Source organism: Chryseobacterium oleae (genome assembly GCF_900115055.1).
In the GTDB taxonomy this organism is placed as follows: Bacteria; Bacteroidota; Bacteroidia; order Flavobacteriales; family Weeksellaceae; genus Chryseobacterium; species Chryseobacterium oleae.
This window is the reverse complement of sequence record NZ_FOVD01000006.1, coordinates 1-115,343: the sequence shown is the minus strand read 5'-3', so window position 1 is coordinate 115,343 and position 115,343 is coordinate 1. Positions and strand designations below refer to the sequence as shown.

At 38.5% G+C, this 115,343-nt stretch carries 95 protein-coding genes (1 of these 95 running past the window's edge); 50 read left to right on the top strand and 45 right to left on the bottom strand.

The features are described 5' to 3' along the window. Positions 1–584: the start of a glutamine synthetase III family protein gene (locus BM143_RS17695; protein WP_034724140.1), read on the bottom strand. 1,612 nt of this gene lie to the left of the window's left edge; only the first 584 of its 2,196 coding nucleotides appear in the window; the start codon lies at positions 582–584; its stop codon lies beyond the left edge, outside the window. 291 nt (positions 585–875) lie between these two features. Between BM143_RS17695 and BM143_RS17690 the strand changes: the two genes are divergently transcribed. The 3 genes from BM143_RS17690 to BM143_RS17680 all read left to right on the top strand — a co-directional run bounded on the left by BM143_RS17690 (position 876) and on the right by BM143_RS17680 (position 5,271). Further along, complete coding sequence (locus BM143_RS17690; protein ID WP_090025983.1) at positions 876–2,567, top strand: DUF6909 family protein; 1,692 nt, start codon at positions 876–878, stop codon at positions 2,565–2,567. Between the two features lie 220 nt (positions 2,568–2,787). Next, positions 2,788–3,258: a DinB family protein gene (locus tag BM143_RS17685; RefSeq protein WP_090025981.1), complete on the top strand. Its 471-nt coding sequence runs from the start codon at positions 2,788–2,790 to the stop codon at positions 3,256–3,258. 171 nt (positions 3,259–3,429) lie between these two features. Next, entirely contained in the window at positions 3,430–5,271 is a 1,842-nt protein-coding gene (locus BM143_RS17680) for a M1 family metallopeptidase (RefSeq protein ID WP_090025979.1), read from the top strand. A 310-nt stretch (positions 5,272–5,581) separates the two neighbouring features. Here BM143_RS17680 and BM143_RS17675 read toward each other — a convergent pair whose 3' ends face one another. After that, a complete protein-coding gene (locus BM143_RS17675) occupies positions 5,582–6,184 on the bottom strand; it encodes a hypothetical protein (protein WP_090025977.1) in 603 nt (200 codons plus the stop codon). Positions 6,185–6,413: 229 nt separating this feature from the next. Here BM143_RS17675 and BM143_RS17670 point away from each other — a divergent pair, with 229 nt between their 5' ends. Together BM143_RS17670 and BM143_RS17665 are read left to right on the top strand one after the other, a co-directional pair. Next, positions 6,414–7,181: a type III pantothenate kinase gene (locus tag BM143_RS17670; protein ID WP_090025975.1), complete on the top strand. Its 768-nt coding sequence runs from the start codon at positions 6,414–6,416 to the stop codon at positions 7,179–7,181. Between the two features lie 59 nt (positions 7,182–7,240). Further along, positions 7,241–7,780: a GNAT family N-acetyltransferase gene (locus BM143_RS17665; RefSeq protein WP_090025973.1), complete on the top strand. Its 540-nt coding sequence runs from the start codon at positions 7,241–7,243 to the stop codon at positions 7,778–7,780. A 79-nt stretch (positions 7,781–7,859) separates the two neighbouring features. Here BM143_RS17665 and BM143_RS17660 read toward each other — a convergent pair whose 3' ends face one another. Together BM143_RS17660 and BM143_RS17655 are read right to left on the bottom strand one after the other, a co-directional pair. Then, on the bottom strand, positions 7,860–8,651 hold the full coding sequence (locus BM143_RS17660; protein ID WP_167375311.1) for a DUF4249 family protein: 792 nt from the start codon (positions 8,649–8,651) through the stop codon (positions 7,860–7,862). Positions 8,652–8,661: 10 nt separating this feature from the next. Beyond that, complete coding sequence (locus tag BM143_RS17655; RefSeq protein ID WP_090025969.1) at positions 8,662–10,917, bottom strand: TonB-dependent receptor; 2,256 nt, start codon at positions 10,915–10,917, stop codon at positions 8,662–8,664. Between the two features lie 407 nt (positions 10,918–11,324). Between BM143_RS17655 and BM143_RS17650 the strand changes: the two genes are divergently transcribed. Further along, positions 11,325–11,903: a hypothetical protein gene (locus BM143_RS17650; protein ID WP_139222066.1), complete on the top strand. Its 579-nt coding sequence runs from the start codon at positions 11,325–11,327 to the stop codon at positions 11,901–11,903. Further along, positions 11,893–13,044, top strand: a complete 1,152-nt coding sequence (locus tag BM143_RS17645; RefSeq protein ID WP_090025965.1) for a hypothetical protein — start codon at positions 11,893–11,895, stop codon at positions 13,042–13,044. Before BM143_RS17650 ends, BM143_RS17645 begins: the two co-directional genes overlap by 11 nt. A 267-nt stretch (positions 13,045–13,311) precedes the next feature. On the opposite strand, the gene BM143_RS17640 is transcribed toward BM143_RS17645, so the two are convergent. From BM143_RS17640 to BM143_RS17600, 10 genes are all read right to left on the bottom strand, one after another. Beyond that, positions 13,312–13,743: a nucleoside deaminase gene (locus BM143_RS17640; RefSeq protein WP_090025963.1), complete on the bottom strand. Its 432-nt coding sequence runs from the start codon at positions 13,741–13,743 to the stop codon at positions 13,312–13,314. Further along, complete coding sequence (locus BM143_RS17635) at positions 13,744–14,370, bottom strand: energy transducer TonB (protein ID WP_228430879.1); 627 nt, start codon at positions 14,368–14,370, stop codon at positions 13,744–13,746. Positions 14,371–14,425: 55 nt separating this feature from the next. Beyond that, positions 14,426–15,346, bottom strand: a complete 921-nt coding sequence (locus tag BM143_RS17630; RefSeq protein WP_090025961.1) for a helix-turn-helix transcriptional regulator — start codon at positions 15,344–15,346, stop codon at positions 14,426–14,428. Between the two features lie 147 nt (positions 15,347–15,493). Beyond that, a complete protein-coding gene (locus BM143_RS17625; protein ID WP_090025959.1) occupies positions 15,494–17,368 on the bottom strand; it encodes a zinc metalloprotease in 1,875 nt (624 codons plus the stop codon). Between the two features lie 63 nt (positions 17,369–17,431). Further along, entirely contained in the window at positions 17,432–21,169 is a 3,738-nt protein-coding gene (locus BM143_RS17620) for a hypothetical protein (protein ID WP_090025957.1), read from the bottom strand. Positions 21,170–21,199: 30 nt separating this feature from the next. After that, positions 21,200–22,465, bottom strand: coding sequence for a hypothetical protein (locus BM143_RS17615; protein WP_090025955.1), 1,266 nt, complete (start codon positions 22,463–22,465; stop codon positions 21,200–21,202). A gap of 19 nt (positions 22,466–22,484) precedes the next feature. After that, positions 22,485–23,126 (bottom strand): leucine-rich repeat domain-containing protein, encoded by a 642-nt coding sequence (locus BM143_RS17610; RefSeq protein ID WP_090025953.1) that lies wholly within the window; start codon positions 23,124–23,126, stop codon positions 22,485–22,487. Positions 23,127–23,434: 308 nt separating this feature from the next. Further along, positions 23,435–23,605, bottom strand: a complete 171-nt coding sequence (locus tag BM143_RS24050; RefSeq protein ID WP_167375310.1) for a hypothetical protein — start codon at positions 23,603–23,605, stop codon at positions 23,435–23,437. Positions 23,606–23,837: 232 nt separating this feature from the next. Next, positions 23,838–24,875, bottom strand: a complete 1,038-nt coding sequence (locus BM143_RS17605) for a patatin-like phospholipase family protein (RefSeq protein ID WP_090025951.1) — start codon at positions 24,873–24,875, stop codon at positions 23,838–23,840. Between the two features lie 191 nt (positions 24,876–25,066). Continuing rightward, positions 25,067–25,567: a M15 family metallopeptidase gene (locus BM143_RS17600; protein ID WP_090025949.1), complete on the bottom strand. Its 501-nt coding sequence runs from the start codon at positions 25,565–25,567 to the stop codon at positions 25,067–25,069. 268 nt (positions 25,568–25,835) lie between these two features. Between BM143_RS17600 and BM143_RS17595 the strand changes: the two genes are divergently transcribed. From BM143_RS17595 to BM143_RS17585, 3 genes are all read left to right on the top strand, one after another. Then, positions 25,836–27,419: a Na+/H+ antiporter gene (locus BM143_RS17595; RefSeq protein ID WP_090025947.1), complete on the top strand. Its 1,584-nt coding sequence runs from the start codon at positions 25,836–25,838 to the stop codon at positions 27,417–27,419. Positions 27,420–27,702: 283 nt separating this feature from the next. Further along, positions 27,703–28,851: a DNA polymerase IV gene (gene dinB, locus BM143_RS17590; protein WP_090025945.1), complete on the top strand. Its 1,149-nt coding sequence runs from the start codon at positions 27,703–27,705 to the stop codon at positions 28,849–28,851. Positions 28,852–28,868: 17 nt separating this feature from the next. After that, on the top strand, positions 28,869–31,922 hold the full coding sequence (locus BM143_RS17585; RefSeq protein WP_090025943.1) for a DNA polymerase III subunit alpha: 3,054 nt from the start codon (positions 28,869–28,871) through the stop codon (positions 31,920–31,922). An 11-nt stretch (positions 31,923–31,933) separates the two neighbouring features. Here BM143_RS17585 and BM143_RS17580 read toward each other — a convergent pair whose 3' ends face one another. Beyond that, complete coding sequence (locus BM143_RS17580; RefSeq protein WP_090025941.1) at positions 31,934–32,545, bottom strand: YdeI/OmpD-associated family protein; 612 nt, start codon at positions 32,543–32,545, stop codon at positions 31,934–31,936. Between the two features lie 6 nt (positions 32,546–32,551). Beyond that, entirely contained in the window at positions 32,552–33,685 is a 1,134-nt protein-coding gene (locus BM143_RS17575) for a serine hydrolase domain-containing protein (protein ID WP_090025939.1), read from the bottom strand. A gap of 101 nt (positions 33,686–33,786) precedes the next feature. On the opposite strand from BM143_RS17575, the gene BM143_RS17570 reads away from it, so the two are divergent. Then, positions 33,787–35,112: a M48 family metalloprotease gene (locus BM143_RS17570; RefSeq protein ID WP_228430877.1), complete on the top strand. Its 1,326-nt coding sequence runs from the start codon at positions 33,787–33,789 to the stop codon at positions 35,110–35,112. Positions 35,113–35,136: 24 nt separating this feature from the next. Here BM143_RS17570 and BM143_RS17565 read toward each other — a convergent pair whose 3' ends face one another. Next, positions 35,137–36,669 carry a hypothetical protein gene (locus BM143_RS17565; RefSeq protein WP_090025936.1) on the bottom strand — a complete coding sequence of 511 codons (1,533 nt, stop codon included), beginning with the start codon at positions 36,667–36,669 and terminating at the stop codon, positions 35,137–35,139. A gap of 287 nt (positions 36,670–36,956) precedes the next feature. Then, positions 36,957–38,498: a glycine--tRNA ligase gene (locus BM143_RS17560; RefSeq protein ID WP_034724100.1), complete on the bottom strand. Its 1,542-nt coding sequence runs from the start codon at positions 38,496–38,498 to the stop codon at positions 36,957–36,959. A gap of 271 nt (positions 38,499–38,769) precedes the next feature. On the opposite strand from BM143_RS17560, the gene BM143_RS17555 reads away from it, so the two are divergent. From BM143_RS17555 to BM143_RS17540, 4 genes are read left to right on the top strand one after another with little or no spacing between them, the layout of a single operon-like run. After that, a complete protein-coding gene (locus tag BM143_RS17555; protein ID WP_090025934.1) occupies positions 38,770–41,145 on the top strand; it encodes a hypothetical protein in 2,376 nt (791 codons plus the stop codon). A gap of 11 nt (positions 41,146–41,156) precedes the next feature. Next, entirely contained in the window at positions 41,157–41,450 is a 294-nt protein-coding gene (locus BM143_RS17550; RefSeq protein WP_090025932.1) for a YrhB domain-containing protein, read from the top strand. After that, positions 41,451–41,678, top strand: a complete 228-nt coding sequence (locus BM143_RS24305) for a toxin glutamine deamidase domain-containing protein (RefSeq protein WP_090025930.1) — start codon at positions 41,451–41,453, stop codon at positions 41,676–41,678. It abuts the gene before it with no gap. Positions 41,679–41,681: 3 nt separating this feature from the next. Continuing rightward, positions 41,682–41,975 carry a hypothetical protein gene (locus BM143_RS17540; protein ID WP_090025928.1) on the top strand — a complete coding sequence of 98 codons (294 nt, stop codon included), beginning with the start codon at positions 41,682–41,684 and terminating at the stop codon, positions 41,973–41,975. A 131-nt stretch (positions 41,976–42,106) separates the two neighbouring features. Here BM143_RS17540 and BM143_RS17535 read toward each other — a convergent pair whose 3' ends face one another. Then, positions 42,107–42,619 carry a hypothetical protein gene (locus tag BM143_RS17535; RefSeq protein ID WP_090025926.1) on the bottom strand — a complete coding sequence of 171 codons (513 nt, stop codon included), beginning with the start codon at positions 42,617–42,619 and terminating at the stop codon, positions 42,107–42,109. Positions 42,620–42,826: 207 nt separating this feature from the next. On the opposite strand from BM143_RS17535, the gene BM143_RS17530 reads away from it, so the two are divergent. After that, the gene (locus BM143_RS17530) at positions 42,827–43,522 is read left to right on the top strand and encodes a pseudouridine synthase (RefSeq protein WP_090025924.1); all 696 of its coding nucleotides are present in this window, start codon (positions 42,827–42,829) and stop codon (positions 43,520–43,522) included. 141 nt (positions 43,523–43,663) lie between these two features. Then, positions 43,664–44,701 carry a quinone-dependent dihydroorotate dehydrogenase gene (locus tag BM143_RS17525; RefSeq protein ID WP_090025922.1) on the top strand — a complete coding sequence of 346 codons (1,038 nt, stop codon included), beginning with the start codon at positions 43,664–43,666 and terminating at the stop codon, positions 44,699–44,701. A gap of 29 nt (positions 44,702–44,730) precedes the next feature. On the opposite strand, the gene BM143_RS17520 is transcribed toward BM143_RS17525, so the two are convergent. Continuing rightward, on the bottom strand, positions 44,731–45,618 hold the full coding sequence (locus tag BM143_RS17520) for a hypothetical protein (protein WP_090025920.1): 888 nt from the start codon (positions 45,616–45,618) through the stop codon (positions 44,731–44,733). A 22-nt stretch (positions 45,619–45,640) separates the two neighbouring features. Beyond that, positions 45,641–46,885: a DUF445 domain-containing protein gene (locus tag BM143_RS17515; protein WP_090026293.1), complete on the bottom strand. Its 1,245-nt coding sequence runs from the start codon at positions 46,883–46,885 to the stop codon at positions 45,641–45,643. A gap of 139 nt (positions 46,886–47,024) precedes the next feature. Here BM143_RS17515 and msrB point away from each other — a divergent pair, with 139 nt between their 5' ends. The 3 genes from msrB (at position 47,025) to BM143_RS17500 (ending at position 48,770) form a co-directional block, all read left to right on the top strand. Then, a complete protein-coding gene (msrB, locus tag BM143_RS17510) occupies positions 47,025–47,471 on the top strand; it encodes a peptide-methionine (R)-S-oxide reductase MsrB (protein ID WP_228383986.1) in 447 nt (148 codons plus the stop codon). A 128-nt stretch (positions 47,472–47,599) separates the two neighbouring features. After that, on the top strand, positions 47,600–48,355 hold the full coding sequence (locus BM143_RS17505) for a murein L,D-transpeptidase catalytic domain family protein (RefSeq protein WP_034724087.1): 756 nt from the start codon (positions 47,600–47,602) through the stop codon (positions 48,353–48,355). 34 nt (positions 48,356–48,389) lie between these two features. After that, positions 48,390–48,770 carry a cupin domain-containing protein gene (locus BM143_RS17500; protein WP_090025918.1) on the top strand — a complete coding sequence of 127 codons (381 nt, stop codon included), beginning with the start codon at positions 48,390–48,392 and terminating at the stop codon, positions 48,768–48,770. 66 nt (positions 48,771–48,836) lie between these two features. Here BM143_RS17500 and BM143_RS17495 read toward each other — a convergent pair whose 3' ends face one another. The 8 genes from BM143_RS17495 to BM143_RS17460 form a co-directional block, all read right to left on the bottom strand. Next, positions 48,837–49,910, bottom strand: a complete 1,074-nt coding sequence (locus BM143_RS17495; protein ID WP_317041323.1) for a serine hydrolase domain-containing protein — start codon at positions 49,908–49,910, stop codon at positions 48,837–48,839. Between the two features lie 87 nt (positions 49,911–49,997). Continuing rightward, on the bottom strand, positions 49,998–50,552 hold the full coding sequence (locus tag BM143_RS17490; RefSeq protein WP_090025914.1) for a helix-turn-helix domain-containing protein: 555 nt from the start codon (positions 50,550–50,552) through the stop codon (positions 49,998–50,000). 23 nt (positions 50,553–50,575) lie between these two features. Beyond that, positions 50,576–51,817, bottom strand: coding sequence for a beta-ketoacyl-ACP synthase II (gene fabF / locus BM143_RS17485; protein ID WP_090025912.1), 1,242 nt, complete (start codon positions 51,815–51,817; stop codon positions 50,576–50,578). Positions 51,818–51,819: 2 nt separating this feature from the next. Then, positions 51,820–52,245, bottom strand: a complete 426-nt coding sequence (locus BM143_RS17480) for a PaaI family thioesterase (protein ID WP_090025910.1) — start codon at positions 52,243–52,245, stop codon at positions 51,820–51,822. A 10-nt stretch (positions 52,246–52,255) separates the two neighbouring features. Then, complete coding sequence (locus tag BM143_RS17475; RefSeq protein WP_090025908.1) at positions 52,256–53,524, bottom strand: acetyl-CoA C-acetyltransferase; 1,269 nt, start codon at positions 53,522–53,524, stop codon at positions 52,256–52,258. A 10-nt stretch (positions 53,525–53,534) separates the two neighbouring features. Next, positions 53,535–54,140 (bottom strand): TetR/AcrR family transcriptional regulator, encoded by a 606-nt coding sequence (locus BM143_RS17470; RefSeq protein ID WP_034724078.1) that lies wholly within the window; start codon positions 54,138–54,140, stop codon positions 53,535–53,537. A gap of 264 nt (positions 54,141–54,404) precedes the next feature. Beyond that, positions 54,405–54,821: an OsmC family protein gene (locus BM143_RS17465; RefSeq protein ID WP_047450849.1), complete on the bottom strand. Its 417-nt coding sequence runs from the start codon at positions 54,819–54,821 to the stop codon at positions 54,405–54,407. An 88-nt stretch (positions 54,822–54,909) separates the two neighbouring features. Continuing rightward, complete coding sequence (locus BM143_RS17460) at positions 54,910–55,776, bottom strand: helix-turn-helix domain-containing protein (RefSeq protein ID WP_090025906.1); 867 nt, start codon at positions 55,774–55,776, stop codon at positions 54,910–54,912. A 257-nt stretch (positions 55,777–56,033) separates the two neighbouring features. Between BM143_RS17460 and BM143_RS17455 the strand changes: the two genes are divergently transcribed. The 12 genes from BM143_RS17455 to BM143_RS17400 all read left to right on the top strand — a co-directional run bounded on the left by BM143_RS17455 (position 56,034) and on the right by BM143_RS17400 (position 77,115). Beyond that, positions 56,034–56,912 (top strand): AraC family transcriptional regulator, encoded by an 879-nt coding sequence (locus tag BM143_RS17455; protein ID WP_034724073.1) that lies wholly within the window; start codon positions 56,034–56,036, stop codon positions 56,910–56,912. A gap of 417 nt (positions 56,913–57,329) precedes the next feature. Then, positions 57,330–60,290 carry a SusC/RagA family TonB-linked outer membrane protein gene (locus BM143_RS17450; RefSeq protein WP_090025904.1) on the top strand — a complete coding sequence of 987 codons (2,961 nt, stop codon included), beginning with the start codon at positions 57,330–57,332 and terminating at the stop codon, positions 60,288–60,290. Between the two features lie 14 nt (positions 60,291–60,304). Continuing rightward, entirely contained in the window at positions 60,305–61,942 is a 1,638-nt protein-coding gene (locus BM143_RS17445; protein WP_090025902.1) for a SusD/RagB family nutrient-binding outer membrane lipoprotein, read from the top strand. A gap of 188 nt (positions 61,943–62,130) precedes the next feature. Further along, positions 62,131–63,417: an MFS transporter gene (locus tag BM143_RS17440; RefSeq protein ID WP_090025900.1), complete on the top strand. Its 1,287-nt coding sequence runs from the start codon at positions 62,131–62,133 to the stop codon at positions 63,415–63,417. A 39-nt stretch (positions 63,418–63,456) separates the two neighbouring features. Further along, positions 63,457–64,428 (top strand): glycoside hydrolase family 130 protein, encoded by a 972-nt coding sequence (locus BM143_RS17435; RefSeq protein ID WP_034724069.1) that lies wholly within the window; start codon positions 63,457–63,459, stop codon positions 64,426–64,428. Positions 64,429–64,558: 130 nt separating this feature from the next. Beyond that, entirely contained in the window at positions 64,559–66,793 is a 2,235-nt protein-coding gene (locus tag BM143_RS17430) for a GH92 family glycosyl hydrolase (RefSeq protein ID WP_090025898.1), read from the top strand. A gap of 30 nt (positions 66,794–66,823) precedes the next feature. Further along, positions 66,824–68,251, top strand: a complete 1,428-nt coding sequence (locus tag BM143_RS17425; protein ID WP_047450841.1) for a glycoside hydrolase family 125 protein — start codon at positions 66,824–66,826, stop codon at positions 68,249–68,251. 181 nt (positions 68,252–68,432) lie between these two features. Further along, positions 68,433–70,577 carry an endo-beta-N-acetylglucosaminidase H gene (locus BM143_RS17420; RefSeq protein ID WP_090025896.1) on the top strand — a complete coding sequence of 715 codons (2,145 nt, stop codon included), beginning with the start codon at positions 68,433–68,435 and terminating at the stop codon, positions 70,575–70,577. Positions 70,578–70,634: 57 nt separating this feature from the next. Next, the gene (locus BM143_RS17415; protein ID WP_090025893.1) at positions 70,635–73,046 is read left to right on the top strand and encodes an endo-beta-N-acetylglucosaminidase H; all 2,412 of its coding nucleotides are present in this window, start codon (positions 70,635–70,637) and stop codon (positions 73,044–73,046) included. Positions 73,047–73,416: 370 nt separating this feature from the next. After that, positions 73,417–74,280 (top strand): ROK family protein, encoded by an 864-nt coding sequence (locus tag BM143_RS17410; RefSeq protein WP_090025891.1) that lies wholly within the window; start codon positions 73,417–73,419, stop codon positions 74,278–74,280. 17 nt (positions 74,281–74,297) lie between these two features. Continuing rightward, positions 74,298–76,568: a GH92 family glycosyl hydrolase gene (locus BM143_RS17405; RefSeq protein ID WP_090025889.1), complete on the top strand. Its 2,271-nt coding sequence runs from the start codon at positions 74,298–74,300 to the stop codon at positions 76,566–76,568. A 19-nt stretch (positions 76,569–76,587) separates the two neighbouring features. Then, positions 76,588–77,115: a cupin domain-containing protein gene (locus BM143_RS17400; protein ID WP_228430875.1), complete on the top strand. Its 528-nt coding sequence runs from the start codon at positions 76,588–76,590 to the stop codon at positions 77,113–77,115. Between the two features lie 210 nt (positions 77,116–77,325). On the opposite strand, the gene BM143_RS17395 is transcribed toward BM143_RS17400, so the two are convergent. The 5 genes from BM143_RS17395 to BM143_RS17375 form a co-directional block, all read right to left on the bottom strand. Beyond that, a complete protein-coding gene (locus tag BM143_RS17395) occupies positions 77,326–80,016 on the bottom strand; it encodes a TonB-dependent receptor domain-containing protein (protein ID WP_185116556.1) in 2,691 nt (896 codons plus the stop codon). 68 nt (positions 80,017–80,084) lie between these two features. Beyond that, complete coding sequence (locus BM143_RS17390) at positions 80,085–80,453, bottom strand: hypothetical protein (RefSeq protein ID WP_167375309.1); 369 nt, start codon at positions 80,451–80,453, stop codon at positions 80,085–80,087. A 19-nt stretch (positions 80,454–80,472) separates the two neighbouring features. Continuing rightward, positions 80,473–81,108 carry a hypothetical protein gene (locus tag BM143_RS17385; protein WP_090025885.1) on the bottom strand — a complete coding sequence of 212 codons (636 nt, stop codon included), beginning with the start codon at positions 81,106–81,108 and terminating at the stop codon, positions 80,473–80,475. A gap of 79 nt (positions 81,109–81,187) precedes the next feature. After that, on the bottom strand, positions 81,188–81,874 hold the full coding sequence (locus BM143_RS17380; RefSeq protein WP_002982671.1) for a response regulator transcription factor: 687 nt from the start codon (positions 81,872–81,874) through the stop codon (positions 81,188–81,190). A 145-nt stretch (positions 81,875–82,019) separates the two neighbouring features. After that, positions 82,020–83,567 carry a sensor histidine kinase gene (locus BM143_RS17375; RefSeq protein WP_090025883.1) on the bottom strand — a complete coding sequence of 516 codons (1,548 nt, stop codon included), beginning with the start codon at positions 83,565–83,567 and terminating at the stop codon, positions 82,020–82,022. A gap of 202 nt (positions 83,568–83,769) precedes the next feature. Between BM143_RS17375 and BM143_RS17370 the strand changes: the two genes are divergently transcribed. Further along, positions 83,770–84,258, top strand: coding sequence for an SRPBCC family protein (locus BM143_RS17370; RefSeq protein ID WP_090025881.1), 489 nt, complete (start codon positions 83,770–83,772; stop codon positions 84,256–84,258). Between the two features lie 253 nt (positions 84,259–84,511). On the opposite strand, the gene BM143_RS17365 is transcribed toward BM143_RS17370, so the two are convergent. The 4 genes from BM143_RS17365 to BM143_RS17350 form a co-directional block, all read right to left on the bottom strand. Next, a complete protein-coding gene (locus tag BM143_RS17365; RefSeq protein WP_034724054.1) occupies positions 84,512–84,853 on the bottom strand; it encodes a hypothetical protein in 342 nt (113 codons plus the stop codon). 3 nt (positions 84,854–84,856) lie between these two features. Beyond that, a complete protein-coding gene (locus tag BM143_RS17360; RefSeq protein WP_090025879.1) occupies positions 84,857–86,902 on the bottom strand; it encodes a S9 family peptidase in 2,046 nt (681 codons plus the stop codon). A 176-nt stretch (positions 86,903–87,078) separates the two neighbouring features. Then, positions 87,079–87,819 carry a uroporphyrinogen-III synthase gene (locus BM143_RS17355; RefSeq protein WP_034724052.1) on the bottom strand — a complete coding sequence of 247 codons (741 nt, stop codon included), beginning with the start codon at positions 87,817–87,819 and terminating at the stop codon, positions 87,079–87,081. A gap of 12 nt (positions 87,820–87,831) precedes the next feature. Next, complete coding sequence (locus BM143_RS17350; protein WP_052202334.1) at positions 87,832–88,500, bottom strand: DUF4271 domain-containing protein; 669 nt, start codon at positions 88,498–88,500, stop codon at positions 87,832–87,834. A 76-nt stretch (positions 88,501–88,576) separates the two neighbouring features. On the opposite strand from BM143_RS17350, the gene BM143_RS17345 reads away from it, so the two are divergent. The 4 genes from BM143_RS17345 to BM143_RS17330 all read left to right on the top strand — a co-directional run bounded on the left by BM143_RS17345 (position 88,577) and on the right by BM143_RS17330 (position 91,986). Continuing rightward, positions 88,577–89,293 (top strand): polyprenol monophosphomannose synthase, encoded by a 717-nt coding sequence (locus BM143_RS17345; RefSeq protein ID WP_034724050.1) that lies wholly within the window; start codon positions 88,577–88,579, stop codon positions 89,291–89,293. Further along, the gene (locus BM143_RS17340; RefSeq protein ID WP_090025877.1) at positions 89,290–89,658 is read left to right on the top strand and encodes a DUF4296 domain-containing protein; all 369 of its coding nucleotides are present in this window, start codon (positions 89,290–89,292) and stop codon (positions 89,656–89,658) included. Before BM143_RS17345 ends, BM143_RS17340 begins: the two co-directional genes overlap by 4 nt. 72 nt (positions 89,659–89,730) lie before the next feature. Next, entirely contained in the window at positions 89,731–90,861 is a 1,131-nt protein-coding gene (tgt, locus tag BM143_RS17335) for a tRNA guanosine(34) transglycosylase Tgt (protein WP_090025875.1), read from the top strand. Positions 90,862–90,876: 15 nt separating this feature from the next. Next, positions 90,877–91,986, top strand: a complete 1,110-nt coding sequence (locus tag BM143_RS17330) for an LptF/LptG family permease (protein WP_090026287.1) — start codon at positions 90,877–90,879, stop codon at positions 91,984–91,986. Here the strand turns inward: BM143_RS17330 and BM143_RS17325 are convergent. Then, positions 91,980–92,696, bottom strand: a complete 717-nt coding sequence (locus tag BM143_RS17325) for a biotin--[acetyl-CoA-carboxylase] ligase (protein ID WP_090025873.1) — start codon at positions 92,694–92,696, stop codon at positions 91,980–91,982. The two genes, BM143_RS17330 and BM143_RS17325, sit on opposite strands and share 7 nt — an antisense overlap. Positions 92,697–92,781: 85 nt before the next feature. On the opposite strand from BM143_RS17325, the gene rsfS reads away from it, so the two are divergent. From rsfS to BM143_RS17280, 9 genes are all read left to right on the top strand, one after another. Next, a complete protein-coding gene (gene rsfS / locus BM143_RS17320) occupies positions 92,782–93,144 on the top strand; it encodes a ribosome silencing factor (protein ID WP_034700760.1) in 363 nt (120 codons plus the stop codon). 22 nt (positions 93,145–93,166) lie between these two features. Then, positions 93,167–95,182: an ATP-dependent zinc metalloprotease FtsH gene (ftsH, locus tag BM143_RS17315; protein ID WP_034724043.1), complete on the top strand. Its 2,016-nt coding sequence runs from the start codon at positions 93,167–93,169 to the stop codon at positions 95,180–95,182. Between the two features lie 135 nt (positions 95,183–95,317). Continuing rightward, on the top strand, positions 95,318–95,899 hold the full coding sequence (locus BM143_RS17310; RefSeq protein WP_185116555.1) for an LUD domain-containing protein: 582 nt from the start codon (positions 95,318–95,320) through the stop codon (positions 95,897–95,899). A gap of 24 nt (positions 95,900–95,923) precedes the next feature. Further along, the gene (locus BM143_RS17305; protein ID WP_090025869.1) at positions 95,924–96,796 is read left to right on the top strand and encodes a phosphatidate cytidylyltransferase; all 873 of its coding nucleotides are present in this window, start codon (positions 95,924–95,926) and stop codon (positions 96,794–96,796) included. Between the two features lie 4 nt (positions 96,797–96,800). Further along, on the top strand, positions 96,801–97,454 hold the full coding sequence (locus BM143_RS17300) for a phosphatidylserine decarboxylase family protein (RefSeq protein ID WP_034724040.1): 654 nt from the start codon (positions 96,801–96,803) through the stop codon (positions 97,452–97,454). Between the two features lie 500 nt (positions 97,455–97,954). Next, the gene (locus tag BM143_RS17295) at positions 97,955–98,947 is read left to right on the top strand and encodes a helix-turn-helix transcriptional regulator (protein ID WP_090025867.1); all 993 of its coding nucleotides are present in this window, start codon (positions 97,955–97,957) and stop codon (positions 98,945–98,947) included. 79 nt (positions 98,948–99,026) lie between these two features. Beyond that, positions 99,027–99,440, top strand: a complete 414-nt coding sequence (locus BM143_RS17290) for a helix-turn-helix domain-containing protein (protein ID WP_090025864.1) — start codon at positions 99,027–99,029, stop codon at positions 99,438–99,440. A 2-nt stretch (positions 99,441–99,442) separates the two neighbouring features. After that, positions 99,443–99,760 (top strand): transposase, encoded by a 318-nt coding sequence (locus BM143_RS17285; RefSeq protein WP_090025863.1) that lies wholly within the window; start codon positions 99,443–99,445, stop codon positions 99,758–99,760. Between the two features lie 214 nt (positions 99,761–99,974). Then, positions 99,975–101,774, top strand: a complete 1,800-nt coding sequence (locus BM143_RS17280) for an autotransporter outer membrane beta-barrel domain-containing protein (RefSeq protein ID WP_090025861.1) — start codon at positions 99,975–99,977, stop codon at positions 101,772–101,774. Positions 101,775–101,827: 53 nt separating this feature from the next. On the opposite strand, the gene BM143_RS17275 is transcribed toward BM143_RS17280, so the two are convergent. From BM143_RS17275 to BM143_RS17260, 4 genes are all read right to left on the bottom strand, one after another. Beyond that, entirely contained in the window at positions 101,828–102,175 is a 348-nt protein-coding gene (locus BM143_RS17275) for a DUF1801 domain-containing protein (protein WP_090025858.1), read from the bottom strand. A gap of 26 nt (positions 102,176–102,201) precedes the next feature. Beyond that, entirely contained in the window at positions 102,202–104,034 is a 1,833-nt protein-coding gene (locus BM143_RS17270; protein ID WP_090025856.1) for an ABC transporter ATP-binding protein, read from the bottom strand. Between the two features lie 188 nt (positions 104,035–104,222). Continuing rightward, complete coding sequence (locus tag BM143_RS17265; protein ID WP_090025854.1) at positions 104,223–105,143, bottom strand: M28 family peptidase; 921 nt, start codon at positions 105,141–105,143, stop codon at positions 104,223–104,225. Between the two features lie 334 nt (positions 105,144–105,477). Beyond that, positions 105,478–105,867 (bottom strand): DUF4293 domain-containing protein, encoded by a 390-nt coding sequence (locus tag BM143_RS17260; protein WP_047450796.1) that lies wholly within the window; start codon positions 105,865–105,867, stop codon positions 105,478–105,480. A 145-nt stretch (positions 105,868–106,012) separates the two neighbouring features. Here BM143_RS17260 and rho point away from each other — a divergent pair, with 145 nt between their 5' ends. Both rho and BM143_RS17250 read left to right on the top strand, forming a co-directional pair. Then, a complete protein-coding gene (rho, locus tag BM143_RS17255; protein WP_090025852.1) occupies positions 106,013–107,875 on the top strand; it encodes a transcription termination factor Rho in 1,863 nt (620 codons plus the stop codon). Positions 107,876–108,218: 343 nt separating this feature from the next. Next, on the top strand, positions 108,219–108,815 hold the full coding sequence (locus tag BM143_RS17250; protein ID WP_034724027.1) for a superoxide dismutase: 597 nt from the start codon (positions 108,219–108,221) through the stop codon (positions 108,813–108,815). A gap of 94 nt (positions 108,816–108,909) precedes the next feature. On the opposite strand, the gene BM143_RS17245 is transcribed toward BM143_RS17250, so the two are convergent. Both BM143_RS17245 and BM143_RS17240 read right to left on the bottom strand, forming a co-directional pair. After that, on the bottom strand, positions 108,910–109,329 hold the full coding sequence (locus tag BM143_RS17245; protein ID WP_090025850.1) for a DUF6146 family protein: 420 nt from the start codon (positions 109,327–109,329) through the stop codon (positions 108,910–108,912). Positions 109,330–109,383: 54 nt separating this feature from the next. Next, positions 109,384–110,571: an endonuclease/exonuclease/phosphatase family protein gene (locus tag BM143_RS17240; protein WP_090025848.1), complete on the bottom strand. Its 1,188-nt coding sequence runs from the start codon at positions 110,569–110,571 to the stop codon at positions 109,384–109,386. A gap of 246 nt (positions 110,572–110,817) precedes the next feature. On the opposite strand from BM143_RS17240, the gene BM143_RS17235 reads away from it, so the two are divergent. Both BM143_RS17235 and BM143_RS17230 read left to right on the top strand, forming a co-directional pair. Then, positions 110,818–113,694 carry a carboxypeptidase-like regulatory domain-containing protein gene (locus BM143_RS17235; RefSeq protein WP_090025846.1) on the top strand — a complete coding sequence of 959 codons (2,877 nt, stop codon included), beginning with the start codon at positions 110,818–110,820 and terminating at the stop codon, positions 113,692–113,694. A 20-nt stretch (positions 113,695–113,714) separates the two neighbouring features. After that, on the top strand, positions 113,715–115,112 hold the full coding sequence (locus BM143_RS17230) for a M949_1556 family lipoprotein (protein WP_090025844.1): 1,398 nt from the start codon (positions 113,715–113,717) through the stop codon (positions 115,110–115,112). The last annotated feature ends 231 nt before the right edge of the window (positions 115,113–115,343 follow it).

Sequence of the window (115,343 nt, the reverse complement as noted above, 5' to 3'; positions counted from 1 at the left end):
GCTTCATCCACAGCATTCAACGCTCTTAAAAGAGGTGCTTTATAATCTAAAGTTTCTCCTGTGTAAGAGATAAAGATAGAAGGAATACATAAAGTAGTTCCCATGATGAATGCAGGAGAAGTTGGATCCCATGCGGTATAACCTCTTGCTTCGAAAGTGTTTCTGATTCCTCCGTTCGGGAAAGAAGAAGCATCAGGCTCCTGCTGGATCAGTAGGTTTCCGCTGAATCTTTCGATAGCTCTTCCTCCTTCAATAGGCGTAAAGAAAGAATCGTGCTTTTCTGCAGTAGTTCCTGTCAATGGCTGAAACCAGTGCGTGTAGTGAGTTGCTCCTTTGCTCATTGCCCAGTCTTTCATAGCTACGGCTACCTGGTCTGCAATGTGTCTCTGGATCTTTGTTCCTTTTTTAATAGCATCCATGATAGACTGGAATGCTTCCTTTGTCAGGTATTCTCTCATCGTCTCTTCTGAGAAAACATTCTGGCAGAATAATTCTGACAATTTTCCGGGAACCTCAACAGAATTATCTCTTCTGAAGTCCTTAAATGGTAAAGTTTCTAACGCTTTGAATCTTAAAGTTGACATATTAAGGTTGTATTTTGTGGGGCAAATTTACAAAAAAAATGAATTCAAAATGTTTTTACCCTAAAAAATATAGGGGTACTTCTGAAATTTTTAAAATATAAACTGTGGTTTAACTTTTTATTATGGGGGTGCGGGAATAATGTATTCTAAATTTATCCTTTATAGAAGCCTCATCAATACATTTTAGATCAAACATTTTAGAATGATAAAGATACAAATTTAAACTGCTTGTTAAAAGATACTTAAAATAAGTTGAGCCGAGATTTTGTATATTTGTGTGAAATTTATTTTATGACAAATTCTAGAGCTAGAGAAACAACGGAAGCAATTGAAAGATTGTATATTTCTATGAGACACCTCTTTTACAGAGGTTTTTTTAAACCTGCCGGTGTTTCTGGAGAAAGTATCAGAAGTTTGTTAAAGACTATCAATCCAGAGATTTATGGTACCATGAATATTCCTAATAAATTGGAATTAAATGGTTTGATGTACGTTTTAGACAGACTTCCTGAAGGAATTGAAGAATGTGCTTTTATTCATCTTACATCGGATGAGGGTTTTGATAAAGGAAGTTTCGAACCTATTGTACCTAAAAAGAGAAGAAGAAACTGTTACAGGATAGACGAGCACCAGATGAACATTGAAGTTCTTTTGGGGCGTTCTGAAATTTATGATATTCTTACCCACCTTACCTTCTTATTTATAGAAGCAGACAAAGTGAGAAATCTGGCTTTCATTCAGGATGAAAACTGGAAACCTACACGTGCTTTTAAAATCATCGAAGAAGTAGTAAAAGGGGAAAAGAAATTCAGCAGAAAAGAAAAAGAAGTGGCTTTGATTCATTTGTCTTCTTTAATCGGAAGAACGTTTGAAGAGACATTGAACGCTTATAATTCTTTCGGGGATGATGAAAATCCGGATCGTTTATTCAAAATCATCTACAACTTAGGAAAAGTAAGTCTTGAAGATGCAAAACAGACCAGAGAAAGAGAAATTCATTTCAGTGCGATATTAAAGGAAAGAGTAGGGCACCACTATTTCGGTGAAAAATGGGCCAACAAAGTGAAAGAAGTTTTATTTGAAAACAATCTTCATATGCGTCCGCTTCACATCATTTCAGCCAACATGCACTCTGTGAAAAATATGCTGTATGGAAATGATGCTTTAAAGAAAAAAGACAACAAAGAAGTAGATTATAAGCTATACGGAGATATTTCCGATAAAAAAGAACTTCGCGACAAAGTTTCAAAATACGCTTTGGAAGAAGGTTTGATCTATATTAATGATAAGAGCGGAAGTAATATTGACGTTCAGATCATCGATTTAAGCAAGACAGATCTTAAAAATACCCCATTCAGCGGTATAAAATATGGCGGAGACGATGTGATCATGGTGTTCGACTATGCTTTCGGAGAGCAGGCTTTTGAGGTAATGGATGAGTTGCTGAGACCTTTCGAACACAAAGGAGAGGTGTATATGATGAAAGTGAAATCTGTTTCCATCATGGGTAAAGCCGGAATTCTGGATGGAGGGAAAGGAGATATCATGATTCCTACTTCTCATATCTTTGAAGGAACAGCAGATAACTATCCATTTGAGAATGCCCTGAAACTGGATGATTTCAAAGATGATGAGCTGAAGGCGTTTGAAGGTCCGATGATTACCGTATTGGGAACATCGCTTCAGAACAGAGACATTCTTTCTTACTTTATGAACACTTCATGGAAAGCCATCGGTCTTGAAATGGAAGGGGCGCATTATCAGAAAGCCATTCAGGTAGCTTCGAAGATCAGACATCATATTGCACCGGATCTGTTTGTATGTTATGCTTATTATGCTTCGGATAATCCATTGGAAACGGGAAGTACCCTTTCTTCAGGAGGCCTTGGTCTTACAGGCGTAAAACCAACCTATCTGATTACTTTAAGAATCCTTGAAAAGATCTTACAAAGCGGGAAAAAGGAAATTTCTGCTAAAAAATAATTTGATTTTAAATCATATTGAAACCTCAGATGTTTTTGCATTTGAGGTTTTTTGTTTTTAAACACAAATGCCACGAATGTTTTTCACGAATACCACGAATTGATTAGTGTTTAAAATTGTGCTTTTATTAGTGTTATTTGTGGTTAAAAATCTGACGATCTGCACCGTTCGCGAAAGCTTAAAAAAATAATTATCTTTAAGAATCATAAAATGTCAAACAATGAGCTCAGCTTCACAATTAGCAAAAAGATTCAGGGAAGTCTTGCTGGACGGCGTGTGGATTGCCAATACGAATTTTAAAGACCAGCTTTCAGATGTAACCAGGGAACAAGCTGTCACCAAGGTAGGTTCTTTAAATACCATTGCCATGCTCACCTTTCATATTCATTATTATATAGCGGGAGTTCTCAATGTACTGGAAGGAGGTGATCTTGAAATAAAGGATCAGTTCAGTTTTGATCTTCCGCCCATTGAATCTGAAGAACAGTGGAAAGATTTGTTGAACAGGCTTTGGACGGATTCAGAAAAGTTTGCCTCATTGGTTGAGCAAATTCCTGACGATAAACTGGATGAGGTTTTCGTAGATGAAAAATACGGAACCTACAGAAGAAATATAGAGGGTATGATTGAGCATAGCTATTATCATTTGGGGCAGATCACTTTAATAAAGAAGATGTTGACTCATCCATAATTTTAAACACAAATAATTTGTACAATTTGTGTTTTAAAAAATATGCACAATCAAACTTAACCATCAGAATAAAACCTCATCTAATCCATAACAGATCAAAAAGCCCTAAAATACCTCCGTATTTGAGGGTTTTACATAAATTACCTACCTTTAAAAAAAAATAAATTTTAAATGAGAAAATCGGCTGCAATCATTTTTGCGTTTATCATTTCACAATTTCAGGCTCAGCAGGGGGCTTATTATCAGCAGGCTGCGAAGTATAAGATGGATATTGATGTTAATGCTGAAAAATTTACCTACCAGGGAAATCAAACCTTAGAATATACCAATAACTCACCGGATGCGTTGAATGTGGTATATTTTCATCTGTACTGGAATGCTTTTAAGCCTAATTCAATGATGGACCAGAGAATTGGAGGTCAGGGAAAAAACGGAGACTCCAGGTTGCAGAAAGATGGTATTTCGAGACTGGCTTCTATTCCGAAAGATCAGGAAGGGGCTCAAAATATTCACTGGATTAAACAAAACGGAAAAGAGCTGAAGTTTGAAATCCAGGAAACCATCATGAAGGTATATTTGGCAGAGCCTATCCAACCCAATTCTACCACGACTTTTACCATGGATTGGGATGCTGTAATCCCTCAGCAGATCAGAAGAAGCGGAAGAAACAACAGAGAAGGAGTGGATATGACGATGACGCAATGGTATCCTAAAATTGCAGAATACGATTATGACGGCTGGGCAACTTTTGATTATATCGGAAGGGAGTTTCATGCACCGTTCTCGGATTTTGATGTTACCATTAAAATCAATAAAGATTACGTGATCGGAGCAGGAGGAATTCTTGAAAATCCGGCAGACGTAAAAGGATATGATGCCGCTGCAAAAATTAAAGCAGATAAAAGCAAAAAAGCAGTCTGGAAATGGAAAGCCAATAATATCCTGGACTTTGCATGGAGCGCAGACAGAGATTATATCATTAAAAGTTTTGATGTTCCTGAAGGACCGAAAGTATTCCTTGTGTATCAGCAGAATGACAAGACAAAAGTTTGGGAAGAAGCTCAGCCTTATGTGACCAAATATTTCCAGCTGATGAATACTCACTTCGGAAAATATGTATACCCTACTTATGCCTTTATCCAGGGTGGTGACGGTGGTATGGAATACGGAATGTGTACCATGATCCTGGGAGAAGCTAAAGATATGAAAGGCTTAATGGGCTTGATGGCTCACGAAGGCGCACACTCATGGTATCAGCAGATGCTGGCCACCAATGAATCCGTACGTCCATGGATGGATGAAGGGTTTACAAGCTATGCAGAAGGATATGTGATGCATCAGTTATTCCCGGAAGAACTTCCGAATCCTTTTGTACACACTGTGGAAGCTTACAGGAATTTTATTAAAAAAGGAATTGAAGAGCCTGCCGTATGGTTGGGCGATCACCACGATAACGGAACGGCTTACACTTATGCTTCTTACGTAAAAGGGGAGTTATATCTTGTAGAACTGGGCTATATCATAGGTGAGCAGAAACTTGCAGAAACTTTAAAGCAATACTACGACCAATGGCATATGAAACATCCGTCTGACAGGGATTTCCTTCATATAGCACAAAAAGTATCAGGAATGGATCTGAAGTGGTTTCATAACTATTGGATCAATACGACAAAAACCATTGATTACGGGATTAAAGATGTGAAATACGATGCAAAATCGACTACAATTACTCTTGTCAATAACGGTCAGGTTCCAATGCCCGTGGATTTAAGTGTACTGACAACAGATAAAAAAGTAGTTACGTATCAGATTCCTTTAAATATGACCCATACATGGAAGGATAAAGATATCTATGGCGACTTTAAGACGATGCCTTACTGGCCATGGACACAAAAAGAATATACATTGACGATTCCTTATACAAAATCTCAATTATCTGTTTTAGGAATAGATTTCAGCCAGAGATTGGCAGATGTTAATATGGATGATAATATTGTTGAAGTGAAACAATAAGATGTCCGGGGCTGAGAGTAGAAGTGTTTTAGCAAGTTATGAGTTATGTAATGCGGGTATTGGAGTGGGAGAACTTTCACCACTCACTTGCGAAGCAAAATTCACCATTGGCATTTTTTAATTTTAGTCTAATAAAAAAACAATCCCGCAGAATTTTTCCGCGGGATTTTTATTTGTATTGAAATCTTCTACGTTTTCAGGTCTGAAATCTGATGTCTGAAACCTCATATCTTCAAAAGATTCACGATTCACTTGCGAAGCAAAATTCACCATTGACGATCTGACATCTCATATCTGGAAATCTATCTCTCTATTTTATCTCAAACTGCTGCACCATCCAGTGATTGGAATGATTTTTTACAAGATCATTTTTTAGGGCTGCATCTTTTGTATTCAGGTAGCTGTATACTTTTAAAGGAACAGAATCAGGATATTCTTTTAATCCCTGATCAACGGTTGCTTTGGCTTCATTTTTCTTTCCGCCTCCGTCCAGTGCTTCGGCTTTATAGATGTAAATGATTGCGGGTACTTTGCCATATACATCCTTTGTTTCCTTTTCCAGCAGAGTCATTGCTTCGATCTGGAATTCTGTATCAGATGGTTTTCCAACCATTGCTGTACGGCTGATGTGTTGCTGATACATCAGGAAAAGCATAAGGATATGAAGGTTTTTGGTGTCTGGGTTTGAAGCCAGTTTTTCAATTCTCTCCACGGTTTCCGGTGTCATTTCATCTTTTTCGGACTGAAGGTTCTTGTTGTAAAATTCATCCAGAAGATCATAGACAGCCCGGTCATTCTTATCAATTTTTGCCCCTTCTTTTATTTTCTGAAATACGCTGTTTACCTGAGATGCACTCTGCGCAAAAGTATTCAGGCCGATACAAAAGAAAAATAAGAAGATCAGTTTTTTCATGGAAGATGAGATTTAAAATATTTTGAGTTTTAAAGGTAATTAATTGTTTTCAATTTTCTAAATCTCAGGTTCAAATTTTATAGAATGGAAATAAAATATTCACATAACGTATTCCTGTCATCAAAAGAGATTCAGGAATTCATCTAAATAACACCGATATTGCTTATTTTTGAGGATAAAGCCTTATTTTTACACCTGTTTTTTAACCCAGACTAGCTTAAAAAATCAAATGAATTCAATCGTAATCAACGTAGGGAACAGCAATATCAGATTCGGACTTTTCAATGGAGACAACTGTGATATTTCATGGGTGATCAATACCAAGCCGTACAGAACGGTAGATGAGCTGTATGTACAGATGCTGATGCTGTATCAGACTTACAAAATAGAACCGGAAGAGATCAGTAAAGTCATTATCGGGTCTGTGGTCCCTCAGCTTACCAAAGTGATCAGTTCGGCCATTAAAAAGATCCATAAAATTTCACCGGTGATCGTTGACAGATCCACACCTTCCGGGGTTCAGGCGAAATCCAAACAGATGGGGACGGACATTTATGCCAACCTTGTGGCCGCCCACAATCTGTATCCCAACCGTAAGAAGATCGTTATTGATTTTGGAACGGCTCTTACCGCAAGTTGTGTTACGGAAACCGGAGAAACATTAGGTGTGATCATCGCACCGGGAATCGTAACTTCTTTGAACTCTCTGATCAGCCAGACGGCACAGCTTCCTGATATTGAGCTTAAAAAGCCTAAAACAGTCCTTGGATTAGACACGGTAACTTGTATGCAAAGCGGGATGGTTTATGGATTCCTCGGAATGGTAGAAGGTTTTATAGACCGTATCAACGATGAGGTGAATGATGACTGTTTTGTAGTCGCTACGGGTGGAGTTTCCCATGTATATAAGCCATTGACAGAAAAAATTCATGTGATGGATAGACTGCACACGCTGAAAGGTCTTTATTTCTTAGGAAAAGATTTGCAGCAGTCATAAGGTTAAGGCTGACGTAAGCAGGCTTTGTTGATACAGTTATAGTGCATAAAAAATAGGTTATGAGAAAATTAGAAGAATTTCCGGTCATAGAAACAGAAAGGCTAATCCTTTCAGAGTTGAAAGAGGAGGATATTCCTCTGGTGAAAGTATACCTTCAGGAGAAAATTTTCTCAGATCTTACGTCTAATATTCCGTATCCTTATATGCTGGAACATGCAGAATTCTGGCTGAAAATTTCCAGGGAAGCCTTTGAAAACAATACAGGATATACTTTTGCAGTCCGTGACAAAGAAGGACAAATTATAGGCGCTATCGGTCTTCACGACAGAGATGATGATAAAGCTGAACTGGGATACTGGATGGGAAAACCGTTCTGGAACAAAGGATACATCACAGAAGCAGCCATTGCCCTGATTGATTTTGGATTCCGTACGCTTGAAGTTAATAAAATCTATGCGACCTATTTCCTTCACAATCCTGCTTCCGGAAGAATCATGGAAAAAGCAGGAATGGAAGAAGAAGCACTGCTGAAACAGCATCTTAAAAAAGACGGAGAATACTTTGATGTGATGATGTATTCTGTCTTTAAAAATAAATAATCTGAGTCCGGACTAAATGAAGTATGGAAACACTTGGTTATCAGTTGTTTTTGATCGAAAATACCAATTAGAGCTATATTTATTTTATGATAATAGTTTCTGTCACAGTAGTGTGGGCGGAGAAATAGCCTAAGGCTCCATTATCGAAATTGGATGGGGGATTAGACGGAGTTACAATACCACCTCCACTTTGAACACTTACGTTAGATAAAGCCTTGAAATAATCGTAAACAGGTGAATCAATGGACTGCATTTCGATCACCACCTTATCATTTTTAACAGGATCAGGCTTGGTAGAAACGGGGATTGTGTTTACGGATCCATTTTCCCCATTGTCATCTAAAACCGTAATTTCAGCCTTATGATTATTTACGTAAGTTTTAAACAGATAGCGGTTTCCGGAAGTTTCCGGATCTGTGAATATAGGGACAACACCAATAACATTACCCAAACCATTGAAGTAGGTGGTCTGAATCACATCATCTAATTCTACATATTCAGGCATCCGGCTTGTAGCGTTGTATGTTTGGCCGTCTACGTTAACGGTTAGCGTATAAATATTACCATTTAAAGTTTGAAAATTTACAGTTTTATATAGGCCATCAATATATCTCAGTGTTTCAGAGTTACCTTTATTATCACGAATAACTACAACGGCATTGGCAATAGAAATATATTTGCTCTTGGTGTCTGAAATTTTTATAGATTTTGTGATACGCACATTACACGGATTTCCGTCATCTGTTGCATTGCCTTCTATAACAATTTTACCACTTTCATCATGGGTAGGAATGTCTACAACGGTATCTTCTCCACAGCTCAACATACACCATGCTAATGAAGCCACAATAAAGATTTTTATATTTTTCATCTTTGTCTTTTTAAAATTTGAAATTGTAACTAATGTTGGGAACAACAGAAAATAAGGAGGTTTGTACCCCTTTGATTTTATCCGGATTATTTTCATCCTGCAAAAAATTAATGGCGTAAGGGTTCTTTCTCCCATAAGCATTGTAAACTCCTACAGACCATGAGCTTTTAAAGCGCTTTGTTGTCTTGCGCTCATAGGTTGCATTGAGATCGAGCCTATGATAAGCCGGCATCCGGTTGCTGTTTCTTTTGCCATACTGGAACATGGTTTGTCCATCGATTTCATACTTTCCAACCGGAAAGGTTACCGCATTTCCGGTACTGTATACAAAAGCTCCTGAAAAGGTAATACTTGGGCTAAGCTCATAGCTCGCTACCACCGAAAGGTTATGGGTTTTATCCGAGTTGGCATTGTACCAGTTGCCTTTATTAATGCCTTCAATCTTTCTTTCTGTTTTAGATAATGTGTATGATATCCAGCCTGTAAGTCTGCCTTTTGTTTTTTTTGCTAAAAGCTCAAATCCGTAAGCTCTTCCGATCCCGTTAAACAAAAGATTGTTTTTAACGTTATCTGATATGTCAACTCCTGCATCATCTTTATAATCAACCAGATTTGCCATTTTTTTATAAAATACGTCACCCGTTATTTCGTAGCCTTTATCGAATTTCTTAGTGTAAGAAAGATTTACCTGATCCATCGTTAAAGGTTTATTCAGGTTCAGCCAAACATCATTATTAACCATCTGACCATAACCTCCGTTGCTTAAAGTCTGTACACTCTGGGTAAGTCTTGTATATCCGGCCCTTACGGTATTGTTTTTATTAAATTCATAATTTGCCATTACACGGGGCTCAAAGTTGACAGTGCTTTTAGTGGTTTCTCCCTTGTTATTATTTCCTTTTCCCGGATTAAGCATGGATAGCCTGAAGCCATAATTCATAAAGAGTTTTTCTGAAATTTGATAGTCATCATTGATGTATACTGCATTTTCCCACATTGTTCTTTCTCTTTTTAGGAAATCGGATGAAAATGATGGCGGAAGCTTTCTCGTGAAAAAGTCATAGTAGGAAGCCTGTAATCCATAATGAAATGTGTGCTTTATACCCAAATAATGTGAAAAGTCCTGTTTTAATCCCCAGTTTCTGACGTTAGGATTTATTTCCAGAACATTGCCATTCAAATCAAAGGCACTTATTTTATAATCATAATTACTGTAGGTAACCGATGTATTTGAAAATAAATTACTGTTGATAATGCTGTTCCATCTTAAAGTGGCAATCAGATTCCCCCAATTGTTTTTAAATTTATCAAAAGACATTATATCTCTTCCGAAATAACTGGAAAGGTGAACACTGTTGTTTTTATTAACCTGATAATTAAGTTTGGCATTTAAATCATAGAAATACAGTTTATCTTTTTTGCCGCTGTTTTCACCGCTGGAGTTCAGGAAAATATCAGCATAGGTACGTCTTGCTGAAATGATGAAAGAGGATTTACCTTTTTGAATAGGACCATCAACGCTGAGCCTGCTGCTAATCAAACCAATTCCTCCCGCAACTCCAAATTTTTGGTTGTTTCCTTCTTTCATTTTTACATCAACAACAGAAGATAGCCTTCCTCCGTATTGTGAAGGAATATTTCCTTTATAAAGGGTAACGCTTCTCAGGGCATCACTATTAAAAGTACTGAAAAATCCGGCTAAATGTGAATTATTAAAGACAGGCGCCTCATCTAGCAAGATAAGATTCTGGTCTAAATTTCCTCCACGCACACTGAATCCCGAACTTCCTTCCTGTGAACTGATTCCAGGTAAAAATTGAAGAGTCTTAATCACATCTCTTTCTCCCAATAAAACAGGAAGCTTAGAAATTCCCTGAATATCCAGCATCTCAGCACCTACTTTCGATTGGGTAGAAAAAGCCCTGTATTTTTTTATATTTTTTAATTGAATTTCATCGATTTTATATTCTTCTTTTTGAAGCGCCCAATTCATTTTTTTTGCAGAATCGAGATGGATACTTTTGACTTCAATTTTATGTCTGTTATGATTCACTTCAAGGGTATAGTCGCTTTCCGGTAATGATAACGCATAGAACCCGTATTCATTTGTTTCTATAGAAATTTCGGGCTTTTCTTTGATGGTGATAAGAGCACCCGAAATGGGTTCTCCGGTATCCTGATCTTTTACAACCCCATTGATAGAATAATTTTTCTGAGCGTAGCAGAAAGCTGATAAAAAGATTGCAATAGTAGTTATTTTCATCATTTGTGTTTATTATTGTGTTTTTCAACGAAAAATGTAAATGTAAATGTATTTTTAGTCAAACAATAGCATATAGTTTGCGCTCGGTGTGCCTTAAAAAGTGAATTTTTTAAATGAAATTAAATTAATTGGTGTTCGTTGAGGATTGATTCATTTTTGGTATGATAAAAAATAAATCATAATGACCGTTGTGCGATATAAATTTTTTGGTGAAACATTCATTAAATCTGTGTATTTGGTGTATATTTAGATTATTAGATGTTGTTTTTGGATGAAGTTTTACATTTTCCTTAAACATAATATCGCTGACTAGGTATTTTGAAAATTAAGAATATTGAAAAAAAATACCTCAGACTTACCTGATGATTTAACTTTTCATGGAATACGCTATCAAATCTGCAAATACGTCCATGAAAACAATCTACGCGTTCTTTGCTGTAAGCATCAGCACTTTTCTTTTTTCACAAACCAAACTGATCGCTTTCAAAAGCCACAGCGGTCATTCGGCAGATTTCAATACAGCCGTGTCTGAAGATCTTTTTGATGCCAATGCTTCAAATCTTGGTATAGTCCCGAAAAGATACGTAAGTGATGCCAGGCTGGATTCCGTGATCATTCTTAACGATGAAGAAAGTGTTTTGGTGACCAGTTCTGCGCGAAAAATTGTTCCGGACGGGACTAAAAGAGTATGGGAGCCTGGAAGGGAAGTAGTACGAAATCATGCCCTTTTCTCAAAGAAAAATATAGACAGTGTAAAAAATGTTTTGAAGAAAGATTATTACTTCGTCAATGATATGGATAGCGTTGTCTTTGTAGAATATGATCAACAAAATAAATCCTATAAAGAAGTCAAACCTGTAAAAGAAGCTAAACCGAAAAAAGAAAAGTCAGAAAAAATCCCTAGAGGTCTTCTTTTAGGCATCCTGATGTTTTCCGGAGCTTCAGGATTTTACAGCTGGAAAAAAAATAAAAAGAAAAATGAGAAGTAGACTTCTGCCTGGAACAGGAATCTTTTTTCTACTGTTTCTGTTTTTCTTTCCATTAACTTTTCTTGGTGATTTTCAGCAAAGATGGTCATTGCTTCTATGGGGTGACCTCTCGGAGTGGATCGTTGAATATATTTTTAAGATCAATCAATCAAGAATAGATTTTTCTTCGGACAGCAGTTCTATGTTTGCATTGGTCATGATTCTTATGGTTGTATCGGCTTTAGCTGCAATATTGATCAAAAAGAAACACCACCAGAGAATTCTTGATTTGTCTAAAGAAGTCATTGTTTTATATTTGGCTGTCGTTCTGATGAAATACGGTTTTGATAAAGTTTTTAAAGCCCAGTTCTACCTTCCTGAACCTAATATTTTGTACTCCCGCTTTGGGGATCTGGATAAAGATATTCTATTTTGGAGCACGATGGGAACTTCCCGGTTGTATTCCGTATCTGCCGGAATTTTGGAGCTTCTGGCTGCACTCCTGATTCTTTTCCGTAAAACACGTGTGCCCGGATTATTGGTTTCCATTGGCATCCTGATTCATATTTTTCTTATCAATGTCGGATTTGATATCTCGGTTAAATTCTTTTCTCTGATCCTGCTTTTTATGGCTGTTTTTGCATTAAAAGATAACTGGGTTCCGCTGTATCGGTTTTTTATTTTAAAACAAGAAGTCAAACCGGAAGAAAAAAGAGAAATCAATCCAAAGTTCCAGCCTGTCTGGATCTTTTTTAAAACTGCTTTTGTGGGAATTTCAATGGCGATAATCCTATTTCCGTTTATTAATGCCGGGAATTTTAATGACGACACAGAAGATAGACCTTTCCTTCATGGTGCTTTTAAAAATTTAGATGCCTATTCGGACATTCAATACGTTTTCTTTCACCGGAACAATTACCTTATCTTAATGGACAAAAATGAAAAGAGGGTGGATTTTCATTATCTGCAGGGCTCAAAGAATCAGCTTATTCTTGAAGATTACAAAAACAGAAAGTCAAAGGTGGATTATGTCTATGATAAAAAGGACAGTCTTCTCACACTCGATTTTGGAAAGTACATGATAAAGGCCAAAGCATTGAACTGGAGAAAGATGAATGCTTTACAACCTCTTTTCCACACGACGATAGAAGAGGCGGAATAGATTTCAGACATCAGACATCAGACATCAGATTTAAGATTGTCAATGGTGAATTTTGCTTCGCAAGTGAATAGTGAAGGTTTTTGAAGACATCAGATTTCAGATATCAGATATCAGATATCAGATTGTCAATGGTAAATTTTGCTTCGCAAGTGAAATGGGGAAGGTATCCCATTCCAATACACGCATTACATAACTCATCACTCATAATTTATAACTCATCACTTCCCATAACTCACAAACCCGTATCTCGAATCCCGGAATCCGTACCTATCTTTTGCTTTTGAAAAATTCCTTGACGATGGTAGAACATTCATGTTCCATGATGCCGGTTACGATTTCTGTTTTTGGGTGCAGAGAAAGATGTTTGTTGATGAATCCTCTTTGTTCATCTCTTGCACCGATCACCACTTTGGAAATCTGCGACCATGAAAGTGCTCCTGAGCACATCACACAGGGTTCCATTGTTACATAAAGTGTACAGTTGATCAGGTATTTGCCCCCAAGAAAGTTGGCCGCTGAGGTGATGGCCTGCATTTCTGCGTGGGCGGTCACGTCGTTCAGGGTTTCGGTAAGATTGTGGGCTCTTGCAATGATGCGGTTATTGGAAACTACGATACATCCGATAGGAACCTCATCTTTTTCTAAAGCGGCTTCTGCTTCCTGCAGAGCCATTTTCATGTAATATTCGTCGGTAAACATTTAATCTTCAATCGTTAATGTTAAAGGAAGTCTGAGGCTGTGTCTTACCGGATCTCCATTGATAATCGCCGGAGAAAATTTTTCCGAAACAGAATACAATGCAATCTCAGCCTGTCGGTTAAATGTGAAATTATCTCCTTTTGCGTGGACATTGCTGATGCTGCCGTCTTTTTCCACAATAAAAGCCACATCTGTTTTTACGGTTTTGGCTTCGGTGTAAACAGCTGGTGTGTAAAAAAGATGAGCCACTTCCTGTCTCAGCGTATTAAAACCACCCGGATAATCAGCTGGCTTCTCAAAAACGGCAGGTTTCCCGGTGTTGTTTTCTGATATGTCTTTTGGATTTTTCAATGATTGCAGATCTTCAAGGTTTCTTACTTTTAGCAGAGCTCCAATCATCGCAACATTCTCAATGCTGTCCATCTTTTTCATGAAAAGAACAAAATCAAGCTTTATATTGGCTTTCCGGAAAGAGTCCGGTTCCAGATCAAATTTCTTTTTAAACTCTGTATTCAGCATACTCCGGTGTTGGTTGTAAAAGTTTTTTACATTCCGGAATTCTTCTTTCTGCTGTGAAAAGCAAAATGAAGAAATAAGGCAAAACAGATAGAGAAATAAAGCTTTCAAAAGAGTATATTTATGTAAATATAATCAAAATAAATGAGGTTTTAATCCTTGTGTATCAGCTTTCAAAATAACGGTTCAGAGACTCCTGAAGATGGGTGCGGATGTCATCAACTAAACCTTTAGGTTCCAGAACGGTGACTTCTTTTCCATAGGAAAGGATTTCCTGCATAAAATCATAAGTAGGGTGAAGGAAGAACTCAAAATAGATTTCTTCCGGAGTTTCTTTAGTTTCTTTCTGAGACTGGTGAAGAGGAAAACTTCTGATGTATTCTCCCTGATGTCTGCTGCATTTCATGACGATTTTCTCAGGGTTTTGCTCTGCCAGATTCATCACGCCAAAAGCATTTTTGAAATGTTCTCTGAAATTGTAATTATACTTTTCGCGGAATTTATTGTCGCTCACATCCAGATAATTAACTCTGTCCAAGCCAAATGATTTCAGGACCTTGTCTTTGGTATCAATGGCGATCAGGTACCATCTGTCCTTGGATTCTTTTAAAGCCAGAGGATGAACTTTCCGGGAAGTCATTATTTTATTTTTGTAGTTGTAATGTTCAAAGCTTACTACTCTTTTATTACGGATGGCGAAGAAAAGATCATAGAAGTGCTCGATTCCAGTGGGTTTTCTGCTTTCGAAAAAGATAAAGTCTGAAAAATCCGGATGAAGATTCAGGGCATTGCTTACCTGGAAAGATTCCAGTAATTTCTGGTTGTATTCATCCACTTCCATGATAGGGCGGCTTTCAATATAATAGCGGTTATCGCCTTTCTTTTTATTGTGAATGGAAAGATTAAAAAGATCGGAAATCTCACGAATATCCCTCTGCAATGTACGGATTGAGTAGCTCTTGATCCCTGCATCCTGAAATTCGAAAGAGTTGAGAAGATAGTCCTCCAGCTGGGAATAAGTAGCCGGAGAACTTTCTAATCTTTTGATAATTAAGGCATATCTTGTCAGATAAAAATCTTTTTTCATTCGTCTATTATTTATGCGGCAGCCAGGCTGCGTTTCATGGTAAAATTTTATAAGACAAATATATAGGCTTAATGCGACAAAACGTGTCGTGTTTTATTTTTTATGGAAAGATTTTTAATTCTTCCCCTCTTGGAAATAATAGTACTATTATAAATTTTTGAAATACGTCTTAAGAACATCAACGATTTGTAATAGAATTTTTTCTCTGTAGGACAATAATTTAGTTTCATCCTGAAGATTATAAATACCCAGGTATGAATCAAATAAATAACGGCAAATATTTTTTGAAAAAATCTCTAAATTTTTATTATTGGAAAAGTCTTTAATAACTATTTGCGGAGGATCTGCAACAGTTTCTTTTTCGATCACATATTTTAAATCATCTACATTGTATTTAAGTCTTTCCGAGTTTCTTCTTATTGTGTCAATTTGATAAGTAATAAAATTTTTGCTGTGATTGGCACGGGGAGATGCATTATCCGAGAGATAATCCATAATATTCTCAAGTGTTTGCATTGGTTTTATTTTTATATCCCCTTTCTCGTGATTGGGCTTGTCAAAAGTATGTCTGAGTCCAAAATTGTGACCTAACTCATGAACTAAAGTCATGATGTCCGAAAGAGCATTTGAAGGAATTATTAACCCCTTATCTCTGTTAAATCCCGTTGCCAAATCATCTTTTGTAGCAACAATATTGTTGCACATAAACATGGGATAGATGCCCAAACGGATATGATCAATATAACTGTATAGGTTTTCAACTAACCTATCATACCATTTTGTAGCTGCTGTACTACCATTGGGTGATTGAGAATACTGAATAAACCAGTCTTGTAAGGTTTTACCGGGCTGGATTAATTTTCTGGTTGCTGTTCCGTCATTGATGTCAAAGGTTTGTAAACTTTTTTCTATTTCCTGAAGAATTTCTTTAGACATTTTTTCAAGAAATTTTGAAGCTATAATTTTTAAGGCTTTTCCCAAAGAATCACCTTGTGTAGTTTCATAATTTTTTGTTCCGGAGTTTTGCTGTAAATATGGGCCCAAAATATTTGTAGGATCTTTTAATGGAAAATCAGTATCCGATACATTAATAATTTGGTTTTTTCCCAGAACAAAATTTACAGAAGCCTGATTAAAGCCTTTATTGTTAAGGCTAGAAGCTAAACCAACATAGTTGCTGGTAGTAGATAATGTATTTTTTTTATAAAATACGTCCACAAAAATTAATTTAGGTTCATAAAGTTTGTTAGGCAATATGGTAAGCCTCCCAACTTCGATGTCTTTGTCTGAAGCATCTTTAACCGAAGCTATAATACTTGATTTTGCATCCACTGTTTCATTTGCTTTTGTTTTAATTTTAAATTGGGCAACTTGCTCATTTTTATTGACAGTGATGTTTGGAGTAATATATTCAATCCCTTTAGAATCTGATAATTTAAATGAAATGTTCTGCGCAAGTGTAGATGAGTTGTCCGTATCAAAATATTTTACAAAAATAATAACTTCCTTTCCCGGTTTGATAAGAATATTTGGAGCATAATATGCGGAGTCTCTTAAAGGGCTGTTTCCTCTTTTTAATTTAAAATCATCATCAATATGGTAGGTTTTGTTCCCATCAACTAGCACCAAAGTAGATGAAGTTTTATCATAGGATTTTTCCAGAGTAAAGCCTGTATCTGATTCAGAATACGTACCTCCATTTAAAATATAATCTCCATTGGAATCTTCATTTATTTTGTAAATTTTGCTATTATTACCAAGCAGATTTTCTCTGAAGATATCAAACCCAAATGACTGGTCATATTTTTTGTCTTCTATGATGTCTTTTATGGTATTGGCTAAATAAGTTAGGGTACGGTTGGAATTTTTATCTTCTTTAGGAAGGCCGATAGCTTGCTCTTCAGATCTAAAGAACATTAATAATTTTGGAGAGGTTGCAGAAAGTGATTTTTCTCCTGTTCTATAAACATCAATATCAGAAACACCAATATCAGCCGGATACCTTATATCTATATTTTTCATTTTAAAAGTTTTTGGATTTGGGTTAAAAAACGACGGCGGGAATTCCGCCGCCGTTCATGAAAATTATTTGTTGATAATATTGGTTGGTAAAGTGGTTGGGAGTGTTCCTGCCTCAAGCGTAGCTTTATCCAGCAGCTTGAATGGACTCGTTGTTTCGAGATCCTTCGGATTCTCACAGTTTGCAGGATCATCCTCACGGAAGATTGGAAGAGCCTGTTCTACTTCCAGACCTACAGATTTAGCCTGAAGGATCGTTAATGTAGTAGGAATTCTTGTGATCCAGAATTTACCCTGAGCTTCGCCGGTAGGCTTTCTCAATTCGTCTACGATAGACATATACAACGGATCTCCGATAACAGGAACTTCACCTCCGTTCCAGATTTTTCCGGTACTCATGAAGAACTGTACAGCGTCTTCAAAACCTGGCTTCACGGTTACGATTACCCTTGCCATACCTGCCTGAAGGAAGTTTCTGAACAATGGATCTACACTTTGCGTAAGATACATTTCCTGCCATCTCTTTCTGTCTGCCCAGTAATACGGGTAGAAGGTGTAATCCATAATGCTCCATTCAAACGCCTGTTCCATAAACTTGGCCAAAGCGGTGTATTGTTCAAGGTTTTCGCTCAGAATCACTTTGAAATCACTCATCTGGCTTCCTGAAGTGAACGCCTGTCCCAGAGTAGTCAGATAATCCTGAAGAAGATAGGCAATACAGTTGTGTTTCAGAATCACAGATTCCATTTCACGGTAGAAATTCCCAAGCTTTTCTTTGTTGGCAGCTTCCTCTTCTTTTGCTTTATCCTGCAGTTCCTTCTGTTTTTCCAAGAAAACTGCATACGCCTCGTCATACGCCTTGATAATAGCTGTAAAGTTTTCCTGAATCCATGATTTCATGAATGCCTGGGAAAGTTTACAAGTAATCTCAAATGCGATATTTACTGAATCAATGTTGCTGCATTTGTACACGAAATCATAAGATCCGGTCACGTTCTGAGGTGTGAAATACGCGGTAGAGTCAATAGAAGTACCTCCATTTGAGAATGGAACCATTCCTCCTGCAAAGTTGCTGGTATAAAGCGTACTCGTTCCTTTTCTGTTTCTTTCAAAACCATAGAACATTTTTACACTGCTTGCTTCATAGTTCACAGGAATGTCGATCGTTCTGTGTCTGTATTCTTCGTTTCCGTTTACTTTTTCCCATTGCTTTCCTAAAATAAGATTGATCGGAGACTTTGGAAGTTCTGTAAGTTTTACGTTGTAAATATTAGCCCAATATTCAATCTGATCTTTGGTAGCCACCTGAGCACTTGCCATGCCCCAAGGTTTTTCAGCTTTTCTCGGATCTGCCGGAGCGGTAAGCGTGTCTGCTTTCGATACTGCGGTCGCCAGAGTATGAAGTCTTGCCGGTTCCGGGATCATGAATTCAAACATCGTACGTTTACCATAGTTGTAGATCTGGTTTTTCATTTTCTTATCTACCCATCTGTATACTCCGGTAATGTGCTGAGGGTTTTCCTGGCTTGCCTGGCCTCTGTTATCAAATTCATGTACATTGGTTTCAGTAAATTCTTTAATGATTTTCTGCACACGCTCCTTATTGATCTTTGTAAGGACACGTTCCATGGCGCGCTCTGTAATCTCCTGAGATTTTTTTACGGCCTGTTTGGTACTGTCCTGCTGTGAAGTGTTGTTGGCATAGGTTCCACCTATCTCGTACTTCATTACTTTTGTGTCATACGTAAACTTGGTGCTCGCAGTAATTGCCTGCTCTTTTTTAAGCTCCTGAGCGATTTCAGTCTGCATTTCATTTCTGTCCGCTTTTGTAGTATCAGAAATCTTCTCCGTTTCAATAGATTCAGAAGTGGTATCTGTAATTTCAGAATAATCTCTGGCTACAGAAGACTTATGACGCAGTTCGCTGGCCATCACGTTCTCAATATTGGAGACTTCTCCCGGAACGTAGGCGTGAACGCTTTGCTCTACTTTCAGATAATCTGCAATACCCAATCTCTTTACACCGAAATGTTTAGGGATGAAAGTTCCCGGTTTAGGATTTTCAATGCCACCGCCCGGATTTCCGGTTTCATCTTTAATATCTTCCACATATAGAACGTCAGTATAGGCCTGGTTAGGCTCTATTCCTGAAAGATCCAGTGAAGCCTCTTTACCGTTGTTAAAGTAGATTTTGACTTTAATGTTTCGGATGTATTTGCTGAACTTGCCGACCATAATTGATGCAAGAGTCACTTTATTATCCACTACTTCGATATTGTTGTAGCTTTCATCAAAATTACCTACATCGGAGATCAGTGATAATTTAGCGGATGCTATTCCCCATGCTGAACTATCTGCCTGATAATAAAACGTAAGATATGCCTGGCTGCCTGCAAAAATACTTCCCTGAGGTGTTGCCTTTAGATAATAAGATCTTGGCGTTACCTTCGCTGCATATTGTGTAAAAGAGTCGGCTACAGGGACAAGGATTCCTCCAAGGCTGGCAAATGTCTGCTCCTGAGCCGGTGTTTTATTATACAGGGTCTGAGATTTTGCAGCATGCTCCTCGTCGATTTTTTCAAAGACTTCAGGATACGTATCAAACTCATCGGTGATGGAAACCACAGCTGCTCCAAGTTGAAGTTTTCTGTCGGATACCACACTTATTTTTGTGAAATCAAAGCCGTCTTCAGGTTTTTGTCCACTGGTTAATGCAGTAAACTTGTCAACGAAGATTTTTAGAGAATTCAATGAAAGTATTTCTGTGAAATCTCCAAAGTTGATCTCATTCTTATAGGTGAAAACGAATGGAGGAATAGAAGGCTCTTCAAGCTTTGCATACAAGGCATTGATTTCCTGCTCCGTCATTTCCTTCGTGATCTGGTCCTGAATTTCTTTCAGTTGGGCTCTGTATCTGTCAAGTGCCGGCTGATTGGCGGCAAGATATTCTTTATAAGCCTCATCATACGCTTTGTTTCTTGTTTTCTGGTAGATTTTCTGCACTTTTTCCAGTTCAGATTTCAGCACATTTAAACTGTCTTTCTCTAAATTAAGGTTGGTAAGTTCCAGAATTTTTTCCCCTTCGGCTTTTAGCTGTTCTTTAGCAGGAACGGAAAGAATAGCTTTGGTTTCGTTAATAGGGTCTTCTCCGATGGCAGATTTCCCTACAGTGAAGGGCTGACGGGAAGTAGGATTTCCTGTTCCGGAACCTTCGCCTTCGTAGCCATCTCCAAAAAATTTCATTGGAAGAACAATTCTTGCCTCAAGCGCTTTTGCTCTAAAATCGGAACCGTTTATTTTCACCAGTTCGTCCGTTGACGCAAGAGTGCATACATATCCGAAATGAAGGGCTCTCAAGATGTGAGCTACAGCTTCTTTCACATAAAAATTGTTCTGGGACGCCGTTTGATACATCAGGTTATCCCATAAAATGCCGAGCTGGTCTTTAGAGGTAGCTTGATGAGCGTTGATTGCTGCAGTTTCTTCCAGCACGGTCAGCTCTTCCTGTTTTGAAATTTTTCTTCCTATTTTCAAAACTGCTGCGTAGGCTCCTTCTTCTATTTTAAGTTCCGTTTCAAACCCCGTAGGATTGAAAGACTTTGAAGCGCGTTCCATAGCCTGGAATTTTGCCAGTGCAGAATCAGCAGGATTGATATAAGAATCGAAAAAGCTGGTTAAACCTTTTTGAGGTCTGTGGATGAAACCTAAGTTTTTCTCTTTAGTTTCTGTTAATTGAGGATTTCTAAGGCTTACAAATCTGAAAAGAGTTTGTGAAGCATTGTTGGTTGTGTCGTTTGTTGCCATTTTAATATTGTGTTGTTGTTTTTGTTCTTGTTAATCAGTTCTTTTTGTGTATTCCAGGGTGATGGTAAAGGAATTAATCGCGGAATAATCGTAGTCAGGTTCTTTCAGAAATTCAATTTTGATGAGTTTCGTTTCTACAGAGATGAAAATCTGGCTTCTCCACTGGTTGCCTGCAAATGCCATATCCAAAGCCCACCATTCGGTAAACATTTCGTTGGAAACGATGGTTTCAATGTCCGGAATATACTTTCCGAGATCGATCTCTCCGGTTCTTGGAATCTCGTCGAAAAACAGCGTTTGTCTGTAAACCGGTTTACCATTGATCCATGTTCCTTCCGTTCTTACTTCCTCGCGGGTATAGGACATTTTTTTGTCTACATACTGCTTTTGGATATAATCCTTGGATTCGGCATAATCCCCATAATATTCGTCTCCTGTAAGACCTCTGGGTTTGCCTGAAGATGATATATGCATGATCGTAATAGGCTCGTCTATATTGGAATCCATTACAATTCCTTTCATAGCCCGGCCATTATAACAGGCAAGAGTCGTTTTTTCCTGTTCCATAGCCAGTTGCGAAGAAAAGCCAGAGACATAAAGCCCGTTATTGGAAAGGTCAATTTTGGTCATGACCCTATTTTGAGCAGCGTTCATAGATGAGATCATCATTCCTTCCGGATAAAACCCGATTTCATTTCTTACTCCTGTGTCTACGTTGTTCCTGTAGATCATATTATTTTCTTCAGGCTGTTCTGTCATCAGTTCCAGATTTCCTGAAATAGGCTTGCCGGCTTGTGTTCCGGATAATGGGATATACGTTCCGGAAGAGACAGATTTAGCTTCCCATCCGATAGTTCCGTCATCTTTCGCTACAAGATTTCTGCTGAAATTGAGGTTCGCTGCCGGAAGATTAGAGACAATGAGTCCCGAAGTTTTAATATTTCCTGCTACCTCCAGCATTTCCGAAGGGTTCTGCGTTCCAAGCCCTGTTTTATCATTACTGTGATAGATGCCGCTGCTTGTAAGACTGGATCCGTTCCAGTAGGGAATATTATAAGACTGCAGATTGAGCTTGGAATAACCGGGAATATCCCCGTTTTGGGCAATAATATAAAAGCCGGTTCCTGCCTGTGGCTTGTTAAGTTTAGCATTTAAAGCATCTTTCAGCCCGCTGATGTTATCCTGGGCAATGCTTTCCTCTTTATGCCAGTAAGCATCCTGCCATTCCCAGAACTGTTCCTGAGTAGGGACATCTCCGTTCTCGAAATATTGTTTTATTTCCTGTTTTGTTTTCATTGTTGCTTTATTTGATTTTTTACATATCAAAGATTAAGGTTCCGCCGGTAACCCTTGTGTTTGCTCCAAATGCATCAGGATAATATTGCGTGGCTCTGTCCAGTAGTACAGAGGATAAACCCGGGTTAAAATTGAAGGCATTCGGCCTGATCAGGGTAACACTTGGAGGTACGTACAATGACTTAAGTTTATTATAAGCAAAGGCAGAATCTTTAATTTCTTTGACGCTTTCAGGGATTACCACTGAAGTCAGCTCATTGTTTTCAAAAGCACGCTCGCCAATAATGGATACATTTCCTGTAATGGTTAAGGTTTTGACTACGTTGCCGCGAAAAGCATCAGCTCCGATGGTAAGTATGCTGTCAGTAAGGATTACTTCAGATATCCCCAATGAATTGGCAAATAGATCGGGAATATGCAATGTTCCTGGTTTGATAAAGATCCTTCTGACCTGCAAATGGGCCAATGAAGCATTTCCGGATTCATCTGTCTCGGCGTAAAAGTCATTGAAACGCGGAAATCCGTTTTCCAGACCTGCAATTTTAGCCATGTCTATTTTCTCGTCCTTGTGCCAGTAGGAATCCTGCCATTCCCAGAAATGGTCTTGTGTAGGCTTGTCTCCGTTCTCGAATTTGAGCCTTAATTCTTGTTTTGTTTTCATAATAAAAACACTGTGATTTTGTTTTGGGTTAATAAATAGGTTATAATGTGAAGAGTCTTTTTACAAAAGCTCTTAAAGGTTTTTAGTTTTTTAAGTGGTAGAACTTATGCCCACTTGTGCATTTCATGTTGTGATTCATTTTTTATGTTTTTTGGTTAGTTTTTGACATAGTTCTGGCTGTCCGGCATTTTGTGAAATGATGGATTCAAAGGGGTATTTGAATGATTATGGGGTGATGTCGGGTGTCTTGATTTGGTGTTTCAAAGATAATTCCGGACAGCGTCAGAACTTGTCGTGTTAGAATGTATTTAGTAAATATCTTCTTCAGGAATACCATCTGTGAACTCTTCCCTGAAAAAGTTTTCAATGTCGTTGAGATAGTTCTCATAGTCCATCTCTGCATGTTCAATGTCGCTCCATTCAATAGTATAGAGATCTTCATCGAAAAGTATATCTGGATTGTGATCTGGTGTTTCCATGTTGGGTGTCTTAAAGTTGAGGTTATGTTTTAAACATATTTCTGGCTGTCCAGCATTGATAAATGGTGAATTCAAAGGCTTTTTAAAATTTTAATGATTGTTTTTTTGTGTCTTTGTTGATACTCCAAAAGTAGTGCGGGAAGACGACAAAACTTGACGTGTTTTAAAAACTTTTTATATTTTTTAAATATTATCTTTTAAGCTTATATTGAGTTATTATAAGGTTAAAAGCTTATATTTTATTTCTGATCAGTTTCTGTACAATCTGGTTCAGTGTTTCCCTGTTGTCATCAATATAGCTCAGTCCCGCCTGGATCAGATTTTCAATGTTCGATCTTCTTACATTATCCATGCCCGGAGAAGCATTTTTTAAAGATGGATTCAACCGGTAATAATTTTTCTGATTTCGCTGGCCCAAAGTCTGAAACATCTGGCAAAGCTGATAATCTACCGTTTCAGCATTCGCAGACATCAGAATATCAATGATGGGATTTACCCAACCGATCTTTCCTGACTTTTGCAGTTTTTTAAAAGAATATGGTCTCGCTTCAATCCCCGTTCCGATAGAAACAATGATCATATCATTCACGCCGGGATGATTGGCTTTCTGATGATTCTTCAATACTTCCGCAAAAGGAATTTTTCTCGCTTCAGCATAAGCACAGAGTGCAGGATTGTTGGCAAACATTCCGCCGTCTATCAGGCTGAAAATCTGTCCGTACATCGATTTGATCTGTACCGGACTGAAATACGTAGGTGCCGCCGATGTCGCTCTGCAGATATCCTTTACATAAAAATTATCTGTGCTCAGATTGGCTTCCCACGAATTGAAAAGCTTGGCTCTTCTGTTTTCTATGTCATAACTGGTAATTAAGCATGGTTTTATAAATTCTTTAAGTTCTAAGTGTCCAAAAAAGTCATTCAAGTTTTTTTCAAGTGATTCCTGAGAAATTTTTTCATTCAGCAGGCCAAACGGGTTGACCAGCTTTTCCCAGAAAGAAACCTGAAAGATGTCGCCGCCCCTTTCAGCGTATAATTCCAATCCTTTCTGGATAGAATATTTCGCTTTTCGGTGTTCATCGGGACATAGAATAATAGAAGCAATCAGTCCGCCTGTGCTGCTTCCGGCTACCAGATCAAAATAATCACCGAGTTTGGCGCCCGGATTATCATGATACTGAAGCTGTTCTTCTATGTAGCGGAGAATAATGCAGGTAATTATACCCCTTATTCCGCCCCCGTCCAAAGAAAGAATGGTTGTCTTTTTCATGTGATGTTTTGTTGGTTTTTAAAAGATAAACTAAGGTCCTGAGACAACTAAAACCAACGTTCTGCCCTTGAAAACAGATGCTGGTTTTAGTATTGAAATCTCAGTTTACTAACGTTTTTCTTATAAAACAAAGGTAGGCCTGGGAAGCGACAGAACTTGTCGTATTATAATTATTTTCAAATAAAAGGGAATTAAAATAGAATATAATTTTGCTTATCCCTCGGCATGTTTGATAGCGTTCGCCAAGTCGTTTTCACAAGGCCTTTTTTAGTCTGGATATTCTTTTTTTCGAAGTGGGGAAGGTCTTTGAAAATCTTCCAGTTTCCGCCCCAGTCCCAGCCATGTCTGGCGAAAATTTTGACACATTCGTACCAGTCTGCTACCTGATCATTATCCCAGTCTTTGGCGGTGTCCCAGCTTGCTGTTTTTCCGTCGATCATCAGGCAGATATCTACGGCAAGTCCATAGTTGTGAATGCTCTGTCCTGCTTTGGCGTTGGTTACTTTTTTGCCCGCCGTGATTCTTCCGATGGCGTATAGTTTTTCCTGCTCTTCAAAAGATCTCAGGCCTTGTGTAATTCTGATTTTTGCTCTTCCGGTAAGGGCCTCGTCGCACTCTTTGATGATTTGTTTTACTTCATCTCTTACGGAAGGATGGAGTTTGTTGATTCTCTCTGTGGTTACTTTGTCCATGATGTATATTGTTATAATACAAAAGTATAGATCAGAGGCGACGAAACTTGACGTGTTTAATTAAATTTTCAAATAAAAGGTTTTATTATTTGCTAATAAATTACAGCTATATGAAGGATGATACAGGATTTTATGATTATTTCAAATTAAGTTTATATAGGGTCGGAAAAATTAATATAGAAAAAGATAATTGACTGTATATTTGTAAAAAACTTGCTCATTAAGATTGAAAATTGAAATGAGAAACTGATAAAAACACAATATTTCAATGCATACTATTTTACCTTTTTTCCTGGCAATGATAGCCGCTATCGTATTGCTGAATATGTGGGCCACCAAGCTGAAAATTGCTTACCCGATTCTGCTTGTCGTCTTCGGTTTGCTGGTCAGTTTTGTCCCGGGACTTCCTGTTGTAAAGGTAGACCCGGATCTTATTTTCTTTATATTTTTGCCGCCCTTACTGTTTGAAGCTTCATGGGCTATTTCCTTCAAGGAGATGAGGAGATGGTGGCGTATTATCGGAAGTTTTGCTTTTCTGGTGGTGTTTTTCACTGCGCTATCCGTTGCTGTGGCGGCCAATTATTTTATTCCAGGATTTACCATCGCTTTAGGATTTTTGCTGGGAGGAATTGTTTCTCCACCGGATGCTGTAAGTACCGGAGCTATTATGAAATTTGTAAAAATTCCAAAAACCACTTCTGCTATTCTGGAAGGAGAAAGTTTATTAAATGATGCCTCTTCCCTGATTATTTTCCGCTTTGCGCTCATAGCTGTCGGAACCGGTCAGTTTGTGTGGCAGGAAGCTTCCCTGAGTTTTTTATGGATGGTCATTGGCGGCGCTGGAATTGGTCTCGTGTTGGGGTGGATTTTCGTGCAGGCTCATAAAAGACTCCCTACAGACGCCTCTTCTGATATTGCCATGACCCTTATAGAACCTTATATCATGTACTGGGTAGCAGAGCAGTTTCACAGTTCCGGAGTACTTGCCGTAGTCTGCGGAGGTTTGTTTATGTCGACAAGACGTCTCATATTTTTGAATAGTGCGAGCAGAATAAAAGGACACAGTGTGTGGGAAAGCTTTGTATTCATCCTGAATGGGATCGTTTTCTTACTCATCGGTCTTGAACTTCCTGAAATTGTAGGAGGGCTGCGTTCCGAAGGAATTCCTTTAGCAACAGCCATACAATACGGAGTACTCGTAACCGCTGTTCTTATTCTGGCCAGAATTATCAGTGCCTATGCGGCCATGGTGGCTACCTATGTCTTTCGGCCAAGTGTTGCTCCGAGGGCGTCTACAAGAAGGAGAAGTCTGCTCATGCCTCTTTTTCTTGGCTGGACGGGGATGAGGGGAGTGGTTTCATTGGCGGCGGCACTTGCTATTCCTATCACCCTTAGCAATGGTGAGCCTTTCCCCAACAGAAATTTAATACTGTTCATCACATTTGTGGTCATCCTTCTTACTTTACTCGTTCAGGGCCTTACTTTGCCTTATATTATCAGTAAAGGACGGGCATTTCAGGATTTTATGAATGAAGAGGAAGAAGAAAAGACAAGATTGAAAATAAAACAAGAATTGAAACAACACGTCTATCAGTTCCTTAAAACAAAACATGAAAACGAACTTCAGGGACATGCAGGAGTAGAAAGGATGCTGAAACACTGGGAAGAAAAAACAAAAGCCAACGATGACGGCTGGATGAATGAAAAAAATAAAATCATCTTTGTTGAAATGCTGGAAGTGCAGAGACAGTATCTCTCAGAGTTGAATAAAGATGTTACCATCAATGAAGACGTAATCCGCCAGCAATTATACCAGATTGACCTTGAAGAGGAGCGTCTGAAGATGATCTAAACGGAGAACTCGGGGTGGCAAATTATTTGTAATAGCCTCCACTTAATCACAAAAATATTTTTCCCAAGTTATAATTATCAAAATCCTTCGGTTCAAGATCCTCTGGTCGTACACCAGAGGAATATTTCCATACTTCTGAATAAAAACAAAATGATAGAATATACATATTGAGTTTTCCTTTCTTATCTCTTAAAAGCGTATTGTATCTGGGAAAAACAATATTGATATTAATTATATCAACTTTAATGGTTGGTTTGATATAAAAAGTATCTAATTTTGTAAAGTGAACCGAGCAATTGTACATATGGACCTGGATACATTTTTTGTATCCTGTGAGAGGCGTAATAACTCGCAGCTTGACGGTATTCCCTTAATCATAGGAGGGGGCGACCGTGGAGTGGTGGCCTCGTGTTCCTATGAAGCAAGAAAATTTGGGGTTCGCTCAGCGATGCCAATTCGGATGGCATTAAGACTTTGTCCCGACGCAAAAGTGATTCGTGGCGATCATGAAATGTACTCTAATTTATCACATGTGGTTACGGAAATCATTCAGGAAAAAGTTCCCCTGATGGAAAAAGCAAGTATTGATGAGTTTTATCTTGATTTATCCGGGATGGATAAGTTTTTTGGATGCTATCAATGGACAAAAGAAATTGCAGAAGCGGTGACTAAAGAGGCCGGGCTTCCCATAAGTTTTGCGCTGTCAACGAATAAAACCGTTTCTAAAATTGGTACCGGAGAAGCAAAACCCGTTGGGAGAATGGAGATCAATGAAATGGAAATTAAGCCATTCTTAAATCCCCTGTCAATCAAAAAAATTCCAATGGTGGGTGACAAGACCTTTCAATTGTTATCAAGAATAGGAATCCGCACCATCCATACATTATCGGAAATGCCGGTGCTGGTCTTGCAGCAGATGATTGGTCTTAACGGAAAAGAATTATGGAAAAAAGCCAACGGAATTGATGAAAATCCTGTGGTTCCTTATTCTGAAAGAAAATCTATATCAACTGAAAGAACTTTTACCTCCGATACCATGGATATGATAGAATTAAAAAGATTGATTTCGGGAATGGCAGAACAGCTGGCTTATCAGCTGAGACAGGAAAAATGGTTGACATCAACGGTTGTTATAAAAATACGTTACGCCAATTTTGATACGGAAACCAAGCAGTGTAAAGTATCGTACACATCTGCCGATCATACCTTGTCGAGAGTGGCATTGGACCTTTTTAATAAAGTCTATACAAGGAGAATGAGGCTTCGGCTTGTAGGCTTACGGTTTACAGGATTGGTACATGGAAATCATCAAATGAATTTATTTGAAGATACTGAGGAGCAAATGAGTTTGTATCAAACGATGGATTATATCAAAAACCGTTTCGGATCCGATGCTGTAGGACGGGCCTCCGGATTCGATTTCGGGAAATAAGTTTTAAATCTTTCAACATGTTTATTAATTGTCATTCCTTCCATAGCCTCCGTTACGGAACTTTATCCATTAAGGAATTGGTAAGGCAGGCGCATGAATTGGGGGCCAAACAATTGGTATTGACTGACATCAATACCGTGACCGGAATCTATGATTTTAAAAAAGCATGCGAAGATCTGGGTATAAAACCTATTCCCGGAGTTGAAGTCAGAAAAGAAGGAAAACTTCTGTATGTGGCAATTGCCAGAAGGTTCTCAGGAATTGGTGAAATTAATAAAGTAATCACTGATCATAATTTTGATGATAAAGAACTCTTTGAAACGGCACCGGAATTTAAAGAGGTATTGGTGGTGTATCCGATGAGTAATATTCCTGCAGAACTGAAAACCAATGAGTTGGTGGGAGTCAGAATAGAAGAGTTAAATTTTCTCATCCGTCCGGAATACAAAAAGTACATTTCTAAAATGGTCGTCCTTCATCCTGTCACTTTCAGCACAGATGAAGAATATGGACTGCACAAAATCCTCCGGGCCATTGATAATAACATATTGCTGTCAAAATTAACAAAAAGAGAGGTTTGTCGTCAATCTGAATATTTCATTTCCGAACAGCATATTATAAAGACATTTGAGAGATATCCCCAAATTATTGAAAACACAAAAAACCTTCTTGAACAGTGTGATTTTGAATTTGATTTTAAAAAAGTTAAGAACAAACAGTTCTATACAAAATCTAAAGAATCTGATGTACAACTTCTCCGCAGGCTGGCATATTTAGGCTTGGAAAAAAGATACGGACTCGGTCATGAAGTGGCTCAAACAAGAGTTGAGAAAGAACTGGGAGTTATTGATGAACTCAATTTCTGTTCTTACTTTCTGATTACCTGGGATATTATCCGTTACAGCAATAAGATGGGGTTTATGCATGTAGGGCGGGGAAGCGGGGCGAATTCAATAGTTAGTTACTGCTTAGGAATTACCGATATCTGTCCGCTGGAGCTGGATTTGTATTTTGAACGGTTCCTTAATCTTAACCGAAAGACACCACCGGATTTTGACCTCGACTGGAGCTGGCAAAACAGAGATGCCATCTTGGAATATATTTTTGATCGATATGGAAAAAACCATGTTGCTTTTTGTGGAACCAATGTCGAGTTTAAATACAGATCTATTTTCAGAGAAGTAGGTAAGGTATTCGGTTTACCCAAAGAAGAGCTGGATGATTTGTCGAAAAAACCAATGGAGAGCCATGACCGGAATTCAGTGGTACGACAGGTTCAGAAATACGGTAAATTATTGGAAAAGTTTCCTAATCAAAGAAGTATGCACGCATGCGGAATTTTGATTTCAGAAGAACCTATTACCCATTATACCGCATTAGAAATGCCTCCGAAAGGATTCCCGATTGTTCAGTTTGATATGAACGTAGCAGAAGATATTGGCCTGGAAAAATTTGACATTCTTTCGCAAAGAGGACTTGGGACCATTAATGACACTGTAAATCTGGTTAAAAAAACAAGGGGAATCACCATTGATATCCGGGACACGACCTTGTCAAAAAATGAAGAACAGGCAAATGAATACTTAGCGGTAGGAAAGACAATCGGATGTTTTTATATAGAATCCCCGGCCATGCGTGGGCTTTTAAGAAGACTGAAATGTGACAATTACAGAACCCTCGTCGCAGCTTCTTCCATTATCAGACCGGGAGTCGCACAAAGTGGAATGATGCGGGAATACATTTTCAGGCACAATCATCCCGATCAGTTTGAATATTTTCATCCGGTGTTTGAAGAACATTTGAAGGAGACTTATGGGATTATGGTGTATCAGGAGGACGTGATTAAAATTGCCCAGTACTTCGGAGGGCTGTCCTTGGCAGATGGAGATATTCTGCGAAGAGCCATGAGTGGGAAAGGCCGCTCTATTCAAAAGCTGCAGGAAGTAAGGACAAATTTCTTTGAATCGTGTAAGAAAAAAGGGCATTCTGAGGCGTTGACGGCCGAAGCTTACCGGCAAATTGAATCCTTTGCCGGATATTCTTTCTGTAAGGCCCATTCAGCATCGTATGCCGTGGAAAGCTATCAGAGCCTTTATCTGAAAGTATATTATCCCTTAGAATTTATGGTTTCTGTGATCAATAATCAGGGAGGTTTCTACCGCACTGAAGTGTATATCCATGAAGCGAAAATGTCCGGAGGGAATATCCAGACTCCTTGTGTGAATACAAGTGAATATCAAACGACACTGAAAGGAACAGATGTTTATTTGGGCTTAATGCTTTTGGAAGGGCTGGAAACACGAATTGCTCATGCAATTGTTGAAGAACGTGAAAAAAATGGAGATTATAAGTCATTAGAAGATTTTATCAGACGCATTTCCATTGGTATTGAAACTGTACAGATTTTAATTTTTATTGGCGCATTCAGATTTACCGGTAAGCCCAAAAATGAATTACTGGTTGAAGCACGGCTGTTATTAGTCAATTTTAAACCTGAAAACAGGGGGCTTATGTTAATTGAAGAACCTGTTCAGGAATTTAAATTACCTCAATTAAAAAGAGAAAATTTCGAAGATGCTTTCGATGAAATTGAATTGATAGGTTTTCCGGTTTCATGCAGTCCTTTTGATCTTTTGCAGACAAAATACAGAGGTTCTGTTTTTGTAAATGATTTATTGAAATTTCACAAAAGACAGGTAAAGATGCTGGCTTATCTGATTTCAAGAAAACATGTTCCTACTAAAAAAGGGACGATGTATTTTGGAACCTGGATAGACGTCCATGGTGAGTATTTTGACACAGCCCATTTTCCCGATAGTTTGAAGCAATATGATTTTCAGGGAGGAGGGTGTTATTTGCTTTTAGGAACGGTGGAAGTCGATTTTCATTTTCCAACCATCACCATCCATAAGATGGCTAAAATGCCCATGATTCCTGATCCCCGTTATGCTTATGATAAAGAGAAGCAATACGATATTCACAGGCAAATTAAAGAAGATGTGAGTATGACATCCAGAAAACCTTATCCGCAGGCACATGAGATTGGGTTGCCAAGAGGACGTTTAATATAATGTCTGTTTCCTTAAGGTTTTTGGTATTTCCAGTGCCTGGCTTTTCCCTCTGCAAGCCACTCCAAAGCCTGTTCCATTCTTTTGTTTCTGGTTGCTTCGGTTTTGGCCTCGGTGATCCAGTTGATGTACTCTTTTCTGAAAGACGGTGAACCTTTTTCAAAAACCTCTGAAGCTTTTTTATCCTTATTCAAGGCAGCCTGAAAATAATCAGGGACCTCAATTTCCACTTTGGACGGTGCCGCTTTTTTCATCGTAACGCCCATGTCGGTAAGTTCCATAGCTTCTTTAATCATTTTTTTAAGCTGAACTTTAGAGGGAAGATCCTCCATTTTAGTAAGCTTTCCTAAACTGAACATTGAACTTTTTTCGGCGGCCGTTTCCATTTCCTTTAACGTTTTCATCTCCCCATGTAGCCAGAATCCAAGGCTGCAATATTGTTTGAAGGAGGTAACTGAACAGAGAATTTTTCCCTTGTACATGAAAGTGGGAAATTTCCACTTTAGAACTTCTTCTGTTTCGGGACAGCATTCATGAACGGTTTCCCGGAGATAAGTTAAAATGGGTTGTGCAAAATCAGGGGATCTTTCGATGTATTCATCAACCTGTATATTGTATTTTTCCATAGTTTTTTACTGAAATAATTGAACGGATTCATTGACAAGGAATTTCACCTGATCCGGTCTTCCTCTGTCATTTTTAGGGTTATTGCTGTAGCTTCCGGTTCTTACGATTACCATATTGTATTCCGGAACCATAATGATATATTGCCCCTGTAATCCAAGGAAATAATAATGTTTAACGGGATTGTCATGATTGATCCAAAGTCCCATTCCATAAATTTCCTGAGATTTTTCAGTAGGCGTTCTCATTTGCTCGATAAAATTCAGATTGAGGATTTGTTGCTCTCCAACTTTTCCATCATCTAAAAACAGCTGTCCCAGTTTCGCATAATCTCTCGCATTGGAGTGGATGCAGCAATATGTTTTTTCCATCCCGTGATTGTCGGTGCTCCATGAGGCGTTTTGTTCCATGCCCATCGGGATCCATAATTTTTCGGATAAATAGCTGGCTAATGTTTGATTCAGGGCTTTTTTTAAAGCAAATCCGAGAAGTTGAGTCGCTCCGCTTTGGTATTGAAAACGGGTGCCGGGCTGTTCCTGAAATCTTCTTGAAAATACGGCTTTGATGAGGTTTCTGCCATAATAAGCTTTGGCATTCGGCAGAAATGGATTGTTGTAATCTTCATCCCAGTCGAGTCCGGCTTCCATCTGGGCTAAATTCTTAAGTGTAACCTCACTTCCGAATTCTTTTTCTTTAAATTCAGGATAGAAATCAGAAAGCCTGTCATCGATATTTTTAATGATGCCTTCCTCAAGTGCTTTCCCCAAAAGCATTACTGTCACAGCTTTCGCCATTGAAAAAGAATTAGTCTGTGAAAGCTGGTTGTAGCCGTCCCAATACTGCTCATGAAGGATTTTTCCGTTTTTTATAACCACAAAAGCTGCGGTTTTGGAATGTTTCAGATTATCAAGTACATGTTCAGGCAGCTCCTTCTTGTTGTAGTCGGGATCTTCCGTCCAGAGTTCCGGTTCCTCCGTAGCGATGAGGTTTCCCGGAAAAAGCTTTCCATCATCGATGTAGGCGCTGGATCTTCCTTTAAGATACGTTTTCGAAATTCCGCTGAATAAATAGTCGTATCCCAAAAGATAAACTGCGGCTACCCCTACGGCTGCTCCGCCTATTACATATTTTAATGCCTTCATATGATCATGAGTATCAGTCTCAAACAAATTTAAAATAATTTTGATAAGAAAAGGAGAAAGGAACGGTAAATAAACTATTTTTGCGATTATTGATGAAAAATATGACCAGAAAACTCATTGTATTCGTGTTTTTCATTTTTTCAGTGATGGGAGCCGCCCAGACCTATAAAATGATCGACACCGCAGACTATTTGCAGAGAAAAGAATTTTTAAAAAGTTTTGCCGGAAATAACGAAGTTTTTATAAAAAAATTAAGATCGCAGTATTCCGGGAAGACAGGCTCTGAACTGTCTAAAATTTATAAAGAATTCGGAACCGATTTTGAAAAACAGGTGAAAAACAAAGATTTTATTTTTAAATCTGAATTTGAAACGGAAATAAAAACCCTGATCCAGCGCCTGAGAAAAAATAATCCCAGAATTCCTCAGGATCTTAAAATTTTGGTAGCAAGAGATAATACACCCAATGCCTATTGCCTTGCGGACGGAACTTTTGTCATCAATATGGGACTGTACAACTGGCTGAATGGTGAAGACCAGATCGCTGCCGTGATTACCCATGAATTAGGTCATAAGATCGATGAACATTCCCTCAAAACTTTTTTAAGCATTATTGAACAGAATCAGCTGGATAAAATAACCGTACAAAACCTGAAAGAAACGACGGAAAGTCGCAGTCAGACCCAGAATAAAAAAGCTTTTGACATCCTTAAAAACCGCGCGTATAAAAAAGGAGTGGAAAGAAGAAAACAGGAAATGAAGGCAGATTCGCTGGGTTACGTGATTTTTAAGAACAGTGATTTTAAAAAGAATGAATATGTAAACGCACTTCAGCGGCTACAGAATTTTGACACCATTTCCCCGCGCCAGCTGAAGATAGAAACCTATAAAAAGTTTTTTGATCTTCCCAAACAAGCCTTCAACGAAAAGTGGATGAAGAAGGAAGATTTCTCGCTGTACAATTACAATTTTTATAAAGAAAAACTGGATAAAGATTCCTTGGCCTCGCATCCGGAAATGTCCAGAAGAATTGAAAAGCTGAAAAAAATATTTCCTGAACTTAAACCATCGGTGGAGTCGGAAAAGCCTACTGAGACTTTTACAACCTTGAAGAAAATGGCCAGAATGGAGATTCTTCCCAATTATTTTCACTCCGAAGATTACGGACTGGGAATTTATGCCTCGATGCAGTTTTTGCAGGATGGGGAAGAGGAAAAGTATTACAAAGGCTGGCTGGGTAAATGTTTCTCGAAAATATACGAAGCCCGGAAAAATTACAACCTGAACCGTTATCTGGACAGGATAGAACCCAAAAATCAAAGTGAAAGTTATCAGCAGTTCCTGAACTTTATGTGGAACCTGAGCCTTGATGATATCAAAAATATAGCAGACTTTTATCAGAGCAGCTACCAAATAAAAGAATCCTGATGCATCATCAGGATTCTTGTTTTTTTAATAGTTCAGTTTTTCTAAACGGAGCTTATTGAATTTTTCTTTTTCGTTGTATTCACGGAGAAGAATGTAGCCCTCTTTCCCAACGTATGGTGTAACGGCATAATTGTCTTTCTCAGAAATAGGAATGATTTCCTGCTTGAATTTTCCATCGATCACCGTATTGATGAAAAGATTCCATTTTTTCTGTCTGGTGACTTCATCTTTCTGATAATCGCGATAGAAGAATACCACATCTTTTCCACCGTTGAGGTATTGTGAGAAAAGGTAATCACTGTTGACCCATTTTGACTTCTCTTTCTCAAAAACCTGGATATTTTTAATCTTGAAATCTTTATCGGTATACACATAAACGAGGTCTGTAGTTTTAGGAGCGTTGTACTGTCCGGCCGGTTTGTATTTTTCCGTAAGAATTCCTACACTTCCGTCATTCATAAAGTACATATCTTTGGTTTGAAGCATATAACCGCTTTCTACCATACCATTGGTGTTGATTTTCGGAAGATAGGACGCGAAATCCGGCTTGAAATTGATTTGTTTTGTATCTACCGTAAAATCTGATTTGTTGACCATCATTCTGGCATATCCGATATAATCATTCTTGGCGAAATTTCTTCCCAGAAGAACAATCTTGTCATCAAATGTTTTATCATTATCAAGGCTGCTGTCATAGCCCACAGCGAAACTGTCGATGAGGTCTATGGTGGTGTCGGAAAGTCCTGTGATTGGCTTATTGGAAGCTTCTTTTCCTGTTTTCATATCGATCACGACCATGCTGAAAGACTTTTTATCATCGTCCGCCTTTTTCATGATGCAGTACATGTATTTCTCGTCTCTGTCCAGAACGGATAAGGTGGAGAAAACCTTTTTGGTACCATCGGTATTGTATTTATAGCGCCAAAGCTCCTTTTTATTATCATCAAATTTAATGATGCTGTTGTTGTTCACATACTTTCCGTAGTCTTTGTATTCTACGGCAAAGTAGCCACCTTCTTTTACTTCTCCAACCGCGGAAACATAGTTATAACCCTTTTCTTTTTTCTCTTCCCGGTTTTCCTTGCGCTGTGCTTTCCAGTTTTTAGGCTCGTTAATTTCCTTGAATGTTCCGTCTTCAAGATAATCGTAGTATACTTTTCTTTTGATGGTATTGGTTTTTGGATCGATGACCATAGAAACCGGAGTGAAGACCTCTCTTGATTTTACCAGAGAATAATCCATCATGGAAGGTCTTAAGATGATTTGTCCCTTAAAGTCAACATAGCCGCGGTAAGAAGCAGCTGTGATATCGCCTTCAAATTCTTTATTGGCAACAGGATTAAGGTTTTTATCCAGAATTACATATTCGAATTTTTTGGTTCTGTCACCCGTTTTTCCGTAAGAATAAAGGGATACATAGCCGTAAAGATTGTCCTTATCATCGAAGAGGGCATTCATTCCCACATGATCACCGGCAGCCAGTGCAGTAAGGTCCTGAGTCTGGGAATAAGCCAGCATCTGAACAAGCCCGAATACCAGTAAACTTATTTTTTTCATAGTTATTATTTTGCCAAAAATAATAAATTAACGGATACGCCGGAGAAGTTTCATTTTCTTTATTCATTTTCTAAATAAAACAGAGGACAGGAAAGATTTTATCTGATGAAGAAAGTGTGTTGTACTGAGTTTTTCTGAAAATGAAAAACCTTATAGGTCTCGAAGACTTATAAGGTTTATATGATGAATATTAATAGAAAGAATCAGCGTTATCTGCAACAATTTGCGCGAAATTATTAAAAGCTGTAAATAAGCAATAAAAAAGCCCCAATTAATGGGGCTTTAGTCTATAGTTTAGAAAGTAAATTTCTGAAGTTTGTTTTTTCGTCGATGATTCTTCTTAATTCAGAAACAGGAACTCTTTCCTGCTGCATCGTATCTCTGTCTCTTATCGTCACTGTGTGATCTGTCAGAGAGTCGTGGTCGATCGTAATACAGTAAGGAGTACCGATGGCATCCTGTCTTCTGTAACGTTTTCCGATGGCATCTTTTTCTTCGTAGAATAAGTTGAAATCATATTTCAGGTCGTTGAAGATCTTTTCAGCATATTCAGCAAGACCGTCTTTTTTCATTAACGGAAGGATTGCTGCTTTGATTGGTGCCAATGCCGGTGGTAAAGATAAAACTGTTCTTTCCGAACCATCTTCCAATACTTCGTCTTTAAGACAGTGTGAGAAGATAGAAAGGAATAATCTGTCCAGACCTACAGAAGTTTCCACTACATACGGTACATAGTTTTCGTTTCTTTCCGGATCGAAGAACTGAAGTTTTCTTCCTGAGAATTCTTCATGCGCTTTTAAGTCGAAATCTGTTCTTGAGTGAATTCCTTCCAGTTCTTTGAAACCGAATGGGAAGTTAAATTCAATATCAGCTGCTGCATTCGCATAGTGAGCCAATTTCTCGTGATCGTGGAATCTGTAATTGTCATCTCCTAAACCTAAAGCAAGGTGCCAGTTCAGACGTTTTGTTTTCCACTGTTCGTAGAATTCAAGTTCAGTTCCCGGAGCTACAAAAAACTGCATTTCCATTTGTTCAAATTCACGCATTCTGAAGATAAACTGTCTTGCAACAATCTCATTTCTGAACGCTTTACCGATTTGTGCAATACCGAAAGGAAGTCTGTGGCGTGACGTTTTCTGTACATTCAGGAAGTTAACGAAGATACCTTGAGCCGTTTCCGGTCTCAGATAAAGATCCATGGCGCTGTCTGCTGAAGCTCCAAGTTTTGTTCCGAACATCAGGTTGAACTGTCTTACTTCCGTCCAGTTTTTAGAACCTGTGTCAGGATCAGCGATTTCAAGCTCTTCAATTAAAGCTTTTACATCAGCAAGGTCTTCATTTTCCAGAGATTTAGCCAGTCTTGAAAGAATAGCCTCTCTTTTGGCGCGGTATTCCAGGATTTTTGGATTCGTCGCTACAAACTGAGCCTTATCAAAAGAATCACCGAATCTTTTCGCTGCCTTTTCAATTTCTTTATTCTCTTTATCTTCAATTTTCGCGCAGTAGTCTTCTACCAGAACATCTGCTCTGAAACGTTTTTTAGAATCTTTATTGTCAATCAATGGATCGTTGAAAGCGTCTACGTGGCCTGATGCCTTCCATGTGGTAGGGTGCATAAGGATCGCGGAATCAATACCCACAATATTTTCGTTAAGCTGTACCATAGCTTTCCACCAATACTGTTTGATATTGTTTTTTAATTCGGCACCGTTCTGTCCATAATCATAAACAGCGGATAAACCGTCATAGATCTCACTGGAAGGGAAAATAAAACCATATTCTTTAGCGTGAGAAATCACTTTCTTGAAAACATCTTCTTGCTTTGCCATAATTTTTTTACGTCTGATGTGCAAAAATATGAATTTGGATTCCAAATTCATGAAATTCAATAAAAAAAGCAGAAAAAAAGCTTTTGAATATCTGTTAAGAAGAATAAGTTTTTAAGAACGCCAGTTTTCTACTTCTGATCATAAACATAGATTATAACGCGACAGCTTTTGTCGTTTTCCGCATTTATATTTGCTTTAATAGATAATTTAAGTTTTAAAATCAATGATTCTCTTGTAATAAATCAGATTTGTAATCAGTAAAAACACACCTATGAACAGAAAAAAGTATTTTCAAAATTATGATGATTTTGATGAAGAGAGCCAAAGTATGCTTTGGGTTTTTCAAAATAAAGTATTGAAAAAAATTCCGCAGCAAAACAATTCATTAGCCAAAGCCACGCAAATAGCAGATAAGGTTAGCAATATTTCAGAATCACTTTCTGAAGTTACAGCCTGGATCACAGATGAATATGTTGATTTGGAAGCTTTTGTTCTTAGAATAAAGGCAGCAAACAGAGGAATGAATGATTATCAGTTTTCTTATAATCCACAAGAATTAGAATCCAACATTGAGCATAAAAGTGTTCAAAATAAGAATAATGGATTTATTCAACTTAAGATATATAGAAACCCTAAAATAGGCAATGTAAGTGTTAAGTGGAAAGATTCACGGATCACCCAAAAAATAGATCCGCGCAATAAGAAAATCTATTACAGGCTGCATTTCTATTATGTAAACAGCCGGGAAACAGCTTTTGTTCTGGAAACCTTCTTGTATCAGGACTTCAGAGATCTGAATATACTACTAAACTATGGAGATGTGGATCAGTATGAAGCAGATTATAATTATTTTCTTCAAAATTTCGCCAATGCTGTGCGGAATGAGAAAAGCGCAGAAAGATTGAAATTTATTTATGAAAATATTCCGGAATCCATTTTGTCAGGTATTTCCCGTTTTGTAGATAATGAAGTGTTTTTTGAGCATCTGGATATTCTTTCAAAAGATGACGATTCTGATATATTCAAAGACAGCAGTACAGCGGTGATACAGATCTTCAAGGCATTTGGAAACCCAATACCTATTCTGAATTATTTCAGGGAGAATCCTTCAAAGCTAAACAGAATCTATTATAACCTGGATAAAAGCAGTGAACTTAACGGAAAGCTTTTAAGTAACCGTATGATTCTTGCCAATATCATGTTAGTTTTTTCAATGTTTTCGAAAAATGTCAAACAAAAGAAAACAGCCCAAACTTTTACAATTGGAAAAGGATTTAAAATTAACAGTAATATTCTGGAGGGTGGAATTTTCCAGAATAATGATGATAATTACCGGGATACTTTTTTCCTGCAGCAACAGAAAGAAGAACAACGCAACGTAAAAGTTATTCCAAAAGAGGGTAATCCTAATGAGCAGGAAACTGTAATAACTGATTTAGACGACGGAGCACAATATCACCCTTTAGATATGGTGTACCTTATTGATAGTAGTGGTGAAAGGGAAGTCTCTTATTTTGTTCCTGCTATTTATATAAAAGCACTGGCAGATGAACGGGAATGGGAAGTTGTGTTACAGAATATTCGGATAGCAGCGGATATTGTAGCTGTGATTCTGGGATTATTAACCCTCCCAACAGGAAATCCATATTTTCTTTTACTTGCTATTGCTGATATTTCCCTTGCAGGAGCAGACCTTACGATACAGGCTTTTAAAGAAGAAATTTTGAAGTATGAAGGAGGGAAAGAGTTTCTTGAGGCTTGGGAGAAAATATATGTCTATGGAGGTTCTGCTTTAATAGCAGCTAATATTGCAGGAGGTTTTTATTTAGGAGCAGCCAGACTTCTTACTAAAATAGCAGAAGGAGAGGTTAAAAATTATTTGAAGTCTTTGGTTATCAAAGTTGTTTTAGAAACGAATATTACTAATTTTACAGAAGACTCTATAAAATTATTGTCTTCGGGTAAAGAAGCTTTTTTTGATTCTAATTACCTGTTGAGGCTGGTCCCGGTACAAAGGCTTATAGATAAAGGTGTTCTTATAATTTCCGGAAAAGCTACCGAAAGCAGAAGCTATCTGAAAGAGTATGTTTTTATTTATAAAGGGGAGAAAATAGCTGCCGGTTCTGCTGCTGAGATTAATAAAAAGCTTGCAGGAGCATTGAAAGCAGGCGCTAAGGATGATGAGATTATAGCTTTTCTGGATGGTATGGAAAGATTAGCCAAGATAGAATCTGGCGAAGCTTTGGATAATATTTATGAAGCATTGAAGTATTTTAATGCTAAAATAGATGGAAAATACATTGTAAGGGTCTCTGAAACCAATTGTGTGAATGTGGTAGTGGCGGTAGAAGAATACTTGAAGACAGGTAAGATTACAACTGCCTTGCATTCAAAAGTTCAGGATATTTATGAATTAGAAAAGATATATGATGCACCTTTTTTGTCGATGGGTATTCCATCAATAAGCAAAGTCATGAAAGAAGGGGAGCGTGGGATCATTTTTGGCTACAGAGGATTTGATATTGATGGACACGTTTTTAATGTAATTAAAAAAGATGGTAAATTGATGTTTATAGATGGGCAAAGTGGCAAAGGCGCTAATTTAAAAAATGGCTTTATTTCATTTAAATATTTGAAAACAAATTAAATTTAGAAAATATGCTAACAGAAAAAGAAATATTAGAAATTGCTAATAAGTATGTCAATTTAATTGAAAAAGAATCTAAAATAGAAATGATAATTGTTCCTTATAGGACACTTGAAAAACCTTATGGATTTATATATTCTTACACTAGTAAAAAATTATTTGAAACTAAAGATGATAGATATGCTATAGCGGGGAATGCTCCTTTTTTGATAGAAAAAGAGACCGGAAATATTATTGTATTTGGCACTGCAAATGTTCGAGAGTATTATATTGAAGAATATGAAGCAGGCAGATGGCCGAAATAAATACAGCAGACTACTTTTTGTAGTCTGTTTTTCTTTACAAAAAGTAGGGAAGAAGGAGAAAGAGGAGTTATTTTTGGAAATAGGGGGGCTGAGATTCCAGGACATGTTTTTAATGTAATGAAAAAGGATACAAAGCTAATATTTGTTGATGGGCAAAGCGGAACCAGGGCAAATTTAGAAGATGGATTCATTTCATTTAAGTATTTAGTAACAACAAAAAAACAATAAATTATGTTAACGAAAAATGAAGTTAAAAAAATTGCAGAAAGCTATATGTTAAGCCTTCAGGAGGAAACTAAAATAGAATTACTCCTTCTTAATGAAGAGACCATTAGTAAAATGTACGGAGATATTTTCTTCTATACAAGCAAAAAATTGTTTGAAACCAATGATGATAAGTATGCTATTGCGGGGAATGCTCCGTTTTTAGTAGAAAATAAGACAGGAAACATTATTGTTTTTGGAACAGCCCATATGGAAGACTATTATATAAAGGAATATGAAGCAGGCAGATGGCCGAAATAAATATAGCAGACTGCTTTGTAACTAAACCTAAATAAAAAGGAGGCTGACACTTACAGACCACCTCCTTTTTTCTTCCTTAACGGCAAGGTTTTATGTTAATAGTCTCGCAGATTGAAGAGATTACGCAGATTTTAGAAGCTATAAGTAATCCCAATACTGTTTCCGCTGAGGTCAAGTTTGTACGAAGTTGTTTTCGTTTCGTCTGTACCGCCAGCTTGGTTCTGTGTATTGATGGCCTTCTTCATGTTTTTTCCTGAGCTTATGGCAAAAGGAATTCCTATTCCGATGGCTCCCAGACCAATTCCTACCAATCCCCAGCCGCCTTTATCTTTTTTCTTGTAAGCAACACCATTTTGATACGTTGTTTTCGTTCTGAATACTTCTTTTGCCAGTCCGAAACCTACCAAACCGCCGCCTATAGCTCCGAAGATCTGCGCAACAGTACCGTTGGTATTCGCTTTTTTCATGTAGCCTAAAGCCTCAGGATTGGTAAATACCTTTTTGTATTCCGAGAACTTGAATTTCTGATCTCCTTTGATAAAAAATTCACGGTTATTCTTCCCGAGTTTAACAGAATCTGAAACCTGAGCAGAGATCGAAATAAAGAAAAAGGCCATGAATAAAGCCGAAAATAATAGTTTCATAAAGTAATTTTTCCGCGAAAATAGAAAAATAAAACTGATAACGGTAATACTTTGTACTATTTTCAGGAGCCGGGAACCTGCTTTCGCTACTCGCTTCTTTATTGGTTTAGGCGCGGCGGCGGAGCCGCCGCGCCTAAACCAATAAAGAGAGCTCAAACATGCCGCTCAATCAGGGCTAAATCGCTCAAAAATTTCTACTTTTGTCCCATGTTAGAAATTCTTTATCGTGACGAGCATCTTATCGCCATCAATAAACCAAGCGGATTACTGGTTCATAAATCGTATTATGCAGGAGAGGCAGATACTTATGCCATTCAGGAATTGAGAGATCAGATCGGGCAATATGTGTATCCTGTGCATCGTTTGGACCGGAAAACTTCGGGTGTTTTGTTGTTTACTTTAGATAAAGATTCTTTGAGAATAATGAGTGATCAGTTTGCAGCGCGAACGGTGGAGAAGAAATATCTGGCCATTCTTCGGGGTTGGGCAAAAGAAGAAGAAACGATTGATTATGATTTGATTAACGAAGACGAAATCCAGCAGAATGCCATTACTTATTACCATCGTTTACAGACTTCGGAAATAGATCTGGCTTTTGGAAAACATCAGACTTCCCGTTATTGTTTGGTAGAAGCTATTCCGGAAACAGGTAGAATGCATCAGCTGAGAAAACATTTTAAACATATTTTGCACCCCATTTTGGGCTGCCGTCCTTACGGTTGCAACAAACAGAATAAATTGTGGCTGGAAACTTTCGATATGAGTAAACTGATGCTTCATGCTCATCAATTGGTGTTTAATCATCCCATTACCAACGAAAGAATTACGGTGAATGCTACAGTAAACGAAGAGTTCAAAAGAGTAGGAGGTATTTTGAACCTGGATTTGAGCTCGTATTCTTAATTTATATGATAAGGATAAAAGTACTTTGATTGTAGATATTTGCGTTTTATAGATGATATTTATAATACATTTTTTCATAAAATATCATAGGTTAGCCGAAGGTTAATTTTAAATTAAGTATTTTTGTAAAACTTTTTTTCAATGTACAAAAGTATCATCAGACCCATTCTTTTCAAATTTGATCCCGAGGAAGTTCATCATTTTACATTTTCAATGCTTAAAAATTTTGGATTTCTTACCAAATTATTTTTCCCAAAACCTATTGAAGACAAGCGTTTGGAAAGAGAAGTTTTCGGATTGAAATTTAAAAATCCTGTAGGATTGGCAGCCGGTTTCGATAAAAATGCTGTCCTGTTCAACGAGTTGGGAGATCTTGGTTTCGGATTTGTAGAAATCGGAACCGTAACACCAAAAGCTCAGGCAGGAAATCCTAAGAAAAGACTGTTCCGTCTCATTGAAGATGGCGGAATTATCAACAGAATGGGGTTCAACAATGATGGTCTTGAAGCCGCAATCGAAAAACTGAAATCCAACAAAGGGAAAATAATCATCGGAGGAAACATTGGAAAAAATACCCACACAACTCCGGAAAACTATACCCAGGATTATCTGGACTGTTTTGAAGGACTTCATCCCCATGTAGATTATTTTGTACTGAATGTAAGCTGCCCGAATGTGGGAAGCCATGCCAAGCTGGAAGATGTAGACTATCTGCGCGAACTGATTACGGAAGTAAAGAAAATCAATCAGTCAAAATCGGTACAGAAACCCATATTACTTAAAATTGCTCCAGATCTTAATAACGCTCAGTTAGATGAAATTGTCGAACTGATTGCAGAGACAAAAATTGATGGCGTGATTGTTTCCAATACCTCTGTCAACCGCGAAGGTCTGAAAACCTCTCCTGAAGTTTTAGAACAGATAGGAAATGGCGGACTGAGTGGAAAACCCATCCGTGAAAGAAGTACAAAAATGATCAAATACCTTTCCGATAAAAGCAACAGAGCATTCCCGATCATTGGAGTGGGAGGAATTCATTCGGCGAAGGATGCGATCGAGAAACTGGATGCAGGAGCAAGTCTGATACAGCTTTACACCGGATTTATCTATGAAGGCCCGGAACTGATCAATGAGATTAATAAAGAAATTTTAAAGAGAGCCAGCAGGCTACCGAGATAATATAAAAAGAGAGCTTAAAGTTCTCTTTTTTATTTTGCCTTTATGACAGAGGCATTTTTTATATCTACCGTAAGACTGTACGCTGCTGTAGATGAGGATTTTTTAATTTTATACTTTAAAATTTTCCGGTCCTGAGATTTTGTTTCTATCGTATCATAAATGTTTTCCAGACAGCTTTCAGTCAGAAATTCTTCATAGTTTTTATAATTCCAGTCTTTGGTAAAGTACAGAATTCTGTAGCCTTTTTCCCCTTCGCTGGCACCACATCTTCCGCATGCATTGAAATTGGAAGAATGCTCAAAGTATAATAAGATACGGTTCCCGTTGTCTCCCGATGCGTAAGAAATCAATTGGTTTCCTCCATGTTTATTAATGAAATCAAACGTATTGATCTTTTTGTTGTTGGGTAAAGTCAGGTAATTGTTATAACGGTAAATCATATTATTTCCGGTAAACAGTTTTGCCGGTTGCGTTTTTTTATCCATATAAAAGTTCCCGGTGATAGAATTTTCTTTAGGGTTATCTGTCGTAAAATTAATAGACTCTTTGGGATTCAAAGCTTCCGCAATTTCTGCAGTTTTTTCCACTTTCTGAGGCGAAGTGATTTGGTCTTTCAATAGTTTGGAATTCTGCTTTTGTTTGTTTCCGAAATGATATAAAGAAAGTTTTCCGTAATCATAAATGCCCGTCAGAGGAATCTTTTTCTGATATTTATCGTAATAATACCAGCCGTCTACAAAATACTGATACAGACTGCAATCTGCAATCCCTGCGAAATGAAGCTGCATGGTAACGGGAACTCCCGCAATTTCGCCTTTAAAAACTTGTGAGGAATCTGTTACGGCCTTAAGTTCAACTTTCTGGCAGAAACAGAGGACAAAAAGAGGGAGGAATAATGTAATAAAAAGTTTTTTCATGGTTTGGTTGGTGAATAGTTTTTTAAATGAAGAAGTTGGCAATGGTGTAGATGATCAGTCCTACCAATCCGCCGACGAGTGTTCCGTTGACCCGGATAAACTGCAGATCTTTTCCTACTTCCAGTTCCAGCTTCTCGCTTAGTTCTTTTCCTTGCCAGTTTCCTACGGTAGAGCTGATGAGGTTTCCGAACTGGTGGGTATTTTTAAGGATATATTTGTAAGCCGTCACTCTTACCCAATGATCAATTTTATTCTGAAGATTTTCGTCCGTTTTTAAATTTTGGGAAAATTCATTCAGGTTTTTAGTGAGATAGCCTTTGAGTGAAGACTGGTCGTCCTGAAGTTCTTTCATTAATGTTTTTTTGATAGAAATCCAGATGTCACTGGAATATTCGTCTAACTTATCACTTTTCAAAAGACCGTTTTTGATGGTTTTAAATTCATCATCCCATTTCGGATCTTCCTTCAGATCGGTAGAGAATTCATGGATTTTTTGAGTGATCAGATTGCGGATTTCATGTTCCGGATCTTCTTCTATTTCTTTGAAAAAATCAGAAAGTCCACTCGCTATTTTATCAGCGATTTTATTGTCAACAAAAGACGGAATGAATGAATAGCTTCCCTTTTCAACGCGGTCTTTGATCATTTCATCATTCTCGATAATATATTCTTTGATCTGTTTGGAAAGATTGGTGATGATTCTCTGATGATCATTTTTCTCCAGAATATAAGTGATCCCGTTTCCAACCACTTTATTCAGCTTAATATCATCCGTCATTTCAGAAACTTTCTTGCTGATAAACTGGCTTACCGAAGTATCATCAAGTTTATTGAGAATGTCCAGAACAATATCTGAAAGATTCCTGATCAGGATGTCCTGGCTTTTTTCCTTAGCAAGCCATTCGCCGACAAAGTTTGAAATTTTAAGCTTCTGGATATAAGGACGGATATTCTGTGGGGAAAGAAAATTACTGACCACAAAGCTTCCAAGATTGTCACCTAGCCTCTGTTTACTGTTTTCAATAAGATTCGTATGCGGAATCGGAAGACCCAGCGGATGCCGGAATAAAGCGGTCACTGCGAACCAGTCTGCCAGAGCCCCTACCATTGCTGCCTCGGAAAAAGCCCTTACATAGCCTAACCAATGCGAAGGGTTTGATTTCTGAAGGAGGGTAGTGGCAATGAAAATAATGGCCATCAGGACAAATAATCCGGTGGCAAATGCTTTGTATTTTCTCAGTTGTTTTCTTTTGGCTTCATCATTCATATTCTCAAATTTACTAAATTTGGTCATGAGATGAGTTTAATTGAAAGTAAAACTCATCATGAAATGTTTAACTTTCATTATATTATTAATCATTCTGCAGGCGTGTCCGCAGAAGTTTCAGCCTGTTAAAACTGTTCCTATGGAAAATAAAGAAGCAAAAAACAATCCATACTACTCCAGAACCGATACTTCAAAACTGGATATTCCCAACGAGGAATGGAAAAAAATCCTTGCTCCCGACTTATACGCGATATCCAGAGAAGCTGCTACGGAAAGAGCTTTTACCGGAAAATACAACGAGTTTGATGAGATCGGGGACTATTATTGTGCCGTTTGCGGTAATCATCTGTTCCGGTCCACTTCGAAATTCAGCAGCAGCTGCGGATGGCCAAGCTTTTTTGAAGCCGATAAAGAAGGCGTGTATTACAAAAGAGATACAGCCTACGGAATGGAAAGGGTAGAAGTACTCTGCAAACGATGTGATTCTCATCTGGGACATGTTTTCGATGATGGTCCGAAACCTACGGGACTGCGGTATTGCATGAATTCTGTCAGCCTGGAATTTGTTGGAGATTCAGAGAAATAATCCCTTTTAATTCACGAAATCAGGAAGTTAAAGTTTCTTAAATTCAGTTAAACTTTCCGCGTTTATAACAGGCTGGTAATTATGTTTTTATAATTTTGCCTCACTAATTTGGAATTTAATATTATTGAATGAGAGGAATTTATAGTGTATTAGGCCTTGTTTATATGGTCACGACTTCATTCTATCTTTCGCCGGGAAAGGCAGCAAAGACTGGGAATGTGAATACAGCAAAAATTGAAAAAGTAGCTGACACGAAATCTGAGAAGACTGCCGCTAAAGCATCTTCATCAGAAGAATTGTACAAATCAATTCCATTTGATCCTGAGCATGAATTGAATTATGAAGTATTCTCAAAAGCATTAACAGGATTTGAAAATTTAAAAAAAGCAGGATTGCTGAATCAGGACTCGCATTTATTGACTATCTGCGATTTTTCTATGTCTTCGAATACAAAAAGACTTTGGGTGATTGATACCAACGAGAAAAAGGTACTGTTCAATTCACTGGTAGCACACGGAAAAAATACAGGCGAAGAATTTGCTGCGAATTTTTCTAACACGGAAAGTTCGCTGCAGAGCAGTTTGGGATTTTATATCACGGATGCCACTTATCAGGGAGACAACGGCTATTCTTTGAAACTGCTGGGAATGGATAAAGGATTTAATGATGCAGCCTACAGAAGAGCGATCGTCATGCACGGAGCAGATTATGTAAGCGATGAATTTGCATCAATGCACAAAAGAATCGGAAGAAGCTGGGGATGTCCCGCGGTACCGAAAGCATTGACACAACCCATCATTAATACGATAAAAGGGCGAAACTGCCTTTTCATCTATTATCCCGATCAGAAATACCTTTCTTCTTCGGAATGGCTGAAATCTTAATTGAGAGTAATAACAGTATGAAAAATAGTATAATTTGAAAAGTACAAGCGATTCTGTACCTGCCATAAGGTTACTTAATAATCCCGACGGGACAAGTATTTTCGAAATAGGAAAAATTCCTACTTTGAAGCAGATGAACACAAAAACTTTTTGGATCAGTACGACTACTGAAGAATGGGAAAAAGAAGTGCACACTGCCCCAAGAAAGCAATATGTAGTAACGCTGAAAGGAAGGATCCGGTTTAAGGTAAGTAATGGTTCCACATTTCATATCGAACCTGGAATTATCCTTCTGGCAGAAGATGTAGAAGGCGAGGGGCATAGTTGGGAAATAGAAGAAGGAGAACAATGGGAACGGTTATATATTCCAATGGCAGACAATGCTGATGATTTTTTTATACTGGATTCTGAATAAGAATCTGCCATCTCAAGCAAGAAAGGTAAAAGCAAAAAGCAGTCAGTTTTGACTGCTTTTTGTTGTTTATTGAGTTTCTATCTTGATGATTTTCTTTCCGTTTTCTCCCAGATAATGAGCAAGTAATTTATCGAATACTTTGTAGCCGTTATCTGAATTGGTGAAAATCAGAAGTCCCTGTTTGGTTTTCGGAAAAATGATCGTAAGGCAAAATGTTCCTGTATCTGAACCACCATGTGACAATGCATATTCTCCATTACCCAGATCGTAAATGACAAAGCCTAATCCATAGTATTTGTTTTCCCTGGTTTGAACCTGTCTTTTCATCATCTGCATATAAAGATCATTGTTAAGATGTCCGCCGTTAAGAATATCGGCGAGAAAGTTTCCATAATCTTCTACTGTTGTATGCAGATCATCAGCGGCATTTGCCAATTTATTTTTCTCTGTTTTATACGGTTTTCCACTTTTATCATAGCCTGTGGCAAATCTGTTTTTATCTGTGTTTTCATCCCAAATATAATTGGTGTCATTCATTTTTAGAGGTTGAAAGATCAATTCTCTTGCTAATTGTTCCAGTGGTTTTTTGAATTTGTTTTCAATGGCTTTTCTCAGATATTCAAAACCTTCTCCTGAATATTGAAATTTTGTTCCCGGGTCAAAATCAAAACTTAATTTTTTGTTTTCTTTCATGTATCTCCAGTTGGGAAAGCCTGTTTGATGACTTAATATTATTCTTGTCGTCAACTGTTTGTTCCTTGGATCATTGGCTATATCCGGATCGGTCCAGTATGTATAAACCGGTTCATCAAGATCCCATTTTCCCGTACTCACCAGATGTAATGCTACCATCGCCGTAATTGGTTTGGTAAGTGATGCTACATTGAAAATTGTATTGTAAGGTGCTGAAATATCGTCTTTAATTTTTCCGAATACTTTAATCTGTTTTAATGTGCCACCTTCTATAATGCCAAGCCCAAGAATGGGAACTTTAAGTTCGTGGAGCCAATTTTCAATTTCTTTATCACGATCAAAAATTGAATCTGTAATGTAGTGGCTGTTTACTTTTTCTGCCTGAGCACTGGTATTTGTGGAAAACAGAAGGAGAAATAATAGCGTAAAATAAAAGAGTTTTGTCATTGTCTTATTTTTAGGACAAAGATTAGGTTTCTTATTTTTAGGACAAAAAATAGAACCTGACAAAAACCCGACAATCATCCGACAAGATTATATGAGGCTGAAATTCAGTTTGTAAAGAAGTTCTTTGTTTCTGTCTATTTCAGCTGAGTTTCTAAGGATAATAAATATATTGGACAGGACAATCAATATGATCAGGATAATTGTAAGTGCCGGTCCGGGTTTTAAGAAGATGCCCAATAGAAATGTGACAGGCGCAAATATGGTATAAATGATCTGAACAGAAATTATTTGCTTTACGATGGCGTTTTTCTGTTTTAGTTTAAACATCAGAAAAAGAGGGACCAAAATATTTAATGGAGGTAGAAACATACAAGGGATAGAAGAAAGATTGATCACCTTTATTAAAGAATAATTCGCAGGAATTTGATCTTCTTTAATTTCAAGATCTTTTGTCTCGATTTCTATGTTTTGAAACTCGCTTTCGGTTGTTTCTAAAGCTTTGGCCAAAACCCGAAGCGTATGACCTTTTGGTTGGGTTCCTGCTTCTATCCGTTGTATTGTCCTGACAGAAATACCAGAGCTCTCGGCCAACTCTTCCTGAGTCAGATTTTTTCTCTCTCTTATTTCTTTCAATTTGGACATGTTACTGTATGTATAGTACGAAATTAATTAAATTTCTTGAAAACCAAAGTCGCATTGTGTCCCCCGAATCCAAAGGCATTGCTTAGCGCGAAATTGATGTTCTTCTCTTTAGCTTCTCCAAAAACAATATTCACATCCTTAGGAATGCTTTCGTCGATAGTATGAAGATTGATTGTAGGTGGAATAATTCCCTTTTCTACAGCTTTAATAGAAAGAATAGCCTCCGCCGCACCTGCCGCACCCAATAAGTGTCCGGTCATGGATTTTGTTGCACTGATGTCAAGTTTTTTGTTTCCTCCGAATAATTTGCTGATTGCTTTTAATTCTACCAGATCTCCCAGCGGAGTAGACGTAGCGTGAGGATTAAGATAATCAAGATCATCTAAATTGGCTCCCGCTTCTTTCATAGCCAGTTGCATCGCTTTAATCGCGCTCACTCCATCCGGATGAGGTGCCGTCATGTGATAAGCATCTGCGGTCATAGCAGCTCCGGCTAATTCAGCGTAAATTTTAGCGCCTCTTGCTTTGGCGTGCTCATATTCTTCAAGAACCAATGCACCCGCGCCTTCACCCATGACAAAACCGTCTCTGTCTGTATCATAAGGACGGCTTGCAGTGGCAAAATCATCATTTCGGGTAGACATGGCTTTCATAACGGAGAAACCTCCTACAGAAGCTGGTGTCACAGCAGCTTCAGAGCCACCGCTGATGATTACTTTGGCTTTTCCAAGACGGATATAGTTGAAAGCATCCATTAATGCTGTATTTCCCGTTGCACAGGCTGAAATAGTAGTATAGTTGATTCCCTGAAGACCAAACTTCATAGAAATCATTCCCGAAGCCATATTGGCGATGAACTTAGGAACAAAGAAAGGATTAAATCTAGGGGTTCCGTCGCCTTCTGCAAAATTCATGACCTCGGTTTCAAAGGTGAGCATGCCGCCCTGACCGGTTCCCCAGATCACTCCGGTGTCAAACGGATCCATTTTTTCCAGTTCCAGTCCGGAATCCTGAATAGCTTCTGTGGAAGCATACATCGCATATTGTGAAAACAGGTCGCTTCTTTTTATTTCGTTGTGGGTCAGGTGAATTTTCGGATCAAAGTTTTTCACTTCACAGGCGAAGTGTACCTTAAATTTTTCTGAATCAAAATGGGTAATTAAACCTGCTCCGCTCACCCCGTTAATACTGTTTTGCCAAAAATCTTCGACATTGTTCCCCAAAGGCGTCACAGCGCCCAGTCCTGTAATGACAACTCTTTTCATATCTAGTTATTAATTTTGAATAGATTAGAGGTTCCCCTGGCAATCAGTCTTGTTTTGTCTGCGTTCCATATCTCGCATTGCGCATTGACAAACTGCCGGCCTCTTTTTATAATTTTCGTTTCGGCTACAATATTATCATTTTCTTTTGCAGTTGAAAAATAATCGATCACATTATTGATGGTTGTTATGAAAGAATTTTCGTTCAGGGAGAACATGGTGGCTCCAATGATGTCGTCAACGATGGCTGCCGTTACCCCGCCATGAAGATTTCCGATCGGGTTCAGCCATTCCGGTCTTACCGTATACCGGAACTCGAGATGTCCTTCTTCTACAGAAAGTACAATAGGATTGAGCCATTTCATAAACGGTGATGGTGACTGGTCAAACTCCTTTCCGATGAATTGCTGCAGTTGTGCTAATCTGTCCATATTTTTTGTTTTATTTTTCTAAAATCATAGTGACACCCTGTCCACGTGCTGCGCAGATGGAGATAAATCCTTTTCCGCTTCCTTTTTCGTGGAGCAGTTTGGCCAGAGTACCGATAATTCTTCCGCCTGTAGCTGCAAAAGGATGCGCTACGGCAAGACTTCCGCCTTTTACATTCAGTTTGCTTCTGTCAATTTTTCCCAATGCTTTTTCCAGACCGAATTTTTTAGCCAGATCATCATTTTCCCAGATCTTGATGGTGGCCAGAACCTGAGCGGCAAATGCTTCATGAATTTCATAATAATCAAAATCTTCAAGACTCATTCCAGCTTTTCTAAGCATTCTGTCGGCTGCAAAAACGGGAGCCAGAAGTAGATTTTGTTTGTTTTCCACATATTCAATTCCTGCCACTTCTGAGAAAGTTACATACGCTAAAATAGGAAGGCCATTGGCATTTGCCCATTCTTCGCTGCCCATTAAAACGGCTGATGCGCCATCTGTAAAAGGGGTTGAGTTTCCGGCAGTTAATGTTCCGTTTTCTTTATCAAATGCAGGTTTCAGCTGGGAAAGTTTATCAATGCTGGTATCTCTGCGGAGATTATTGTCTTTATCAAGGCCGAAAGCAGGAATAATCATATCGTCAAAAAATCCTTCGTCGTAAGCTTTAGCCATATTCTGATGACTTTTTAAAGCCAATTCATCCTGTTCTTCGCGGGAGATATTGTAATATTTGGCTGTGATCTCTGTGTGTCCACCCATCACCAGACCTGTTTTGGGCTCCTGTCCTTTGTAGGGAATCGGCATCCAGTCTTTCAGTTTTGGGCTTAGAAGCTGTTTTAACTTTCCAAATACCGATTTTTCTTTATTGGCTTTTAACAGGGCTTTTCTTAATCTTGGAGCAGATTCAAACGGGATGTTACTCATGGCTTCTACACCACAGGCAATACCGCTTTCTATCTGTCCCAGTGCAATTTTATTTCCAATATAAACGGCAGCCTCAATTCCTGTATCACAGGCTTGCTGAAGATCGCACGCAGGAGTTGCGGGATCTAATGCCGTATTCATCACGGTTTCTCTGATGAGGTTGCTCTCGGAAATATGTTTGATCACAGCTCCGCCAGCTACTTCGCCCAGAAGTTTCCCCTGTAAATGATACTTGTTGATCAGTCCGTTGAGCGCAGCTTCCAGAAGTTCCTGATTATCCAGGTCCGCATAGGCTGTATTGATTCTTGCGAAAGGAATTCTGCTGTATCCTACGATAGCCACTTTTTTTGTTTCCATATTGAAAAATTTATGAGGGAAGTATTTTTAATTCTTTGTCGATCATGAATAATATCCTGTCTAAAGCCATGTGCAGGTATTTTTCTTCTTCAGTCGTTTTGGCAAGCAGAATTCCGCCTTCTACCATCATGATAAATAATGATCCGTATTCGTCTGAATCTATGGTCTGATGGATTTCTCCATTGTCCTGCCCGTCTTTAATGACGGATGCTATCTTTTTGATCCAGCCTTCAAAAGATTGAGTCACCTGTTTCTTCAGACTCGGAAAAGTATCATCTGCTTCTGTCGCTGCATTCATCAAAGGGCAGCCTCCGTTTTCAAAGACTGTTTTCCAGTTTTTCCTGTAAAAATTGACGAATGCATTGAGTTTATCAATGGTCGTCGGAAATTCTTCTCCCAAAGATCTGGCCATGTTTTTGGATAACAGGCTAGAATTGTATTTGTAAACTTCCAGTGCCACTTCGTCTTTGTTGCCGAAGTTTCCATAGATGCTTCCTTTAGTCAGACCTGTCGCTTCCGTGATGTCGGATAAAGATGTAGACGTATAGCCTTTGGTATTGAACAAAGACGCTGTTTTCTCAATGATAAACTGTTTGGTCTTTTCTGCTTTTGACATTTAAGTGTTTAATTTCAATGCAAATATACGAAAATATACCGATTGGTATATTTTATTTTATGACAGTTTTTTACCACAAAAGGCACAAAAGTTTTTGACAGCTTAAATTGATGTAAAGTTTAAATTGATAATGTGGAGAAAGATCACAGCAGTTTTTTGAAAAATCAGAGATTTTAAGTGAAGAATTAAACCATTAAGATTTTTTAATCACATAAGACTGATTAAGAAAATCTTAATGGTTTAAATAAAGAAATTTGAATATAATTAAGCTAAAGTAGCATTCAATGTAATTTCAAAGTTGAAAGCTGCACTTACCGGGCATCCTTCCTCAGCAATTTTAGCGAATTTCTGGAATTCTTCTTCTGAAATTCCCGGAACTTTTGCCGTTAAAGTCAGTTCAGATTTTGTAATTTTTCCTACACTTGGATCAAGAGTGATGACGGAAGTTGTTTTTAATTCTTCAGGAGTAAAACCTGCCTGAGAAAGTTCGGCACTCAGTTTCATCGTGAAGCATCCTGCGTGAGCTGCAGCAAGAAGTTCTTCAGGATTGGTTCCCACTCCGTCTGCGAAACGGCTGTTGAAAGAATACTGAGTTTCGTTTAAAGTTGTACTTTGAGTAGTTAAATGTCCTTTACCTTCTTTGATGTTACCGTTCCAAACGGCTGTTGCGTTACGTCTCATAATGTTTGCTTTTTGTTGTTTTTAATATATTGATTTTGATGATACAAAGATAGGGTGGTCGGAAGCCGGATTCAATAGATAAAATGACTTAAATATTGTACTTTTTTCCCGACGGGTAGTTTTTCTTGAAATTGGCGGGTGTATTTCCCGTTTTATTGGTGAAAAGACGGTTGAAATAAGCCGGATCCTCATAACCAAGATCATACGCGATTTCTTTCACAGGTTTATCGGTGTAGAAAAGAAGTCTTTTCGCTTCCAGTAAAATCCTGTTGATGATCAACTGGTTGGGGGATTCTATATTCAGGTTTTTAAATTTATGCGTTAATGTTTTCGGAGCGATATGAAGGAGTTCTGCATAGTCTGCGACATTATGTTTTTCCCTGAAATGAATTTCCAGATACCGGCTGAAGTCTCTGAAGACATCCAGTTCAGTGCCCGGAATTTTCACCGTATCATTATTAAGATGCTGCTTTTTCCAGTTTCTGGTCGCGCGAATGATGATCTGTTTTACATAGGTTCGAATCATTTCCTCAGCAGAAGAATCTTTCCATTGCAACTCATTTTTTATATGCTGGAATAAATTTTTAATATCAGCAGTTTCCACATCGGTAAGCTCTACGAAAGGAATTTCAAATACATTATGGAAAAGAAGTCCGTCACAGGCTACTTCTTTGTCATGAATCTGAATGCAGTAAAAATCACGGTTATAATACAGAAGCATAGATTCCTCCTGTCCTTTTTCTATTTTCAGGTGTTGGCTGGTGAGAAAGAAAAGGGTAGGTTTTGATACCTGATAATGATTAAAATCTACAGTAAGCTCATAACCTTCCGGAATGAAAAGGATTTTGATGTCATATCTGAATTGAGTTCCATTGATCTTCTCCAGATTGTTCTGGGAGAATAGTTCAAGGCCGAGTTTTTTATAGTGATCTTCAAAAATAAGCTGCTGCTGCATACAATTACTTTAGCTTAAAGATACAAAAAAGAAGGTTTTGGCAGCATTAATAAATAGAAACCTGTTCCTGATGACCGGATTTTATAAGGTTAACAGGCATTCTTTTATCCATTTCAGGCCTTAATTTCGATTTTCGTTTCAGTTTTTTAATCAAAAACATAGAAAAAATAAAAATTATATATTAGTTGATTGGTTTTTTATCAATTTTGCAAAAACGTACTGTATTGAATTATAACTTTAATTTCTTCAAAGATTAGATGAGTAAGCTAGAAAATATTTTGAGAGAAATAACGCCATTATCTCCCGAGGACAGTTTTCTTGTGTTTGACCGGATAAAGGCATCTTTTGATTTCCCATATCATTATCACCCGGAAATTGAGATCAATTTTATCAGCAAAGGAAAAGGATACCGCCGGATGATCGGGGACCACACAGGAGAGATCGGCGACATTGAACTGGTGTTGGTGGGTCCGAATCTTCCACACTGCTGGGCCAACCATAAGTGCAAAAACCGGAAAACGCATGAGATCACGGTGCAGTTTAATCAGGATTTTTTTAATCAGTCGATGATGGACAAAAATATTCTGAAACCCATCAGCAACCTGATGAAGGACTCAATCCGGGGCATTCTGTTTTCCCAGGAAACGGCGGAAAAGCTTAAAGACTCCTTTTTCAATTTATCCAAAATGAACAGTTTCGAATCTTTCATTGAGATCATGAAAATTCTTAATGAACTGGCCATTGCCGAAGATAAAACGCTTTTGTCCTCGTACAGCATAGAATCGGAAACCTTTGCAGATAATGATAAAATGAAGATTGTACACGATTTTGTGCATAAGAATTTTGAAAGCAAGATTACCCTTCATGACGCGGCTTCTCTGATCAATATGAGCAGTGTTACTTTTAACAGATTCATCAAAAAAAGAACGGGTAAGACTTTTGTGAATTATCTGAACGAAATAAGGATCAGCTATGCTGCGAGGTGGCTTATGGAGAAGAATCTGACAGTTTTTGAGACGGCTTTTGAAGCAGGTTTTAATAATATAGCCAATTTCAACAAAGTTTTTAAATCTATTAAAAAAACAACGCCTACTGAGTTCAAAGAGCTTTTTAAAGGTGTGAAGAAAATAGAGTAACGCTTTTTAAATTAAGGAAATACATTGTTTATATACTTACAATCCGGATCGTTTTATCCGGATTTTTTTATGAATATCAGATGCATTTTTATCAAAAAGTGTTAAAAAAATGTCACATCAGGGGCTGGAAAGTAATAAGTTGTGAAATGGTCTATTTTACTGCAAATCAGAGGGTAAATGAGATGTGTAAAAAAGACCTGAATAAATAATATCGTTTTATGATAAAATAACATTATATCCAGCTGTTAACAAAATTTAGATTTGCTAATATGAATTAAATCTTAACAAAACTTTAATTATTTGAGGAGTATAGAACAGAATGTTGCGGAAAAAAGAAGATAAATAATGTTTTATATCGTTAATGAAATTTAAAGGGATGTGGTTGATTCTCAAATAAATCTTAATAAAACTAACCTTATGAGAAAAACTGTTATACCGGTTTTATTAGTTTTTTCTTTGTCTGCTTACGCACAGGAAACTAAAAAGGCAGATACCGCTAATACAACTAAAATAGAAGAGGTGGTGGTGACCTCTTTGGGGATTAAAAGGCAGGCTCGCTCCCTTACTTACTCCAGCCAGCAAATTGGTGGAGATGAACTAACGGAAGTGAAAACACCCAATTTTTTAAACTCTATCAGTGGAAAAGTTTCCAACGTACAGATCAATAGAACTAATGGTGTAGGAAGTTCGGTGAGGGTTTTAATGAGAGGAAATAAATCTGCCAACAGCAGCCAGCCACTGTATGTTATAGATGGTATACCGATTATTAACGGGGTTGGAAAAGCTCCGGAGGCCAGCCAATATTCTACAATGCCTGATGCAGGAGATGTTTTAAGCTCCATCAATCCGGATGACATTGAAAGCATGAACTTCTTAAAAGGGGCTTCTGCTTCTGCTCTTTATGGTTCTATGGGAGGTAATGGTGTTATACTGATTACCACTAAGAAAGGAAAATTAGGGAGAAGTTCTATAACTTACAATACGAGTCTGACAGTAGATCAGGCCTATAGCCTTCCTAAGCTGCAACATAGCTACCTTTCTTATGATCCTGCAGTCTCAGGCCAAGCTCCGGGTGTTTCCAATGAGAGCTGGGGGGCAAAAGGCGATTCTAAAGATCACCTGAAAGATTTCCTGCAAAATGGAACGACATGGGTGAACAGCCTTTCTTTCCAGTCAGGAACTGAAAAATCAACGAATTATTTCTCTATAGGAAATACAACTAATAAAGGAGTTGTTCCTTCTTCTTATTTTGATCAATATAATATCTCTTTTAGAAATTCCAGTAAATATCTGAATGATAAGTTAACGCTGGATGCTAATTTTATTGGTTCATTGCAGAATAGCGTCAACAGACAGACTCCCGGTGTTTCTTTCTCACCTCTAGTGAGTTTGTATTGGTTGCCAAGAGGAGTAGATTTTGATCAATATAATGACAGTAATTATTCTTTTATAGATAAAACAAGATTATTACCTGCTCAAAACTGGTGGGCAATAGGACCGGACGGAAAATTCAACGGAAATCCAGCAACACAAAACCCTTATTGGATATTAAACAGAAATAGAGTTACTGTTAATAACAAAAATACATACAGTGCTTTATCCCTTGCCTATCAAATCAATCCATGGTTATCTGCCAGAATAAGAGGGAACTATAGCTGGAATGTTACGGATAGCCAAAGAGGGGTCTCGGCCTATTCAGATCCAAACCTAATAACGAGCAGTGGAATTAATGGAAGACTTCTTCAAAACAAATATGAAAACTCTTCTACTTATGGTGATGTCTTATTGGTAGGGAGTCCAAAATTGAGCGAAGATATTTCATTGGATTTTACAGTGGGTGGAAGTATCAATACCTCAAGAAATACAGTGACGGAAATTGATAATGCTTATTTGGCAGCTCCGAATTTATTTACACTCAGTAATCTGCAATGGAATGTAGACAGGAGTGTAGGAGACGGGTTTCATCATATAAATTACAGTACTAAAAAACAAATACAGTCTGTTTTTGCAAGTGCATCTTTGGGTTATAAGAATATGGTGTATGTAGATATGACCTTTAGAAATGACTGGGATTCTACATTAGCTTTTACAGACACGAATGGGTACGATTATGAATCTGTAGGAGTTAATGCTGTATTATCCTCCATCTTCAAACTGCCCGAAACCATTAATTTTTGGAAAATCAGAGGGTCTTATGCTACCGTAGGGTTAGGATTACCAGCCAATTTAACAACTGCAACAACTCCATATAATACGGCTTACGGATATATTGTGGATGCCGGTCAAATTTTATATCCTAAATATTCACTCGTGACAGATCCTGCTTTCAGTGAATTGTTTGTAAAACCGGAACTCAATAAGACTTTTGAAGTTGGTACTGAATTAAGATTGTTTAAAAACCGTTTAAATTTTGATATCACCTACTATAATTCAAAAGCTACCAACCAGCTTCTGCCAGTTACGATCTCCTCTAATTTAGGAGGTTTGCCATCTGGTTCCTATTATGTAAACGCTGGGAAAATACAAAATACAGGTTTTGAATCTTCTCTATCCTATAAAATATTTGATTCAGGAAAATTCGGCTGGACAGCTAATTTAAATGGGTCTACCAACAAAAACAAAATTGTAGAATTATTTCCAGACAGGTTAAAAGTTCCGGAAAATCTACCTCTTGCACTTACTGGTGGTGGTGCTTATACAAAACTTAAAGTGGGTGGATCTTTTGGAGACATCTATGGGATCAAATTCCTGAGAGATGACCAGGGGAGAATTCTGGTTGATGCTGATGGAAAACCTTTGGCAGAGAAAAACATTGGCTATTTAGGGAATCCGAATCCTAAATTTATGTTAGGGTTTGGCAACACTTTTAATATTGGAAAATTAGGAATTTCTTTTCTTGTTGATGGAAAATTTGGGGGCAAAGTTCTTTCTCTTACAGAAAAAGCAAATGATATGCTTGGGGTAAGCCAGACGAGTGCTTCTGCCAGAGATGCAGGCGGAGTAGCTATTCCGAATGCTGTATATGCACCGGGAACTCCGAATGCAGGAGCTGCATATACCGGACTAACCGATGCTAAAACCTATTACAAAGCTGTAGGAGCAAATCAGGAAAGCGCAGGAATTGATGAAGCCTATATATACAGTGCAACCACGGTAAGACTGCGTCAGGCGTCTATCGCGTATACTTTTGATATTAACTCCAGTTACGTGAGAAATGCAACCGTAAGTATCGTGGGAACAAATCTATTTTTCTTTTATAAAAAAGCACCGTTTGATCCTGAACAGGTTTCAGGAAACACGCCTGGTGGGGTAGGAGTGGATTCTTTTGGTATACCAATTACCAGATCTATCGGATTATCATTAAAAGCTAACTTCTAATATACAATACTAAAATGAAAATAAATAATTTTAAAACTTATATACTTGGAGTGGCGGTATTTTTTTCTGCCTCCAGCTGCACCGGAGACTTTGAAGATTTTAATAAGCAAAAAGTGGGTGGTCCGGAAAATTTTTATGCAGATTTTAAAGCAATTGTAGATCCTATGAAATCCATACAAAGAGGTTTTCAGGCAGATTATCAGTTAGCGACCAATCTTAATGCAGATATGTATAGCGGAATGTTCAGTACAGCATCACAATTTAATGGGGGAACAAATAATCTTACCTATTTAATGATGGATGGCTGGAACAATAGAATCATTGCGAGACAGCAGGATACTTTTAATAATTCTATTATCATTGATAATGCGGCAAAAGACAATTATCCGGGGATAGATTTCACAGCAACTTTTGCAGTAAAAAAAATATTGAAAATTCTTACAGCATCAAGAGTTTCAGATCGCCACGGACCCGTAGTGTACAGCAAATATGACACGCCTAATGCAAACGGTATTACAGATTTCGATTCTCAGCAGGACGCTTACAATAATTTTATTCATGATCTTACCGTTGCTATTGCTGATTTGCAAAAAGTACAAAATACTCCAGCAACGCAGAATGTAGAAGATAAAAGTGTTGTGAAAAAATCAGATTTGATTTATGGTGGAGATATAGCAAAATGGGCAAAATTGGCCAACTCTCTTAAACTGAGATTTGCGTTGCGTATGAGCTATGCTGATCCCGCAAAGTCAAGACAGTATGCTGAAGAAGCGCTGGCCTCATCCGCAGGATTGATATCCGATAATGCAGACAATGCTTTAATCAGTGTTGGGCAGCACGAATTAAGTTTTATTATCTATTCGTGGGGTGACTGTTCTATAGGGGCACCCATCATGGCTTATATGAATGGTTTCAAAGATCCCAGACTTTCTGCATATGCCAACCCGGCAACCGATCCGGCAACCTATATCAATGGTAAACCTCAATATATAGGAATACGTCAAGGGATTAATTTAATAAATGGGCAACCGACATACGGTGGTTATTCGCAACCGGCAGCAAGAGCTGCCAGCGGTGATTATTTTTCCGGCGTAAATGGAAAGTTCAAACTGTTTACGGCTGCTGAAACCTGGTTTTTAAAAGCTGAAGCAGCCTTGAGAGGTTATTCAGGGGCAGGTGACATACAGGCTAATTATCAGGCGGGTGTCAGCCAGTCTTTTGGAGAATGGGGTAAAAGTGCTGACGCAGCTACTTATCTTGCAGATGGTGTTTCTACAGAAGCTCCTTATATTGATCCAAAAAATGCAGATAATAATATACTTGCCGGAAATTCACAATTAAGTACAATTACAATTGCCTGGAATAGCAGTGATTCTAACGAAAAGAAACTGGAAAGAATTATTACTCAAAAATGGCTGGCTCTTTATCCGGACGGTCCTGAAGCATGGGCTGAACAGAGAAGAACAGGGTATCCGGTTTTATTCAAAGTCAGAAAAAATGATAGTGGCGGATTAATCAGTACAGATCAGATGATCAGAAGAGTTCCGTTCACAAATGATACCAAAAATTCAACTTTTAACTATGCACAGGCCGTTCAGCAGTTAGGTGGCCCTGACAACGGAGGCACCAAGCTTTGGTGGGATAAAAAGTAATAATTTTAAGCAGATCAAAAATAAAGATATAGAGGCCATCTCAAAAGTCAGATTTAATTTGGTTTTTTTCATTCCGGAAGGAGAAATTTCTTAAAACGTTTGTTTCAGAATTCTTCAATTTTAGTTTCGTTTCAATCCGGAATGCCACTTTTGAGAGGTCCTCTTTTCTTTACTATTTTAATTTGAATATGGGAAATAATAAGTCTGAAACTCGCTCAGTAAAGCCGATCTTCTGGATCTCCACATTATATTTTGCAATGGGAATACCCTTTGTGACCATTAATGCGGTTTCCGGAATTATGTATAAGGATATGGGGGTTTCAGATTCCAAGATTACATTCTGGACGGCACTTATTATGTTTTCCTGGACCTTAAAACCTCTCTGGAGCCCTTTTCTGGAGATTTATAAGACCAAAAAGTTCTTTGTTGTTGCCACTCAGTTTGCTATAGGAATTCTGTTTGCTTTGGTTGCCTTAACGCTTCCTTTGCCGGATTTTTTCAAATACAGCATTGCCCTTTTTGCGGTGGTTGCATTTTGTGGCGCTACGCATGACATTGCTGCAGATGGAACCTACATCAATTTTTTAACGAACAAAGAACAGGCAAAATACATTGGTTGGCAGGGAGCTTTCTATAACCTGGCCAAAATCATAAGCAGCGGAGTTCTGGTTTATTTTGCCGGTGTTTTAGAAAAAACAAAAGGAGTGGTCAATGCCTGGATGATCATCATGGGTATTTATGGCCTTCTGTTTTTGGTGTTGGCTATTTACCATTACGCTGTTTTACCGAAAGAAAATAAACAGGAAAAAGAAACCAGAAAAGCTGGAAACATTCGTAAAGAGCTGTTGGAAGTGATCATCTCTTTCTTCAAAAAGAAAAATATCATGTGGGCTGTACTGTTCATTATCCTCTACCGTTTTGCGGAAGGATTTGCGATCAAAATTGCCCCTTTATTTTTCAAAGCTCCGAGAACATCAGGCGGATTGGGATTATCTACCTCAGAGATTGGACTTATTTATGGGACCTACGGTTCAGCGGCATTTATTTTAGGATCTGTACTGGCCGGTTATTTTATTGCTGCCAGAGGACTGAAAAAATCGCTGATATGGCTGTGTTCGGCCTTTAATATTCCATTTGTAGTCTATGCATTACTGGCCTATTTCCAGCCGACAGAACTGCTTCCGGTAGGAATTGCCGTCGTAGTGGAATATTTTGGTTACGGATTCGGTTTTGTAGGGCTCATGCTTTACATCATGCAGCAGATCGCACCGGGTGAACATAAAACGGCTCACTACGCTTTTGCAACCGGGATTATGAATCTTGGGGTAATGATTCCCGGAATGTTCAGCGGAATGATCAGCGACTGGATAGGATACAAGATGTTTTTTATCTGGGTTCTGATTGCTACCATTCCGGCTTTTGTCGTGACATTACTTGTGCCATTCTCTTATCCTGATCAGCCGAAAGAACACTAAATCATTCATTAAACATACAAATAAAAGTAAAAATACTTTATGACATTTCAACCAGCAAAGATCCCTTGGCAGGATCGTCCGGAAGACAGCCGGGATATCATGTGGCGTTACTCTGCAAATCCGATTATCAACAGATATGCAATACCTACGTCCAACAGCATTTTTAACAGTGCGGTGGTTCCTTTTGAAGATGGGTTCGCGGGAGTTTTCCGTTGCGATAATAAAGCCGTGCAGATGAATATTTTTGCAGGCTTCAGTAAGGATGGGATCAATTGGGAGATCAATCATGATCCTATTGATATGAAAGCCGGAAATACTGAAATGATAGAATCTGACTATAAATACGACCCCCGCGTTGCCTTTATAGAAGACCGCTACTGGATCACATGGTGTAACGGATATCATGGCCCGACGATCGGAATAGCCTATACTTTTGATTTTAAAGAATTCTTTCAGTGCGAAAATGCATTCCTTCCTTTCAACAGAAACGGAGTTCTTTTCCCTGAAAAAATAGATGGTAAATATGCCATGCTGAGCAGACCGAGTGATAACGGACATACGCCTTTCGGAGATATCTACATCAGCTACAGCCCGGATATGAAATACTGGGGTGAGCACCGTTGCGTTATGAAAGTAGCACCGTTTGAAGACAGTGCGTGGCAGTGTACAAAGATAGGAGCGGGGCCTGTTCCTATTAAAACGGATGAAGGATGGCTGCTTTTCTATCATGGAGTAATCAATACCTGCAGAGGGTTCCGTTATTCTATGGGAGCATCGCTGCTGGACCTTGAAGATCCGTCAAAAGTACTGTACAGAACGAAACCTTATTTACTGGCTCCGGCAGAACTGTATGAACTTACGGGAGATATTCCCAATGTGGTGTTCCCGTGTGCGGCCCTTTCGGAAGGAGATAAGGTAACCGTATATTATGGAGCAGCGGATACCGTTGTGGCCATAGCGTTTGGATATATTTCTGAAATTATTGATTTTATGAAAAAGAATTCGCTGTAAGCTGATTCAAAAATATAAAGAATATGCCGGTCAACTTTATTTTCCTGCTCGTTGAAATCATTGTTTCGGTTTTTATATTGTTAAATAAACTCCTATCTTGAGAAATTTTTAAGATTTCCCTATTATGATTATGAAAAAAGAACTGCTTATATTTTTGTCAATGATCCTGTTTTCTCATGTTGGAAACGCTCAGCAACGGAAGGATAATGTCCTTTCATGGGTAGATCCTTTCATAGGAACAGGAGGGCACGGCCATACCTTTCCCGGAGCAACTACGCCTTTTGGAATGATCCAGCTCAGCCCGGATCAGAATACCAAAAGTGGTGACTGGGACTGGTGTTCAGGGTATCATTACAGCAGTAAAACCATTATGGGATTCAGTCATAATCATCTCAGCGGAACAGGCTGGGCAGATCTTGGAGATATTTTAGTAATGCCAACCGTCGGGAAAATAAAGATGCTTCCGGGCTCGGAAGATAAACCGGAAAGTGGCTACCGTTCTACATTCAGCCACGAAAGAGAAACCGCTTCACCGGGATATTATTCCGTGATGTTGGACAGTTACGGAATTAAAGCCGAGCTGACCGCTTCTCCGAGAGTAGGTTTCCATAAATATACCTTCCCAAAGAGTGAAGAATCCAATGTCATCATTGATCCTACCAATAAAATCTTCGGGAATATTTATCATACGCTGGTAAGCATAGAAGGAAACAATAAGATCAAAGGATATTGCTACAGCAACGGCTGGGGCGGAAAACGTTTTGCTTATTTCGTGATGGAATTTTCAAAACCGTTTAAATCTTACGGAACTTATTCTGAAGGGAAATTAAAAGAGAACGAAAAAATTGCTCTTGCCAAAGATGCCAAAGCTTTCGTGAGATTTTCAACTGAAGAGAATGAAAGCATTGAAGTGAAAGTTTCTCTATCTCCCGTAAGTACGGAAGGTGCGCAGGAAAACTTTGATGCCGAAGCTAAGAATGTAAATTTTGCACAGGCTAAAGAAACAGCTCAGAATACATGGAGAGATCTTATCAACAGATTCCAGGTGACCGGCGGTACGGATGACCAGAGAAAAATCTTCTATACCGGAGTGTATCACACATTCATTGCGCCTAATCTGTATATGGATACCAATGGAGATTATGTAGCCGCGCAGGAAAACATGAACACCAAATGGTTTACGAACTACAGTACCTATTCCTATTGGGACGGTTTCAGAGCAACACACCCTTTGCTGACCATTATGGATCAGAAACATACAAAAGAATTCGCCAACTCTCTGATCAGCAGATACACAGACCGTAAAGATCACATGCCTATCTGGGAATTGTGCGGGTACGATAACTTCTGTATGCTCGGTTACCACAGTGTGTCGGTGATCTGGGACGCGATTTCCAAAGGCGTACCGGGAATTGATCAGGAGAAAGCATTTGCCGCGATGAAAGATGCTTCTTTAACGGATAAAATTAGCAGCAGCGATGGCGGAGGAGGCCTTAATGATTATATTAAATTAGGCTACACCCCATCAGAAAACGGAGCTTCAGTTTCGGCAACGCTGGAATACGCGTATGACGACTGGTGCATTCAGCAGCTTGCTGAAAAACTGGGTAAAAAAGAAGAAGCGGAAGTGTATAAGAAACGCTCTATGAGCTTCCTTAACACCTTCAACAAAGAAAATAAACATTTCTGGCCAAGACAGAAAAACGGAGAATTCCTTGCTGATTTTACGCTCAACGACTGGAAAAAACTTCAGCCGCACTGGGTATCCGGAAATATTTGGGCTTACGATTTCTTTGTTCCTCATCAGATCGATGAAATGATGAATTTATACGGAGGAAAAAAAGGATTTGAAGAAAAACTGGACAAAACCTTTACGGAAGAACTTAAAATGATCGGTGAGCAGCATGTAGATATTTCAGGATTCATAGGTTCTCTGGGATTCGGTGATGAACCGGGGCATCATGTTCCTTACCTGTACAACTACGCGGGAGCTCCTTACAAAACCCAGAAAATGATCAAATTCATCCGCGATAATATGTACGCAGCAAAACCAGACGGCATTGTCAATAATGAAGACTGCGGTCAGATGTCTGCATGGTATATTTTCTCTTCATTAGGATTCTACCCGGTGACTCCCGGAAAACCTGTATATGCCATTGGTGCACCACAGTTTCCGAAAGTAGCCTTAAAACTGGAGAATGGAAAAACCTTCACAGTCATTGCAGAGAAGATCTCGGATAAAAATATCTACGTTCAGAAAATGTTCCTGAACGGGAAAGAATTCAAAAGCTGGGAAATCAATCACAGCGATATTATGAATGGTGGCGAACTGAAATTTGTAATGGGAAGCAAGCCTGTAAAATAGATCAAAAAAATAACGAAATATAAAAGTATAATGGAAAGGAGAAAATTTATAAAGACAAGTGCACTGGCAGGAGCAGGATTGATGTTTACTCAAAATGTTTTCGCAAAAACATTGAGCGTAGAAAATTTCCCTGTAGTCCGCGTTCCGAAAGATAAAAGACATTTTACGAGTGAAGCGGTAGAAAGTGCAATTGAAGCTTTTAAAAAGAAAGTGAAGAATAAAGAGCTGTCATGGCTTTTTGAAAACTGCTTTCCCAATACTTTAGATACCACCGTTTTTTATAAAGAAATTAATGGAACTCCGGACACTTATGTGATTACGGGAGATATAGATGCTATGTGGCTTCGCGACAGTTCTGCACAGGTTTTCCCATACCTGCAGTTCTCAAAGAAGGATGAAAAACTTCACAAGCTGATCTCCGGAGTGATTCACAAACAAACCGAATTCATCCTGAAAGATCCTTATGCGAATGCTTTTTATAACGATAACAATAAAATAAGCAAGTGGAAAGAATACGATCATACGGATATGAAACCCGGAACCCACGAAAGAAAATGGGAGATCGATTCACTGTGCTATCCGATTCGTCTGGCTTACCACTTCTGGAAAACTACCGGAGATACGACACCTTTTGATAACAATTGGCTGCAGGGAATTAAACTGACTTTACAGACTTTCATAGAGCAGCAGAGAAAAACCGGTTTAGGCCCTTACCAGTTCGAGCGTACGACAGCCTGGGCTACAGATGGCATTCCGATGGGAGGTTACGGTTATCCGACAAAACCTGTAGGATTGATCAATTCTATGTTCCGTCCGAGTGATGATGCTACCATCTATGCTTTCCTTATTCCTTCCAATTTATTTGCAGTTGTGAGTTTACGCCAGGCAGCAGAAATGGTTTCGCAGATCAAAAATGAAAAAGCGCTGGCTCAGCAGCTGAACAGTCTGGCTGATGAGGTAGACGCGGCCATCAAGAAATACGGAATCTACAATCACCCTCAATACGGAAAGATTTATGCCTTCGAAACCAATGGATTCGGTAGTTATAATTTAATGGATGATGCCAATTGTCCAAGCCTTTTAGGTCTTCCTTATCTGGGCGCCGTAAAAGCTGATGATCCGGTTTATATAAATACCAGAAATTACGTTTGGTCAGAAGACAATCCTTTCTTTTTTAAAGGAAAACTGGCAGAAGGAATCGGTGGACCACACATCGGTCTTGATATGATCTGGCCAATGAGCATCATTATGAAAGCCCTTACTACGAAAGACAGAAAGGAAATCAAATGGTGTATAGATACTTTACAGAAAACCCATGGAGGAACAGGCTTTATGCACGAGTCCTTCCATAAAGACAATGATAAAAAGTTCACCAGAGAATGGTTTGCATGGGCCAATACATTATTCGGAGAACTGTTATGGAAAACCTTTAACGAGAATCAGGATTTACTGACTTAGACTCGATATTTGCAGAAGGTGGCAGCATGCCCTTTATTCCCGTTTTTTTAGTTGCAGTGTTTTACAAAGAATTCATTGAGGGAAAACCTTTTGACATTCTCAGGCATTAACTGATCATTTTCTTCTTTTTGGAAGGGAATGAATAGATATAAATACATCAAAATAACTTAAAAAAAACATTATGAAAAAAGCCATTACTACTTTGATCCTCATGATCATCCATGCGATGCCTGTGCTCAGTGCACAGCAGCTTAATCCTACGGGAATATGCTATGTAGAGGTGAATAACAATAATATCCTGAATGCCGGAGCCTATAAGCTGCAGACATCAGGGAATTATCTGTTTAATGTCGTGAATATTTTTGCTGCCAATATTAATTATGATGCTGCCCGCGGGAGAGCCTATCTGAGCAATAATAACAACGTGACCAAAGTGCTCACCAATGCCAGTACGTATATAAAACCGCTTCAGGATAAAGGGATGAAAGTGGTTTTAACGATTCTTGGAAATCATCAGGGAGCAGGGTTCTGTAATTTTCCAACCCGTGAAGCAGCGCGTGATTTTGCACAGCAGCTTGCCCATACGGTAAATACTTACGGTCTGGACGGAATCGATTTTGATGATGAATACTCAGATTACGGACAAAATGGAACAGGCCAGCCCAATGACAGCTCTTTTGTGATGCTTGTTCAGGAATTAAGAGCACTGCTTCCGGATAAAATTATATCATTCTATTATTATGGTCCCGCGGCTTCAAGACTTTCCTGGAACGGATTGAGAGTGGGCGACTTTATCAATTACAGCTGGAACGCCATGTACGGAACGTTTTCTGCACCCAATGTTCCTCCTCTTACGAAAGCACAGATTTCTCCCGCAGCAGTGTGGATGGGAAATACTTCTAATGCTACAACAACAAGTTTAGCCAATCAAACCAAAACTGGTGGATACGGACTTTTTCTGTGGTATGATCTTCACGGAACCAATGAAACCGCGCAGCTTTCTGCCGGAACCCAAACTTTATACGGACAACAGACGGTTTTGAGCACTCCTTTACAGTCATGGACGGCTGGAGCCAATTGTGATGCTCCAATCGGGTTATTCACCAGCAACCTTACCGGAACAAGTGCAAAACTGAACTGGTCAGCGGTAGGAACCAATACCTATGATGTAGATTATAAATTAGCTACAGCTACAACATGGACAAGCGTGGCAACGGCGATTTCTGCTACTTCTGTCACCGTATCCGGATTGACAGCCAATTCAGAGTATGACTGGAGAATCAGAACGAACTGCAGCGTGAAAAGTACTTATATTTTCGCTCCGAGATTCAAAAGTGTGGGCGGGACAACTCCGTCAGGATCAACCTCTCTTTTATTGGATGGTACCAGTGAATCCGGTTCTGCAGGGAATATGAATTTAAGCGGGTCAGCATTATCTTTCGAAGGCTGGATCAAACCTTCGTCTTTCAAATCAGGCTTTCCCTATATATCGTCAATTATGGGAACAGAGGTCAGTACAGGAAATTCTGCTCTTTTACGTTTAGGTGATGCCAGTCTTGCGAATAACAAGCTTCAGTTTGTCATCAGTATTAACAATACATCACAGAAACTGGCGGGTACTACAGCATTAAATGCCAATACATGGTATCATGTTGCAGCAACATACGATGGTTCTGCGATGAAAATTTACATTAATGGCGTTCTTGATGCCAGCAGATCTCAAACAGGGAGCATTACTTCCAACGGAGCGTTTAATGTAGGCTATGCTTATGATAGTTCCCGTAATTTTCAGGGAAAGATAGACGAGTTCAGAGTTTGGAAAAGAGCATTGACCCAGACAGAAATCAGCCAGAAAATGTGTAATGTAACGCTTCCGGCTACTTCTCTTGCTGCCTATTGGAAATTTAATGAAGGGAGCGGTTCATCAGTTCAGGACAGTTCAGGAAACGGATTGGCGTTAACGCTGACAGGTGTGGATGCTTCTAACTGGGCAACAGATATTCCATGTCCGGCAGGAAATCAGAAGGCTTCAGCAAGTGCTAAAAATCAAAAGATAGATTCGGAGCTGGTGTCAGCTAAAAAACAGATCAGATTGTACCCAAATCCAATGAGTGCATCGTCCCCGCTTACGGTTTCTGTTCCTGAAGAATATAGCAGAGGAAAATTATCGGTTTATAATTTTAATGGAGGTGTTGTAGAAACCAAAATACTTCAGGCCGGAGATCACCCGTATGATCTGTCGAAGCTTTCGATGGGGAATTATATCATTCAGTTCGAATCTCAGGACGGTAGTTTGAAACAGACAGAAAAATTAATTATAAAATAAAAAACAGTCATTGGGCTTCGGCCCGATGATTTTATCTGCCATTAAAACTTATAGACTATGAAAAAAAAATCCATTCTTACTGCCCTGATCGCACTGGTCATTCAAGCGGCATCCGGACTTCAGGCACAGCAGCTCAATCCTTTGGGTGTATGCTATGTGGAAGTGAATAACAGCAATATGCTGAATGCGGGATCTTATACCTTACAGAACACGAACAGACAGCTTTTTGATGTTGCCATTATTTTTGCAGCCAACATCAACTATGACGTTTCGAAAAGCAGAGCTTATATCTCGAGCAATAACAATGTAACTAAGGTCTTGAATGACGTCAATACTTATGTAAGGCCTCTACAGCAAAAAGGAATTAAAGTGCTGCTGGATATCTTAGGAAATCATCAGGGAGCGGGTATTTCCAATTTCCCGAATCGTGAAGCGGCCCGTGATTTTGCACAACAGATTGCTCATACAGTCTACACTTACGGTTTGGATGGAGTAGATCTGGATGATGAATATGCAGGCTATGGAAATAACGGAACAGGACAGCCGAACAACAGTTCTTTTGTTATGTTGTTGCAGGAACTCAAATTAGCCATGCCGGATAAGCTGATCACTTTTTATTATATTGGTCCAGCGATATCAAGACAGAGTTACAATGGGGATGCAGCCGGAAATTATATCAATTACGCCTGGAATCCGTATTACGGAACGTATAGCGCTCCTTCAGTACCGCCACTTACCAATTCCAAACTTTCCGCTGCGGCTACCTGGATTCAGAACAGCAATCCACAGTCAACGTCTCCCGCTACACTTACAACGCTCGCCACCAACACCATGAATGATGGGTACGGAGTGTTTATGTGGTATGATCTTAATGCAGCCAACAATGCCAGCTACCTGAGTACCGGATCCAATATTCTGTACGGTGAAAATACTTTGCTTAGCGGTCAGCTTTATTCCTGGACACAGGGTGATGCCTGCGATCCGCCTTTAGGACTTGAAGTAACGAATACCACAGGAACTTCAGCGAAATTAAACTGGACGGGTAATGCTTCCCAGACTTACAATATTGATTACAAACCAGCCAATTCAACTACATGGGTGAATGTGGCGACCAATTTGTCAGGAAATAATACCATCATCAACAACCTTACCCTGAATACTGAATATGACTGGAGAATACAGTCGAACTGTTCTGCAACCATAAAAAGTACTTATCTGTTTGCACCCCGTTTTAATTCAGGAAGCACATGCGGAACGCCATCAGACATGAAGTCCGAAAGCTACCTGGGAGCTACAACTAAATTATCCTGGGATGCCGTAGGAACTGCTACTGCTTACAATTTACAGTATAAAACTTCTGCAGCAACCACCTGGACTGATGTTCCTAATGTTGCTACTAATTCATATACCCTTCCGGCTTTAACCGAAAATACAAACTATGTATGGAAAGTTCAGGCTGTATGTGGGGGAACAACGACCAGCGTATATTCCGGTGAATCTACATTTAACAGTGGATTTGCTCCTGTACAGAGCCCTGGCGCCAGATCACTTTCGTTCAATGGAAGCACAAATTATCTGAATGCGGGACAGTTTAACCTTAGCGGAAATGCTGTGACCTTTGAAGGATGGGTAAAAGTAAAGGCATTCAAACCCAATTTTCCTTATATCTCATCCGTAATGGGTATTGAAGTAGGGGACAGTAATTCTGCAATGCTGAGGTTTGGAGATGGAAATTTGGCTAATAACAAACTGCAATTTATATTAAGCTTTGGAACTTCTCAGATAAAGCTGAATTCTGTGAGCACATTTAACACCAATACATGGTATCATATCGCGGCGACTTATGATGGTTCGGCAATGAAAATGTATATCAATGGTGTTCTGGATGCAAGTGTTGCTGCAACAGGTAATTTCACCGCAAATGGTATTCTTTATCTGGCCAGAAATTATGAAAACGCAAGAACCCTTAATGGATTCTTAGACGAATTCAGAGTATGGAAAAGAGCATTAACACCAGCGGAACTTCTTGCCAACAACTGCGGTGTTCCGGCCAACTCGCCGAATCTTGAAGCGAACTGGAGAATGAATGAAGGCAGCGGAAACGGAGCTTTGGATGCTACCGCAAACACGCACTTTGCAACGCTGACCAATATGACCAATACCAACTGGAGAACAGATGTAGCCTGTACTGCGCTATCCACACAGGATATTTCTTCGGAAAAAAATAAGGTAGGTTATGTATATCCAAACCCGGTTAAAAAAGGAAATGACATCCATTTTACCATCAAAGACAAATCTGCCAGTGAAATCACTTTATATGATATGGCAGGGAAATTAATAGTCAGCAAAAAAATAGACAAAAATGATATGGTGATCAGCAGCCAGAATTTATCTGCGGGAACCTATATCTATACCATACAGTCAAAAGACAGCAAGACACCATCTTCCGGAAAAGTGATTGTAGAATAAAAAAGTAATCCTCATTAGGCGTATAAAAAGTAAAAATAAATTAGGGGATTTTATTATGGGCAGACAGGGAGCCAACCGGCTTTCTTGTCTGTCTGTTTTAATAGTAAAAAGAGTATTGATAAATAATATTCGGGATAGGAGAAAAGAATAAAGAGCAAAGGTGTCAGACATGAGATAGAAGTAAGAAAGTTGAGATGATAAGACTGAAAAACGGGTAGGAATTATCTTAACCATGTCAAGGTTCAAAACCTTGACATGGTTAATAACTACTTAGATTATTTAATAATATCGTTTTAGATCTTAGCACAACAGTCTGATATCTGACGTCTGAAATCTAGTATCTGACCAAAGAAAAAAATATCATAAAAGAATGCAAAATATAGTAGGAATAGACATTGGCGGTTCGCATATTACCATGGCGCAGGTGGATCCGGAGAAGCGCGAAATCATCAGTTCTACATATGTGAGAGAACATGTGTATTCTTTCGGGCCAAAGGAAACTATTTTTTCTGCCTGGATCTCTGCCATTGAAAAAGTGACCCATGATTTAGTTAAAAGTGAGCTTCTCATCGGTATAGCGATGCCCGGTCCTTTTGATTATGAAAACGGCATTTCGCTGATGCAGCAGGGAAAATTTATCGATATGTATCAGGTCAATATTAAACAGGAACTGATTGAAAGGCTTGGCATTTCATCCGATCAGATTTATTTTGTGAATGATGCCGGAGCTTTTCTTGAAGGAGAGGTTTTCGGAGGCTGCGTACAGGATTACCGTAAAGTTTTTGGAGTTACTCTGGGAACAGGTCTGGGAACGGCTTTTTATGATGGAGAAGTAGCCTCAGATGAAGATTTGTGGGATTCACCTTTCAAAGATTCTATCTGTGAAGATTACCTTGCCACACGTTGGTTCGTGAATCATTATAAAGCTTTAACCGGTGGAGAAATATCAGGAACGAAAGACCTGTTGGATCAGCCGGAAGACATCCAGAAGAAAATCTTTGATGATTATGCAGATTCTTTTGCAGACTTCATTGTACAATATGTCAGAAACTACAATCCCGAAGTTTTGGTCATAGGCGGGAATATTGCAAAAGTCTATCCTTATTTTAAGAAGAGGTTAAATCAGCATCTGGAAGAGCATAAAATCAAGCTTCCTATTAAAATTTCCGCTATTTTTGAAGATGCGGCCATTCTGGGTGCTGCAGGTTATGCTTTGAAGAAAAGCAACAGATAAATTAACAAAACGATATCATGAAGTCTTTATTTTCAACTTTTTTTATTGTACTCAATATCTTTGCGCTGGGCCAGGGAATATCGCCTGCGGATTATGTCAACCCTTTAATGGGAACCCAATCCAAGCCATCGCTGTCCAATGGGAATACCTATCCAGCCATAGGACTTCCGTGGGGAATGAACCTATGGACGCCACAAACCGGAAAAATGGGTGACGGATGGGCATATACCTACGATGCAGACAAGATCAAAGGATTTAAGCAGACCCACCAGCCATCTCCATGGATGAATGATTACGGTGCTTTCGCCATCATGCCTGGAGTCGGTAAACTAAAATTTAAGGAGGAAGAACGTGCAAGCTGGTTCAGCCACAAAGCAGAGAATGCAAAACCGTATAGCTACAGCGTTTATCTGGCTGATATCAATGTAACGACAGAGCTTACTCCAACGGAAAGAGCTGCTTTCTTTAAATTTGATTTCCCCAAAACAGACAGCGCATATGTGGTGATTGATGCCTTAAACAAAGGATCCTACATTAAAATTCTTCCTAAAGAACGAAAAATTCTTGGGTACACCACAAAGTATTCCAGAGGAAAATATAATAATTTCAAGAACTATTTTGTCATCCAGTTTGATAAAGATTTTGATTTAACGACGACCTGGAAAGACAGCGTTTTTGTGAAGAATCAATTGGAAATTACAAGCGATCACGCAGGAGCCATTGTTGGATTTAAACTCAAAAATAAAGAAAGTGTTTATGCAAGAACAGCTTCTTCATTCATCAGCTTCGAGCAGGCAGAACTCAATCTGAAAAGAGAAATTGCAGGCAGAAATTTTGAACAGGTAAAAGCAGATGCTAAAAATATCTGGAATAAAACCTTAGGAAGAATAGAGGTGAAAGGCGGAACGGATCAGCAGATGAGAACATTTTATTCCTCTCTGTACAGAACATTGTTTTTCCCTCAGAAATTATACGAAATAGATGCAAACAACAAAGTAAAACACTGGAGTCCTTACAACGGCAAAATTCTCGATGGGAAAATGTTTGCAGGAACAGGCTTCTGGGATACTTTCAGAGCTTTGTATCCTTTCCTGAATCTGGTCTATCCAAGCATCAATGTAGAAATGCAGGAAGGTTTGGCCAATACATTCAAGGAAGGAGGATTTCTTCCGGAGTGGAGCAGTCCGGGATATTCTGACATCATGATCGGGAATAACTCAGCTTCGGTAGTGGCAGATGCCTACATCAAAGGACTTCGCGGATATGATGTGGAAACCCTTTGGCAGGCCGTAAAACATGGAGCCAATAACGAAGGTCCGATTGACGCTGTCGGCCGTAGGGGAGTGGAATATTATAATACTTTAGGCTACGTTCCTTACGATGTGAAGATCAATGAAAATGCTGCCAGAACGTTGGAATATGCTTATGATGATTTTGCCATTTATCAGTTAGGAAAAGCATTGGGAAAACCCGCTTCGGAAATTGATATTTATAAAAAAAGAGCAGATAACTATAAAAACGTATTTGACCCGGAAACCGGCTTGATGCGTGGCAAAAATAAAGATGGAAAATTCCAGTCACCATTCAATCCGTTTAAATGGGGCGATGCCTTTACAGAAGGAAACAGCTGGCATTACACCTGGTCGGTTTTCCAGGATATCGACGGTTTGTCTAAATTAATGGGTGGCAAAAAGAAATTTGAAGCTAAGCTGGATGAAGTATTTTCCCTTCCTCCGGTGTTTGACGACAGTTATTATGGCAGCGTCATCCACGAAATCCGCGAAATGCAGATCATGAATATGGGACAGTATGCCCACGGAAACCAACCGATCCAGCATATGATTTATTTGTACAACTATGCCGGAGCGCCTTACAAAACGCAGTACTGGACAAGACAGGTGATGGATAAGCTTTATTATGCAACGCCGGACGGCTATTGTGGTGATGAAGATAACGGCCAGACTTCCGCATGGTATGTATTCTCAGCATTAGGATTTTATCCGGTAACACCAGCTACAGATCAATATGTTTTGGGAGCGCCGCTTTTCAAAGAAGCAGTGATTCACCTGGAAAATGGTAAGAAAATTGAAATAAAAGCACCAGCCAACAGTGCTGAAAATCTATATGTTAAATCGTTAAACGTAAATCTTCGGTCTTATTCAAAAAACTGGCTCAGTCACAAAGAACTGATGAATGGAGCCGTACTGGAATTCCAGATGGACAGCAAGCCGAATAAAGAAAGAGGCTCGCAGGAAAAGGATTTTCCATACTCCATGTCGAAGGAATAATGATCAACAAACTTTATATTTGAAAATAATTTTAGAACAGGAATACATTATGAATGCAGAGAAAACAGAAATATTTGAGAAAGTAACCAAAATGCTGGAAACCCAGGGTTTTGCTATTGCGGCAAAAGATGATACAAGACCATGGGGTGGCTTTTTCGTGATCGATGAAAATCAGGCTCAGGATTTTGCGAATCAGTATTTTGACGGAATCGATGTAGAAAGTCTGAAAATAGGCGGAAAACTGAGTCCTAAAATCCTTTTGGTGGCCCCAAATGCCCGTCTAAGCTGGCAGTACCACCACCGCAGAGCTGAAATCTGGCAGGTAGTGGAAGGTACGGTTGGGATCAAAACAAGCAATACCGATGAAGAAGGCGAGTTGAAAGAATACCATCCAGCAGATCAGATCAAGCTTCAGCAGGGTGAAAGACACAGGCTGATAGGACTTGACGGTTGGGGTGTTGTTGCTGAAATCTGGCAGCATACCGATGCTTCCCATCCTTCAGATGAAGACGACATTGTAAGAGTACAGGACGATTTCGGAAGATAATCTTCTATGATATAAAAAGTAAAACCAGCATCGATTCGATGCTGGTTTTGTTTTATGTTATGGTGAGATATAAACCTTATAGGTTTGTTAGCTGGTTTGTTTGTAATCAGTTTGTAGCCTCCTTCATCAAATCAACTTGTTGATTCCTCCTTTGCTACACTCAAATCTACATTACAAAAAATCAACTTTGCGTTTAAAAAAAACGAATAACTAGAAAGTCACATCAAGACCCACATAAAAATTAGCCTTCATAATAGGCGCATACACCATTCCGCCATCAAAATAATTTCCAAAAGGATTTCTGAAATCAACAATGGCATTTTTCTGATAATAAGACGTAAGGTTTTCACCGCCTACATAAGCTCTGATCTTTTTATTAAAGTTTCTTGAGATCTGTGCATTCAGTACGGCATAAGAATCAGAATATACCGGTAACTGAAATTCAGCAGGATTAGTTGATGTGTCCGGAAGTCTCTGTTTTCCTACCCAATTCAGGGTCGTATCAAAACTCCAGAATCCTCCATTGTTATTTTTATTCGTTGCATAGGCAAGATTCACAAAACCTCTGTGCTTGGCCATAAAAGGAACTTCTCTTCTGCCATCTATATAATCTGCCTGAACATCGTAATATTTATAAGCCAATCTCACATCAAAGTTCTTGAAAGGTGTAAAATCCCACTGCGTCTGGAAAGAGTTCGCAAAAGATTTTCCTTCCAAATTATAGAAGGTCAGCTGTTGTGGAGAACGGTCAAGATCAACAAGTACCTGATCCTGGAAATCTGTTCTGAAAAAATCCGCCACAATGGATGACTTTCTTCCGAAAAGTTTGAACTCCTGCTGTAAGCTGGCTCCATAGTTCCATGCAATTTCAGGTCTTAATCCGTAAATATTTCCACCGTTCTGAAGAATCTGAATGCTTCTGTTCGATGCAAAATACTGTTGGTTTTCTGCAAAAACATTGGCCGTTCTGAATCCTCTTCCCGCAGAAAGTCTTAAGATCGTCTGAGGCGTGAAATCGTATTTAAAATTAAGTCTTGGCGTAAACTGAGTACCTGCAAGATTGTGAAAATCCGCTCGGGCTCCTGCTACTAAAGTATATTTTAATCCTGTTAAAGTATACTCTGCAAAAATTCCGGGAACAATTTCATTTCGCTTCATGTCATCCTTTAAATACGTTTCCTCGTAGCCGTCATACAAAAAGCTGGCTCCTGCTTTATACTTGTGATTCGTATTCCCGATGATACTTTCAAAGATTAAATTTGAATAATACGTATGCTGTTTTCCGGCATAATTTCTCAATCCGAAAAAGCTGTCCTGCTGGTGATACACATATTGGTTCATCCAGCCTAAGCTCTGGTAAGGTTTTCCTTTAAATACATATCCTGTTTTATTCCAAACCTGAAATCTGGAAATATCAATTCCGACACCGTAGGCACCCTGCTCGTCCTGAGGAAGCTTTTTATCAAAACCAATCTGTCCGGCCGTTCTCTCATCCTTGATGAAATTAATCCCGAAATGAGATCCGAATCCTGATTTTTCAAGATCGTTATAATTAAGGAGATAAGCTGCGTTAATTTGCGTTCCTTTCGGTCTGTCCAGGAAAGTATCGTGATTCATATCCGTATCTCCGAAAGTTCCGTTTCCATGCAGTAAAAAGGTCTGAGACCATTTATCGTTGATAGGAGAGACGCTCGTGATATTGGCTTCCGCTCTTCCGTTGAAATCAGCGAAAATATTTAATGAAGTTTCCGGCTCTTTAGCATTTTTCAAAAGTTCAGTATTGATCTGTCCTGTGATGCTCTCATAGCCGTTTGTTACCGTACTTCCCCCTTTTGTGAGCTGAATACTTTCAATCCATCTTCCGGGAATGAAATTCAGCCCATACGCGGAAGCCAGACCTCTAATCTCCGGTAAAAGCTCCTTCGTTAAACTGGTGTATTTCTGATCCAGACCCAGCATTTTCAACTGTTTGGTTCCTGTAACGGCATTACTGAAGGAAACGTCTACTGTGGCATTAGTTTCAAAACTTTCTGACAGATTACAGCAAGCTGCTTTCAGTAATTCTTTTTTATCAATATTAAAGACAAGACCTGCTTCTTTTTTGCTTAATGCAGTCGCTGCTTTTGACCCGGTAATGGTAACGCCTTCAATGTTTTTTTCAGACGGTTGATGATCTTCAGACTGAACAGCTGCCTGATGTTCTTTGTGATTGTCCTGCTTTGTTCCTTCCTCGAAATGAACATTTGGGTTCGCTTCTCCAAGAGGAATATCTCTATCATAGAGACAACATCCCGGAAGGTTTTTGTAAACCGCGTCTGTTGTTTTGTGTTTTTCATTGTCATGACCTGCATCGGCAATCGCTTTCAGAACCTTATCTGATGAGGTTTTTGAAGGGTCAAAATGTAGAGTGACCGTTTGCTTTTCTGCGCTCCATTCTGCGGAATCTGCACCGGCTGTTTTGGCTGCTTTTTCTATTCTGGCTTTACACGAAGCACAGTTTCCTTTTACATAAAACTCATTTTCGTTTTTTGCATGTTGCTGATGATGAGCTTCTGTGGCAGATGGCTGAAGATCCCTTTCATAATGACAGCATCCCGGAAGACCTGTATAAACATTGTCCGGTGATTTGAATTTTTCATTGTCGTGACCGGCATCGGCTACTTTCTTTAGGATTTCATCTGCAGAAACCTTACCGTCGGTTTCAAGGGTTAAAGTCTGCATATCAATAGAGTAAACAGCAGTTTTAGCACCCGCTTTTTTGGCAGCAGTTTCTATTCTGGTCTGGCACATTTCACAGTTTCCTTTGACCTTGAACTGATTTTTTGAAAGATTTTGAGCGGATATAAAATGTACAGACAGGATCATTAGACCAAGAATAAACTTGGAAATATATAATTTCATTTTGTTTAAAAGTTTTGATTAATTAAAAACGGTCCATTAAAATGTTTAACGGACTCACGATGTGATAATTAACCTATTTTAGGCGGTTGCCAAATCTCTTTTAAACGGTCTGATAAATGAGGCGGTGAATAATGGAACTGAGGATTCTTATTGGCTTTGTAATAAGACAGTTCGAAATGTAAATTTTTAGAAAACGGTGTTTCTATATACGTATAGCATGCCACGCACGTTGAACAGCAGTCGTCATTGCATGAAGATTTTGTATCGTGATTTTTGTGGTCTTTGCTGTCTTTTGAAGGATGGTTTTTGCAGCAGTCGCTCTTTTCGGACTTTTCTTTACAGCAGGTATCCTGCATAGATTGAGAGTAGAAGCTGTCTTTAGGAACTAAAAAAATTCCTAGACATAAAATAACTGCAAGAATGTGAAACAGCTTCATCTCTGCAAAAATACAAAAATTATGACAATGGATCACCAACTTTTAAAGCACAATTGTGCCAAGGTTCTCCGTGTGCCGGGTTCAGTTTGGGTTTTGGGCCTGTTGGAGCGGGTGCTGTTACCGGACCGGGAACGTTTTGTGCACTTTGAACAGGTTGTGGTGCAGGTGTTGGTACCGCTGCAGGTTTGCTGCTTAAGGGCTGACCTACCGGGATATCACATCTGTGACCTGGCTGTCCGTGTGGAGGGTTCATGCCGGGCGCAGTTTTCACCTGTTTTGCATTATTATCAACCACTACTTTTCCTGCCGGCATCGAATTGGCGTCTATTTTAATGGGATTGTTTGGGTTTTGGCCTGGAGCTGTCTGTATAGCCGTTGGGCTTACATTAAGCGGCTGTCCGACCGGAATATCACATCTGTGACCTGGCTGCCCGTGAGGAGGGTTCTTGATTCCTGGCGCTGCTGCAATAGGAGCAGGATTGGGATTGGACTGTACGCCTGCCTGATCCAGCAGGGACGCTTGAGGAGCTGCGTTAACGGCTACATTGGGTTGCTGTACACCTGCTTCTTCTTTTAAATAAGTTGGCTTTTCGTCTTTATTACATGAAACGGCGAGCAAAGAGATGGCGATAACGCCAAAGAATGTATTTTTCATATCCAATCGGTATGAAACAAAATTAGCAAAACATTTTTAATTGTTTTGCTAATTTTATATTTATAATCTGTATTTAGGATTAATTTTTAACTAAAAGCCTAAATCCTTCCCCGTGAACGTTGATAATTTCCAATCCTTCGTCGTCTTTTAATAACTTACGAAGTTTTGCGATGTACACGTCCATACTTCTTGCGGTAAAGTAATTTTCCTTTTTCCAGATCTTTCTCAAAGCCAGATCTCTTGGCATAAAATCGTTTCTGTGGATACAAAGAAGTTTCAACAGTTCATTTTCTTTTGGAGAAAGTTTGTATTCTTTATCGCCTACTTTCAGCTGTCTCAGCATAGAGTCGAAGAAAATATTACTGATCTTGAACTGCTCCTGTTCTTCATTTTCTAAAGTAGAGCTTCTCTGCAGGATCGCTTTGATCTTGTATAAAAGAAGTTCTGTATCAAACGGCTTTGTGATATAGTCATCCGCTCCCAGTTGGTACCCTTTCAGGATATCCTCTCTCATATTTCTTGCCGTAAGGAATATGATAGGCGTATTTTTATCGATTTTTTTTACGTCTTCCGCTAATGAAAATCCATCTTTTTTAGGCATCATCACGTCAAAAATACAGATGTCAAATTCATTTTCTGTAAATTCTTTCAAACCCTGTTCTCCATCTGTAGCAAGGGTAACCTCAAAGTTATTGATCGTTAAATAATCCTTCAGCACTGCCCCGAAACTCTGATCGTCTTCTACTAATAATATTCTGTTGCTCATGATTTTAATAATTAAAAATTAATGATTAAAAATTAAGAATGAACGTTCTCACTCTATCTTCTATATTTTGTTATTTGGTTCAATATGTTATCATTGATGAATGATTACTGATCTGTCTTATCATCCATCATTCAACGCTCGCCATTTATGTTATCGGCAGTTTGATCGTAAACGTACTTCCCTTACCTTTATGGGAGTCTACGATGATCTGCCCTTTATGCAGTTCTGCAATTTTCTTTACATAAGAAAGTCCCAGTCCCTGTCCTTTTACATTGTGAATGTTTCCGGTTTCTTCTCTGAAGAATTTTTCAAATATTTTTGTCCTGTTCTCCGTTTCCATTCCCATTCCTTTATCCGAAATTTCTATGATGTACCAGTTTCCTTCATTTCTTGTCTTCACATGAATTTCAGGCGCTTCAGGAGAATATTTATTGGCATTGTCCAGCAGGTTCACCAGCATATTAGAGATATGGAATTCATCTATTTTAAAAGTATAATTAGATGCATTGAATTCCTGGGTCAGCGATCCGTTTCTCTGTTTTACGATAAGATTAAATGATTCTGTTGTTCTCTTGATCAGTTCACGTACATTGGTTTCTCTTAAGAACAGTTCTACTTCATTTCTTTCAAGCTTAGACATATTCAGTACATTTTCCACCTGCTTCTTCATCCTTAAATTTTCCTGCTTGATCAGTTCCGAGTAGTATTTTACCTTCTCAGGATTGGTCGCGATCTTGTCATTAGCCAAAGAATCTGTAGCTACAGAAATCGTTGCCAGCGGAGTTTTAAACTCGTGAGACATATTATTGATGAAATCTGTCTTTACTTCTGCGAGCTTCTTCTGTCTCATCATATAATTAATGGAAATAATATAAATTCCAAGAATAGTCAGTAAGGAAAGGAAAGTTCCGAGAAGCATCGGCCAGTTGTTCATGGCCAGCGAGTATTCTTTTTTAGGAAACACCAAAGCCAGACTATACAAAGTCCGGTTTTTTATATCGGTGAAAAGAGGGTAGGTGTAGGTATTGTTGTCCTTTTTCTCTTTGTATGCTTTATTGGCAACACTGGTGAGCTTGTTATTCTGGTCAATGACTCCATATCCGAACTTGGCAGTGATCCCTTTTATTCTCAGCTCTTTTGCGATGACCGAATCAAGAATTTTCGGATCCACTCTTTTACCGATCGGAAGGTTGGTTCCTACTACTTTTACGAATTCCTTTACCGCATAATCTCCGTTTTCAATATCAGTATTAAGTTCTGAAGTAAGAAGTTCCCGGTTGGTGGTGTCTTTTTTTACCTTGTAGGCAGCGTTGTCCGTATATAAAGTGGTCAGCTTCAGAGTGTCCCCCTTTTGAGAGATCGGAAGCTGTGTCTTTGATATAATATTTTTGGAATAGATGATCTGGCGTTGTGTACCGGAATCTTCTACCTGTTGGATGGTGGTTAAAGAAGGTTGGTCTTTGCTGGCAATGACGTTGTTTCTTAAATTACTATAGCCTTGATTCAGGTATTTATCAGCTTCAATTTCCTCAATATTTTTTGAAGTATTTTCTAAAACAGAGTATACTTTATTCGAGAATTCCTGTTCCAGAGCACCGTAATAACCTTTCAGCCAATAAAATTGGAGCGTAACAAAAACAATCAGTGAGATTGTCATAAACACCGAAATTATTGGGATGAATTTATTATTCATTATTTAATTGTATATATATTGGGAAAAGTGAATGTTAAAATTAATTATTTTAAGACTTGATAAACAAAAAACGAGCCAAAAAATTGTTTAATTTCTCTTAAAAGTGAGTTTTTTAACAATTATTTATGAATTTTAAATTACTTGTCCTATGGAAAGTCCTTCAAACTGAGAAATTAGGTAGCTTTGTTAAAAATAATTACTTATGGAATCTAATATCGTTTTTAACAAAGATTTTGACTCGAACAGTGTTTATGTCATGACGGTTTATGATGCAGATGTTTCAAAAGTGTGGGATTATTTTACCCAATCTGAATTACTGGACCAATGGTGGGGTCCAAAACCGTGGAAATGTGAAACAGTCAGCCAGGATTTTAAAGAAGGTGGAATCTGGCATTACGCAATGGTAGGTCCGAACGGCGAGAAATCATATGCCCAGGTTCAATACGGCGAAATCATGGAACACCGAAGCTTTGACGGGCTGGATTCTTTCTGTGATGAAAAAGGAAACATCAATGAGAATTTTGGACAGGCCAAATGGCTGTTCGGATTTACAGGGATAGAAGAAGGAGTGAAAGTAACGGTCAATATTCATTTTCCTTCTCAGGAAACGATGAAACAGCTATTGGAAATGGGTTTTGAGGAAGGTTTTAAAACGGGGCTGACACAGCTGAGAGATGTGATGATGTGTTGATGCGATGATGTGTTGATGAGATGATTGGGAAATTGGAAAATTGGACAAAGCCGGAGATGTTGTCTTTTTTATGTTTTGGCTGAAGCCTTTGTTTTTTATATAAAAGAAAAGACGGGCTAAAGCCCGTCCCTATTGAATTTTATATGTACACATGCATTTGAATTTAAATAATGTGATTGTTCATAGAACCCTCAGATTTGTACCCTTGTCCATTATCCTAATCACCACATCATCATATCCTCAAATCAGCACATCAAATCAACTCTTCCTCCTGAAAATACTGTATAATCGCTTTTTTCATCAGAAGAGACTGTTCGTTGGGTCTTAATTCCGGAAGCTCCTCCAGTTTGTCATATTGTGGCCATCCGTCTTCATAGTGGGTAAATTTGTAGTACCCGAAAGGTTCGAGTAATCTGCATACTGCAATGTGGATCAAATTTACTTTGTCTTCTTTTGTATATTTTTGTTGGCCGCTTCCAAGTTCCTGTAGCCCGATCAGAAACAAAAGCGTTTCAATCGGTGGATTTTTTTCAGTATCGAAAGTATCTACAAAGAACTGTTCTATTTTTTTCCAATAATCTCCTTCGTTAACCATAATTTATAAATTATCATTTATTTTCAACAGAAACGCATATTCCAGCGCGTCTTCTTTCAATGATTCAAATCTTCCGCTCGCTCCGCCGTGGCCTGAGCTCATATCTGTTTTGAATAATAAAAGATTGTCATCAGTTTTCAACTCTCTCATTTTTGCCGTCCATTTTGCCGGTTCCCAGTATTGAACCTGAGAATCGTGAAGACCTGTGGTGATCAGCATATGAGGATAGTCTTTCGCTTCTACATTGTCGTAAGGCGAATAGTCTTTCATATACTCATAATACTCCTTGTCATTCGGATTTCCCCATTCGTCGTATTCTCCGGTTGTCAATGGAATGGTTTCATCCAGCATCGTCGTCACCACGTCTACGAAAGGAACCTGTGCTACAATTCCGTTAAAAAGCTTAGGCTCATAATTAACCACAGCTCCTACCAGAAGTCCGCCGGCGCTTCCGCCCATTGCATACATATGGTTGGATGATGTGTAGTTTTCCTTAATCAAATGCTTTCCTGCATCGATGAAATCGAAGAATGTATTTTTCTTGAAGAGCATTTTTCCATCTTCATACCATTCTCTTCCCAGGTATTCTCCACCACGGATGTGAGCGATGGCATAGATAAATCCTCTGTCCAAAATAGAAAGTCTTACATTGGAGAAACTGGCATCTACTGTATGTCCGTAGCTTCCATAACCATATAACAGTAAAGGCGTATCTGCAGATTTTTGAGTGTCTTTGTGATAAACCAGTGAGATCGGGATTCTTGTTTCTCCATCTCTTGATTCTGCCCAGATTCTTTCCGATACATAATTTTCAGCATGGAATTTTCCACCCAGTACTTCCTGTTGTTTCAGAAGTTGAGTCGTTTTCTCCTTCATGTTGTACTCGTAGGTTGAGCTTGGCTGCGTTAGTGATGTATAGCCATAACGGAGAACCTCAGTATCAAATTCCATATTGATTCCGATATAAGTTGTATACGTTGGATCAGAAAAAGGCAGATAGTAGGATTCCTGGGTTTTCTCATCAATGATCTTGATTTGAAGAAGTCCTTCTTCTCTCTCTTCCAGAACCAGATAATCTCTGAATATTTCGAAACCTTCAAGCAGAACTTCAGCGCGGTGTGGAATTACATCTGTCCAGTTTTCCATTCCGCAGTTGTCAATCTTGGTTTTTACAATCTTGAAGTTGGTCGCATCGTCTGCATTGGTGATGATGTAGAATTCATCTTCATAATGTTCTACAGAATATTCCAGATCATCTATTCTTGGCTGAATAATTTTCCATTCTGCAAAAACATTGTTGGAAGGGATAAATCTGTGTTCATCAGAAATCGTACTTGAGCTTGCAATGAAAATATACTCCATTGATTTTGTCTTGAAAACATTCACATCAAAAGTATCATCCTCTTCGTGGAAGATCAGGATGTCCTCTGAAGCATCTGTTCCCAGCTTATGTCTGTATACCTGGAATGCACGCAGACTTTCATCTTTTCTGATATAAAAAACGTGTTCATTGTCATTCGCCCAGACAGCTTTTCCTGTCGTGTTCAGAATCTGATCAGCGAAAACTTCTCCTGTTACAAGATTTTTGAAATTGATCGTGTAGATTCTTCTGCTGACATTGTCTGATGAAAAAGAAACCAGTTCATTGTTTGGAGAAACGGCAACGCTTCCTACTTCAAAGTAAGTTTCGCCTTCTGCCAATACATTGACGTCAACTATTATTTCTTCTTCATTATCAAGACTTTTGTGTTTTCTGCAGAAGATAGGATATTCTTTTCCTTCTTCGTAGCGTACAATGTACCAGTATCCGTTAAAGAAATAGGGGAGAGATTCGTCGTCTTTTTTGTAGCGGGCTTTCATCTCTTCGAAAAGTTCTTCCTGAAAAGCTTCAGTGTCTTTCATCATCACCTCTTCGTAAGCATTTTCCTCTTCAAGGTATTGGATGACTTCGGGATTTTCCCTTTCGTTAAGCCAGAAGTAATTATCAGTTCTTCTGTCGCCGTGTATTTCTAGTATTTTTTCTATTTTTTTTGCCTGTGGAGCTTTCATCCGAATATTTTAAGTTTTTAATGGGCCGGATGGAACGTACTTATCTGTTTTCTCTTTTCGGAGAACCGATTTACAGTAACGTTTCATTCAATATTAATTCTTGTTCAAATTTAGGTAAAAAAAAGCCATCTTTCCTGTATTGAAAAGACGGCCGTTTTTATCTTATGTATTAAAGACTATTTGTGAAGTGCTTTAATATACTTTTCAAGTGCCATGGTCATAGACGGAGTTTCCTTTGTAGGAGCCATCAGATCTACTTTTAGGCCTGCTTCTTCTGCAGCTGCCAAAGTAGTGTTTCCGAAAACACCGATCTTGGTTTCCTCCTGTTTGAAGTCCGGGAAATTCTGTTGAAGAGATTTTATTCCCTGTGGGCTGAAAAAGATCAGCATGTCATAATCCTTAGCATTGATGTCTGTAAGATCGCTGCATACGGTTCTGTACATGATGGCTCTGGTCCAGTCAACATTAGCTGTCTCCATCGTTTTCACGATATCCGGGCTCAGCACATCTGAAGACGGCAGAAGGTATTTTTCTGTAGGGAATTTCTTGAACAGAGGCAGAAGATCTGAGAAGTTTTTCTCCCCAAAGCTGATCTTTCTCTTTCTATAAACAATATGTTTCTGAAGATAGTTGGCAATCGCCTCAGACTGGCAGATGTATCTCATCGTATCCGGAACCGCGAAACGCAGCTCTTCGGCAAGTCTGAAGTAATGATCTATTGCATTTTTGCTGGTGAAAATAATCCCAGTAAACTGCGTCAGATCTATCTTCTGAGTTCTGAGTTCTTTGTTGTCAACTCCTTCGACGTGGATGAAAGGGCGGAAATCAATCTTTATTTTTTCCTTCTTTGCTATATCCAGATATGGAGAAGACTCACTAGGCGCTGGTTGAGAAACCAATATAGACTTTATTCTCATCATTGACTTTTATTAAAAAAATAACAACTTCCATAGCAACAATAAAGGTGCGATTTGGAGGGTGCAAATATACAAAAATTTATAATACCATTTTTCGGGAAGTATGTTGTTTTTGTGAAACAAATAGAAGAAAATCTTGAAAACCGCGACAAATGCGAAGAATCCGAAATAGTATAAAAATATTTTATTTCTGTCTACGGGGAAATAATAGTGGGTTACACAAAGAATTATTAACAAAAATGACAGAATGAAGTAAAATTTGGTGGAGGTGAAATAAAAAACAGTCCATTTTCTGCCATCACCTATACTTTGATAAAATAAGAAGCCTAATGCAGATTTTGAGGCATAAAAAAATATGACTGCCAATAATGTATATCCGAATTTATTAAGCTGATATCCCATAAGCTGAAGATCGGCGATGTATTTCGGAACGATAGGGATATATTGAGAAAGCAACACAGAAAGGGTCAGAGCCGTTACACAGGACGTGATAATCCAGCTCGGAAGGTTGTTGCTGGCATCAAAATACTTCTGAAGCAAAAAGTCTTTCAGGCTTGCATCTCTTTCTATGATATTCATCATGAAAACATACAGGAATATGCATCCTATCAGGATAAAGATTACCCAGTCATTGTTCTCAGGTATTCTTACGTGGTTGATAAAGTTTTGTGATAACGGCAAAGGAATATTTTTTGCAAAATTATAGATTATTTTGTATAAAATAAAAAGGTTAAATAAACTATCTTTGCAAACTGAAATGAAAAAACTCGTCATCATCCCTACCTATAACGAAAAGGAAAATATAGAAAATATTATTTCCGCGGTTTTTGCATTGGAAGATGACTTTCATATTCTGGTGGTGGATGACTCTTCCCCGGACGGAACAGCAGAAATAGTAAGAGGCCTTCAGAAAAGATTTCCCCATCATCTTCATATGTCTGTGAGACATACAAAAGACGGTTTGGGAAAGGCATATATCCATGGATTTACTTGGGCCATAGAAAATAAATACGACTACATTTTTGAAATGGATGCCGATTTTTCACACAACCCAAGTGATTTACCGAAACTTTTTGAAGCCTGTCTGAATGCAGATATGGCGATAGGTTCCCGTTATTCAAAAGGAGTGAATGTAGTGAACTGGCCGATGGGCCGTGTGCTGCTTTCCTATTTTGCATCCAAATATGTAAGGTTTATTTTAGGACTTCCTATTCATGACACTACGGCAGGATTTGTCTGTTTCTCAAGAAAAGTTCTTGAAGAAATTGGGCTGAATAATGTAAAACTTAAAGGATACGGCTTTCAGATTGAAATGAAATTCCGTGCTTTTAAAAAAGGTTTTAAAATTGTAGAAGTTCCTATTATATTTACGAACAGAATTTTAGGAGAAAGTAAAATGAACGGTGGCATCATTCATGAAGCTGTATTCGGAGTTTTAAATTTAAAGTGGAAATCAATAATCAACAGATTATGAAAAAGCTGGTCTTCATTTTCATTATGCTTTGCATGTTCTCATGCGGCGACTATATCGATAAGCCCAAAAATCTGATCGAGCCGGATGCTATGGCTGAGATCCTTGCTGATCTTGCCCTTACAGATCAGGCCATCATGATCTATCAGAATAAAAACCTGGAAGCGGGAACAAGATTTGTGCTTAAATCCCACAAGGTAAAATCTGAAGATTTTGTAGAAAGCTTTAAATATTATGTCATTAAAGACAAAATGAAAGATATTGCGGACAACGCGCAGAAAATAGTAGTAAAAAAAGATCCTAAAGCGGAAAAATATATTCAGGATAAAATGAAAGGTACTTTACCTACACCCGTTTTAGAAAAATAAATATGATGCGGAAACGCGTTCTGTCTTTAAAAGCAGAATCGTTTATAAGCGGTGAATTAAAAGAATAGACGAATGAAATTTTTTAATATAGAAAAAACCTCTGAAGGAAAAGCAAGAGCGGGGGAGATCACCACAGACCACGGGAAGATCCAGACGCCCATCTTTATGCCTGTAGGAACTGTAGCAAGTGTAAAAACAGTTCACCAGAGAGAATTAAAAGAAGACATTAAAGCCCAGATCATCCTGGGAAATACCTATCACCTGTATCTTCGTCCTGCAATGGACACGATGGAACAGGCTGGAGGATTGCATAAATTCATGAACTGGGATCTACCTATCCTTACCGATTCAGGAGGTTTTCAGGTGTTTTCACTCTCCAAAAGCAGAAAAATGTCTGAAGAAGGAGTGAAATTCAAATCCCATATCGACGGAAGCTACCACATGTTTACGCCTGAAAAGTCTATGGAAATCCAGAGACAGATCGGAGCGGATATTTTCATGGCTTTTGACGAATGCGTTGCTTATCCCAGTGGATACAACGAGGTAAAAGCTTCTATGGAAATGACCCACCGATGGTTAAAAAGATGCATCGACTGGAATGAAGCAAATCCTGAATTATACGGTCACAAGCAAAGATTTTTCCCCATTGTTCAAGGTTCTACCTATTCGGATTTAAGAAAAATTTCAGCGGAAGTAATTTCTGAAGCAGGTGCTGAAGGAAACGCAATCGGCGGACTTTCCGTTGGTGAGCCTGAAGAAGAGCTGTACAGAATTACCGACGAGGTTACCGATATTCTTCCAAAAGAGAAACCGAGATACCTTATGGGTGTAGGAACTCCTTGGAATATCCTGGAATCCATTGGTCTGGGAATTGATATGATGGACTGTGTAATGCCTACCAGAAATGCCAGAAATGCAATGCTTTTCACATGGCAGGGGGTAATGAACATGAAAAATGAAAAATGGAAGCAGGACTTTTCGCCTTTGGACGAATTTGGAACCAGCTACGTAGACAGAGAATATTCGAAAGCATACTTACGCCATTTATTTGTATCAAAAGAATATCTTGCGAAACAGATCGCATCAGTACATAATCTTGCCTTTTACTTAGACCTTGTGAAAGTAGCAAGAGAACATATTGTGGCAGGTGATTTTTATGAGTGGAAAAAATCTATAGTGCCGGTTCTTAAACAGAGACTTTAAAACAGAACGATCATGATCAAAATTATAGACGGGTATATCATCAAAAAATATCTTGGAACATTCAGTTTCATGCTGATATTGTTGTCTATAGTAGTACTGGTCATTGATGTACAGCAGAAGATTCCAAGGATTGAAAATGCAAAAGCACTCGATCCGAAACTGAATCTGGTGTATTTCCTGATCCATTTTTATCCGTTCTGGATCATTAATCTTGTCGTGACCTTTCTGGCTATTCTTGTGTTTATTTCAGTGATTTACTTCACATCCAGAATGGCGAATAATACCGAAATTGTTGCCGTAATCAGTAGTGGAGCCAGTTTTCACAGATTTGCAAAACCTTATCTGTATACCTCCGTTTTAATTGCTATGATATCTCTAGTGGTGAACCATATGGTGCTTCCATGGGCTAATATCAAGAAAAATGAACTGGAAGCGTACACGTATAATGCGGCCAATAAAGAAAAAATTCTGGGGACAGGTCCTGCGTCTTCCCAATTCAGTAAAACGGAATATATTTTCGTGAACTCCTGGAACAAAAGAGAAACCAGAGGTTCAGGCTTCGTTTATCAGAAGTTTGATAAAGCTAGAAAAATGGTCTACGAACTGAAAGCTTCAGAAGTATATTGGGATAAAGCTAAAAAACAGTTTATTCTCACCAATTATCTCGAGAAAACCATCAATAAAAATAATACAGAAAAACTCGGCAACGGAGTTGAAATGAGGAAAAGCTACGGACATTCTCCTGAAGAACTTTTCCCGAACGAGCTTCTTGGCCAGAATAAAACCACTCCCGAACTTGTCAAATTCATTGAGAGGGAAAAAAACAGAGGAAACAGTAACCTGAATTCCTACCTTAATGAGCTCCATCAGAGAACCGCAATGCCGGTGGCCATTATTATTCTGACCTTCCTGGCCCTGTCTTTGGCTTCTCAGAAGAAAAGAGGAGGTCTTGGTGTCAATCTGGCGATAGGAATTTCCCTAGCGTTTGTTTTTGTTTTCTCTTTTGAAGCTTTAAAAGTGGTTTCGGAGAACAAAAGTTTATCACCAGCGGTAGCCATGTGGCTTCCGAATATGGTGTTCTTCCCGCTTACCTTATATCTGTATCTGAAAAGAGCCAATCAGTAGAGGAGTTTGATCTCCTTATGATAAAAAGGCTTTAAACCATCCTTTTCGAGCTCTATCCACAATTCTCCCTTTTCGTCAGCATGACGGATGATGCCATTTTGTCTCTCTTGTCCGATTTCGAAGACAGAGATCTCATCTTTGCGATATAAATTCATGTTAAACTGATCGATAATCTCCTGTTCAGACGGAATGTTTTTCAGCCTTTCTGACAGATATTGATGAAGTTGAAAGACAAAATCTTCAAGATCAAAAACCTGCCCGGTGAGTGTCAGAAGTGATCCTGCATGCGATATTTCATCAAACTGATCCTGCAGTACATTGAAGCCGGCACCGATGATGAAATAATTATTTTGGTTTATTTTTTTCTTTTCGATTAAAATCCCGACGATTTTTTTATTTTTAAGAATAATATCATTTGGCCATTTTATTTTCACCATATTGTCAGTCAAATTGGCAAGGAAATCCCGGATGACAACTGCGGTATAGTAATTGAATATAAAATCTGAGAGCAAGAAGCTTTTAGCCTTAACAGCCAGCGTATACGCCACATTTTTTCCGGCCGCAGCCGCCCATGTATTTCCGTATTGTCCGCGGCCTTTAGTTTGATTGAATGTAGAGAGTCCAATAAAATCTGAATTTTCGTAAAGTAAAAACTTTGAAACTTCGTCATTAGTAGAAGAGCACTCTTTTAAATAAAATAATTGATCCATTTAAGAAAACTTTAAGACTTTAAAGGGCTAAAAGTAAGGCTAAAGTAAAAGAAAAACAATAAATTTGCAGATTATAGATATTTTAATGAATAAAACAGCAGAAAAGCAGGCACTAATAGATAAAATTGTTGAAGCCATCCAGGATGTAAAGGGTGAAGATATTATGATTTTCGATCTTTCGAAAATTGAAAATTCTGTAGCGGAAACTTTTATAATTTGTAGCGGAAACTCAAATACACAGGTTTCTGCATTGGCAGGGAGTGTGGAGAAAAAAGTAAGAAACGATCTTAAAGATAGACCTTGGCATGTAGAAGGTACCGAAAACTCCATGTGGGTTTTGGTAGATTACGTAACAGTGGTAGTGCATATTTTCCAGAAAGAAGTTCGTGAATATTACGATATTGAAGAACTTTGGGGCGATGCAGCCATTACCAAAATAGAAAATTAATTTTAAATTTTAAAAAGTATAAATGAACAATAAAGGATTCAACTGGTTTTTTCCAATTGCAATCGTGGCTCTTTTGTTATTTTTCGGTTCCAATTTTTTAGGAGGCGATAGTGCAAAATCTATTGATGAGGATGCTTTCTTCAGGGAAATGCAGGCAGGAAAGGTCCAAAACGTTATCATATACAAAGACACAGAGAAAGCTGATGTTTTCCTGACAAAAGCAGCAAAGACAGCAATGGTTAGTAAAACAGCAAATCAAAGCAATCCTCTTTCTGCGTTCGAAATGGCTCCAAAAGCAGATTTTTCTGTGAAATACGGAGACCTTCAGCTTTTCCTTCAAAAATTTGATCAGATAAAAGCTACAGACGCTACTATCAAAACGACCAAAGATTACGGAGCAGGCAAAAACCCGTTCATGGACATCCTGGTTTCAGCATTGATATGGATCGCGATCTTAGGACTTTTCTACTTCCTTCTTTTCAGAAAGATGGGCGGTGGCGGAGGCCCTGGCGGACAGATCTTCTCTATCGGGAAATCTAAAGCGAAGCTTTTCGACGAAAAAGAAAGAATCCAGGTGACATTTAAAGATGTTGCAGGTCTTGAAGGCGCGAAAGAAGAAGTACAGGAAGTAGTAGACTTCTTGAAAAATTCTGAAAAATACACAAAACTAGGTGGTAAGATTCCTAAAGGTGTCCTTCTTGTAGGCCCTCCGGGAACCGGTAAAACCTTATTGGCAAAAGCTGTTGCAGGTGAAGCCAAGGTGCCGTTCTTTTCACTTTCAGGTTCAGACTTCGTAGAAATGTTCGTTGGAGTTGGTGCTTCAAGAGTTAGAGACCTTTTTGCTCAGGCAAAAGCTAAATCTCCGGCTATCATCTTTATTGATGAGATTGACGCTATCGGACGTGCCAGAGGAAAAAACAACTTCTCTGGTGGAAACGACGAAAGAGAAAATACATTGAACCAGCTTCTTACAGAAATGGATGGTTTTGGAACAGACGTTAACGTTATTGTTATGGCTGCGACAAACAGAGCTGATATCCTTGATAAAGCCCTGATGAGAGCCGGACGTTTTGACCGTTCGATCTATGTAGACCTTCCGGAATTACATGAAAGAAGAGAAATTTTTGATGTTCACTTGCTGAAAATCAAATTAGATGATACCGTTGACAGAGATTTCTTAGCAAAACAAACCCCTGGATTCAGTGGAGCGGATATTGCTAATGTTTGTAACGAAGCAGCGTTGATCGCAGCCAGAAACAGTCATACCTCTGTTACTAAGCAGGATTTCCTTGATGCTGTAGACAGAATCATCGGAGGTCTTGAGAAGAAAAATATGGCCATCAAACCTTCTGAAAAAAGAAGAGTTGCTTATCATGAAGCAGGTCACGCTACCATCTCCTGGTTGGTAGAGCACGCAGCACCACTTTTAAAAGTAACAATCGTTCCGAGAGGACGTTCTTTAGGAGCAGCATGGTACCTTCCGGAAGAAAGACAGCTGACCACTACTGAACAAATGCTGGACGAATTGTGTGCAACGTTAGGAGGTAGAGCAGCAGAGCAGGTGATCTTTAATAATATTTCAACCGGAGCATTATCTGATCTTGAATCTGTAACGAAGAGAGCGCAGGCTATGGTTACTGTTTACGGTCTAAGCCCTACGATTGGTAATATTTCTTATTATGACAGCTCAGGCCAGTCTGAATATAATTTCGGAAAGCCATACTCAGAGGAAACCGCTAATAAGATTGATGTTGAGATTAAATCAATTATCGAAAATCAATACGAGAGAGCAGTTCAGATTCTTACTGAGAACAAAGATAAATTGGATGCCTTGGCGAATAAGCTTCTGGAAAAAGAAGTGATATTCCGTGAAGATCTTGAAGATATATTCGGTAAAAGAGCATGGGATCCTGAGTTAACAGAGAGACCTGTTACAAGCACGATTGCTACGGCGAAAGAACCGGATGAGCAGATTATCATTAAAGACAAGGAAGAAGAAAGTGAAATTCAGGCTCCGGAAAGCCCGACTCAACTTTAAAATACTTCCAAAACATATCAAAAAAAACCTGACAGTCTTCGAATTGTCAGGTTTTTTCATATTTAAAGCCACATTTTTAGAATCTATTGTAATTATTTTCTATTTTTGTATAAAGTTGACTAAAAATAGATTAAGTTGAATTTATTCAAGAGGATTGTAAGCAAACTTACCAACCAGCCTGAGGAAGAGGAAAAACAGAGTCTGGAGAAGCTCGGGGATTCGCTGAAAAATGCGGATCTTGACTATAAGTTTGCGCAATTATTTACGCATTCAGGGGGATTTTTTAATTATTGTGCAGATGAAGCGGAAGCTCTACAGACTTTAAATCAGATTGTCAAAATAGAAGGAATTAGTAATGTGTTCTGCTGGGACAAAGAGCTTCAAAACTTTTTGAATGTGGTGAAAATACCATACACCTCAGAAATGGAGCATTCTAACGATGCCGCCTTCATCACCTGTGAATATCTTATCGCCTACGACGGGAGAATTATGCTTTCGCATAACAATATCCTGCATTACCATTCTTCAAGACTGCCGGGTAAGATCATTATCATGGCCAATGTTTCGCAGATTGTAAACAACCTGAATGATGCGATGGGAAAAATAAAAAGAAACGGGAATATCAAAAACCTTACTTCCATCAGTGGAGGACAATCAAGTTTAGATACCTCCTCCAATACGAATACAAAACTGTTTTTATTGCTGCTTGAAGATTAAGCATCAACTTATAAATTTTACATCTTGGACAAAAACCTTATTCAAAGAACCATTTCCGGGCTTGTTTACGTTGCCGTTATCATTCTTTGCACAACACCGCTGGGTGCCCAGCTGATCAACAAGATCCATCCGGACCTTATCAGACAGGAATACCTGTATCATGGGCTGATCACTCTTTTGCTGCTGGTAGGTACGTGGGAATGCGTTAAGATCATGAAATTCGGGAAAGGCTATGAAAAATGGATCGTACTCCCGCTCGTTATTTTTATTTACTACGTTTTTTCCAAAAGATATTTCCACCACGACTTCTTTTTCGATTTCAGACTGAATGAAATACTGGCTATTTCCCTGATTGCGATTGCGGTGGTCACCTTATTCAAATATCCAAACGAACTTTATTTCGACAGCGGAAAGCTGATATTTACCGTCATCTATGTAGCACTGCCTTTTAGTTTTGCATTGGGACTGCCTAAGTTTTCCAGCTTTGACGGGACGTTCTCACTGGAAGTCCTTTTCCTATTTATCCTGATCTGGAGCAGTGATACATTTGCTTATCTTACCGGAAAATTTTTCGGGAAACATAAAATGGCCCCTAAAATCTCCCCAAAGAAGACCTGGGAAGGTTACGGTGGCGGAGTAGTGCTAACGTTGGTTTTATCCTACTTTATTGAGCATTATCAGCCGGAACTTCGCGGGAACTGGATGGTAGTCGGTTTCCTTGTAGCTGCATTTGCTCCGTTAGGAGATCTTGTGGAAAGCCAGCTGAAAAGAAATTTCGGCGTAAAAGACAGCGGAAACATCATTCCGGGGCATGGAGGCGTGCTGGACAGACTGGACAGTTTTTTAATTTGCGTTCCTGTCGTATATTTGTACTTTATTTTAGAAAAATTTATTTAATCTCATGAAACTACATAAGGAGTCAAAAGGAACGATTACCGTAGCAACGATACTGTTTATCATCATAAGTGTGTTGGCTATTTATTTTCTTAAAATGTGGTCGTTACTGATCATTATGCCAATATTGGTTGTTTACAGTTTAGTATTCTGGTTTTTCAGAGTTCCGGAACGTGATATTCTGGAGCACAGAGAAAACGTGATCGCGCCGGTAGACGGAAAGGTGGTGATGATCAAGGAAGTGGATGAAACTGAATTCATTAAAGGGAAAGCCATTCAGGTTTCTATCTTCATGTCACCATTGAATGTTCACATCTGTAGATATCCGGTGTCAGGAAAAGTTATCTACAAAAAATACCATCCCGGAAAGTATCTGGTTGCATGGCATGAAAAGTCATCTACAGAGAACGAAAGAACAACGGTAGCGGTGGAAACAGCTACTAATCATAAAGTGGTATTCAGACAGATCGCGGGATATGTGGCCAGAAGAATTGTTTTCTACTGTAATGAAGGAGATCAGGCTAAAGCCGGACATGAGTTCGGGTTTATCAAATTCGGTTCGAGAATGGACGTATTTCTGCCTTTAGACACGGAAATCATCTGCAAGATCGGAGATATTACAAAAGGAGGTCTGGATGTAATCGCCAAAATGAAAGATTAATAAAATATTTATCATCAAAATATAGAAGGAGAAATTAAGTTTTCTCCTTTTTTTTGTTTTATAAACTTCATGGTTCATTTGTAAATTCCTTTTGCATCAATTTTTCACACGCACGAGTGCTATTGAGTAGTAGTTTCGTAGCATATGTTAAATCTGACCGGTATTTTTGCCATAACAAGTTCTGATTTTGGTTTAAATTTTTAATAAATTTTATCCAAAGCATAACGGTTTTTAACCAGTTGGTCAATTGGAATGAGCAGCATATCGTTTTTTTATGTAAATATGCTGAAAAATTATACGGATGTATTAAGTCTCATTGAGCTTAGTATCTTATTAAAAAAAACACATCTTTTCACAATTTTCACTGAACATAAAAAACAGCAGAACTAAGCGCTCTGCCACTTTCTGTTATGCTTTATTGAGTATTGATATGGATACAGATGGTTTGATTTGTACAAAAAGCAACCTGAGCATCATTAAAAAAACATAAAACAAATACGATGATTTTTAAATTTTTCTTCAGAATGATCAGTGAAGAGCCTGACAAGCTGGATAATGAATATGAGCGCAGCTATCTGAATCTCATTAATAAATACCTGGTCTTCCTTTTTTTGCTGTTCTTATTTTATTCTGTATTTATTGTGATTTTCTTTGGAGATGCACTAATCTCCATATTTCTTACCATCATTACGCTTTTCTGGCTTTTTTTAATGGCTATGAAAGGTAAAACGGGACGTTACCGGAAGATGCTCAGGACAAGTGTTATTTTCGTTTTTGTTCTGCTGACTTTTATTGTCAGTTTCTTTCATATTTATACCTTCAAAAATGCAGGGGTAGAATATTTTTATTTCTCGCTCTTATTTGCTACTCCGTTCTTTTTCAATTATAGAGAAGAATCTGCTCTGATCCTGATTATTGCTTTTGTGATCAGTCTCAATTTTATTGCCTGCCTCTATATTGATTTCGATTTTCTTCCTAAAAGTAAATTTTTTGAAGCCAGAGATTTCAAAACGGTGAAATTGCTCAATATTTTGTTCTCTGTTGGGTCATTTCTAATGGATATTTCGTTTATAACCCAAAAAGATGACCTTATTTACGGACTTATTGAAGATACAAGAATCAAAAATTCCACAATAGTAGACCTGCAGAAAACCAATACCGGACTTCTGAAACAGCAGATGCTGATCAATCATCTTACGGAAGAAAATATCAGGGAGATCTATCAGCTTGCTGAAAGTAATTCGCCTTTGTTTTATGATAAATTTCAGGTGTTTTTCCCTCATTTTATTCCTGAGATTTTGACCATCAATCCCAACCTTATTCATTCGGAACTGCACTTCTGTGCTCTGATGAAAATAGATTTTGATACGAAGAAAATTGCGCAGTGTACCAACAGCAGCATCCGGGCCGTAGAAAGTAAAAAATACAGGATCAGAAAAAAGCTAAATATCCCTTCTGAAATGAATATCAATAGTTTTATTCTTAAAATATAATTTTTTTAACAATACGCGTAGTATTACGTAGAAAGACAGACTGTTATTGTTTACTGTTGTTAATATTTTTGCTGTACTTATGAATTTAAAAGATATACATATTGGAAGTTTAGTGAAAGCGAAAGCAGAAGAACTTGGAGTACCCGCTACAAGGATTATGAATTTTTTTAACTGTACCGAGGCCGAAATACAGGAAATGTATGACCAGGAAAGTATAGACACGAAAAAACTGCTGAGATGGAGTAAGCTTCTGCACTTTGATTTTTTCAGAATCTACACGGGACACCTTATCTTGTATTCACCTCCCTCAAAAACGGATAGAGCTATTAAACTGGAAAGTTCTATGCTTGAATTCAGGAAAAGTGTGTACACGGAAGAAGTGAAATGTTTTATACTGAACAAAATCCTGTCCGGGCAGATGACCACCACTGAGGTTCTGACAAAATACAAGATTCCTAAGACGACCCTTTACAAATGGATTAAGAAAGCATAACTATGCCCGATTTTAAACTAATTTATACAGACATCATCAGTGAAAAGTTTCCTGATAAAATAAACAATCCGATGATCAGAAATAAGCTGAATGCTCTTCATACGACATCTGAAATTTTAAAATTCAATGCCCTGATCTTTGGCCAACCCACATACAGCGTTGAATGTAAAAATCAGAGACTTCGTTCTTATGATGAATATTCGATCCGTGGAATTCTCAATTATCAAAAGAAAAACAGGTTGACCAATACAGAAACGGCCAATCATTTCAAAACCAGCCGCAATACGATTGCCCGATGGAGATCTGTGTATAAACTGTAGCCTTTTTTGTCTGTTTTTAAAATCACATCTAAGCTTTGATCTGTTTTCTGAGTTTCCTAGGTTTTTATTTGTAAAGTGTTGATTGATTGTGAGTTTTACTACTCGCGCGTAATATTGCGTAGGCTGTTTTTATTAGAAATGTCTTTATGGATGATATTTTTGCGTTGGCTGAAAAGTCAGTTTAAAACATAACAAACATAATTATTTCGAAACGATGAAAACAAATTTTACAACAGCAAAAATCAAAGTTCTGCTTCTGGCGCTGTTTCTGGTTTTTGGACAGTTCTATTCACAGCTTCAGAACGGCTCGGTAGGGATCAATACGTCTTCACCTAATGTCAATTCGGTGCTGGATGTGGTCTCAGGAAACAATAATAAAGGGATACTAATTCCCCGCCTCACGGAAAACCAGAGGAATGCAATTATTATTAACAAATCGAAGGATGATGGTCTTACCATTTATAATACGACGGAAGACTGTTTTAATTACTGGAGCTTTGCCGATGATGAATGGAAAAGTGTCTGCGGACAGATGGGAAAAGCGGTGTTTACGGTTGATTGTTCCAACACGAAAGTGATGGGAACGTATGTAAAAGGAAGAGACCTGACCACTTCCAATTATCTGAGTATTTTCGTTAATGTCACTAAAATAGGAAACTATACCATTTCAGGAACCACAATCAACGGATACAATTTCTACGGAACAGGTACATTTCTGAATACAGGTGTACAAACCATCCAAATAGGCGGACAGGGCAATCCTCAGAATGTTCAGACGGATGATGTGTCGCTGTCGGCTAACGGAACTGATGTAACCTGTACTCCTGCTGTATCTGTCAACGTTCTGAGCCCTGCAGGAAGTTATACCATGAGTTGCGGAAGTGCTGTGGCGAATGGCGTGTATAAAGTGGGAACAGCCCTTAATTCTTCCAATACAATTACATTGCCCATCAATGTTTCTTCATTGGGAAGTTATACCATTACAACCAATACCGTGGATGGAATTTCATTCAGAGGATCAGGTACATTTACTTCGACCGGAAATCAAAATATAACCCTGAGTGGAACGGGAACACCTTCTTCTACTGCGATGAAAACCATGACTATTACTTCAGACAGTCAGGGCGGTGTTTCCACCACGTGTAATGTGAGTATCATCGTAGTCGTTCCTAAAAAAACAGTGCTTCACATAGGTCTGGAATCAGCTTATGGATACAGCGCTTTTACAGGGCCTTCCAGAAGTCTTATGGATTCTCCGACCAATTTTGGAACCACAGCTTCCAGTATTGTAAAGTATGAAGGTTTTACCCATACATCTCTTGGAAACTCACCCTCTTCAGCGGCGCTTCAGGCAGCTTTGAATGCTAAACCGGATATTGTCATTATTGGATATAATTATACTCCGAATGCTACTGATGCCGGGTATATCGCTTCTTATCTCAATAAAAAAGGAATTGTCATTGCACTTACTGATGATTCCGGAACCGCACAGAATTTATTCAGAGGAATATTTTCAGATCCTACCATTTCAGCATCCAACGGATCAGGGGCTGGATCGGTATACGCACTTTCGAATACGGATGATCCAATATTGAATGGTCCTTTCGGAGATGTAAGAGGGAAAAACTGGGGCGAAGATGCTTCTGCAACGGTCAATATATCAGGGCTTACCAGCGGATTTATTCCTTACAGCTATGCACAGCCCATTAACAATGCTACAGCAAGAACCGGCATTTCCGGACTGAGAAGCAGCAATGTGAACTTTATATGGTTTGGAGACGGAGGTTTCTTAAGTAATGAAAATGCAAACGGAAATCCTTATTCAAGCAATACTATTGAGCCTTTTGTCGCACCAAGTTCAGGCGGATATTTCCCTGTTCAGAAAGCAACCTACGGATCTGCAGGAAACGGCTATTCAGCAGGAGGAATGCAGGTGCAAAACTCTATATTGTTCGCGAATATGATTGCGTGGGCAGTTAAGCAGGCAGAATTCAGCGGAATAAATACACAGTAATGAAAAAAAAATCTTAAAATGGGCTGCGGCATGGTGAAACCATGCCGCAGCTTTTATTTTATATGCTTTTTAACCTCTTCTGTCAGTTCCAAAATAGTTTCAACGGGCAAATCCTCTTCCATGTCAATCAGAAGGATTTTAAACTTCTTTCTGCCGTCCTGAATCAGGAGTGGATGGTCAAGTCTGTCTCCATGATAGAAACTAACGTAATGCTGTTTGTACTTTTTGCTGTAGTAAAGATAGCACAGCATTTTCTTTTTATACTTAAAGAAGGGGAGTCCGAAACTCAGTGTTTCCGTGATGTGTTCCGTATCAGATTCTAGAATCTTTTTCCGTAAAAACAAAAGAGTACTTCTTTCAGGCTCGTTGATTCTGTAGAAGTACTCTTGTATGGGATTCATTTAAATGAATTTAATTCAATAAACGATTAGTCAAAATTTTGCAGCTCTACCAGCTTGTGGTACATGCCTTTCTTAGCAATAAGATCGTGGTGTGTTCCTTGTTCTACTACAATTCCTTTCTCCATTACTACGATCCAGTCTGCTTTCTGAATAGTTGAAAGTCTGTGGGCAATCACCAGGGATGTTCTGTTTTCCATCATTTTATCTAAGGCATCCTGAACAAATCTTTCTGATTCCGTGTCCAGTGCAGAAGTAGCTTCATCAAGGATCATTACCGGTGGGTTTTTCAATACCGCTCTGGCGATTGAAACCCTCTGTTTCTGACCTCCGGAAAGTTTATTTCCATCGTCACCGATATTAGAGTTGTAGCCATCAGGAAGATTCGAAATAAAATGATCAGCATTGGCAATTTTTGCGGCCTCAACTACTTCTTCTTTGGTAGCATCAGGTTTACCCATCAGGATATTGTTATATACTGAATCATTGAACAGTACAGATTCCTGAGTTACCATCCCGAGAAGCTGACGGTATTCTTTTAATTTTAAATGTTTAATGTCAACTCCGTCAATTAAAATCTGACCTTCATTCACATCATAGAATCTTGCCAAAAGGTTGGCGATAGTCGTTTTTCCACTTCCACTCTGGCCTACAAGGGCGATGGTTTTTCCTTTCGGAATGATGAGTGAGAAGTTTTTAAGGATCACATTATCTTTATCGTAATAGAATCCAATGTTTTTGAATTCGATCTGGTTGCTTAAGGTAGAGATAGAAATAGGTTCTGCAATTTCTTCAACTTTTAAATCATAATCAAGAACTTCAGCTACTCTTTCCAAACTTGCCATACCTCCCTGAATAGAAGAAATTGCACTGGAAAGTTTTTTCGCAGGGTCAAGAATCTGGAAGAACATTCCGATGAACACTAAGAAAGCCTGAGGCTTCATGGTCTGATCTTCTAAAATTTGTGTTCCCGCATACCAGGTGATGATAAGAATGGTGATAGAACCAAGGAATTCGCTCATAGGAGAGGCCAATTCTCTTCTTCTGCTCATATCGATCGCGTAGTTCTGCCAGTTGGTGGTTGTTTCGTTGAATCTGTTTTTAAGGATCTTATCTGCGTTGAAGATCTTGATGACTTTAGACGATTTCAATGTTTCGTCTACCAATGAGAAAAGATTTCCAAGTTCAGCCTGAGCAAAATGAGCCTGTTTTTTCAAACTTTTCCCGGTCCATGAAATCAGCCAGCCCATAATCGGGAAAACAAGCAGTGAGAACAAGGTAAGCTGAGGAGACAGTAAAAATAGGGCGATCAGTGAAGAGACGATCATAAACGGAGCATTGATAATATCTACCAAAACCCCCATAATTCCACCTTCCACACCTCCGATGTCATTGGAAATTCTGGACATCATATCTCCCTTTCTCTGTTCTGTAAAGAAGGAAACAGGAAGCTGAAGAAACTTATTATACATCGCCGTACGAAGATCCTTTGTAATTCCTACACGGTAATTCACCAATAGGAAAGATCCGATATATCTGAAAATATTTCTCAGTAAAAATGAAACCCCGGTGATGGCACAAAGAACAGCCAATACATAAACAGCACCATGCTGGTCTATCTGTATCTGTACAAAATAGTACGCTTTATCTTTTATATAATTGAAATAGTCACCGAAAGCTCCGCTCCATACCGGTTCTTTAGCCTGTTTTTCAATGGTACCGAACATTAATCCCAAAATAGGAAGCATGGTTCCTACCGATAAGATATTGAGTAAGGAGTACAGAATATTGAAAAACATACTTCCGAAAAGGTATTTTTGATGCGGTTTCGCGAAATAAAGTATTCTTTGTAATGGTTTCATTCAATGAAAAATTGGATAGCAAAATTACGTAAAATTAAAGGAAAAGACGTTCTTAATCCTGTTTTACTTTAATTAATATGTTTCAATCGTTCCCATTTTGTTACAAACGTTTGTTTAATTTTATATCATTAATGGGATATAAGCTAAATAAAAAACCGCCATTCCGGCGGTTTTATGATTGTATTTCTTTAAAATTTTACTTTGTCATTATATTTTGGAGCAAAATTCTGAGGGTTTAATTTTTCAAGAGTTTTTCCCACATTGTTGATAATCCCCGTTAAATTATCAAAATCCACCACACTCACATCATCACTTTCATTATGATAATGCGAAGCTTTTGTCATATCAACCGTAGAAAATGAATGTGCGATAATTTTCTTCTTCACAAAACTTACATTGTCCGATCTGTAGAATAATTTTTGTGCTGCGTAAGGGTCCGGGTTAATTTTTAATCCGTTCGCTGCATATTGATTAAAGAGTTCATCAAAATCTGAAAACTCGTCACCCGTCATAAAAAGAGCATTTTTCCCGAACTGAGATTCTGTAGCGACCATTTCAAAATTGAAAAGAGCGGTCATATTATTATAGATCTTATCCAAATTAGCATCCGTAGAAATCGCTTTGGATCCCAGCATTCCTTTTTCTTCACCATTAAAGGCCATGAAGACCATTGAGAATTCAGATTTTTTGTTTTTAAAATAATCGGCAATACCTGCTAAAGTGGCAATTCCGCTTGCGTCATCATCTGCGCCATTATAGATATTATCTCCGGTTTTATCACTCGTCCCGATGTGATCGAAATGACCTGAGAATCCCAGATACTTATCCGTTTTTCCTTTTTTGATCCCGCATACATTGTAGACTTTCTTTCCTTCATATTCAAAAGGAATCAGGTAGGAATTCCCGGTACAGTATTCAAGTTTATTTTCTTTAAAAAGCTTTGCAATATATTCTGCTGCCTTGTCATTTTCCGGAGTTCCGATCTCACGGCCTTTCATTTCGTCTGAAGCCAGTGTGGAAAGGATGGTGGTTACTCTTTCTTTGGAAACTTCCTGTGCCAGCGTAAATACAGAGCAAAAGGACAGGGCAAGGTAGGTTAGTTTTTTCATTATAGATACAATTTAATAAGATCAGTCGTATTCTTAACGGAAATGTTGCACGAAATGGTATAAATTAATCAGACAGGAATGCATTTCAACCATTAAAAAACTTAAGATGTCATGCGAAATTAAGTAAATCATTTAATTTTTAAAACATTTTCCAGACTTTCAGTTGATACTCAGACCGATAATATTTTATAAAACACCCTATGATTCGTTATGTCACACTGAGCGGAGTCGAAGTGTGTGTCAATTTAATTATGAAAATCAAAATAATTTATATAATGACTACAAAAAAACAGCTCCTTTCGGAACTGTTCTCACTCAAAAAATCGTTGTAAGGCTATCGAAGTCGGTCTACAGATTTTACGAGCCTCTCATCTCTGCGGATCAATACGTTTGCGATAAGCAGACATATGATCGCGATCAATGGGAAAACCGGCTCAATACCCTTCTCAGGAATCTGAATTCCTCCGGATAAGTTTAGTAACCAGTACGCCAATACACCAATCAACAAAGCGTTTATAACGATGCTGAACGTATTCAGCATAATTTGTCTTTTTCTGTTTTTGAAACTGAAAATACTTAATGCACCTGCCAAAACAAGCGCAATACAACTGATATCAATCACCGGAATATTGCCGAAAACGTCAACATCCTGTCCTGTAACGAAAAGGGAAACAGCAGCCAAAACCGCCAAAAGAGTCCATATAGTCTGTATTCTCTGTAACATTGATTATTAAATACCTGGCAAAAATAACATAAATTTTGCACAATTCAAAAATTAGTGTAGATTTGCATTATACATATGTACTTGAAAACAAAAGTCACCGGACTTACTTTTCTTACTCACAATTAATTACATTTTTACATTAAGTATGTTTAACATAGAAACGTTAAGGTCAAAATCCGTAACGGAACTGACTAAAATCTTAAAAGATTTAGGCGTTAAAGTTGCTAGAAACAGCAATGATAATGATAAGATCTTTGCCGTTCTTGACTTTCAGGCTTCTAACCCTAAAGTTGCAAAAGATTATTTCAACGCCACAGAAACCAGCATGGATACTGAAGAAAAACCGGCAGACAAACCTGCTAAGGCTCCTGTAAAAAAAGCAGCGCCTAAAAGACAACCTGCCAAACCGAGAGCAGAAGTAAAAGCACCAACTGAAGAAAAACCCCAGATTGAAGAGAAAGTAGAAGAAAAGGTGCCGGCTGCTGAAGAACCAAAACAGGAAGAGCCGAAAGCTGAAACAGTTTCCACTCCTGAAGAAAACAATCAGGCACAAGCCAAGAAAAAAAGAAAAAGAGTAGTCGCCAATAATACTGGCAATACAGAAACTCCACAGGAAAGAGCAGAAGCTCCTAAAACTGCAGAACCTCAAGAATCTGCTCCATCTGAAGAAAAGCCTAATACTCCTCAAAATCAGGCCAGATCCCAACAAAGACAAAACAATCCGCAAAACAGCGGAAACCAAAATAAAAACCCTAATCAGCATCAAAACCAGAATCAGGGTCAGAACCAAAATCATCCTAACCAACAACACCAGAACCCAAATCAAAATCAGCAAAGACAACACGCTGACAGAAATGAGGAACATCATTCTGAACACAGAAAAGAATTCAGTTTCGATGGAATGGTAAGTATTGAAGGGGTTTTGGAAATCCTTCCGGATAACTACGGATTCCTTCGTTCATCTGATTTCAGTTATATATCTTCTCCTGATGACGTGTATGTTTCTACAGCACAGATCAGAAATTTCGGTCTTAAAACCGGAGATACCGTTAAAGGAATTGTAAGACTTCCAAAAGAAGGAGAAAAATATTTTTCATTACTAAAGCCTACGGAAGTAAACGGACGTGATCTTGCGTTCATCAAAGACCGTGTGGCATTTGAATATTTAACGCCGCTTTTCCCTGAAGAAAAATTCAATCTTACCGGAAACGGATCTACACTTTCAACAAGAATTGTAGATCTTTTTGCACCGATCGGGAAAGGACAGAGAGCCATGATCGTAGCCCAGCCTAAAACGGGTAAAACGATGTTGCTTAAAGATATTGCCAACTCTATTGCAGCCAATCACCCTGAAGTATATATGATGGTCCTTCTGATCGACGAACGTCCTGAAGAAGTTACTGATATGGAAAGAAGTGTAAATGCAGAGGTTATTGCCTCTACATTTGATGAAGCAGCGGATAAGCACGTAAAAGTGGCTAACCTTGTTTTAGCAAAAGCTCAGAGAATGGTAGAATGCGGACATGATGTAGTGATCCTTCTTGACTCTATTACGAGATTAGCAAGGGCATACAACACGGTGACACCAGCATCAGGAAAAGTACTTTCCGGTGGGGTAGATGCCAATGCACTTCACAAACCGAAAAGATTTTTCGGGGCAGCCAGAAAAATTGAAGGGGGTGGTTCATTAACCATTATTGCTACGGCACTTATCGACACAGGTTCTAAAATGGACGAAGTGATCTTTGAAGAATTCAAAGGAACGGGTAACATGGAACTTCAGTTAGATAGAAAAATTGCCAACAGAAGAATTTATCCTGCGATTGATCTTGTCTCTTCAAGCACACGTAGAGATGACCTTCTCTTAGACGAAGTAACTTCGCAGAGAATGTGGATCTTCAGAAAATACCTTTCTGAGATGAATCCTGTAGAAGCAATGGAATTTGTAAACAAAAACATCAGAGGAACTTTAAATAACGAAGAATTCCTGATGTCTATGAATAAATAGATTAATTTAATTGTTGTTAAAAAAAGCACGGAGATCAGCGGATTTTCGTGCTTTTTTATTGAAGTTGGAGCGTTTTGAGTTTGAGAGTAGGAGTGTAATAGGGTTTAAGGGTTTTTAAAGGGGGTAAGATTGTAAATTTGTTTTTTCATCAACTCAAAAAATGCTTTGAGATCTATTTTAGACTGCGATAACCTCCCTCTTCCGACTTCCTGCTTCCTTTCTATAAAAATTAATTCATTCTAAATCAATATATCAATGTTAAAGATTTATTAAAGTAATGCCCAGTATTTGATAATCGCTTAAATATTGGCTAAATTTGGATATAACATTAAAAATAAAAATTATGTCATTTGAATTACCTAAATTAGGATATGCATACGATGCATTGGAGCCTACTATTGATGCTAAAACTATGGAAATCCACCATACAAAACATCACCAGGCTTATATTGACAATTTAAATAAAGCCATCGAAGGAACTGAACTAGCAGGTAAAACGATCGAAGAGATCTGCCAGACAGGAACTGATAAGCCAGCAGTAAGAAACAATGGTGGAGGACACTTCAACCACTCTTTATTCTGGGAAATTTTAACGCCGGGCGGAAGCAACGAACCTGTAGGAAACGTAAAAGCTGCTATTGAAGCTTACGGAGGTCTTGAAAAATTCAAAAATGATTTTTCTGACGCTGCTAAAACAAGATTCGGTTCAGGATGGGCTTGGTTAGTGAAAAATGCAGATGGATCTGTATCTGTTTCTTCTACTCCAAACCAGGACAACCCGTTAATGCCTGTTGCAGACGTGAAAGGAACTCCGGTTCTTGGATTAGACGTTTGGGAGCACGCTTACTATTTAAACTACCAAAACAGAAGACCTGACTATGTAGCAGCGTTTTTCAGCGTAGTAAACTGGGATAAAGTAGAGGAATTATTCAACAAATAATTTTCAGCTATTATAAAAGTAAAAAGGTTCAGAATTTATTCTGAACCTTTTTTATTGTTACGATCTTAATCTCTTAATCCGCTTAATTTTTAAATTATCTAGTAGCATCACTTGGAGAAAGGCCGTTCATCTTCAATCCGTATTTCCAGCTTACATAGGCAAAAACCTGGTACAGCTTGTATTCAAATTTAATTCCGTAGTTCTCTCTAGGATCGTAATCTATGCCGGATTCTATGATATTTCGGTATTTTCCTGAGTTATAATAAGAATTCCATTCAGTAACCAGAAATGTGTTTTTTGTTTTCAGATAAGATTCCGAATATTGGTTCATCGGTTTGGCTACCGCATTTAAAAAGTAATCAAACTGGGTGTCGATTACCGTGAGATCCCACTCTCCATCATCATTTTTAGACGGTTTCATTTCAGACTTCTCTTCCCCTTTTTTAGGAGTGTCCTGGGAAAAACAGCTGAAAGGAATCAGTACAAAGAGAAGTAGGGTGATTATATTTTTCATAATAAAACATTTGTATAAAAAATAAGCACTCAAAATGAGTGCCTAAGTTAATTTTTATGGTTCTTTCTGAAGAATGACAAATGCCGGGAAGTGGTCACTGTATCCTCCTGTAAACTGGTCTCCGTTCCAGGATCTGAAAGGGTAGCCTTTATAGTTTCCTTCTTTGTTCACCAGATATGGGGGAGCAAAGATTTCTGCTTTGTACACTGAATATTCTTTAGTTACCTGATCCGAAACCAAATTCTTGGAAACGATAATCTGGTCAAAAAGGTTAGGGGCATCCTGATAAGCCAGTGAAGCAATACCTTTCTTATATAAAGGATACATTAAATTTAGGTAAGGCGTCGTTTCGCTTAAATCTTTAGGGCTTGCTGCCGCTTTTAGATAATTTTTTAAACTTGAACTTACTGGGTCATCATTGAAATCACCCATGGCAAAAAGCTTTGTCGTAGGATCTGCTGTTCTGATGCTGTCCATTTGCTGCTTCAGTAAAGCTGCTGCTGCATTTCTCTTCGGTAATGAAACGGCTTCACCGCCTCTTCTTGAAGGCCAGTGATTCATGAAGAATGCCACTTTTTCATTGTCAAGGAAACCGGTTACTACCAAAATATCTCTGGTGTATTCTCTTTTCCCGTCATCACCGAATACTTTCAGTTCTTTCTTTAAAGAGTTGGTTACCGTAAATCTTCTTTTCTGATAGATCAGTGCTACATCAATTCCTCTGTAGTCATAAGAGTTGTAGTGTACGATTCCGTAATCATATTTGGCAAGAGCAGGCTGTTTCACAAGATCTTCGATCACCTGTCTGTTTTCTACTTCGATAAGTCCTACCACGGCAGGAGCTGTTTTGGTATACTGTGCACCCAGTTCGGCAATTACTTTGGCTTCGTTGGCTAGTTTTGCTTTGTAGATTTTAGTATTATAGTTTTTACCGCTGCTTGGGGTGAATTCTTCAGAACCGCTTTGGTATCTTACTGCTTTCTTACCCTTTAAAGCGCTGTCGCTCCAAGGTCCGTCATGCTTTTCAGCTTCTAAAAATTTGATGGAATCTAAGGGTATACTTCTATGGAAAGCCGGATTATGGATATCTTTAGTCCCATCTATATAATCTGCAGAACGTATAGTGTCCCAAAGGTTTTCAACATTCAAAAAACCAACAGCAGCCACTTTTCTAAGCTTGCCCTGTTGTCCAAAAGCCATTATCGAAAAAACGATGGCCATAAAACTCATAAATCTCTTCATCCTCTAGAGTATTAAAATTATTTAAACGACAAATTTACCTTTTTTTAATTCACTCCATTTTAAATATTTGTAAATTTAAAACAATATAAAATAAGTCTCTTATATAATGAATCATAAAAGCTTGCAATGTTAAGAAAAAATAATGTTAAAAAAGTTGGAAATTCCAAATTTTGACTAAATTTGTGCCCCCAACTTTTAAACGGTTGAAAACTAATAAGAAAAGTATTAAAAAAAATAAATATACTCATGATTAAAAAACTATCATTAGTCTCTTTATTTACTTTACTTCCTGCTTCATTCTATTTTGCGCAGACCACTGTGTTTGCGTATCTTAAGGATGCCGAAGGAAAGCCTATTGAAAGGGCAGAAGTAGATCTTAAAGGGAGTGAGAATGATGTAACGGCTGATAAAATTGGATATTTCCAGTTTGTAGACCTGCAGCCGGGCCATTATCAAATTATGATTACGAAACCAAACTTCGAAACCAAAATGATGGAGTTTGACGTAGCCGATGAGAAAAAAAAGGATCTGGGTATCATTACCCTGTATTCTAATCTTACAAGCGCAGATCAAGGCTTAGCTATTATAGACAATGATGATGATGACAGCAACAGCAGTGGACAAGCTTCCACAGTAGGTTTGCTACAATCATCAATGGATGTATTCAGTAGAATTGCTGCGTTTGATTTAGGGTTTTACTGGTTCCGCCCAAGAGGTATCGATGGAAGAACTGGTGAATCTATGCTGAACGGTGTTTCCATGGTAAAATCTGATAATGGTAATGTTGACTTCAGTAACTGGGGTGGGCTAAACGAGATCACGAGATATCCGGAAATCGCGTCCAACCACTCTCCATCTGAATATGCTTTTGGTGGAAACAGCTCTGTGGTTTACAAAAACACAAAAGCAAGTGAGTATAGAAAAGGATTCCAGTTTACACAATCCTTAACGAACAGAAACTACAGAAACAGAACATCTTTACGATATACCTCAGGAATGAGCAAGAAAGGATGGGCGTTCACTGCAATGGGAGCCAGAAGATGGGCTGATGAAGGAATCCAGGAAGGAACTTTCTACGATGCTTACGGAGCTTACCTTGGAGTTGAAAAGAAATTCAGCGACAGCCATACGATTACATTCAACGCGATCGGTGCGCCTTACAGAAGATCTACATCCAGCCCGAATACTCAGGAAGTGTATGACTACAGAGGGGTGCATTACAACTCGTACTGGGGATGGCAGGATGGAGAAAAGAGAAGTGAAAGAGTTCGAAGAGGATTCCAGCCGCTTTTCCAGATTCAGGACTTCTGGAAAATTAATAAAAAATCTAGTCTTTGGACAACTGCATCTTACCAGTTTGGAAAAGATAAAGGTTCCCGTTTAGACTGGAATGGGGTTACCAATCCTTCTCCTACCTACTACAGAAACTTACCAAGTTACTATATCAACAGCATTATTTACAATGCTACCAACAATACACAGCCAGATCCTACACAGTATGGAACTCTGATTGATGCTTACAATACAAGTTTGTCAAGCTGGCAGAACGGAGATCCTAATGTTACTCAGCTTAACTGGGGACAGATCTATGCGAACAACCAAAAGGTGGATGCTGCAGATCAGGCTGAAATGGCCCGTTTGTACGGAATATCCGGAAAACGTTCCAAAATATATCTGGTAGATGACGTAAGTGACGATAAGATCTTCAATGCGGGTACACATTACACGTACAACTTTAACGACCGTACGAAGTTTATCATGAACGTATCTTATCAGAACTACAAATCTGAGCTTTACCGTGAACTGAAAGATCTTTTAGGAGGTGATTACGCTATCGGTGTAGATCCGTTTAAAGAATCTGCAAAACCTGGTTCTTCAGGATTGTATAATACGTTAGATTCCAACGTTCAGCTGAAAGAAGGAGACCGTATGACTTACAACTATATCCTGACAAGACAGGAGGCAAAAGTAAATCCGGGACTTAAATTCTCTACAGGTAATTTTGACGTATTTGTTTCTGCTATGGCAGGATATTCTACTTCAAACAGAGAAGGTCTTTTCAAGCATTATTTATATGACAACTCTTACGGGAAAAGCAAAGATTACAATTTCTGGAACTTTGGTCTGAAAGGACAGATTGTTTACCGTATCAACGGACGTAACTTCTTAGTGTATAACGGAGCGATGTACAATCAGGCACCATTCCTGGAAGACTTGTTCATCAATCCAAGAATTAATGCACTTGTTAACCCTAATATCAGAAGTACAGTATATACGGCGAATGATTTAAGCTATGTGATCAATACACCTTTCCTTAAATTAAGAGCATCAGGGTTTATTGTAGATACTCAGAATGAAACCAATGTACAGAGATTCTTTGCAGACGGAATTCAGCTGAGCAGCACAAATCCGGACGGATCTGTTTCTCAGGTACAGAGTGCATTCGTTACTCAGGTAATGTCCAACGTAGAGAAAAGAAATATGGGGGTTGAATTAGGGGTTGACCTTAAAGTTCTTCCTACTTTATCTTTACAGGGTCTTGCCAGCTTAGGTGAGTATTTGTACAGAAACAACCCGGAAGTTTATCTGGTTTCTGATGCTTCAGGAAGTAGCGTAACTTCTTTCGGAAAGGCCTATTTAAAAGATTATAAGCAGGGAGGAACTCCTCAGCGTGCTTTCTCTTTAGGTTTCCGTTACAACAACCCGAAATACTGGTGGGTAGGAGCCAACTGGAACTATTTTGATAACAATTATCTGGATCCGGCTCCGGCTTTAAGAACGAATAACTTTATTCAGAACCCTTATTCAAGTACGCCTTACCTGGGTCTTACCGATGGTGATGTACGTGATATGCTGAAGCCTGTACAACTTCCTTCTGCATTTTTCTTAAATGCCAATGCAGGGAAATCATTCATGATTGGAAAGTATTACATATTATTAACTGCTTCTGTGAATAACATCTTAAACAACAAGAGATTCATTACAGGAGGCTTTGAGCAAACGAGAGAAACGAAAGCGAAAGATTTTGCTGCGGATTATTACAGTCCTACACCTTCTTTCGGACCGAAATACTGGTATACTCAGGGACGTTCGTACTTTGTTAACTTACAATTCAGATTCTAATAAAAAATAAAAAAATAACAATGAATAATTTCACTAACTTTTTCAAAACGACATTCGTAGCAGTAGGTGTACTGTCTGCAGTGTCTTCTTGTGTAAAGAATGATGATTGGGAAACTCCCCCGATCGCCTGTTCCAATAAGTTCGAAGCGCCAAACATTTCAATGGCAGATTTTTCGGCTCAGGCTCCTGCTACAGGATATAAATTAATTACTACAGATCAGATTTTCGACGGTTATATCGTTTCTTCTGATGCTCAGGGAAATTTCTACAAAACCATCTCTTTCCAGGATAAAACGGTAAACCCTACCGTAGGTCTTCAGATCGAGGTGGATAAAGCAAGTAACTTTGCAGATTTCCCGGTAGGTGCACACATCAGAATTAATGCTAAAGGATTGCGTTTAGGTTTAGACAGAGGTTCTATTAAATTAGGTTCTGAAGATCCGAACTTCGCGATCGGTAGAATTCCTCAGGCTCTTGTAGGAAGATATGTTTCCGGAGTATGTTCAGGAAACGGTTTGGATATCCAGACACTTGTCCCTACAAAGCTTAATTCATTAAACGATGCAAAGCAGGCTAACCTGATCAACACGTTAGTTACTGTATCTGATGTACAATTCGGTATCGGTGAAATCTTCCCGGTTCAGAAAAAATATCTTGATTATGATGCCGGAAACCAAGGTTTGGATACAGACAGAAACATTGAAGATAAATTAGGAGGTTCAGCAGTAATCAGAAACTCAGGATTCTTCAAGAGTGGAGGTGAACTTGTACCAAAAGGAAACGGTACGGTTACTTTCGTAGTAAGCAGATATAATTCTACATGGCAGATGCTGATCAGAAGCTTATCTGATATCAACTTCACAGGAACAAGAGTAGATGCAACGCCGCCTAAAGGAGGTACTGAGATTGCTTATTCAGGGGCATTCCTTGAAAACTTTGAAAGCTATTCTCTGACGCCTACCAACCTGGAAATATATCCTAAATATGTAAATGATGCGGTGTTAGGAAACAGATACTGGCAGTTAAAAACGTTTAGCAATAATAAATATATCCAGTTGGGAGCTAATTCCGGTTCTGGAAACTATTTAACTTATTTTGCGGTACCTGTTGACTTTACAGCAGCCAATACAGTGAAATTTGACGTAAACGTTGGATTCTGGAATGGTAATGCTTTAAAAGTATATTACACGACCAACTATACTCCGCTCGGAGATATTACAACAGCTACTAAAACAGATATTACGTCTGCATTTACAATTCCACAGGCTCCGGCTGTTAATTATGGTACGCTAGCTCCTGCGGGAACTTATACGCTGCCTGCCGGATTAACGGGTAACGGATTTATTTTATTTGAATATACAGGAGCATCTACAGGTGTTACCACTACGATTCAGTTAGATAATATTCAGGTTCAATAATCAAAATCTGATATTTTAAATACAGGCCGTCTTTTAGGAGACGGCCTTTTTTTTTTAGTCATGATTTTTATAATGATCATGAAATTTGAAGTTATTTAAATCCTGATATTTTTTATTTATCCTTGTGATAAGTTTGTTATTAGGATAACGCTCTTAAAAAAGTTAAAATATCTTTGGAATATTAATCATTGGAAAAAGCAATAGGAAAAAGATAGAAACCTTGTTGGTACT

Coding starts and splice junctions, on each gene's coding strand:
- BM143_RS17530 (WP_090025924.1), top strand. CDS start 42,827: ATGTTAGAAATTCTTTATCGTGACGAGCATCTTATCGCCATCAATAAA.
- BM143_RS17410 (WP_090025891.1), top strand. CDS start 73,417: ATGCAAAATATAGTAGGAATAGACATTGGCGGTTCGCATATTACCATG.
- BM143_RS17360 (WP_090025879.1), bottom strand. CDS start 86,902: ATGAAAGCTCCACAGGCAAAAAAAATAGAAAAAATACTAGAAATACAC.
- BM143_RS17370 (WP_090025881.1), top strand. CDS start 83,770: ATGGAATCTAATATCGTTTTTAACAAAGATTTTGACTCGAACAGTGTT.
- BM143_RS17250 (WP_034724027.1), top strand. CDS start 108,219: ATGTCATTTGAATTACCTAAATTAGGATATGCATACGATGCATTGGAG.
- BM143_RS17670 (WP_090025975.1), top strand. CDS start 6,414: ATGAATTCAATCGTAATCAACGTAGGGAACAGCAATATCAGATTCGGA.
- BM143_RS17445 (WP_090025902.1), top strand. CDS start 60,305: ATGAAAATAAATAATTTTAAAACTTATATACTTGGAGTGGCGGTATTT.
- BM143_RS17580 (WP_090025941.1), bottom strand. CDS start 32,545: ATGGAAAAATACAATATACAGGTTGATGAATACATCGAAAGATCCCCT.
- BM143_RS17395 (WP_185116556.1), bottom strand. CDS start 80,016: ATGAAATTATATATTTCCAAGTTTATTCTTGGTCTAATGATCCTGTCT.
- BM143_RS17665 (WP_090025973.1), top strand. CDS start 7,241: ATGAGAAAATTAGAAGAATTTCCGGTCATAGAAACAGAAAGGCTAATC.
- BM143_RS17525 (WP_090025922.1), top strand. CDS start 43,664: ATGTACAAAAGTATCATCAGACCCATTCTTTTCAAATTTGATCCCGAG.
- BM143_RS17690 (WP_090025983.1), top strand. CDS start 876: ATGACAAATTCTAGAGCTAGAGAAACAACGGAAGCAATTGAAAGATTG.
- BM143_RS17420 (WP_090025896.1), top strand. CDS start 68,433: ATGAAAAAAGCCATTACTACTTTGATCCTCATGATCATCCATGCGATG.
- BM143_RS17655 (WP_090025969.1), bottom strand. CDS start 10,917: ATGATGAAAATAACTACTATTGCAATCTTTTTATCAGCTTTCTGCTAC.
- BM143_RS17475 (WP_090025908.1), bottom strand. CDS start 53,524: ATGGAAACAAAAAAAGTGGCTATCGTAGGATACAGCAGAATTCCTTTC.
- BM143_RS17550 (WP_090025932.1), top strand. CDS start 41,157: ATGCTAACAGAAAAAGAAATATTAGAAATTGCTAATAAGTATGTCAAT.
- BM143_RS17650 (WP_139222066.1), top strand. CDS start 11,325: ATGAAAACAATCTACGCGTTCTTTGCTGTAAGCATCAGCACTTTTCTT.
- BM143_RS17415 (WP_090025893.1), top strand. CDS start 70,635: ATGAAAAAAAAATCCATTCTTACTGCCCTGATCGCACTGGTCATTCAA.
- BM143_RS17460 (WP_090025906.1), bottom strand. CDS start 55,776: ATGCAGCAGCAGCTTATTTTTGAAGATCACTATAAAAAACTCGGCCTT.
- BM143_RS17385 (WP_090025885.1), bottom strand. CDS start 81,108: ATGAAAAATACATTCTTTGGCGTTATCGCCATCTCTTTGCTCGCCGTT.
- fabF (WP_090025912.1), bottom strand. CDS start 51,817: ATGAAAAGAGTTGTCATTACAGGACTGGGCGCTGTGACGCCTTTGGGG.
- BM143_RS17275 (WP_090025858.1), bottom strand. CDS start 102,175: ATGAATCCCATACAAGAGTACTTCTACAGAATCAACGAGCCTGAAAGA.
- BM143_RS17515 (WP_090026293.1), bottom strand. CDS start 46,885: ATGAATGATGAAGCCAAAAGAAAACAACTGAGAAAATACAAAGCATTT.
- BM143_RS17575 (WP_090025939.1), bottom strand. CDS start 33,685: ATGAAGGCATTAAAATATGTAATAGGCGGAGCAGCCGTAGGGGTAGCC.
- BM143_RS24050 (WP_167375310.1), bottom strand. CDS start 23,605: ATGGAAACACCAGATCACAATCCAGATATACTTTTCGATGAAGATCTC.
- BM143_RS17425 (WP_047450841.1), top strand. CDS start 66,824: ATGGAAAGGAGAAAATTTATAAAGACAAGTGCACTGGCAGGAGCAGGA.
- tgt (WP_090025875.1), top strand. CDS start 89,731: ATGAAATTTTTTAATATAGAAAAAACCTCTGAAGGAAAAGCAAGAGCG.
- BM143_RS17480 (WP_090025910.1), bottom strand. CDS start 52,245: ATGGACAGATTAGCACAACTGCAGCAATTCATCGGAAAGGAGTTTGAC.
- BM143_RS17295 (WP_090025867.1), top strand. CDS start 97,955: ATGATTTTTAAATTTTTCTTCAGAATGATCAGTGAAGAGCCTGACAAG.
- BM143_RS17465 (WP_047450849.1), bottom strand. CDS start 54,821: ATGAGACGTAACGCAACAGCCGTTTGGAACGGTAACATCAAAGAAGGT.
- BM143_RS17355 (WP_034724052.1), bottom strand. CDS start 87,819: ATGAGAATAAAGTCTATATTGGTTTCTCAACCAGCGCCTAGTGAGTCT.
- BM143_RS17615 (WP_090025955.1), bottom strand. CDS start 22,465: ATGAAAACAAAACAGGAAATAAAACAATATTTCGAGAACGGAGATGTC.
- BM143_RS17640 (WP_090025963.1), bottom strand. CDS start 13,743: ATGTTTACCGACGAATATTACATGAAAATGGCTCTGCAGGAAGCAGAA.
- BM143_RS17680 (WP_090025979.1), top strand. CDS start 3,430: ATGAGAAAATCGGCTGCAATCATTTTTGCGTTTATCATTTCACAATTT.
- BM143_RS17555 (WP_090025934.1), top strand. CDS start 38,770: ATGAACAGAAAAAAGTATTTTCAAAATTATGATGATTTTGATGAAGAG.
- BM143_RS17560 (WP_034724100.1), bottom strand. CDS start 38,498: ATGGCAAAGCAAGAAGATGTTTTCAAGAAAGTGATTTCTCACGCTAAA.
- BM143_RS17455 (WP_034724073.1), top strand. CDS start 56,034: ATGAGTAAGCTAGAAAATATTTTGAGAGAAATAACGCCATTATCTCCC.
- BM143_RS17390 (WP_167375309.1), bottom strand. CDS start 80,453: ATGAAGCTGTTTCACATTCTTGCAGTTATTTTATGTCTAGGAATTTTT.
- BM143_RS17570 (WP_228430877.1), top strand. CDS start 33,787: ATGACCAGAAAACTCATTGTATTCGTGTTTTTCATTTTTTCAGTGATG.
- BM143_RS17290 (WP_090025864.1), top strand. CDS start 99,027: ATGAATTTAAAAGATATACATATTGGAAGTTTAGTGAAAGCGAAAGCA.
- BM143_RS17245 (WP_090025850.1), bottom strand. CDS start 109,329: ATGAAAAATATAATCACCCTACTTCTCTTTGTACTGATTCCTTTCAGC.
- ftsH (WP_034724043.1), top strand. CDS start 93,167: ATGAACAATAAAGGATTCAACTGGTTTTTTCCAATTGCAATCGTGGCT.
- BM143_RS17540 (WP_090025928.1), top strand. CDS start 41,682: ATGTTAACGAAAAATGAAGTTAAAAAAATTGCAGAAAGCTATATGTTA.
- rho (WP_090025852.1), top strand. CDS start 106,013: ATGTTTAACATAGAAACGTTAAGGTCAAAATCCGTAACGGAACTGACT.
- BM143_RS17285 (WP_090025863.1), top strand. CDS start 99,443: ATGCCCGATTTTAAACTAATTTATACAGACATCATCAGTGAAAAGTTT.
- BM143_RS17565 (WP_090025936.1), bottom strand. CDS start 36,669: ATGAAAAAAATAAGTTTACTGGTATTCGGGCTTGTTCAGATGCTGGCT.
- BM143_RS17430 (WP_090025898.1), top strand. CDS start 64,559: ATGAAAAAAGAACTGCTTATATTTTTGTCAATGATCCTGTTTTCTCAT.
- msrB (WP_228383986.1), top strand. CDS start 47,025: ATGGAAAATAAAGAAGCAAAAAACAATCCATACTACTCCAGAACCGAT.
- BM143_RS17280 (WP_090025861.1), top strand. CDS start 99,975: ATGAAAACAAATTTTACAACAGCAAAAATCAAAGTTCTGCTTCTGGCG.
- BM143_RS17620 (WP_090025957.1), bottom strand. CDS start 21,169: ATGGCAACAAACGACACAACCAACAATGCTTCACAAACTCTTTTCAGA.
- BM143_RS17375 (WP_090025883.1), bottom strand. CDS start 83,567: ATGAATAATAAATTCATCCCAATAATTTCGGTGTTTATGACAATCTCA.
- BM143_RS17630 (WP_090025961.1), bottom strand. CDS start 15,346: ATGAAAAAAGATTTTTATCTGACAAGATATGCCTTAATTATCAAAAGA.
- BM143_RS17585 (WP_090025943.1), top strand. CDS start 28,869: ATGTTTATTAATTGTCATTCCTTCCATAGCCTCCGTTACGGAACTTTA.
- BM143_RS17365 (WP_034724054.1), bottom strand. CDS start 84,853: ATGGTTAACGAAGGAGATTATTGGAAAAAAATAGAACAGTTCTTTGTA.
- BM143_RS17645 (WP_090025965.1), top strand. CDS start 11,893: ATGAGAAGTAGACTTCTGCCTGGAACAGGAATCTTTTTTCTACTGTTT.
- BM143_RS17230 (WP_090025844.1), top strand. CDS start 113,715: ATGAATAATTTCACTAACTTTTTCAAAACGACATTCGTAGCAGTAGGT.
- BM143_RS17340 (WP_090025877.1), top strand. CDS start 89,290: ATGAAAAAGCTGGTCTTCATTTTCATTATGCTTTGCATGTTCTCATGC.
- BM143_RS17600 (WP_090025949.1), bottom strand. CDS start 25,567: ATGGACAAAGTAACCACAGAGAGAATCAACAAACTCCATCCTTCCGTA.
- BM143_RS17490 (WP_090025914.1), bottom strand. CDS start 50,552: ATGTCCAAATTGAAAGAAATAAGAGAGAGAAAAAATCTGACTCAGGAA.
- BM143_RS17270 (WP_090025856.1), bottom strand. CDS start 104,034: ATGAAACCATTACAAAGAATACTTTATTTCGCGAAACCGCATCAAAAA.
- BM143_RS17605 (WP_090025951.1), bottom strand. CDS start 24,875: ATGAAAAAGACAACCATTCTTTCTTTGGACGGGGGCGGAATAAGGGGT.
- BM143_RS17675 (WP_090025977.1), bottom strand. CDS start 6,184: ATGAAAAAACTGATCTTCTTATTTTTCTTTTGTATCGGCCTGAATACT.
- BM143_RS17300 (WP_034724040.1), top strand. CDS start 96,801: ATGAAACTACATAAGGAGTCAAAAGGAACGATTACCGTAGCAACGATA.
- BM143_RS17470 (WP_034724078.1), bottom strand. CDS start 54,140: ATGTCAAAAGCAGAAAAGACCAAACAGTTTATCATTGAGAAAACAGCG.
- BM143_RS17450 (WP_090025904.1), top strand. CDS start 57,330: ATGAGAAAAACTGTTATACCGGTTTTATTAGTTTTTTCTTTGTCTGCT.
- BM143_RS17260 (WP_047450796.1), bottom strand. CDS start 105,867: ATGTTACAGAGAATACAGACTATATGGACTCTTTTGGCGGTTTTGGCT.
- BM143_RS17405 (WP_090025889.1), top strand. CDS start 74,298: ATGAAGTCTTTATTTTCAACTTTTTTTATTGTACTCAATATCTTTGCG.
- BM143_RS17380 (WP_002982671.1), bottom strand. CDS start 81,874: ATGAGCAACAGAATATTATTAGTAGAAGACGATCAGAGTTTCGGGGCA.
- rsfS (WP_034700760.1), top strand. CDS start 92,782: ATGAATAAAACAGCAGAAAAGCAGGCACTAATAGATAAAATTGTTGAA.
- BM143_RS17325 (WP_090025873.1), bottom strand. CDS start 92,696: ATGGATCAATTATTTTATTTAAAAGAGTGCTCTTCTACTAATGACGAA.
- BM143_RS17685 (WP_090025981.1), top strand. CDS start 2,788: ATGAGCTCAGCTTCACAATTAGCAAAAAGATTCAGGGAAGTCTTGCTG.
- BM143_RS17265 (WP_090025854.1), bottom strand. CDS start 105,143: ATGAAAAAACTAACCTACCTTGCCCTGTCCTTTTGCTCTGTATTTACG.
- BM143_RS17625 (WP_090025959.1), bottom strand. CDS start 17,368: ATGAAAAATATAGATATAAGGTATCCGGCTGATATTGGTGTTTCTGAT.
- BM143_RS17345 (WP_034724050.1), top strand. CDS start 88,577: ATGAAAAAACTCGTCATCATCCCTACCTATAACGAAAAGGAAAATATA.
- BM143_RS17610 (WP_090025953.1), bottom strand. CDS start 23,126: ATGAAAACAAAACAAGAATTAAGGCTCAAATTCGAGAACGGAGACAAG.
- BM143_RS17440 (WP_090025900.1), top strand. CDS start 62,131: ATGGGAAATAATAAGTCTGAAACTCGCTCAGTAAAGCCGATCTTCTGG.
- BM143_RS17520 (WP_090025920.1), bottom strand. CDS start 45,618: ATGAAAAAACTTTTTATTACATTATTCCTCCCTCTTTTTGTCCTCTGT.
- BM143_RS17505 (WP_034724087.1), top strand. CDS start 47,600: ATGAGAGGAATTTATAGTGTATTAGGCCTTGTTTATATGGTCACGACT.
- BM143_RS17235 (WP_090025846.1), top strand. CDS start 110,818: ATGATTAAAAAACTATCATTAGTCTCTTTATTTACTTTACTTCCTGCT.
- BM143_RS17535 (WP_090025926.1), bottom strand. CDS start 42,619: ATGAAACTATTATTTTCGGCTTTATTCATGGCCTTTTTCTTTATTTCG.
- BM143_RS17495 (WP_317041323.1), bottom strand. CDS start 49,910: ATGACAAAACTCTTTTATTTTACGCTATTATTTCTCCTTCTGTTTTCC.
- BM143_RS17435 (WP_034724069.1), top strand. CDS start 63,457: ATGACATTTCAACCAGCAAAGATCCCTTGGCAGGATCGTCCGGAAGAC.
- BM143_RS17595 (WP_090025947.1), top strand. CDS start 25,836: ATGCATACTATTTTACCTTTTTTCCTGGCAATGATAGCCGCTATCGTA.
- BM143_RS17660 (WP_167375311.1), bottom strand. CDS start 8,651: ATGAAAAATATAAAAATCTTTATTGTGGCTTCATTAGCATGGTGTATG.
- BM143_RS17240 (WP_090025848.1), bottom strand. CDS start 110,571: ATGAAGAGATTTATGAGTTTTATGGCCATCGTTTTTTCGATAATGGCT.